This is a genomic window from Variovorax boronicumulans, assembly GCF_040544675.1.
GTDB classification, from domain to species: Bacteria; Pseudomonadota; Gammaproteobacteria; order Burkholderiales; family Burkholderiaceae_C; genus Variovorax; species Variovorax boronicumulans_D.
Window position 1 is genome coordinate 57,672 of the sequence record NZ_JBEPKK010000015.1, and the last position, 89,233, is coordinate 146,904.

63 protein-coding genes and 1 pseudogene (1 of these 64 running past the window's edge) are annotated in these 89,233 nt (G+C 67.7%); 39 read left to right on the forward strand and 25 right to left on the reverse strand.

The window, feature by feature from the left end:
• The 11 genes from ABIC90_RS22600 to ABIC90_RS22650 form a co-directional block, all read right to left on the reverse strand.
• Positions 1-291, reverse strand: the 5' end (the start) of a protein-coding gene (locus ABIC90_RS22600; RefSeq protein WP_354358079.1) for a sigma-E factor negative regulatory protein. 363 nt of this gene lie to the left of the window's left edge; only the first 291 of its 654 coding nucleotides appear in the window; its start codon is at positions 289-291; the stop codon falls past the left edge of the window.
• A gap of 17 nt (positions 292-308) precedes the next feature.
• The gene (rpoE, locus tag ABIC90_RS22605) at positions 309-944 is read right to left on the reverse strand and encodes an RNA polymerase sigma factor RpoE (RefSeq protein WP_354358081.1); all 636 of its coding nucleotides are present in this window, start codon (positions 942-944) and stop codon (positions 309-311) included.
• Positions 945-993: 49 nt separating this feature from the next.
• Entirely contained in the window at positions 994-1,476 is a 483-nt protein-coding gene (locus tag ABIC90_RS22610) for a hypothetical protein (protein ID WP_354358083.1), read from the reverse strand.
• Positions 1,477-1,489: 13 nt separating this feature from the next.
• Positions 1,490-2,734, reverse strand: a complete 1,245-nt coding sequence (gene fabF / locus ABIC90_RS22615; RefSeq protein WP_354358085.1) for a beta-ketoacyl-ACP synthase II — start codon at positions 2,732-2,734, stop codon at positions 1,490-1,492.
• Between the two features lie 96 nt (positions 2,735-2,830).
• A complete protein-coding gene (acpP, locus tag ABIC90_RS22620) occupies positions 2,831-3,070 on the reverse strand; it encodes an acyl carrier protein (protein ID WP_007830471.1) in 240 nt (79 codons plus the stop codon).
• A gap of 100 nt (positions 3,071-3,170) precedes the next feature.
• Entirely contained in the window at positions 3,171-3,914 is a 744-nt protein-coding gene (fabG, locus tag ABIC90_RS22625; RefSeq protein ID WP_354358087.1) for a 3-oxoacyl-ACP reductase FabG, read from the reverse strand.
• A gap of 25 nt (positions 3,915-3,939) precedes the next feature.
• Positions 3,940-4,893: an ACP S-malonyltransferase gene (gene fabD / locus ABIC90_RS22630; RefSeq protein WP_354358089.1), complete on the reverse strand. Its 954-nt coding sequence runs from the start codon at positions 4,891-4,893 to the stop codon at positions 3,940-3,942.
• A gap of 50 nt (positions 4,894-4,943) precedes the next feature.
• Positions 4,944-5,921: a beta-ketoacyl-ACP synthase III gene (locus tag ABIC90_RS22635; RefSeq protein WP_354358091.1), complete on the reverse strand. Its 978-nt coding sequence runs from the start codon at positions 5,919-5,921 to the stop codon at positions 4,944-4,946.
• Positions 5,921-7,018, reverse strand: a complete 1,098-nt coding sequence (gene plsX / locus ABIC90_RS22640; protein ID WP_354358093.1) for a phosphate acyltransferase PlsX — start codon at positions 7,016-7,018, stop codon at positions 5,921-5,923. The genes ABIC90_RS22635 and plsX overlap by 1 nt, the downstream gene beginning before the upstream one ends.
• A gap of 61 nt (positions 7,019-7,079) precedes the next feature.
• Positions 7,080-7,262, reverse strand: a complete 183-nt coding sequence (rpmF, locus tag ABIC90_RS22645) for a 50S ribosomal protein L32 (RefSeq protein WP_007830466.1) — start codon at positions 7,260-7,262, stop codon at positions 7,080-7,082.
• Between the two features lie 155 nt (positions 7,263-7,417).
• Entirely contained in the window at positions 7,418-7,975 is a 558-nt protein-coding gene (locus tag ABIC90_RS22650) for a YceD family protein (protein WP_354358095.1), read from the reverse strand.
• Between the two features lie 84 nt (positions 7,976-8,059).
• Between ABIC90_RS22650 and ABIC90_RS22655 the strand changes: the two genes are divergently transcribed.
• The 3 genes from ABIC90_RS22655 to ABIC90_RS22665 are packed head-to-tail and all read left to right on the forward strand — an operon-like array spanning position 8,060 to position 10,562.
• A complete protein-coding gene (locus tag ABIC90_RS22655) occupies positions 8,060-8,641 on the forward strand; it encodes a Maf family protein (protein WP_354358097.1) in 582 nt (193 codons plus the stop codon).
• Positions 8,638-9,399, forward strand: a complete 762-nt coding sequence (locus ABIC90_RS22660; RefSeq protein ID WP_354358099.1) for an SAM-dependent methyltransferase — start codon at positions 8,638-8,640, stop codon at positions 9,397-9,399. The genes ABIC90_RS22655 and ABIC90_RS22660 overlap by 4 nt, the downstream gene beginning before the upstream one ends.
• 2 nt (positions 9,400-9,401) lie before the next feature.
• Entirely contained in the window at positions 9,402-10,562 is a 1,161-nt protein-coding gene (locus tag ABIC90_RS22665) for an MFS transporter (protein ID WP_354358101.1), read from the forward strand.
• Positions 10,563-10,574: 12 nt separating this feature from the next.
• On the opposite strand, the gene ABIC90_RS22670 is transcribed toward ABIC90_RS22665, so the two are convergent.
• Genes ABIC90_RS22670 through ABIC90_RS22685 form a run of 4 tightly spaced genes read right to left on the reverse strand, consistent with a single transcriptional unit; the run spans position 10,575 to position 13,762 of the window.
• Positions 10,575-11,618, reverse strand: a complete 1,044-nt coding sequence (locus ABIC90_RS22670) for a S49 family peptidase (RefSeq protein ID WP_354358103.1) — start codon at positions 11,616-11,618, stop codon at positions 10,575-10,577.
• Between the two features lie 3 nt (positions 11,619-11,621).
• Positions 11,622-11,990, reverse strand: a complete 369-nt coding sequence (locus ABIC90_RS22675; protein WP_354358105.1) for a Rieske (2Fe-2S) protein — start codon at positions 11,988-11,990, stop codon at positions 11,622-11,624.
• A gap of 10 nt (positions 11,991-12,000) precedes the next feature.
• The gene (locus ABIC90_RS22680) at positions 12,001-12,675 is read right to left on the reverse strand and encodes an HAD family hydrolase (protein ID WP_354358107.1); all 675 of its coding nucleotides are present in this window, start codon (positions 12,673-12,675) and stop codon (positions 12,001-12,003) included.
• The gene (locus ABIC90_RS22685) at positions 12,668-13,762 is read right to left on the reverse strand and encodes an RluA family pseudouridine synthase (protein ID WP_354358109.1); all 1,095 of its coding nucleotides are present in this window, start codon (positions 13,760-13,762) and stop codon (positions 12,668-12,670) included. The genes ABIC90_RS22680 and ABIC90_RS22685 overlap by 8 nt, the downstream gene beginning before the upstream one ends.
• A 545-nt stretch (positions 13,763-14,307) precedes the next feature.
• Between ABIC90_RS22685 and ABIC90_RS22690 the strand changes: the two genes are divergently transcribed.
• Complete coding sequence (locus ABIC90_RS22690) at positions 14,308-17,592, forward strand: Rne/Rng family ribonuclease (RefSeq protein WP_354358111.1); 3,285 nt, start codon at positions 14,308-14,310, stop codon at positions 17,590-17,592.
• Positions 17,593-17,766: 174 nt separating this feature from the next.
• Here the strand turns inward: ABIC90_RS22690 and ABIC90_RS22695 are convergent, their stop codons facing one another.
• The 4 genes from ABIC90_RS22695 to hemC all read right to left on the reverse strand — a co-directional run bounded on the left by ABIC90_RS22695 (position 17,767) and on the right by hemC (position 21,973).
• Positions 17,767-19,050 carry a heme biosynthesis protein HemY gene (locus ABIC90_RS22695; protein ID WP_354358113.1) on the reverse strand — a complete coding sequence of 428 codons (1,284 nt, stop codon included), beginning with the start codon at positions 19,048-19,050 and terminating at the stop codon, positions 17,767-17,769.
• A gap of 103 nt (positions 19,051-19,153) precedes the next feature.
• The gene (locus ABIC90_RS22700) at positions 19,154-20,251 is read right to left on the reverse strand and encodes a uroporphyrinogen-III C-methyltransferase (protein WP_354358115.1); all 1,098 of its coding nucleotides are present in this window, start codon (positions 20,249-20,251) and stop codon (positions 19,154-19,156) included.
• Entirely contained in the window at positions 20,248-21,030 is a 783-nt protein-coding gene (locus tag ABIC90_RS22705; protein ID WP_354358117.1) for a uroporphyrinogen-III synthase, read from the reverse strand. Before ABIC90_RS22705 ends, ABIC90_RS22700 begins: the two co-directional genes overlap by 4 nt.
• 16 nt (positions 21,031-21,046) lie before the next feature.
• Positions 21,047-21,973 carry a hydroxymethylbilane synthase gene (gene hemC / locus ABIC90_RS22710; RefSeq protein WP_354358119.1) on the reverse strand — a complete coding sequence of 309 codons (927 nt, stop codon included), beginning with the start codon at positions 21,971-21,973 and terminating at the stop codon, positions 21,047-21,049.
• Positions 21,974-22,056: 83 nt separating this feature from the next.
• Between hemC and ppc the strand changes: the two genes are divergently transcribed.
• The 8 genes and pseudogenes from ppc (at position 22,057) to ABIC90_RS22750 (ending at position 43,127) form a co-directional block, all read left to right on the forward strand.
• Positions 22,057-24,900 (forward strand): phosphoenolpyruvate carboxylase, encoded by a 2,844-nt coding sequence (gene ppc / locus ABIC90_RS22715; RefSeq protein ID WP_354358121.1) that lies wholly within the window; start codon positions 22,057-22,059, stop codon positions 24,898-24,900.
• A 168-nt stretch (positions 24,901-25,068) separates the two neighbouring features.
• Positions 25,069-25,287: a hypothetical protein gene (locus ABIC90_RS22720; RefSeq protein ID WP_354358123.1), complete on the forward strand. Its 219-nt coding sequence runs from the start codon at positions 25,069-25,071 to the stop codon at positions 25,285-25,287.
• A complete protein-coding gene (locus ABIC90_RS22725; RefSeq protein WP_354358124.1) occupies positions 25,284-33,518 on the forward strand; it encodes a GH36-type glycosyl hydrolase domain-containing protein in 8,235 nt (2,744 codons plus the stop codon). The genes ABIC90_RS22720 and ABIC90_RS22725 overlap by 4 nt, the downstream gene beginning before the upstream one ends.
• A gap of 48 nt (positions 33,519-33,566) precedes the next feature.
• Positions 33,567-34,094: a hypothetical protein gene (locus ABIC90_RS22730; protein WP_354358126.1), complete on the forward strand. Its 528-nt coding sequence runs from the start codon at positions 33,567-33,569 to the stop codon at positions 34,092-34,094.
• Positions 34,095-34,293: 199 nt separating this feature from the next.
• Positions 34,294-35,532 carry an MFS transporter gene (locus ABIC90_RS22735; protein WP_354358128.1) on the forward strand — a complete coding sequence of 413 codons (1,239 nt, stop codon included), beginning with the start codon at positions 34,294-34,296 and terminating at the stop codon, positions 35,530-35,532.
• A gap of 698 nt (positions 35,533-36,230) precedes the next feature.
• A pseudogene (locus ABIC90_RS22740) lies at positions 36,231-36,356 on the forward strand (ESPR domain-containing protein); the annotation flags it as partial.
• A gap of 138 nt (positions 36,357-36,494) precedes the next feature.
• The gene (locus tag ABIC90_RS22745; RefSeq protein WP_354358196.1) at positions 36,495-40,112 is read left to right on the forward strand and encodes a YadA-like family protein; all 3,618 of its coding nucleotides are present in this window, start codon (positions 36,495-36,497) and stop codon (positions 40,110-40,112) included.
• Between the two features lie 681 nt (positions 40,113-40,793).
• Positions 40,794-43,127, forward strand: coding sequence for a hypothetical protein (locus ABIC90_RS22750; protein WP_354358130.1), 2,334 nt, complete (start codon positions 40,794-40,796; stop codon positions 43,125-43,127).
• A 251-nt stretch (positions 43,128-43,378) separates the two neighbouring features.
• On the opposite strand, the gene ABIC90_RS22760 is transcribed toward ABIC90_RS22750, so the two are convergent.
• Genes ABIC90_RS22760 through ABIC90_RS22770 form a run of 3 tightly spaced genes read right to left on the reverse strand, consistent with a single transcriptional unit; the run spans position 43,379 to position 46,499 of the window.
• Positions 43,379-44,668: an AI-2E family transporter gene (locus ABIC90_RS22760; RefSeq protein WP_354358132.1), complete on the reverse strand. Its 1,290-nt coding sequence runs from the start codon at positions 44,666-44,668 to the stop codon at positions 43,379-43,381.
• A complete protein-coding gene (locus ABIC90_RS22765; RefSeq protein ID WP_354358134.1) occupies positions 44,665-45,426 on the reverse strand; it encodes a LytR/AlgR family response regulator transcription factor in 762 nt (253 codons plus the stop codon). The genes ABIC90_RS22760 and ABIC90_RS22765 overlap by 4 nt, the downstream gene beginning before the upstream one ends.
• A complete protein-coding gene (locus ABIC90_RS22770) occupies positions 45,423-46,499 on the reverse strand; it encodes a sensor histidine kinase (protein ID WP_436318240.1) in 1,077 nt (358 codons plus the stop codon). Before ABIC90_RS22770 ends, ABIC90_RS22765 begins: the two co-directional genes overlap by 4 nt.
• Positions 46,500-46,557: 58 nt before the next feature.
• Between ABIC90_RS22770 and argH the strand changes: the two genes are divergently transcribed.
• The 5 genes from argH (at position 46,558) to ABIC90_RS22795 (ending at position 55,589) form a co-directional block, all read left to right on the forward strand.
• Entirely contained in the window at positions 46,558-47,955 is a 1,398-nt protein-coding gene (gene argH / locus ABIC90_RS22775; protein ID WP_354358138.1) for an argininosuccinate lyase, read from the forward strand.
• 134 nt (positions 47,956-48,089) lie between these two features.
• On the forward strand, positions 48,090-49,565 hold the full coding sequence (locus tag ABIC90_RS22780) for a rhomboid family intramembrane serine protease (protein ID WP_354358140.1): 1,476 nt from the start codon (positions 48,090-48,092) through the stop codon (positions 49,563-49,565).
• A gap of 169 nt (positions 49,566-49,734) precedes the next feature.
• Complete coding sequence (locus ABIC90_RS22785) at positions 49,735-50,964, forward strand: efflux RND transporter periplasmic adaptor subunit (RefSeq protein ID WP_354358142.1); 1,230 nt, start codon at positions 49,735-49,737, stop codon at positions 50,962-50,964.
• Between the two features lie 9 nt (positions 50,965-50,973).
• Positions 50,974-54,141 (forward strand): efflux RND transporter permease subunit, encoded by a 3,168-nt coding sequence (locus ABIC90_RS22790; RefSeq protein WP_354358144.1) that lies wholly within the window; start codon positions 50,974-50,976, stop codon positions 54,139-54,141.
• On the forward strand, positions 54,141-55,589 hold the full coding sequence (locus ABIC90_RS22795; RefSeq protein WP_354358146.1) for an efflux transporter outer membrane subunit: 1,449 nt from the start codon (positions 54,141-54,143) through the stop codon (positions 55,587-55,589). The genes ABIC90_RS22790 and ABIC90_RS22795 overlap by 1 nt, the downstream gene beginning before the upstream one ends.
• On the opposite strand, the gene ABIC90_RS22800 is transcribed toward ABIC90_RS22795, so the two are convergent.
• Positions 55,586-56,890 carry a tetratricopeptide repeat protein gene (locus ABIC90_RS22800; protein WP_436318241.1) on the reverse strand — a complete coding sequence of 435 codons (1,305 nt, stop codon included), beginning with the start codon at positions 56,888-56,890 and terminating at the stop codon, positions 55,586-55,588. The genes ABIC90_RS22795 and ABIC90_RS22800 overlap by 4 nt on opposite strands.
• A 248-nt stretch (positions 56,891-57,138) precedes the next feature.
• On the opposite strand from ABIC90_RS22800, the gene ABIC90_RS22805 reads away from it, so the two are divergent.
• Genes ABIC90_RS22805 through ABIC90_RS22815 form a run of 3 tightly spaced genes read left to right on the forward strand, consistent with a single transcriptional unit; the run spans position 57,139 to position 59,342 of the window.
• Positions 57,139-57,714 (forward strand): RNA polymerase sigma factor, encoded by a 576-nt coding sequence (locus ABIC90_RS22805; protein WP_354358150.1) that lies wholly within the window; start codon positions 57,139-57,141, stop codon positions 57,712-57,714.
• Between the two features lie 28 nt (positions 57,715-57,742).
• Complete coding sequence (locus ABIC90_RS22810) at positions 57,743-58,504, forward strand: anti-sigma factor (RefSeq protein ID WP_354358152.1); 762 nt, start codon at positions 57,743-57,745, stop codon at positions 58,502-58,504.
• Positions 58,505-58,547: 43 nt separating this feature from the next.
• Positions 58,548-59,342, forward strand: coding sequence for an SGNH/GDSL hydrolase family protein (locus ABIC90_RS22815; RefSeq protein ID WP_354358198.1), 795 nt, complete (start codon positions 58,548-58,550; stop codon positions 59,340-59,342).
• Between the two features lie 16 nt (positions 59,343-59,358).
• On the opposite strand, the gene opgC is transcribed toward ABIC90_RS22815, so the two are convergent.
• Positions 59,359-60,501 (reverse strand): OpgC domain-containing protein, encoded by a 1,143-nt coding sequence (gene opgC, locus ABIC90_RS22820; protein WP_354358154.1) that lies wholly within the window; start codon positions 60,499-60,501, stop codon positions 59,359-59,361.
• A gap of 193 nt (positions 60,502-60,694) precedes the next feature.
• Between opgC and ABIC90_RS22825 the strand changes: the two genes are divergently transcribed.
• The 7 genes from ABIC90_RS22825 (at position 60,695) to ABIC90_RS22855 (ending at position 70,391) form a co-directional block, all read left to right on the forward strand.
• Positions 60,695-66,727, forward strand: a complete 6,033-nt coding sequence (locus ABIC90_RS22825; protein ID WP_354358156.1) for an alpha-2-macroglobulin family protein — start codon at positions 60,695-60,697, stop codon at positions 66,725-66,727.
• A 47-nt stretch (positions 66,728-66,774) separates the two neighbouring features.
• Positions 66,775-67,425: a hypothetical protein gene (locus ABIC90_RS22830; protein ID WP_354358158.1), complete on the forward strand. Its 651-nt coding sequence runs from the start codon at positions 66,775-66,777 to the stop codon at positions 67,423-67,425.
• 35 nt (positions 67,426-67,460) lie between these two features.
• Positions 67,461-68,126, forward strand: coding sequence for a VOC family protein (locus tag ABIC90_RS27400; protein ID WP_436318238.1), 666 nt, complete (start codon positions 67,461-67,463; stop codon positions 68,124-68,126).
• Positions 68,127-68,231: 105 nt separating this feature from the next.
• Positions 68,232-68,597, forward strand: coding sequence for a nuclear transport factor 2 family protein (locus ABIC90_RS22840; RefSeq protein WP_354358160.1), 366 nt, complete (start codon positions 68,232-68,234; stop codon positions 68,595-68,597).
• A gap of 26 nt (positions 68,598-68,623) precedes the next feature.
• Positions 68,624-69,055, forward strand: a complete 432-nt coding sequence (locus ABIC90_RS22845; RefSeq protein ID WP_354358162.1) for a GNAT family N-acetyltransferase — start codon at positions 68,624-68,626, stop codon at positions 69,053-69,055.
• Between the two features lie 123 nt (positions 69,056-69,178).
• Positions 69,179-70,045, forward strand: coding sequence for a class D beta-lactamase (gene blaOXA / locus ABIC90_RS22850; protein WP_354358164.1), 867 nt, complete (start codon positions 69,179-69,181; stop codon positions 70,043-70,045).
• A 67-nt stretch (positions 70,046-70,112) separates the two neighbouring features.
• A complete protein-coding gene (locus ABIC90_RS22855; RefSeq protein ID WP_354358166.1) occupies positions 70,113-70,391 on the forward strand; it encodes a DUF2277 domain-containing protein in 279 nt (92 codons plus the stop codon).
• 60 nt (positions 70,392-70,451) lie between these two features.
• On the opposite strand, the gene ABIC90_RS22860 is transcribed toward ABIC90_RS22855, so the two are convergent.
• Positions 70,452-70,652, reverse strand: a complete 201-nt coding sequence (locus ABIC90_RS22860; RefSeq protein WP_354358168.1) for a thrombospondin type 3 repeat-containing protein — start codon at positions 70,650-70,652, stop codon at positions 70,452-70,454.
• Between the two features lie 296 nt (positions 70,653-70,948).
• Here ABIC90_RS22860 and pbpC point away from each other — a divergent pair, with 296 nt between their 5' ends.
• The 12 genes from pbpC to ABIC90_RS22920 all read left to right on the forward strand — a co-directional run.
• The gene (gene pbpC / locus ABIC90_RS22865; RefSeq protein ID WP_354358170.1) at positions 70,949-73,192 is read left to right on the forward strand and encodes a penicillin-binding protein 1C; all 2,244 of its coding nucleotides are present in this window, start codon (positions 70,949-70,951) and stop codon (positions 73,190-73,192) included.
• Positions 73,189-74,673 (forward strand): TPM domain-containing protein, encoded by a 1,485-nt coding sequence (locus ABIC90_RS22870; protein ID WP_354358172.1) that lies wholly within the window; start codon positions 73,189-73,191, stop codon positions 74,671-74,673. Before pbpC ends, ABIC90_RS22870 begins: the two co-directional genes overlap by 4 nt.
• Positions 74,674-74,759: 86 nt before the next feature.
• On the forward strand, positions 74,760-75,644 hold the full coding sequence (locus ABIC90_RS22875; RefSeq protein ID WP_354358174.1) for a hypothetical protein: 885 nt from the start codon (positions 74,760-74,762) through the stop codon (positions 75,642-75,644).
• Between the two features lie 123 nt (positions 75,645-75,767).
• Entirely contained in the window at positions 75,768-76,448 is a 681-nt protein-coding gene (locus tag ABIC90_RS22880; RefSeq protein ID WP_354358176.1) for a FadR/GntR family transcriptional regulator, read from the forward strand.
• A gap of 23 nt (positions 76,449-76,471) precedes the next feature.
• Entirely contained in the window at positions 76,472-77,746 is a 1,275-nt protein-coding gene (locus ABIC90_RS22885; RefSeq protein WP_436318239.1) for a CynX/NimT family MFS transporter, read from the forward strand.
• Positions 77,747-77,783: 37 nt separating this feature from the next.
• Complete coding sequence (locus ABIC90_RS22890) at positions 77,784-78,428, forward strand: ABC transporter ATP-binding protein (RefSeq protein WP_354358180.1); 645 nt, start codon at positions 77,784-77,786, stop codon at positions 78,426-78,428.
• Positions 78,429-78,578: 150 nt separating this feature from the next.
• Positions 78,579-80,816 (forward strand): NADP-dependent isocitrate dehydrogenase, encoded by a 2,238-nt coding sequence (locus tag ABIC90_RS22895; protein WP_354358182.1) that lies wholly within the window; start codon positions 78,579-78,581, stop codon positions 80,814-80,816.
• A gap of 174 nt (positions 80,817-80,990) precedes the next feature.
• Positions 80,991-81,329, forward strand: a complete 339-nt coding sequence (locus ABIC90_RS22900; protein WP_354358184.1) for a DUF1161 domain-containing protein — start codon at positions 80,991-80,993, stop codon at positions 81,327-81,329.
• 28 nt (positions 81,330-81,357) lie between these two features.
• Positions 81,358-81,666: a hypothetical protein gene (locus ABIC90_RS22905; protein ID WP_354358186.1), complete on the forward strand. Its 309-nt coding sequence runs from the start codon at positions 81,358-81,360 to the stop codon at positions 81,664-81,666.
• Positions 81,663-82,205, forward strand: coding sequence for a hypothetical protein (locus ABIC90_RS22910; RefSeq protein ID WP_354358188.1), 543 nt, complete (start codon positions 81,663-81,665; stop codon positions 82,203-82,205). Before ABIC90_RS22905 ends, ABIC90_RS22910 begins: the two co-directional genes overlap by 4 nt.
• The gene (locus ABIC90_RS22915) at positions 82,198-82,788 is read left to right on the forward strand and encodes an NADPH-dependent FMN reductase (protein ID WP_354358190.1); all 591 of its coding nucleotides are present in this window, start codon (positions 82,198-82,200) and stop codon (positions 82,786-82,788) included. The genes ABIC90_RS22910 and ABIC90_RS22915 overlap by 8 nt, the downstream gene beginning before the upstream one ends.
• Before the next feature lie 305 nt (positions 82,789-83,093).
• Positions 83,094-89,233: two-partner secretion domain-containing protein (locus ABIC90_RS22920; protein WP_354358192.1), on the forward strand; the 6,140-nt coding region annotated here is incomplete at its 3' end.

Genomic DNA, 89,233 nt, shown 5'->3' on the forward strand with positions numbered 1-89,233 from the left:
GCGCTGAACCTCGACGGCGACCGGCGCCGCAACAGGTTTGAGCGCCGGCATCGCCATCACGGGCTCCGCGGCAAGCCGTTGCTGGAATCGCGCGAGAAATGCGGCGCTGTCGCTGCACGGCGAATGGGATCCCGACCGCAGGACGTCGCCCACCACATGGTAGGCCTGCCATGCAGCACGCGATTCGCCCTCGACGCAAACCGCGTCGATCGCCTGCGCGAACGCTTCGCCCTGCAAATGACCATCCGCAAGTGCGGACACCTGTTCCCGAACCGTCATCGTCTGATTCATTTCATTCACCTGCTTACTTACCAACGCTTGCCGGACTGGTTGTCGAGCATCGGTTTGACCCTGGCCGAAATGGCTTCGCGCGCCCGGAAAATACGCGAGCGCACTGTGCCGATAGGGCAATCCATGACCTCGGCAATCTCTTCGTAACTCATCCCTTCGATCTCGCGCAGCGTGACTGCCTGGCGCAACTCGGCTGGGAGCGCGTCCATGGCAGCCTCGACGGCATTGGCAATTTCCTTCGCCGCCAAGACCGATTCGGGGGTTTCGTCGCTGATTGGTTCGTTTCCCGGGCGGTAAGTTTCATCGTCGTCGTCAGAAGACGGCCGCAGGGCGCTTTCGGAGATGGTCGGATCGCGCTTCATGTCGACCAGCGCCTTCTTGGCGGTGTTGACCGCGATCCGGTAGAGCCAAGTGTAGAACTGTGCCTCGCCCCGGAATTGGTGCAGCGCACGATAGGCGCGAATGAAGGTTTCCTGCGCGATGTCTTCGATCAGGTCGACATCGCGGACCATGCGGCCGATCAGGCGTTCGATGCGGCGCTGGTACTTGATGACCAGCAGTTCGAAGGCTTTCTGGTCGCCCGCAACCGTGCGCTGGACCAGTTGGAAGTCGACTTCGCCCGGGCGCGGTGCCTCGTCGGGCGCGTCGGCCATGCCGGATTCCGGAGGTACAGGCGGGGGGGAAGTGGTCATCGACGGGAGCTCAGGGCGCGTCGGCGGGAGCCGTCGCACGCCAGGGATCGCCAGCCGGCTCGGCGGCCGGTGGGCGCGCATAGACAGCGCGGCGAACATCGCGCCAGCGTTCCGGCTGGGTTCTTTGCTCGAGCCAGACCCAGCGTCCGGCGCGGCCCGACTCTGCGAGCCTGACCAGCATCAGCGACTGGAAATCGAGCGCCACCTTGGCCTGCGCGGCACGAACGCCGCGGCTCCGGTCAGCGCCTGCAAGAGACCAATGGAGCCCGTCGAAGTGCAGGATTGCCGCGCCATCCCGGCGAAGGCCGAAGCTTGCAGCAACGCCCGAAAAAAGGACGCTGAGGACCAGCAGCAGCTGGCGCCATCCCGCGCTGTCGAACAGATAGCAGGACGCGCCCGCACAACAGGCGCCCAAGGCCCATAGCAGAACAAGAATCCGGGTAGCGCCGCGTGAGCGCCCCACCGGGTAGGTCACCGACGGCGCGCTGTGCATGGGAAAGCAATGCTCAAGCGCGCTTGAACACCAGCGTGCCGTTGGTGCCGCCGAAGCCGAAGTTGTTCTTGACCGCGACATCGATCTTCAGATCGCGCGCCTCGTTGGCGCAGTAGTCGAGATCGCACTCCGGGTCCTGGCTGAAGATGTTGATGGTCGGCGGGCTCTTCTGCTCGTGCAGCGCAAGCACCGTGAACACCGATTCGATACCGCCCGCGCCGCCCAGCAAGTGGCCGGTCATGGACTTGGTCGAATTGACGACGAGTTTCTTCGCGTGATCGCCAAAGGCGAGCTTGACCGCGTTGGTCTCGTTGAGGTCGCCAATCTGCGTGGAGGTGCCGTGCGCATTCAGGTACTGGACCTGGTCCGCATTCACGCCAGCATTGGCCAGCGCCATCGCCATCGAACGGCGGGGGCCGTCGACGTCGGGCGCGGTCATGTGGTACGCATCGCCGGTCAGGCCGAAGCCCGCGACTTCGGCGTAGATCTTAGCGCCGCGCGCCTTGGCGTGTTCGTACTCTTCGAGCACCAGCACGCCCGCGCCCTCGCCCAGCACGAAGCCGTCGCGGTCCTTGTCCCAGGGGCGCGAGGCCGTGGCAGGATCGTCGTTGCGGGTACTGAGTGCACGCGGCGCAGTGAAGCCACCGATGCCGAGCGGAGAAATGGTCGATTCCGCACCGCCCGCGATCATGACGTCGGCATCGCCGTACTCGATCATGCGCGCCGACGTGCCGATGGCATGCAGGCCCGTGGTGCAGGCGGTCACGACGGCGATGTTCGGGCCCTTGAAGCCGTACTTGATCGACACGTGGCCCGAGATCATGTTGATGATCGACGCCGGCACGAAGAACGGCGAGATGCGGCGCGGGCCGCGGCTCGCGTATTCGCCATGCGTCTGTTCGATCATCGGCAGACCGCCGATGCCCGAGCCGATGTTGCAGCCGATGCGCACGGCCTCTTCATAGGACAGCGCTTCGCCGGTAGGCAGTCCGCTGTCCTGCACTGCCTGGATGGCGGCAGCGAGCCCCAGATGAATGAAGCGGTCCATGTGACGCGCTTCCTTCTCCGAGATGTATTGGGTGATGTCGAAACCCTTGACCTCACCGGCAAACTTGCAGGCGAAGGCACTTGCATCGAAAGCGGTGATGTTCGCAATGCCCGACTTCCCGGCCAACAGGTTGGCCCAGGATTCGGTTGCGGTGTTTCCGACAGGAGCGATGCAACCGAGTCCGGTCACGACGACGCGGCGTTTGGTCATGCCGGCAAACCTTTCTGAAAGCACTGAAAAGCTGCGGGGTGGCGCATGCGGTTTGAAAACAAGCCGCCGGCCACCGTCGCAGCGTCAGTCGGCCGATCAGGCCTTTTGGTTCTTGGTGGCGTAGTCGACGGCGTTTTGCACCGTGGTGATCTTCTCGGCGTCTTCATCGGGGATCTCGATGCCGAACTCGTCTTCGAGTGCCATCACGAGTTCGACCGTGTCGAGCGAGTCAGCGCCGAGGTCGGCCACGAAAGCCTTTTCATTCGTCACTTGAGACTCTTCCACGCCGAGTTGTTCGGCAATGATTTTCTTGACACGTGCTTCGATATCGCTCATTTGGTTCCCTCTGAGGGTTGTGTAGGTAATCGGTGGATTTTAGCCGGGCGCATTGTGGCATTTGCCGTGCGTCCGGTACGGGAAAGATTGCGCCTTGCGGCTACATGTGCATGCCGCCGTTGACGTGCAGCTCCTGCCCCGTCACATAGGAGGCTTGGGGCGATGCGAGGTACGCCACCGCGTGCGCGATGTCGGCCGGCTTGCCCAGGTGGCCCAGCGGGATCTGCTGGAGCAGCGCCTGTTGCTGGGCTTCGGGAAGGCTGGCCGTCATGTCGGTTTCGATGAAACCCGGTGCGACGCAGTTGACTGTGATGTTCCGGCTGCCGAGCTCGCGGGCCAGAGCGCGGGTCATGCCCGCCACGCCGGCCTTGGCCGCCGCATAGTTGGCCTGGCCGGCGTTGCCGGAAGCGCCCACCACGCTCGTGATGCTGATGACGCGGCCGTAGCGCTGCTTCATCATCGGACGGATCACCGCGCGCGAGAGGCGAAACACGGCCTTGAGATTGGTGTCGAGCACCGCGTCCCAGTCATCGTCCTTCATGCGCATGGCGAGCGTGTCGCGCGTGATGCCGGCGTTATTGACCAGCACGTGGATGGCACCGTAGGCCTTGACGATCTCGTCGATCAGTGCCTCGACGGCTGCGCCGTCGTTCACATCGAGCGCACGGCCGCGGCCGTCGAATGCGCTGAGCGCCGAGGTGATCTTCGCCGCACTTTCGTCGGTGGTGCCAGTGCCGACCACCTTGAGGCCGCGCTGCGCCAGCTCGAGCGCAATCGCGGCGCCGATGCCGCGCGACGCGCCGGTGACCAGGGCGACTTGGCCTTCGAATTTGGGAATGCTCATAAAAAGTACAGGGGTCCTGCGCCGTTCAGCCGGCGAGCGATTGTCGGGTGTCCGAGAGCGTTGCCGGGTCGTACACCGACGCAGCTTCGAGATCGGGGGCGATGCGCTTGACCATCCCGGCCAGAACCTTGCCCGGCCCGCACTCGATGATGGAGGCTACGCCGCGCAGTTTCAAGGCCTGCACGCTTTCAACCCAGCGAACCGGACCGGCGGCCTGGCGCACCAAGGCATCGCGAATGCGTTCGGAATCGGCTTCGACGGCCACATCGATGTTGTTCAGCACCGGAATCTGCGGTGCGGCGAGCGTGAGAGTCGCCAGTTTTTCGCGCAGTGCTTCGGCGGCGGGCTTCATCAGGCTCGAATGGAACGGAGCAGAAACCGGCAGCAGCAAGGCACGCTTCGCACCGCCCGCCTTGAGCACTTCGCACGCTTTGTCGACAGCCGCCTTGCTGCCGGCGATCACGGTCTGCATCGGGTCGTTGAAATTCACAGCCTCGACGATCTCCGCGCTGCCCGCACCGAAGGAAGCCGTGGCTTCCGCGCAGCCGGAAACGACCTTGCCGGACTCCATGCCCAAGATGGCGGCCATGGCACCGACGCCCACAGGCACGGCCTGCTGCATCGCCTGCGCACGAAAGCGCACCAGCGGCGCAGCTTGCGCCAGCGTCAGCACGCCCGAGGCGACCAGCGCCGAATACTCGCCCAGCGAATGACCGGCCACCACAGAAGGCGTTGCCCCACCTTCGGCCAGCCAGGCGCGCCAGGCGGCCACACCCGCCACCAGCATCACGGGCTGGGTGTTGGTGGTGAGCGCAAGCTCTTCCTTCGGACCGTTCTTGATCAGCGCGGCGATGTCTTCTCCCAGCGCCTCGGAAGCTTCGCGCAGGGCTTCGGCAACAGCCGGGTGATCGCCCCAAGCGTCGAGCATGCCGACCGCCTGCGAGCCCTGGCCCGGGAAAACAAAAGCAAAAGATTTCATTGTTCTATGCGTCATGTCGCATTGCAGCTCTTCCAGAGAGCCGCAACACGCTACAGATTCAGGAGCACCGCACCCCAGGTAAAACCACCGCCCACGCCTTCGAGCATGAGGGTCTCACCCTTCTTCACCTTGCCGGAGCGCACAGCTTCGTCGAGCGCCAGCGGAATCGAAGCGGCCGATGTGTTGCCATGCTCGTTGACCGTGACCACCAGCTTTTCGCGCGGCAGTTTCAGCTTTTTGGCCGTGCCTTCCATGATGCGGATGTTGGCCTGGTGCGGAATCAACCAGTCGATGTCGGCCTCGGTCTTGCCGGCCTTGGCCAGCGTGGCACGCGCGGCTTCCTCGAGCACTCGGACCGCCAGCTTGAACACCGCCTGGCCGTCCATGTGCAGAAGCGGCGTGCCCAGCACATTGCCGCCGGACACATGGCCCGGCACACACAGAATGCCGACGTGCTTGCCGTCCGCATGCAGGTCGCTCGCCAGAATGCCGGGCTCGTCGCTGGCCTCGAGCACCACCGCGCCCGCGCCGTCGCCGAACAGCACGCAAGTGGTGCGGTCGTTGAAGTCGAGAATGCGGGAGAACACTTCGGCGCCGATCACCAATGCGCAGCGCGCGGTGCCGGTGCGGATCATGGCGTCGGCCACGGTCAGCGCATACACAAAGCCGCTGCAGACCGCCTGGACGTCGAACGCCGGGCAGCCGGCGATGCCGAGCTTGTGCTGGAGGATGGCGGCCGACGACGGAAACACCATGTCCGGCGTCGAGGTCGCGACGATGATCAGGTCGACATCGCTGGCCTTGCGGCCCGCCGCCTCCAGCGCATGCCTGGCGGCTTCGAGCGCCAGATCGCTGCTGCCGACATCCGGCGCGGCAAAGTGACGCGCATGGATGCCGGTGCGCTCGACGATCCACTGATCAGAGGTCTCGATGCCGCGCGACGCCAGTTCCTTGGCGAGATCGTCATTGGTCACGCGGCGTGGGGGCAGGTAGCTGCCGGTGCCGGTGATGCGTGAAAAAGGGGTCATCAAACGTGAAGGGCCGTCGCGTCGACCGGCGCCGCCGGTTCCTGCCGCGCAAGCAATGGCGCGGCGTGGGCGATGCGGGCCCGCACGCGATCGAGCAGGTTGTTGCGAGCGGCATCATAAGCGCGATCCAGCGCATGCCCGAAAGCCACTTCGTCAGCCGAGCCATGGCTCTTGAAAACCAGGCCGCGGAGGCCCAGGAGTGCCGCCCCGTTGTACCGACGGTGGTCAAGGCGGTTTTTAAACGCTTTTAAGACCGGATAAGCAACAATTGCCGCAGCCTTCGTGAAAATGCTTCGCGAAAACTCGACCCGGATGAACTCGCCGATCATCGAGGCGACACCTTCACTCGCCTTCAGCGCCACGTTGCCGACAAAGCCGTCACAGACCACGATGTCGGTCGTGCCCTTGAAGATATCGTTGCCTTCCACGTTGCCATAGAAATTCAGATCTTTGGAGTTGGCAGCCGTACGCAGCAGTTGACTTGCTTTTTTGATCGTTTCGCTGCCCTTGATGGCTTCTTCGCCAATGTTGAGCAAACCGACCGAGGGCGCCTCATTGCCGGTCAATGCCGAAACCAACGCCGACCCGAGCACGGCGAACTGAAGCAGATCCTCGGCATCGCAATCGACATTCGCACCCAGATCGAGCACGGTGGTCGCACCACCCTTGGCATTGGGAAGCTGCGGCGCGATCGCTGGACGATCGATGCCGTCCAGGGTCTTGAGCAGGTAGCGCGCAATGGCCATCAACGCGCCAGTGTTGCCGGCGGAAATGGCGGCCTGGGCAGCACCATCCTTGACCTGCTGGATCGCAACGCGCATCGAAGAATCCTTCTTCTTGCGCAGGGCGATTTCAATGGGGTCGTCCATGCCCACCACTTCGCTGGCGGCAACAACGCGGGCACGCGGATGGGCAGCGAACCCCGCCAGCGCGGCCGGCGCACCGACCAGCAGCAACGAGGCTTCAGAGTGCCGCTCGAGGAACGCGCGGCAGGCCGCGAGCGTGACGCGCGGCCCATGGTCGCCCCCCATGCAATCCACGGCGAGCGTGATTGCAGAAGGCGCAGCAGTGGATTCGGAGGAAGAAAGCGTAGCCATCAAAACAAAGGCCCGACGCTACGGCAAAAGTAGCTTCGGGCCTCGGCCTTGGGATGTGAAATCAGGCTTCAGACTTGTTCTTGAGCACCTGACGGCCACGGTAGAAACCGTTCGGGCTGATGTGGTGGCGCAGGTGCGTTTCGCCAGTGGTCGGTTCCACGGCGATGCCGGGCACGACCAATGCGTTGTGTGAACGGTGCATGCCGCGCTTGGAAGGCGACTTTTTGTTTTGCTGGACGGCCATGATGGCTCCTGGACTGTTAGGTGAGTGAGTGGATGCGCTCTTTTGCGGTGGCAATGCAGATAAGCGCGTGGCATGTATGGAATGCCCTTGTCTGTATTGCTGCTCACGGCGGCGCGCGCGAAGCCCATGATTATAGCCCAGGCTGCGGCAAAGGGCTACTTGCCCTCTTCCGGCTTGCGCGAACGCAACGCTCCGAGCACCGCGAAAGGGTTCGGCTTGGCTTCTTCGGCCGCCTGGAAGTCGTCGTCGCTCGACGACAGCTGAACAGGCACCGGGCAGACATCATGGACAGGCATGACGGGAATTTCCATCAGGAGCTCGTCCTCGATCAGGGCATGCAGGTCGAAGTCCCGGCTGATGACGAGCAGGTCTTCTTCGGACTCGTCGTCTTCCGCTTCCGCAGTGGCCTCGTCGGCGACGAAACGGAACCAGCGGTCCACAGCCACCGGCGTTTCGACGGCGGTCAGGCAGCGCTGGCAGGTCAGCGGCACGATCGCTTCGGCTTCCAGATGGAGCCAGGGTGTGGGCTTGCCGTCCGCACCGGGGCGCTCTTCGCCGTTCGCCTCCCAGCGAACCAAGGCATCGGTCGCCGCGTCCGCCAATTCGGCGACCAGGCGTACATAGTTGGGGACCGGGTCGGCCGCGTCCAGGGTGGCAGCCGCGGCGGCAAAGCCGGCCACGTCGAGCCGTTCGGGGGCAAATTCTCTCTTCATCCGCGCCAGTCTAGCTTGCCGGCCGTCTCCCCGACAGCTGCGGCGCGGCGGAAGGTTTTGCGCAGGTCACGCACAATCGTCCTCATGCAACGTTCCGTGATCCTCGCCTCGACCTCGCGCTACCGCCGCGAACTGCTGACCCGCCTGCGCCTGCCCTTCGAGGTGCACGCCCCGGAAGTCGATGAAACCCCGCTGACCGGCGAAACTCCGCGCGCCCTGGCCGAACGCCTCGCACTGGAAAAAGCCAACGCCGTGGCCGCACGCTTTCCGGAGGCCGTCGTCATCGGCTCCGACCAGGTCGCCGATCTTGCCGGCATTGCGCTCGGCAAGCCGGGCGACCATGCCCGCGCCACCGCCCAGTTGCGCCGGATGCGCGGCCAGACGCTCATATTCCAGACCGCCGTGGCTGTGGTGTGCCATGCCACGGGCTTCGTACAGCGCGACCTCGCACCCGTTCGCGTGGTGTTCCGCGAACTGAGTGACGCCGCCATCGAGCGCTACCTTCAGGCCGAGCAGCCCTACGACTGCGCCGGCAGCGCCAAGAGCGAAGGCCTCGGCATCGCATTGCTCAGCGCCATCGACAGCGACGACCCGACCGCCCTGGTCGGCCTGCCGCTGATCCGCACCTGCCAGATGTTGCGCGCCGCGGGGGTCGAACTCCTGTGACCCACGGCAAGCTCTACCTCGTTCCCGCGCCGCTGGACTTCGGCTGCGACGTCCAGGCCCCGCTGCAGGACGCCCTGCCCCTGGGCACCCTGCAAGTGGCCGCCGGCATCACGCACTGGATCTGCGAGAACGCAAAATCCGCCCGCGCCTATCTCAAGCGCATCGATGCAGTCGCGCCGCTGGCCGCCCCGCTGCAGGCGCAGCACATCCAGGAACTCCCGCGCGAGGTGCACAAGAAAGGCGATCACGCGGGCCAGTTCGACGCCCGCCCGCTGCTGGCCGCCGCGCTCGAAGGCCACGACATCGGCCTGCTGAGCGAAGCCGGCATGCCGGCGGTGGCCGATCCCGGCTCGTCGGTGGCGCGCGCCGCGCACGACCAGGGAATCACCGTCGTCCCGCTCACCGGCCCGGTCTCGCTGCTGCTGGCCTTGGCAGCGAGCGGCCTCAACGGCCAGAACTTCGCGTTCGTCGGCTACCTGCCGCAGGATGCGAGCGAACGCCAGGCCCGCATCCGCGAGCTCGAGGCGATCGCGCTCAAGACCGGCCAGACGCAACTCTTCATCGAAACGCCGTACCGCAACGCCGCATTGCTGCAGGCGCTGGTCCAGACGATGCACCAGAACACCCGCCTCGCGGTCGCGCGCGGACTGACCCTGGCAAACGCGCATGTGCGCAGCGAGACAGTGAAATCCTGGCGCGCCAAGCCGCAGGCCGCCACCGACGAACGCCTCCCCGCCGTGTTCGCGATCGGGCGCTGACGATGGTGGTGGTGACCCGCAGCGCGCGCTGGGCCTCGCGCACGCAATTCTTTTCTTCCGGCTTCATTTTTGCGACCTGGGGCGTGCATGTCCCGACGGTCAAGGCGCACTACGGACTCGACGAAGCCCAGCTCGGACTGGCCCTGCTCGCAGCCGGCGCCGGGGCGATGTTCGGACTGACCAGCGCCGGCCGCTGGATCGGCCGCCACGGCCCGCGCCGCATGGCCGCCATTTGCGGCTGCGTCTACGCGCTGCTGCTGGCGGGCCTGATCGCCATGCCGGACTACTTCGCGCTGCTGGGCCTGCTGGCGGTGTTCGGCCTGGTCACCAGCGTGTTCGACGTGGCCATCAACACCGAGGCGGCGCAGCTCGAACTGCACAGCGGCACGGCGCTGATGAGCGGCATGCACGGCATGTTCAGCCTGGGCGGAATGGCCGGCGCCGCGAGCGGCAGCGCGGTGCTCGCGGCCGGCCTGGGCGCGCAGGCCCATTTGCTGATCGTGGCCGCAGTGATGGTGCTGGTCGTCGCCGCATCCTCGACGCGCATGCTGCCCAAGCCGGCGGCCACCAGCACTACTGCCAATGCCGATCACAGCTTTAGCCTGCCTCGCGGCCCGCTGGCGGTGCTGGGCGTGCTCGCCGCACTGGGCCTGATTGCAGAAGGCGCGATCTACGACTGGAGCGTTCTCTATATGCAGCAGGAGCTCGGCAGCCCGCAGAAGCAGGCGGCGCTGGCCTATGCGGCCTTCTCCGCCGCCATGGCGGCCGCGCGGTTCGGCGGCGACGCGATGCGCGCCCGCTTCTCGCCCGTGACCCTGCTGCGCGGCAGCGGCCTGCTGGCAGCGGCCGCCATGACGCTGGTGCTGCTGACCGACCTGCCTTGGCTCGCCCTGGTCGGCTTCGCGGGCGTCGGAATCGGTTTTGCGAACGTGGTGCCGATTCTTTTCGGCGCATCGGCCCGCGTGCCTGGCATCGAGCCCGCGAGCGGCATTGCCGCCGTATCCGCCGTGGCCTATCTGGGATTCATGGCCGGACCGGCGGTGATCGGACTGCTGGCGCGGGCCAGTTCGCTGACCGCGGCGCTCTATGTGGTCGTGATATTCGCCGTGGCGCTGGCGGCCTCGGCTCGCCTCACACGCAGCAAGGCCCAGGCCGGGGCCTGAGCCTTTTCGAGGTCAGCGCAATGAAGGCGTTGCAGCCTGCAGGGCGCGCACGGAGGCGTCGCCCATCGCGGCACCGAACTTCTTGGCGAGCTTTTCGGCCACGTTGTCGCGGCGGGTGTAGTCGATGACCTCTTCGGCCTTGATCACCTCGCGCGCCACGAAGTCCACGTTGCCCAACTGATCGGCCAGGCCGTATTCGACCGCCTGCTCGCCGCTCCAGAACAGGCCGCTGAAGAGGCCCGGGGTATCGAGCTTCAGGCGATCGCCGCGGCCCGTTTTCACCACGTTGATGAACTGCGCGTGGATCTGGTTGAGCATCGACTGGGCATGTGCACGCTGCGTGTCGCTCATGGGGCTGAATGGATCGAGAAAGCCCTTGTTCTCGCCGGCCGTGAGCAGCCGGCGCTCGACGCCGACTTTTTCCATCACGCCGGTGAAACCGAAGCCGTCCATCAGCACGCCGATGCTGCCGACGATGCTGGCCTTGTCCACGAAGATCTTGTCCGCGCCTGCGGCGATGTAGTAAGCCGCCGAAGCGCAGGTCTCTTCGACCACCGCGTACACCGGCTTCTTGTACTTGGCCTTCAGGCGCTTGAGTTCGTCGTTGATGATGCCGGCCTGCACCGGACTGCCGCCCGGCGAATTGATCAGCAGCACCACGCCCTTGGCGCCTGCGTCCTCGAAGGCCGTCTTCATGGCCGCAATGACGAATTCGGCGCTGGCGTCGCCGCCGTTGGCGATCTCGCCCTTGATCTCCACGACGGCCGTGTGGGCCGTTGTCTTGGCGGTGCTCGGCGTGCTGCGCGAGAGCGCGAACCACGCCAGGAAGATGAAGAAGGCCAACCACGAAAGACGCAGGAAGATCTTCCAGCGGCGGGCGGCCTTCTGCTCGCCCAAGGCGGCGAAGGCGAGCTTTTCCAGCGTTGCGCGTTCCCAGCCGGGGCGCTGTGTGGGGTCTTGGGCCATGTTCTTGGGGGTGTCTTGCGGAGGCGTGAGGGGAGCTACCGGCTCGAAAGGATCGAAACCTTCAGGGTCCCTGCGAATCGGGTCGGTCATGTGTCAGAAGATGAGGGGTTGGAGGTTCCAGTCAGTATGCCAGTGCACCACGCCGTCGCGTTCGCTCAGGGCGATCTTCACGAGGCCGCCGCGGCAAGGACCGCCCGCGCATTCGCCGGTGTCGGGCTTGTAGACCGCACCGTGGGTGGCGCACAGCAGCCACTGGCCGGTGTCGTCGAAGAAGCGGTCGGGTTGGAAGTCCATTTCCATCGCCACATGGCTGCACCGGTTGAGGTACGCATGCGGCTGGCCCTCGAAGCGCACCGCGAAGGCGCGGCAGGTTTCGCCGCCATGGACCACATCGAACGGAACGGCGACGCCGCCTTCGACCAGGTCCGAGGCATTGCACAGTGGAATGGATTCCTGATTCATGACGAAGCGCTCAGGCGTTGTCCAGCAGCCACGTCTGCAGCGCCGTGACGGAGTCGGCGACGAACAGCGGCTTGAATTCATCGAAGCTCGCGGGCTCGTGCGCGCCGTAGCTCACGCCCACGCTGGCGCAGCCGGCGTTCGTGGCCAACTGCAGGTCGTGCGTGGTGTCGCCGATCATCACCGTGCGCGCGGCGGGCACATCGAGCTCTTCCATCAGCTCCAGCAGCATGCGCGGATGCGGCTTGCCGAAGGTTTCATCGGCGGTCCGCGAGGCGTCGAAGCGATCGCGCAGCGCCACCGATTTCAGCGCCTCGTTCAGCCCGCGGCGCGACTTGCCGGTGGCCACGGCCAGCTTGTGGCCGCGCGCGCGCAAGGCATCGAGCATCTGCAGCACGCCGTCGAACAACACCAGGTCGTCCTGGTGCTGCAGGTAGTGGTAGCGGTAGCGCGCGCCGAGCTCGGCGTATTTTTCCTTCGGCACATCGGGCGCCGCGCGTGCGAGCGCTTCCGCCAGGCCCAGGCCGATGACCCAGGCGGCGTCGTTCTCCGTCGGCTTGGCACCGCCGACGTCGATCACCGCGGCCTGGATGCAGCGCACGATCAGGCGCGTGGAGTCGTAGAGCGTGCCGTCCCAGTCGAAGGCGATCAGGTCGAAGCGAAGAGGTCTTGCGGAAGATTCAGTCATGGGCTGTGGGGGTGGGGTGTTGGGCCAGCGCCTGGAGCGCGGCTGGCGGCATCAGGGCGTGCAGTTCGGGCGGCAGGTCGGCCTGCAGCGCGATGCGCTCGCCGCCTGCCGGGTGGTTGAACTGCAATCGCCACGCGTGCAGGAACATGCGCTTCAAGCCCAGCTTCTGCAATGCGCGCTGGCGTTCGAAATCGCCGTATTTGTCGTCGCCCGCAATCGCATGGCCGGCCGAGGCCAGGTGCACGCGGATCTGATGGGTGCGTCCGGTCTTGATCGTCACCGCCAGCAATGACAGCGGCGTGGCGTCGCCCGGCAGCTTGAGCCGCGCGAGCACCCGCACGAGCGTGATGGCGCGCATCGCGTCCGGATGGTCCTTGGCGACCACGCGCACACGCCGCTCGCCGACGGCGGAACCATCGGGCACGAGGTATTTGGCCAGCGGCGCATCCAGCACCTTCTTGTTGGCAGGCCACTCGCCCTCGACCAGCGCCAGGTACGTTTTGCCGGTTTCGCGCTCGCGGAACTGGTCCTGCAAAGCGACCAGCGCGCTGCGCTTCTTGGCGACCAGCAGGATGCCGGAGGTTTCGCGGTCCAGCCGATGAACCAGCTCAAGGAATTTCGCCCCCGGACGCGCGGTGCGCAGTTGCTCGATCACGCCGAAGCTCACACCGCTGCCGCCGTGCACCGCCACGCCGGCCGGCTTGTCGATGGCCAGCACCGCATCGTCTTCGAGCAGCACTGGGAACTCGCGCGCCGGCGCGGGGGGCGCGGCGCCCTCCTCCGCTCGGGGCGAGATCCGCACCGGCGGCAGCCTGAGCACGTCGCCGGCCTCGATGCGAGTTTCGGCCTGGACGCGCCCCTTGTTGATTCGCACCTCGCCCGACCGGATGATCCGATAGACGTGCGTCTTGGGCACGCCTTTCAGATGGCGGAACAGGAAATTGTCGAGCCGCTGCCCCGCCGACTCGGCGTCGACGGTGATGAACCTGATGGCCGAAGGCGGCGTCCCGATGTCACCCGAAGCTTTGGGGCCTGCGGGATTTGGAGCGGTCTCGGGGCTTTGCTTCGCACCTATAATGTTTTTCACCAGCGCGGTCGTGTAAGTGCTTGATTAGACAGAAGTTTAGAGCACTGACGACCACGCTGTGAGGTCGATGCCGCTTTGGCGCCGTGCTGCAAACCCCGCGCAATTGCGCAAAGTGGCAGGCCAGGCACCCAAGTCAAGCCGACACCCACGAAACACCGATACGGAATACCCAGCCCGCAGCTTCCAAGCTGCTGGCGGATCGAAGCGAGTCCCTTGTTGTGTTGATGCTGCTGATTCAAATATGCCTTCGCTGGCCGACCTGGCTTCTGCCAGCGGCCTCCGGCATGAAGTCATCCGCAGCGCGCGCCACCCTTGCGCAACCGGCTGTCAAAAGGACAGCCACTCAACACCGAATCTGGCTCGCGCCCATCCACGCGCCCCCACCCCGGCTGTCTTCTTGAGCTGACGCTCAAGAGGCCTGCTCGCGCCTGGCGCGGCAGTCACAGCATCCGGGGCCAAGCGGCAATTCCTGGTTTCGCGGGCGTCGTCCGTGCATCGTTGGCTCATCAAGAGCCGGTAAACGATACATATAAGGACTACGCATCATGAAGCGGATGCTGATCAATGCCACGCAAGCCGAAGAGCGGCGCCTGGCCATCGTCGACGGGCAAAAGCTCCTCGACTACGAAATCGAGATCGAAGGGCGCGAACAGCGCAAGGGCAACATCTACAAGGCGGTCGTCACGCGCGTCGAACCCAGCCTCGAAGCCTGCTTCGTCGACTACGGCGAAGACCGCCACGGCTTCCTGCCGTTCAAGGAAATCTCCAAGCAGTACTTCGCCGAAGGCGTGTCGGCCAGCCAGGCCCGCATCCAGGACGCGATCCGCGAAGGCCAGGAACTCACCGTCCAGGTCGAAAAGGAAGAACGCGGCAACAAGGGCGCGGCCCTCACCACCTTCATCTCGCTGGCCGGCCGCTATGTCGTGCTGATGCCCAACAACCCCCGCGGCGGTGGCGTCTCGCGCCGCATCGAGGGCGAAGACCGCGCCGACCTCAAGGAGGCGATGGACCAGCTCGAGTACCCCAAGGGCATGAGCATCATCGCGCGCACCGCCGGCATCGGCCGCTCGGCGCCCGAATTGCAGTGGGACCTGAACTACCTGCTCAAGCTCTGGAGCGCCATCGACGGCGCGGGCAAGGGCGGCAAGGGCGCCTTCCTGATCTACCAGGAGTCCTCGCTCGTCATTCGCGCCATCCGTGACTACTTCAATCACGACATCGGCGACATCCTGATCGACACCGACGACATCTACGAACAGGCGCAGCAGTTCATGGCGCACGTCATGCCCGAGCATGCCGCCCGCGTGAAGCGCTACCGCGACGACGCAGCCCTGTTCAGCCGCTTCCAGATCGAGCACCAGATCGAATCGGCCTACGCCCGCACCGTGCAGCTGCCCTCGGGTGGCGCCATCGTCATCGACCACACCGAGGCCCTGGTCTCGGTCGACGTGAACTCGGCCCGCGCCATCAAGGGCGGCGACATCGAGGAAACCGCCACCCGCACCAACCTGGAAGCCGCCGACGAAGTGGCCCGCCAGATGCGCCTGCGCGACCTGGGCGGCCTGATCGTCATCGACTTCATCGACATGGACGAGTCCAAGAACCGCCGCGAAGTCGAAAGCCGCCTGCGCGATGCGCTGCGGCAAGACCGCGCCCGCGTGCAGTTCGGCTCGATCAGCAAGTTCGGCCTGATGGAAATGAGCCGCCAGCGCCTGAAGCCGGCGCTCTCCGAAGGTTCGTCGATCCCCTGCCCCCGTTGCGGCGGCTCGGGCCATATCCGCGACACCGAATCGAGCGCCTTGCAGATCCTGCGCATCATTCAGGAGGAGTGCCTCAAGGACAACACGGCCGCCGTGCACGTCCAGGTGCCGGTCGAAGTGGCGTCGTTCCTCTTGAACGAAAAGCGCCCCGAAATCGCCAAGATCGAGCTCAAGCAGCGCGTCACCGTGCTGATGGTGCCCAACAAGACGCTGGAAACGCCGAACTACAAGCTCGAGCGCCTCAAGCACGACGATCCGCGCCTCGATCACATCGAAGCCAGCTACAAGATGGCCGACGAGATCGAAGACCCAACGGCCGTCACCCGCCGCTCGCAGGAGCCCACCAACAAGCAGACGCCGGTCATCAAGGGCGTGCTGCCCGATGCGCCCGCGCCGGTGGTTCCGCCTAAGCCCGAAGCGGTGCGCGCGCCTGTCGCCGCACCTGCACCGGTCGCTCCGCCCGTCGTGAGCGCCCCGGTCCCGGCACAGACCGGTTTCCTCGGCTGGATCAAGAGCCTGTTCGGGGGCGCCCCGGCGCCCGCTGCAGCGCCTGCTGCGCCGGCCGTGATTCCGGTCGAGCCGCCGAAGCCCCGTCGCGATGGCCGCAATGGCCGCGACGGCGAAGCACGCGGCGGTGCTCGTGACGGCGAACAACGCCGTGGCGGTCGCGGCGGCGAAGCGCGCGCCGACGGCGGCGAACGCCGTGGTGGTCGCGACGGCGAACGCCGTGGCGGCCGCGATGGTGAACGTCGTGGTGGTGGCGGCGGCGAGCGCCGCGAAGGCGGCGGTGAACGCCGTGAAGGCCGCGGCACCGAAGTGCGCAGCGACGCCGCAGGCCAGCCGCGTGAACAACGCGAGCCGCGCGAGCAGCGCGAACCCCGCGAGGCACGCGCCCCGCGCGACGGCGAACAGCGCCGTGGCGGTCGCGGCGAGCGTCGCGAAGGCGACGGCCGCAATGCACCGGCCGATGCACTCGTCGACGGCAGCGTCAACCTCGAAGCCCAGCAAGTGGCACCCGGCGCCGACGAAGGCAACGCCGCAGAACGCGCCCCGCGCGCCCGCGGCGAGCGCCGTGAACGCGGAGGCGATCGCGGTGAACGCAGCGCTGAGCGCGGCGAACGCGGTGGTGAACGCAACGGCGACGCGCAACAACCGCGCGGCGAAGCAGCCGCAGGCGAAGGCGCCCCGCAAAGCCAGGGCGAGCGCCAGCCTCGCAACGGCCGCGACGAAGCGCGCGCCCCGCGCGGCGATCGCAACGACGGCCGCCGCGAGCGCCGCAACGACGCACCGCCCGCCGGCATCGAAGGCGAAGCACGCGTTGCCGAAATGGCAGCCGATGCGGCCGTCGGCGTCGAGCAGGTCGGCGAAGCCGGCAACAACGAGCAGCAGGCACCGCGCCGCGACGGCGAAGAGCGCCGCGGCCGTTCGCGTGACCGCTACGGCCGCGACCGCCGCGAACGCGGCCCGCGCGACGAGAGCGAAGCCAACGCAGCCGGCATGCCGGCCGCTGAAGGCGCAGCAGCAGAAGCGGAAGCAGTGGTTTCGGCCGAAGCAACCGGCGAGTCGTACGAAGCACCCGCCCGCCAGCAGCGGCCGCTGCCATCGGCATCGGCATCGGAAGCCTCGGGCGAGAGCCAGTTCGTTGCAGCGGCAGTTCCTGAGGTGCGCGAACCCGCACCGCAGCAGCAGCCCCGCTTCGAGCGCCCTGCCCCGGCACCGGTCGCAGCGCCCATCGTTGTCGAAAGCGCCAGGCCGGTTCAGGCAGCGCCCGCCGGCAACGGCCGCGCACTGCCCAAGGTGCAGGCCTTCGAACTGCCGCTGAACGAACTCGCGCAGATCGCCGAAAGCTCGGGCCTGCAGTGGGTCAACTCGGATGCCGATCGCATCGCGCAAGCGCGCGCCGCCATCGCGGCCGAGCCGAAGCCGGTGCATGTGCCGCGCGAACGCCCGCCGGTCATCGCGCTCGACGAAGGTCCGCTGGTGCTGGTTGAAACCCGCCGCGACCTCGGTTCGATGTCGCTGCCGTTCGAGCAAGCCGCTGGGGACGCGTCGCAACAGCGCACGCTCTGAGCCCAGCCCTGCTGGGCGGCAAATGAAGACGGCGCCTCTGGCGCCGTTTTTCATTGTGTCTGCGGATTGCCGATCACCGCGCCTGAACGAGCTGCACATCGGCAGCGTGTAGAGCGCGTCGGGCTTGGCCCTCGGCTTTGCTCGGGTCGGTCCGCTCGGCTCGGCCCGCTACGCTCAGTTCTTCTCGATCTGCGCCGCGCGTTTCCACGCTTCGGCCGCCTGCGCCGCGTCTTCGCGGGCCTCGGCCAACTGCGCCAGCGCGAGCCATGCGCGCCGATAAAGATCGGCGTCCTGCAGCCCGAGCCCGGCCTGCGTCAGCAGTTGTTGGGCCTTGCCCCATAGCTGGCGCTTCATGCAGGCCATGCCTGCGAGGTACTGAAGGTTCGGATCGCGGGGGTTGTTGCGTTGCGCGCTTTCGATGCGGGCGAGCCAGTCGGCATCGACCGAATCGAGCCCCGCTTCGAGCGCGCGCGCCAGCTTGACGCGCAGCGCATCGCCCAGGGCGCGCGGGTTGGCGACCATGCGCTCCCAGGCCGGAAGCAGCCAGGAGCGCGCCAGCGACAGATCGCCGCGCAGCGCAACCATGCGCTGCGCGGCGTGGATCGCGACCTCGGGCATCTCGCGCTCGCCGGCATCGAGCTCGGACCAGGCGCGCGCGAGTTGCGCCGGATCGTGCGCGCCCGAAAGCAGTTCGGTGGCCAGGCCGCGCACGATGCTCTGAGCTGCGGCGTCGGAGAAGGCGCGGTGCTTGGCCAGCAGGCGGGCGGTTTCCAGCGCCTCGAGCGTTCGCTGGTCCTGGCGCGCCGCCTTCAGCCGCAGGCGCAGGGCCAGCGTTCGCCGCTGTGCGCCTTGCGGCAATTCTTCGAGCCGCGTGAGCGCGCCGGCGGCATCGCGGTCTTCCAGCGCCCAGCGCGCGGCGCGCAGCTGCACGCCTTCGCGCGTCTCGGGGCTGGCGAGCAAGGTGCGATCCACGCTTTCGTTCAGGGCCTGCTGCAGATGGGCGTCGCGTGCGGGCTTGTCCTGCAGGGCCTGCGCGCTCTCGGCTGCCAGCAGGTGCGACAGCACGCGCACCTGCTGTGCCTGCGGCAGGTGCGCGCCCAGCGCGGCCAGCGTTTTTTCTTGCGTGAGCGCGGCCTGCGCAGCCTTGCGCGCCCGGGAGAACCGGCCCGCGATCAGTTGCACCATCGCGTCGAGCACCGCCGCATGCAGCGTGCGTTCCTTCTGCTGAAGGCGCCACTGGCGCGCCTGCGTCGGCAGCGAGAACAGGGCCGACAGCGCGCGCAGCGCAACGTGCAGCAACACGAAGGTCGTCAGCAGGATCACCAGCACAAGGTTGAGCGAAAGATCGACGCGCCAGGGCGGCCAGAACACCGTGATCGTGCCCTGGTTGTTGCCCGCGAAAAGCGCCACTGCCGCGGCGACGGCGAACAGGGCGAGGAGCCAGATTGCAGCGCGCATGTCAGCGACCGCCGCCGGGCCGCCCCAAGGCGGGTCGAGCCTCCCCCTCGGGGGGTGGCGAATTACATGGAGCGAAGCGAGTGAAAAGCCGGGGGGTCATTGTTCAGCGGCCTGCGGCTGCGGTGGCGAGCGCTGCGAGCGTGTCGTCGATGCGCGCCGGCTCGGTGGTCTTGACCTGCGCCTGCAGTTGCTGCAACAGCGTGGCCGCGGCCTGCGTGCGGCGCGATGCGGGGTCGAAGTAGCGGTTGAGCGAAGCGGTCACCTGGGCCAGTTCGGCGCGCGTCGAATCCACCTGGCGCGACAGCAAGGACAGGCGCGCATTGAGCAGCTTGAGCTTCAGGTTCTCGCGCAGGAAGTAGGTTTGCTCGGGTGCCAGCAGGATGGCCTCGGGGCTCTGGATGCGGCCGACGCGCACCAGCGAGCGGGCTTCGCCGCGCACCGTGAGCAGCGCACGGCGCCACCAGGGCGCGTCGGCCGGAATCGGTTCGGGCTGCCAGGCGTTGACGCCCGTGCCGCGCACCGCCACCGCGTTGATCGTGGGCAGGTCGTCCACGTTGCGCATCAGCTCGTCGAGCTTTTGCAGCGCCTCGGCGCTGTCCACGCTCGAGTTGCTGCGCAGGCGGTCGGCATCGCGCTGCATGGCGCGCTGCAGGGGGGCGAGCCGCGGCTGCGCGGCGCGCGAGATGCGCAGGTCGCCGGCCTTCAGCGCAGCCAGCAGGGGTTCGACGTTGCCGGTGACCTGGGCTTGCTGCAAGGCCAGGCGCACGGCCGACTCGATGTCGACCACGAGGTTTTCGTCGCGCGACCGCGAGAGGCTCTGCATCAGCTCTTCGAGCTGCGAGCGCTGCAGCGCGACTTCGGCCACGCGGGTTTCGATGAGTGCCACGCGGGCCGCGGCATCGCGCACGGTGTCGCTGGCCTGGCGCGCCAGCGTGCGCGCTTCCATCGACTGCGCGGTGGCGTCGGCGCTCTGGCGCACCAGCTGCTCCTTCATGCCGCTGACCTTGTTCCACAGCGCGATGGTCGTCACCAGCGAAGCCAGCGCCACCAGGGCGACAAGACCGAAGCCGATGCGGGACAACAGGGTGGCCGCGGCGGCCATGGCGGCGGGTGTTTGATGCGGCGCCAGCGTGGCGGGAACCGGCGCCGCGGGTGCAGCGGAGGAAGGGGGAATATCGTCTGACGGGGACGCGGCGCTCATGCCAACGATTCTATCGACGCGACCAGCGCATCCCGCAGGGGTGTGCAGACACGCAACGCACCAAAACCCGCGGCCCGCGCGGCTTCGCCGATGCGCGCATGCGTGGCCACCGCGCTGGCGGCCTGCCAGTCGGTGCCGGGCATCGCGCGCTGGAGATTGGCGATGGCTTCCGAGCTGCTGAAGAGCCAGATCGCGCGGCCCCGGGCGCCGTCGACGGCGAGCCGATGTTGTGCGACGTCGAACAACGGCGGCAGGCGGCGGTAGGCCACCACGGTGTCGCGCTCGCCGTGCGCGGCGTCGATCTCGTGGGCGAGCCAGTCACGCCCGGTGGGGCTGCCCGCCTCGTCGCCACCCCGCACGATCAGCACGCGCACGCCGGCCGACACCTGATGCTGCACACGCTCCCAGAGTGCCTCCGAATCGAAACGCGTGGCCTCGGCCGGCGGCGCGTCGATGGCCTCGGGGGGCACGCCGGCGCGCAGCAAGGCACGCGTGGTGCCGGGCCCGGTCGCCCAGAAACGGCGGCCGGCCATCGCCTGTTCGGCCGAAGCCGCGCCCCTGTTTTCGAAGAAGTGCTCGACCGCCGTCGCGCTGACGAACATCAACGCCTTGTAGTCTTCGAGCCGCCGCCAGGCCGCGCGCAGCGGCTCGGCGTCGAGGGCCGCCTCGATCACGATCAACGGAAGCGCGACCGCATCGAGCCCCGCGGCGCGCAGCTCGGCCACCCATCGCGCCGCCTCGCGTGCAGGCCGCGTGACGAGGACGGGCCGCGCAGTCATCTGACGACTGCGGATTTCAGTGGGCACCGGCGTCGCGCAGCAAGGCCGCCGCGCGCTCGCCCAGCGCCTCGGCCCGGGCGAAGTCGCCGGCTTCGGCCTGCGCCTGGACGCGCACCAGCGGCGCGTTGCCTTCGGGGTCGCCCCAGGCGGCATCGATGCGCAGGGCGCCGTCGGCCTGCCAGCGGGCGTGCGCGGCGAGCGGCATCGAGCAGCTGCCGCCCATCGCACGGCTCACCGCGCGCTCGGCGGCGGTCGAGAGCCAATCGCCCCGGTGGGCAAGCGGCGCGAGCAGTTCGATCAGATCGGTGCGGTCTTCGCGCACCTCGATGCCCAATGCGCCCTGCCCCGCGGCCGGCAGCATGTCGTCGGGTTCGAAGGCGATGCGGATGCGGTCTTCCAGCCCGAGCCGCTTCAAGCCCGCGGCCGCGAGGATGATCGCGTCGTACTGCCCTTCGTCGAGCTTGCGCAGGCGCGTGTCGAGGTTGCCGCGCAGCGGCTCGATGCGCACGTCGGGCCGCCTGGCGCGCAGCAGCACCACGCGGCGCAGGCTCGAGGTGCCGACCACCGCGCCGTGCGGCAGTTCGTCGAGCGAGGCATAGCGGGGCGAGACCAGCGCATCGCGCGGGTCCTCGCGCTCCAGCACGCAGGCCAGCACGAAGCCCGCGGGCAGGTCCATCGGCACATCTTTCAGCGAATGCACCGCGATGTCGGCGCGGCCGTCTTCGATGGCTGTTTCGAGCTCCTTGACGAAGAGGCCCTTGCCGCCGACCTTGCTGAGGCTCCTGTCGAGGATCTGGTCGCCCCGGGTCGTCATGCCCAGCAGGCTGACCGTGTGGCCCCGTTCTTGCAAAAGCTTTTGCACGTGTTCGGCCTGCCAAAGGGCCAGCCGGCTTTCGCGCGTCGCGATCACGATATTGCTCAAGACCGCTCCCAAAAAGTACATGTTTCCAGACCGCCGGAATGCTAGCATGTTGCGCCGCAGCAACGCAGGCGGCGCGTCCATTCAAGTCCCAGGAACAACATCGAATGAAAGCCAGCAAGACCCCTGCTCCCCCCAAGCGCCGCCAGGCCGAAGACCAGCCACTGATCGACGACATCCGGCTCCTGGGCCGGATCCTCGGCGACGTGATCCGGGAGCAGGAAGGAGACGAAACCTATGCGTTGGTCGAGAAGATCCGAACCCTGTCGGTGGCCTTCCGCCGCGATGCCGACCATGCGGCCGACCGTGCGCTGAAAAACCTGCTCAAGGGCCTGAGCGCCGCCGAAACGGTGCGCGTGATCCGCGCCTTCACCTACTTCAGCCACCTGGCCAACCTGGCCGAAGACCGCCACCAGATCCGCCGCCGCACCGAGGCCGACCGCGAAGGCGTGCACGCCGACGGCGACCTGCAGACCGCCCTCGCGCGCATCCGCAAAGCCGGCGTGAAGCCCGATGAAATCGTCGCCTCGCTGGCCCACAGCTACGTGTCGCCGGTGCTCACCGCGCACCCGACCGAAGTGCAGCGCAAGAGCATCCTGGATGCCGAGCGCGCCATTGCCCTCTTGCTCACCACGCGCGACGAGATCAAGCTGCGCCAGCACGCCTATGCGGGCGCCAAGGATGCGCTCTCGCCCATCGAGCTGGCCGACAACGAAACGCAGATGCGCACCCGCGTTACGCAGATCTGGCAGACGCGCCTGCTGCGCTTTTCCAAGCTCACCGTGGCCGATGAAATCGAGAACGCGCTGAGTTATTACGAAGCCACCTTCCTGCGCGAGATTCCGCGCGTCTACGCCGACCTCGAAAAAGCGCTGGCCCACGGCGGCAACACGCCCTCGGTCGCGCCGTTCCTGCGCATGGGCCAGTGGATCGGCGGGGACCGGGACGGCAACCCGAACGTCACCGCCGAAACGCTGGAGTACGCGCTCGGCCGGCAATGCGAACTGGCGCTGCGCCACTACCTCACCGAGGTGCATTACCTGGGCGGCGAACTCTCCCTCTCGGCCACGCTGGTCGATGTGTCGGTGGAAATGCAGGCCCTGGCCGAGCGTTCGCCCGACACCAGCGAGCACCGCAAGGACGAGCCCTACCGCCGCGCGCTCACCGGTGTGTACGCACGCCTGGCCGCCACGCTGCGCGAACTTACCGGCGGCGAGGCCGCGCGCCATGCCGTCGCACCGCAAAACCCGTACGCGAAGGCCGAGGAGTTCCTCGCCGACCTGCACACGGTCGAAGAGTCGCTGGCCGAAAAGCACGGCAGCGTGCTTGCGGCGCAGCGGCTGCGCCCGCTGATCCGTGCCGTGGAAGTGTTCGGTTTTCACCTTGCCACGGTCGACCTGCGCCAGAGCTCCGACAAGCACGAAGCCGTGATCGCCGAGCTGCTCGCCACCGCGCGCATCGAGCCTTCGTACGCGTCGCTCGCCGAAGAAGCCAAGCAGACGCTGCTGCTCAAGCTGCTCGACGATGCACGCCCGCTGCGCGTGCCGGACGCTGACTACTCCCCGCTCGCGAAGAGCGAGCTGGCCATCTTCGCCGCCGCGCGCACCGCGCGTGCGCGCTATGGCGCGGCGGCCATTCGCCACTACATCATCAGCCACACCGAAACGGTGAGCGACCTGCTGGAAGCGCTGCTGCTGCAGAAGGAAGTGGGCCTCCTGCGCGGCGCGATGGCGACCAACGCGGTGTGCGACCTGATCGTCGTGCCGCTCTTCGAAACCATCGAAGACCTGCGCAACGCCGCGCCCATCGTGCGTGCCTTTTACGCGCTGCCGAACATCCAGGCGCTCATCGAGCGCTCGGGCGGCGAGCAGGACGTGATGCTGGGCTACAGCGACAGCAACAAGGACGGCGGCATCTTCACCAGCAACTGGGAGCTGTACCGCGCGGGCATCGCGCTGGTGTCGCTGTTCGACGAGCTCAACAAGAAGAAGGCCAACCCAATCCGCCTGCGCATGTTCCACGGCCGCGGCGGCACGGTGGGACGTGGCGGCGGCCCGAGCTACCAGGCGATCCTTGCGCAGCCGCCGGGCACGGTGCGCGGCCAGATCCGCCTCACGGAGCAAGGCGAAGTGATCGGCTCGAAGTACGCCAACCGCGAGATCGGCCGGCGCAACCTGGAAACGCTGGTGGCCGCCACGCTCGAAGCCACGCTGCTGCCGCAGGGCAAGTCGGCGCCCGCCGCATTTCTCTCGGCCGCGGGCGAACTCTCGACCGCGAGCATGGCGGCGTACCGCAAGCTGGTGTACGAAACCCCGGGCTTCGGCGACTACTTCTTTGGCTCCACGCCGATCCGCGAAATCGCCGAACTCAACATCGGCTCGCGCCCCGCGTCGCGCAACCCCAGCCACAAGATCGACGACCTGCGCGCGGTGCCGTGGAGCTTCAGCTGGGGCCAGTGCCGGCTCACGATTCCGGGCTGGTTCGGATTCGGTTCGGGGGTGGAGCAGTTCCTCGCCGCCGCGGGCAATGCCGCCGGCAGGAAGGAACGCCAGGCACTGCTGCAACGCATGTATGAACAGTGGCCGTTCTTCCGCACGCTGCTGTCGAACATGGACATGGTGCTGGCCAAGAGCGACCTCGCATTGGCCTCGCGCTATGCCGAACTGGTGACCGACCGCAAGCTGCGCCAGAAGGTGTTCTCGATGATCGATGCCGAATGGCACCGCACCTCGGACGCGCTCACGCTCATCACCGGCGCCAAGCAAAGGCTCGAAGGCAATGCGGAAATGCAGCGTTCGGTGCGCCATCGCTTTCCGTACATCGATCCGCTGCATCACCTGCAGGTCGAGCTGATGCGGCGCTATCGCGCGGGCGACGGCGGCGAGCGCCTGCAGCGCGGCATTCACATCTCGATCAACGGAGTGGCCGCGGGCCTGCGCAACACAGGTTGATTTCTAGGCTTCGGCCACCAAAGACAGAGGGCGCCTTGTGCGCCCTCTCCTACGTGAACAGTCGGGAATGAGGAACCCGTAAGGTCAATTAAACAGGTACGGTCGGACACGTTCACAGTTCTCGCAATCGCGCGGCAGCTCGAAGTCGTTTCACAGGAGCCCGTTGCAATGTCAGTCCCGCAGTCCCTCACCCATTCGCAAGTCGATTTCGTCAACGACGATTTCGAAGCCCTCGCCTCCCACATGCGTCACTGCGCGCGTGCCCATGGCCGATGGTTCTCCGTGCGAAGCCATATGCAACGGGTGCGCGCACTCGCCGCGGGACGCATCGTGACAATGGCTTGCATGGCGACGGTCGTCGGCATCGGCGTCTTCGCGATCGCTTGAGCGCCGCAGCCGTCGTCGACCGCCTCCAGGGGCTCAGTCACTACGCCCGGACGCTTCTGCTGGGGCCGCACGATCCCCTGGCACTTCCGATACGCGCCGAACTCTTCGGCACCCAACGTTTCGAACAGCACGGCCACAGCCTCGCGCGCGCGCAAGCGGTGCAGGACGATGCGCACGCGCGCGAGAGATCGCCCTTTTTTCCGCGCGTGGACGAGAACCTCGAGTCGCTGCGCAACGCCTTCGACTACATCGCGCTGATCTCGCAGAGCGGGCGCTATGTGTCGCCGGCGGCCGAATGGCTGCTCGACAATTTCCACCTGGTCGAGGCGCAGCTCCAGCAGATCCACGACGGCGTGCCGCGCAGCTACTACGCGCGCCTGCCCAAGCTCGCCTCGGCGCCGCTGGCGGGCCTGCCGCGCGTGTACGGCATCGCCTGGGCCTATGTGGCCCACACCGACAGCGTGCTCAACAACACGCTGTTCACCGCCTTCCTCAACGCCTACCAGGACATCGACGAGCTCACGCTGGGCGAACTCTGGGCGCTGCCCACCACGCTGCGCGTCGTGCTGCTCGAAAACCTGCGTCGCGTGGCCGAGAGCATTGCCGAGAACAAGGTCGCGCGCGAGATCGCGCATGCGGCCTGGGACGCGGCGCCGAATCTTTCGGCACAGGACCTCGACGTGCTCTACCGCGCGCTGCAAAGCCACGGCCTGCAGGACAACTACCTCACGCAGCTCTGGCAGCGCCTGCCGGTGGAGCACGGCGAGAACATGCCCGCGCTGGTGCGCTGGACCGAGCAGCACTGTCCCAACGGCCCCGCGCTGATCAACGATGCGCAGAACGCGCAGGCCGCCGCCAACCTCACGGTGGGCAACATCATCACCACGCTGCGGATGATCGGCCAGGTGGAGTGGAGCGACCTCATCGAGCCGGTGAGCCGGTCGCTGCGCGTGCTGCGCGAGTTGCCCAGCTTTGCGAGCGAAAGCGAACTCACACGCCAGCAGATCACGCATGCGATGGAACAGGTGGCGCGCCACACCGGCCAGCCCGAGCGCGAAGTGGCCGAGGCCGTGGTTCGCCTGGCGGCGGGCGCGCCGCGCGATGGCATCGATGACGACACCGAAGCCGACGCGGACACCGACCGTGCCGACAGCACCGCCGGCTACTACCTGTTCGGCCAGGGCCGCCCGGCGCTGATCGCCGCGCTGCAAGCCGATGCGCCGCCGGCCCGCGATGGCCGCGTTGCGCCAAAGCGCCCGATGCGCGGCGGGGGCCGCAGCTGGCGCCTGCCGGTGTACCTGCTGTGCGTTGCCGTGGGCACCGCCTTGCTGCTGTTCGCCGTGGCGCACGGCCTGGCGCACCGCAGCGACTGGACCACCGTGCTCGCGCTGATGCTGCTGGCGTGGCCGCTCTCCGAGGCGCTGATCGCACTGGCGCAGCGGATCATGGCGGAGTCGGTGCGGGTGCAGGCCTTGCCGCGCCTGGACTTCGCCACCGGCATTCCCGAGCGGCACCGTGCGCTCGTGGTCATTCCAACCTTGCTGACTTCCACGGCGAGCAACACGCAGCTGGCCCACCGGCTCGAGCTGCACTGGCTCGCCAACCGCGAGCGGCACGCGCAGTTCGCGCTGCTGACCGACTGGGCCGATGCGCGGCAGGCCTCGCTGCCTGAAGACGCACCGCTGCTCGACGACGCCATCGCGCGCATCGCGGCGCTCAACGCAAGGTACCCCGTGCCCGACGGCGCGGCCCCGCGCTTTCTTGTGCTGCACCGCCCCCGCAGCTGGAGCGACACCGAGGAACGCTGGATGGGCTGGGAGCGCAAGCGCGGCAAGCTGGAGATGCTGATGCGCCTGCTGGCGACCGGCAACGCCGAAGGCTTCCTGCCGCTCGCGCCGGGCCAGCAACTGGCCGCGGGCCGCACGCCCTATGTGCTGACCCTGGACAGCGACACCGGCCTGCCGCCAGGCGCACTGCGCGACCTGGTGTCGATTGCGGCCCACCCGCTCAACGCCCCCGAAGTCGACCTGCAGAGCCGCTGCGTGGTCGCGGGCTTCGGCATCCTGCAGCCGCGCATCGTGACGCCGTTTCCGCTGCGCAACGAGCGCTCCTTCTTCCACTGGATATTCGCCGGCCAGTGCGGACTGGACCCCTACGGCAGCGGCGCCTCCGACTTCTACCAGGACGTGTTCGGCAGCGGCTCCTTCACCGGCAAGGGCCTCTTGAACGTGCGCGCCGTGCACGCCACCCTCGACCGCCGCCTGCCCGACAGCGCCGTGCTGAGCCACGACCTGCTCGAAGGCACGGTCGCGCGCTGCGCGATGGTGAGCGACGTGGTGCTGGTCGAAGACCATCCGCACCACGCCGGCGTGGCCGCATCGCGCGTGCACCGCTGGGTGCGCGGCGACTGGCAACTGCTGCCGCTGATGTGGCGCGCCCGGCGCTTCGGCATCGACGCGCTGGGCCTCTGGAAGATGGGCGACAACCTGCGCCGCTCGCAGGTGGTGCCCGCCTCCTTCGCGTTGCTGGTGCTGGTGATCTTCACGCAGGCCATGCCGCTCGGCTGGGCGCTCGCGGCCGTCGCTTCGGCGCTCGTGCTGGGGCCGCTGCTCGGCGCACTGGCGGGGCTGGTGCCCACGCGCCGCGCCATCGAGCTGCGTCACTTCTTCGATGTGGGCGCGGTCGAGTTGCTGCGGGCCATGGCCGGTGCCGCCTGGCAGTTCGTGCAGCTCGCGGCGCAGACGCGCCTGCTGCTCGATGCGGCCGTGCTCGCGACATGGCGGCTGGTCGTGAGCCGCAGGCACCTGCTGCAATGGACCACGGCGGCGCAGGCCCAGGCACAGTCCAGCCAGGAGCTGCTGCCGTTTCTTCGCGGCGGCGCCCTCAGCAGCGGGCTTTGCCTCGCGCTCGCGGTGCTCGCGCACTGGAGCGCCTACCCGGTCGTCGGGCCGCTGCTGTTCATCACCTGGGCGCTGGCGCCGGTCGCGGCATGGTGGAGCAGCCGCGTCGATGCCGAGCTGCCCGACCCCTTGAACGCCAAGCAGCGCGGCTACCTCGAACAGCTCGCGCAGGACACCTGGCGCTTCTTCGAGCATGTGGTCGGCCCCGAAGACAACCACCTGCCGCCCGACAACCTGCAGCTGGAGCCGCAGCCCACCGTTGCGCACCGCACCTCGCCGACCAACATCGGCATGTACCTGCTGGCCGCCTGCTGCGCGCGCGAGTTCCGATGGATCGATACGGCGGCGCTGCTCTCACGCCTGACCGCTACCCTGGACACCGTGGACCGCATGCACAAGCACCACGGCCACCTGTTCAACTGGTACGACACGCAGACGCTCAAGCCGCTGCCGCCGGACTATGTTTCCAGCGTGGACAGCGGCAACTTCGCAGGCCACCTGGTGACGGTGGCGCAGGCCTGCCGCGCCTTCGCCGCCGAGGGCTGCGAGGCCGACGAAGCGCCCGCGCTCGAAGCCCTTGCGCAGCGCTGCGATGCACTGCACCACGGCATGGATTTCAGCGGGCTCTACGACCCCAAGCGCCACCTGTTCCACATCGGCCTGCGCGTGGAGGAGAACGTGCTCGACGCGAGCTACTACGACCTGCTGGCCTCCGAGTCGCGCCTGTTGAGCTTTCTGGCGATCGCCAAGGGCGACGTGCCGCGCCGCCACTGGATGGCGCTGGGCCGGCCGTTCCTGCTGGTGGGCTTCCAGCCCAGCCTCAAGTCGTGGTCGGGCTCGATGTTCGAGTACCTGATGCCCGCGCTGGTGATGTCCGAACCCGAAGACGGCCTGCTGCAGGTGGCCAACTCGGCCGCCATCGCCGAGCAGCAGGCCTTCGGCCGCGCGCAGAACCTGCCGTGGGGCGTTTCGGAATCGGCCTACTTCGCGCAGGACCACTCGCTGGCCTACCAGTACTCGCCCTTCGGCGTGCCCCGCCTGGCGCTGCGCCGCACGCCGCCCACCGACCGCGTGGTCGCGCCGTATGCGAGCGCGATGGCGGCGGTGCTCGCACCGGCCGCGGCAGTGGCCAACCTCGAACTGCTGGAGTCGATGGGCGCGCGCGGCGAGTTCGGCTTTCACGACGCGGTGGACTTCACCGCCTCCCGCCAGGCCCAGGGCCAGAGCTTCACCGTGGTGCGCAACTTCATGGCGCACCACCAAGGCATGTCGCTGGTCGCGCTGTGCCATGTGCTGCGCGCCGAGGCGCCGCGCCGCTGGTTCGGCAGCGCCGCGCTGGTGCAGGCGCACGAGTCGCTGCTGCACGAGCGCACGCCGCGGCAGATCATCGGCAGCGCCGATCCGCGCACGCCGCCCGAGCCCAGCCAGGCCGAGCTCTCGCCGCTGTTCCAGCCGCGCGTGGTCGACCCGACGGCGGCCGGCTTCCAGCCCATGCACCTGCTCTCCAACGGCCGCTACACGGTGGCCCTGCGCCCCAACGGCGCGGGCGTGAGCCGCTGGCGTTCGTTCAACGTGACCCGCTGGCGCGACGACCCGCTGCGCGACAGCCACGGCACCTTCTTCTACCTGCGGGATGAAGGACAGGAAGGACAGCGCGACCTCGTTTCGCTCACCGCCCTGCCCGCGCCCGGCGCCGACTGGCGCTACCGCACCCGCTTCCTCGCCGACCAGGTGCAGTTCGACGCGGCCGGCCCCGGCCTTCAGGTGCGCACCACGGTGCTGATCAGCCCCGAGGACGACACCGAACTGCGCAACGTCACGCTGCACAACTCGGGCGACCGCACGCGCACGCTGGAACTCATTTCCTACTTCGAGCCGGTGCTGTCCAACCCCAAGGCCGACGAGGCGCATCCGGCCTTCGCCAACCTGTTCGTCGAATCGCGCTGGGAGCCCGCGTGGCGCGCGCTGCTGCTGTCGCGCAAGCCCCGGCTGCACGGCGACGCGGTCATGGCGGCCGCGCACTTCGTGGCCTCCATCGACGCCAACGTGCTCTCGATCGACTGCATGACCGACCGGCGCGCCTTCATCGGCCGCAACCGATCGCTCGCGAGCCCCGCGCTCGATGCGCAGCCGCTGGGCGCCAACGGCAAGCCGGTGAACGGCCTGGACCCCATCGCCTGCCTGCGCGTTCGCCTGTCGATCGCGCCGGGCGCCACCGCGCGCCTGAGCTTCGCGACCGCCGCCGACGAAAGCATCGAGGCGCTGATGCCCAGCATCGACCGCTACATGCAGCCGATGCACGTGGAGCGCGCCACACGCATGGCCGCCACGCTGGCGCAGGTGCGGCTGCGCGACCTGAGCATCGCGCCCGCGCAGAACCTGGCGCTGCAGGACCTGACGACCATCCTCACCTACACCACGCCGCGCATCATGAAAGACCGCGGGCTCATCGACCTGCGGCAGATCTGGCGCTTCGGCATCTCGGGCGACAAGCCCATCGTGCTGGTCTACATCCACTCGATGAACGGCATGGGGCTCATCAACACGCTGCTGCGCGCGCAGCCGTGGTGGGGTTTCGGCGGCGTGGCCTGCGACCTGGTGGTGCTCAACAGCGAGCCCAATTCCTACCTGATGCCGCTGCAGCGCGAAATAGAGATGCTGCGCGCACGCGTGGCACAGCAAACGCAGAACAGCTTTCCGCGCCACGACACGGCCGGCTTCTACCTGCTGCGCGACCACGAGGTGGTGCCTTCGGAAAAGGCCGCGCTCTCCAACCTCGCGCGCGTGGTGTTCACCGCCGACGGACGGGTGCTCGAAGCGCAGGTGGCGGCCTCGCACGAGGCGCGCAGCCCCACCGTCGCCGACGACAGCAGCGCGCCGGTGCCGCATCGCACGCCGCTCCTGATGCGCTCGGCCGCGCCCCGGTCCGCAGGGCCCGCGACGATGCCGTTGCCCGCGCCCGCAGGCCGCTTCGATGCGCACAGCGGCGAGTTCCGCTTCGACGTGGACCTGGACAACCGCACGCCGCGCCCCTGGGTCAACGTGATCGCCAACGCCGGCTTCGGCTTCCAGGTGTCCGAATGGGGCACCGGCTTCACCTGGGCCGGCAACAGCCGCATGCACCAGGTCACGCCGTGGTCGAACGATCCGGTGCAGGACCCGGCCTTCGAGCACTACCTGCTGCAGGACCTGTCGACGCGCGAACTGCTGCCGCTCACGCCGGCCGGCCGGGGTGCATCCGGCTCCGAGGCCGTGCGGCACCGCGTGCGGCACGGGCAGGGCTACACCGTCTTCGAATGCCGGCTGCACAACCTGACGCTCCACACCACCTTCTTCGCGGACCGCGACGACGCCGTGAAGCTGGTGCATGTGCGCGTGCACAACGAAGGCGCCGGGCAGCGGCGCCTGCGCGCGCTCGGCATGGTCGAGTGGCAGATGGGCGCCGCGCGCGGCGCACGCCGCACGGTGCATTGCTGGAAGCCCGAGGACCAGCCCGCGGTGTTCGGCCAGCAGCGCGAAGCCAGCGGCGGCTTCGGCGGCAGCGCGGCTTTCTTGCTGCTCACCGGATGGCGCGGCGGAACGGTGGGCGCCACGCAATGGACCTGCGACCGCAACGAGTTCTTCGCCGGCCACGGCATCGTGGAGGTGCCCGACACCCTGGCGCGCCGCGCCGGCAGCGGGCTCGATGCCTGCGCGGCCATCGACGGTGAATTCGTGGTCGGCGGCGGCGAGACCGTGGAATTCACCTTCGTGCTGGGCCATGCCGACTCCGCCCAGGCGGCGCTCGACCTGGCGCATCGCTGGCGGCAGCGCGACGTGCCCGAGGCGCTGGCGCAGGTGCGCGGCTTCTGGGACGAGCTGCTGGGCCGTCTTCAGGTGCGCACGCCCGACCCGCTCTTCGATGCGATGGTCAACCGCTGGCTCATCTACCAGACGCTGGCCTGCCGGCTCTGGTCGAAGGCCGGCTTCTACCAGGCGGGCGGCGCCTTCGGCTTTCGCGATCAGCTGCAGGACGCGATGGCTTTTGCGCTCACCGATCCGGCGCGGCTGCGCGAGCAGATCCTGGTGAACGCCGCGCGCCAGTTCCCCGAAGGCGACGTGCAGCACTGGTGGCACATGCCCGGCGGCGCCGGCGTGCGCACGCATTTCTCGGACGACCTGCTGTGGCTGCCGTTCGCAGCGGCGCACTACGTGGAAGTGACGGGCGATGCCGCGTTGCTCGACGAGGTGGTCGCCTTCATCGAAGGTCCCACCATCCCGGACGGCGCCGAAGACGCCTACTACGCGCCGCATAACAGCGGCCGCACGGCCACGGTGTTCGACCACGGCGCACGCGCCATCGACCGCAGCCTCGCCACCGGCGTGCACGGCCTGCCGCTGATGGGCACCGGCGACTGGAACGACGGCATGAACCGCGTGGGCCACGAAGGCCGGGGCGAATCGGTGTGGCTCGCGTGGTTCCTGTGCAGCGTGGTGGCGCACTACGCGCCCATCGCACAAGCACGCGGCGAGCACGAGCGCGCCGCGCGCTGGACCGAGGCGCGGCGCGGCTGGATCGCCGCGCTGCACGATGCCGGCTGGGACGGCGCGTGGTTCCGCCGCGCCTTCTTCGACAACGGCGCGCCGCTGGGCTCGTCGGCCAACGACGAATGCCGCATCGACCTGATCGCGCAGGCGTGGTCGGTGCTCTCGGGCGCTTCGGACGAGGCCCACACCGGCCCGGCGATGGCCGCCGTGAAGAAGCACCTGCACGACGAGCCGGCCGGCCTGCTGCGCCTGTTGACGCCGCCTTTCGCGCACTCGACCAACAACCCCGGCTACATCCAGGCCTACCCGCCGGGCGTGCGCGAGAACGGCGGCCAGTATTCGCACGGCGCCGTGTGGGCGCTGATGGCGCAGGCGATGCAGGGCGACCGTGAAGCCGCGTGGCAGAGCTTCGAGGGCCTGAGCCCCGCCCACCGCGCCGCGCACCCGGAGCGCGGGCCGGCCTACGAGCTGGAGCCCTACGTGATGGCAGGCGACATCTACGGCGCCGCGCCGTACGTCGGACGCGGCGGCTGGAGCTGGTACACCGGCTCGGCCGCATGGCTGCACCGCGCGGCCGTCGAAACGCTGCTGGGCCTGCGCGTGAAGGGAAGGCAGCTTTCACTGACGCCGCACGTGCCCGCGCACTGGCCGGGCTTCGAGATCGCGCTGCGGCTGGGCGAGCGCAGCCTCACGCTGCAGTGGGGCACGCCCGAGCTTGCCGCGACGCCCACGCACCATGCGGCGGTGGGCGAGTGGATCGATTGGCAGGCGCTGCCGGTGGATGCGGTGCTGCGCGTGGGTTGAGTGCCTTTACTGGGTTAAGGTCCGCGGGCCGATTTCTCTCGCACGCCCATGACCAAGATCCAGTTCCGCCGCCAGCTCATCGTCTTCATCCTGCTGTGCGTGGCGATCGCGGGCGCGGTGGTGCGGCACTACGCGGAGCGCGGCAGCACCACGCGCGACATCGCCACGCTGCTGATGGTGCTGTGGGTGCCGATCATCGGCAACGTGATCGCCTGGCTCATCGGCAAGCTGCCGCGCCGTGCACCGCCGCCCGAACCCGCAAGCTTCGATGGGCGGGAGTCGTTCACGCCGCATCTGCAGGTCGAGCTCACGCTGCGCCCCGCGGCGCTGCCGGTTCACGATGTGCCGCTCTCCGCCGGGGAATACCGGTGTGCGCTGGTGGTCGACAAGGAGGGCTTCTCCGCCCGCTGGATCGTGCCGCCGGGCGAGGCGCTGGAGCGCGGCAAGCCGCATGCGCTGGCTATCGAGTTCCTCACGCCCGAGCTCGCCCGCCCCCGCTTTGCGCCGGGCGCGGACTTTCGGGTGCTGGTGGACGACCTGTTCGTGGCTGACGGCCGGGTCTTGTCGCCCGCCTAGCGTCGCCGGATGGCGATAGCCGCCAAACAGCAGCAACCGCGGGCGGCCGATCGCGAAAAGGGGCGATTGTTCGTCCCTGGGAAACTGACTACTGCCGCGCGGCCCCTTTGTCACAAAGGCGCCCGCTTCCACACTCCCTGGACTCCCGCAACCAGCACCGGCACGCGCCTTGCCGCTGCGCTCCAGGATTCCTTTCATCATGATGAACACCCCCAGCAGCAACCCCTGCGCCGACGATCTCGCGCCCGGGCTGGCCAGGCCGGCGGCACGCTCCGCGTGGCTGGCCGTCGGCTCCATCGCCGTCGGCACCTTTGCGATGGTCTCCACCGAGTTCATGCCCATCGGCCTGCTCACCGACATTGCGCGCGGCCTGAACGTGTCTGATGGCACGGCCGGACTCATGATCACCATGCCCGGCGTGCTCGCCGCCCTCGCCGGGCCCGGGCTGATCGTCGCTTCGGGCAAGCTGGACCGCCGCACGGTGCTGATTGCGCTCACCACCTTGCTGATCGCCTCGAACCTGCTGGCCGCTTTTGCGCCCAACTTCGCGACCATGCTGGTGGCCCGCCTGCTGCTGGGCCTGTGCGTGGGCGGCTTCTGGACCTTTGCACCGGCCGCCGCCACGCAATTGGTGCCGGACGCCTCCAAGGCGCGGGCCATGTCGTACGTGCTGGCCGGCGTGTCGGCCGCCACCGTGCTCGGCGTGCCCGCGGGCTCGTTCCTCGGCACGCTCTTCGGCTGGCGCGCTTCGTTCGCAGTGACCGGTGCGCTGGCCGCGGTGGTGCTGCTGGTGCAGCTGTGGCTGCTGCCCGCCATGCCGCCGGCACGCGCCATCGGCGCCCGTGACCTGCTCACGCCGCTCACCCGCCGCATGGCGCAGGTCGGCCTGCTCGCGGTGCTGTTCTTCATTGCCGGCCACTTCGCCGCCTACACCTACCTGAAGCCGCTGCTGCAGCAGGTGTTCGGCCTGGCGCCCAACGAGGTCTCGATGCTGCTGCTGGTGTACGGCGCGGTGGGCTTCATCGGCACTTTCGTCGGCGGCAGCCTGGTGGCGCGCAGCGTGCGCGGCACCACCTTGCTGGCCGCGCTGATGCTGGCCGCGGCGCTGCTGCTGTCCACGCTGATCGGCAGCGGCTTCGCGCCCGGCGCCGTGGTGGTGTTCATCTGGGGCGTGGCCTTCGGCCTGATTCCGGTGGCGCTCACCGGCTGGATGATGGAAGCCGTGCCCGATGCGCCCGAAGCCGGCCAGGCGCTGCTGGTGAGCGGCTTCCAGGTGGCGATTGCCTCGGGCGCGCTGATCGGCGGCGTCACGGTCGACAACTTCGGCATTTCGAGCGCGATGGTGCTCAGCGGCGTGCTGGTGCTGATTGCCGCGCTGATCGTCGGCACGCTGGGCCGCGCGCGCGGCGGGGCGCCGCTGGCGGTTATTCCGGAGTAAGCGAAGTCTTTCGGAATTTTCGAATGGGATGGCGGCATTGATTTAAAAGAAATCGATGCCGCCATTTTTATAAATTGATTCTTTGCGCAATCAATTTTTAATAGTTGATCGATTTTTGAAGCCCAGCCCTCGCTTCAATTCGGATCTGTTAATTTTTTCACGCCGTCGCGCTCCGGAAACTCACTGAGCACGATTAAGTGTTTTAGTTTTTGAAGCGCCGGGCTGTCGCCATGCACCTGCGCACGGGCGACGATGTTCCTACGCCCACGCCGCAGCCTCCAACGCGATGCCCGCGAACGGCTTTTCTACTGGGCCAATGCAGCAGAAACGGCCGCGCCTCGCGCAAATCGGGCATTGGCCCGATATTTCCTGCGCGACAAAATTCACACAAAAATTCCAAAGCCAACAATCCATGGCGGTTGTTAATGAATCTTTGATTTGCTGAGGACTATTTAACGCGCCCAAAGCGTGGTGCACTTCTAGACTCGCGCCTCTCGAAATTCGATAACAAAAATCAGCAGGGGTGGCGCAAACCAACTCGACGCAGCATTTCATTGCCTGCGGAATCCACCGTTGCACGGTGGCCTGGCTGCGGGTTGCCTCTGTGCGTGTCATCGAACCGGGCCACGCGATGCAGATGGGGCAACCCACTCCGGCATCGACTCCAACCGTCTGGAAATCACTGGAAGAAACTTGGCATGAACAATATTTACCGCTCCATCTGGAATGAATCGCTGGGTGCCTGGGTGGCGGTCAGCGAGCGGGAAAAGAGCAGAGGCAAGGCAGGCAAGAGCGGTCGTACCGGGGGCTTCGTTCTGCGATTCACCTTGCTGTCTGCTTCGGTGGCTCTTGCCTTTGGCGGGACGATCCCGGCAGCCCATGCGCAGCAGCTCGCATGCAGCGCTGTCGACCCGCTCGTGAATTGCCAGCCAGGGGCGGGGCGCACGATCGGCTTCGGTCTCATGTTCACCGCGAATCCCGATTCGACCGGACGTGACGAATTTCTTGTCTTGCGGGGCGGTGGCACCGGGGGCGTTGTCCGCAACTACTTCGTCGGCAACTCCGACCTCGCCAACACCTCGAATGTCACGCTGGGCGACGAGGGCGCCACAAACTCCACCACGACGATCTTTGCCAACCATTTCCAGGTAGGCAACAGCGCGACCACGGCCTCCGGCGACAACAGTTCTGCCATCGGCATCGGCGCCCGAGCCATCGCTTCGGACACCGTCGCGATCGGCAGCCAGGCGAATGCCTACGGCAGCCAAGCCGTCGCGATCGGCAAGGACGCACGCGCCAACACCTTCGGCACCGCGATCGGTACCGGCGCCAACGCCGAAGGCCTCAGTTCCGCCGCGTTCGGACAGTCGGCGAGCGCAAAGGGACTGAATTCGACGGCCGTGGGTTTCCTGAGCAATGCCGCCGCTGCCTCGAGCACGGCGTTCGGCGAAAGCGCGCGTGCGGCCGGCGAGTTCGCGCTGGCCGCGGGCAACAACGCGAGTGCCCTGGGGTATGCGAGCACCGCCATCGGCGCGAGCGCGGCTGCCACACAGGACTTGGGTACTGCAATCGGCGCGGAGGCCAACGCGGACGGCCATTCGGCGACTGCGATCGGCACGATCGCGAGCGCACTTGGCGACCACAGCGTCGCCATCGGCCGGTACTCCGTCGCCAAAAGCACGGCTGGGGTCGCCATCGGCAACGACACCCAAGCCGCGGCCACCAATGCGGTGGCCGTCGGCACCGGGGCACTGGCCAGCGGCACCGACTCGCTCGCGCTGGGCACCGATGCGCACGCGGTCGCGCACGACTCGATCGCCATCGGCGGAGAGTCTTCCGTGGCCGGGACGGCCACCTTCGGGATCGCGGTCGGACGCGGCGCGATCGTCGACAGCATCTTGGGCCTCGCCATCGGTGTAGGGGCGAATGCCTCCGGCGACGGCAGCGGCATCATGGCCATCGGCAACGGGGCGAAGGCAAGCGTCGGAACCAGTACGGCGATCGGCGTGAACGCCAATGCGGCCAACACCGATGCGACGGCACTGGGCAACGGTGCGTCGGCATCGGGAACACAGGACACGGCGGTCGGCGTCACCGCCAAGGCCACTGGCGGGTCGAGTTCGGCGTTCGGCAACGGTGCCCATGCCAGCGGCGGCAATTCGCTGGCACTGGGTGTCGGCAACGTCGCCTCGAACTTCGCCGCGGTGGCGGTGGGCAACCAGAGCACGGCCTCGGGCTTGAACAGCATTGCCGTGGGCTCCCAGGCCAAGGCCACCCAGACGGATGCCATCGCGGTGGGTCAGGGGGCCCAGGCAACTGGGTCATCCGCCATCGCGGTGGGTGTGGGTGCCAAGGCGGCTTATGCCGACAGCGTTGCCATCGGTGCGGGCAGCGCGACGGGTGCCTCGGCGTCCACGGCCACGGGGTTCCTCACGGGCGCAACCGCGCCTGCATCCGAGGTGTCGGTGGGCTCGTCTCTGGCGCAGCGCCGCATCACGAACGTGGCCGACGGCGCGGCGCTGCAGGATGCCGTGACGGTGGCCCAATTGAGCACCGGGTTGAGCACGACCGCGAGCAGCATCGGCAGCCTGTCGACCTCGACCTCCTCGGGCCTGAGCACGGCGACCAGCGGCATCTCCAGCTTGTCGACGGGCCTGGCCCGCTCGGTCCAGTACGACGACGCGAGTCGCACCACAATCACGCTGGGCGGCGTGGGCGCGACGGCGCCTGTGAGGATCACCAATCTCGCTGCGGGCGCGAACCCGACCGACGCAGTGAACTACGGCCAGCTGACATCGCTCTCGACAAGCGTCTCCAGCGGCATCTCCAGCGTGTCTACCGCTTTGAGTTCGACCCACAGCAGCGTGAGCAGCCTGTCGACGTCCACGTCCTCCGGTCTGAGCACGGCCACCAGCCGCATCGACAGCCTGTCCACCTCGACGTCATCGGGCCTGAGCACCGCCGCCAGCGGCATCTCCAGCCTCTCCACGGGGCTGAGCGCGACCCACAGCAGCTTGAGCAGCCTGTCGACTTCCACGTCGAGCGGCCTGAGCACGGCGACAAGCAGCATCGACAGCTTGTCGACTTCGACGTCATCGGGTCTGAGCACGGCCACCAGCAGCATCAGCAGCCTGTCGACCTCGGTGTCGTCCGGCCTGAGCACTGCGACCAGCGGTATCTCCAGTCTCTCCACAGGCCTGAGCACGACCAACAGCAGCGTGAGCAGCCTGTCGACTTCAACCTCGTCGGGCCTGAGCACCGCGACAAGCAGCATCGACAGCCTGTCCACCGGCCTGAGCACGACCAACAGCACGGTCAGCAGCCTGTCGACAGGCATGAGCAGTTCCACCAGCGGAATCTCCAGCCTGTCCACCGGCCTGAGTTCCACGACCAGCAACATCAGCAGCCTCTCGACGTCCACGTCGGTCGGACTGAGCACAGCGACCTTGGGCATTGGCAGCCTGTCCACCGGGTTGAGTACCACCGAACTGAACGTCGGCAGCCTGAGCACGGCGGTCCACACCCTCTACAACGACGGCACAAAGTACTTCGACAACAACTCGACGGCGCCGGGCTCCAGGGCCTCCGGCCAGGACGCCGTGGCGATCGGGCCGCAGGCGCTGGCCAGCGGCGCCAATTCCTTTGCGGCGGGCAACGGCGCGAAGGCGACGGCCGACGGTGCCGTGGCGGTCGGCTTCGGCGCGCAGGCCACGGGGGCCAACGCGATCGCCATCGGCACCGGTTCATTGGCCACCAACGCGCAGGCCATCGGCACGGACTCCCGCGCCGGCCGCGGCGGTGTGGCGCTTGGCGACGACGCCGACGCCGGCGGCACGGCGCTGAGCCAGGCGCAGAACATTTCCCATGGCACGGCCATCGGCTTCGGCGCGGTGGTGACGCAGAGCGGCGGCGTGGCGCTGGGTGCGAACTCGGTCGCATCGACGGCAGCCGGCACGGCGGGGTACATCCCCGGCGGCGCGTCGGCACAACAGCAGGCCGCGATCCGGGCGACCACCAGCACGCAGGCCGCGGTGTCGGTCGGCGACGCAGCCAACGGCCAGTTCCGCCAGATCACGGGAGTGGCAGCCGGCACGGCCGACAGCGACGCTGCCAACGTGGCGCAGCTGAGGGCCAGCGCCAGCGCAGTGGCCGCGGGCAGCGTGCAGTACGCCACCAACCCCGACGGCTCGGCCAATTACAACCAGGTCACGCTGGGCAACGGCCAGGCGCCGAACGGCACGCGGGTCTCGAACGTGGCGCCGGGCATCGCGCCCGCCGACGCGGTCAACGTGGGCCAGTTGAGGGCCGCCCAGAGCCAGCTGCAGGGCCAGATCGGCGCCACGCAGCGCATTGCCTACTCCGGCATCGCGATGGCCTCCGCCATGAGCGCGCTGCCGCAGTCCATGACGCCTGGCAAGACGCTGATGTCCGTGGGCGTGGGCAACTACGCTGGCTACGGCGCGCTCGCCATCGGCTTCTCGTCGCGGTCGGACAACGGCAAGTGGGTCTACAAGGTCAACGGCGGCTACAGCGGCACCAGGCTCAACGTCGGCGTGGGCGTGGGCTACGAGTTCGATTGACGGCCGTTCGCAGCCAGAACGAAATCGCGCGGCCGGATGATGGCGAGTTTGCACAATCGTCCTGTGGCGGTGGCTCATCTGGACGACGAAGATGCGCACGGCACGGCGGTGCAGGACAGGCAGGGAAACAACGGGCCATCAGGCGTCCAAGTTCGCAAGCGCCGCCAACTTCCTCACCGCGTCGGGCTGTAGGCAGCATTTCGATCTGCTACTGCTGCTGACTTCGCAGGACGAGTTGGCGCACCGGAGCCTGCGCGCTGCTTGCGAAGTGCTGGGCGTGGCGCTTCTGGTGTTCCCGCAAGGCGGCTCCTGCAGCGGCTGCATGAAAGCCTCGGGTTCGAGTTGGGGGTGCGCTACGCAACGTCTTCTTCAAATTCGGGCATGGGTGGATACGGTGTTGATGCAGCGTGCGATGCATTGAGCCCGTCATGCCTCCTTCACCGGGTCGCGCTGCCGAGAACGGCGGACCCGCGCGGTCGACGTGCAACATCAATGAGTTGATGCAACACAGTGTCTTTTATTAACTTTGCAACTGTATTGCGTTTAAACAATGTCCGCATATTGGTGCGCGCCCCCGACTAACTCAGGCACGAGGCTTGCTGTTGCTTACTCGCTCCCCACAACGGGCCTGCCCGTGCCAATCAGGAGCAATGCATCAACACAAGATTCAGGGGGAAATCAATGGTCATTCGACTTCGTCGTCTGCTGCTCGCATTGAGCTTGTCAGCAGGCCTTGCCGGCTGCGGCGGCTCTTCTTCAAACAACGGCTTCTTGAGCATCGCGCCACCGCCCGACAGCGGCACGCCAACAAGCACCGGTCCCGTTGGCGGTACGGTGACGCCCTTCGTTCCCGAGACGCCGCCGGCCATGCCGCCTGTCACGGCGTCCCCCGAAACCTCGGCGCCACCGCCGAAGTTCTCGCCGATCACGCGGCTCGAAAAGCAGGTGCCTGCCGTTCAAGACGGTGCAATCTACGCGGCGGAAGCGGCCGACTACGACTTGGGCTCGGCCATCGTAAGCACGGCCGATTCGCGCCCCTTTGTCTTTCTTGCCCGGCTTCATGGCGGACTTTGGTATCCGGGCAAGCCCCTGGCTTCATCGGTCGCTTTGCCGGCCAAGTACCCGGTCATCGTCTTCCTGCATGGCCAGCATGACCCCAGAGTACCGAACTACCAGGGATACGACTATCTGGCCAGCGACCTCGCAGCCCACGGCTACGTGGTGCTGTCCATTGATGCGAATGACATCAACGCAGCCCGGTGCGCGTCGGCGAGCAACTGTTCGGGTGGCGACTTCACCTCGCAATCCCGCGGCCAGCTCGTCCTTGCCACGCTCGACAAGCTCAAGAAGGTCAATGATGGAATACAGACCACGAACGGCATCTCGTTGAAATCCCTCGTGGGCAAGATCGACTTCGACCGGGTCGGCATCATGGGGCATTCACGGGGCGGCCAGGGCATCAACGATGCGATCCAGCTCAACGACCAACGTCTTGGCGTCACACTCCAAGAGCTGCGAGCGGCCACGACAGAGCTGCAGAACCAGCGGAACAATTGGGTCAGCAACATATGGTTCTCCTCGGCGGGTGCAACCCGCACGACAGGCACCAGAGAGGCCTTCTTCGCGACCCTGGACGCCTTGATTGCGGCCCTGAAAACCTCGGGCATCTCCGACGCCGATCTATCGGCAGCCCTCGAAAACAACAACGTCACGCTGGCCGCAGGCGCTGCGACGGGGCCGAGCGCTCCCCCCAAGTATGTATTCAAGGCGGCCTTGTCGCTCGCACCAACCGATGGCCGCCGATTTCTGAAGATCGCCAACGTTCCGTTCGCAGCGATGGTCCCGTCCTGCGACGGGGATGTCCGCAATCTGAATGGCGCCCATGTTTTCGACCGCAACCGCTTCGGTCGTAGTGCAACGGATACGGCGCCACGATTCCAGATCGTCGTAAGAGGCGCCAACCACAACTACTTCAACTCCGTATGGACGAAGGACGACTACCCGGAGAATGCGGCCGACTACTGCTATTTGAGTTCGATGACCAAGAGTGGGATACGGCTCACTCCGACAGACCAGACGGCCGTGGGATTGTTCCTGATCAACAGCTTCATGCGTCACTTCGCCGGCAACGAAATCGCGTTCGCCCCCTATTGGAATGGCTCGGCGCCGCTGCCCGCGCAGGCATGTCCTGCCAACGGCTGGCCTTGCGACAACCGCGTTGCGCTGACGCTTCAAACCAATGGCCAGACGAACGGCGTGAGCAACCACAAGGTGATCGCACCCTTCGACGACGCGTATGGCATTAACCAACCCTACGATAGTGCGACGTCGATGCTGCGTGCCGGCAACCCACTCGATCTGATCGATGCCTCGGCCTTCGCAGGCAATCTCCACACGTGTACCACGGACCCGACGCTGCATGACCATTCCATTCCCGCACAATGCGCGCCGCTCATGCAGCCCAACGCATTTTTCAGGCCGTCCCGCAGCACATATTCGGGTGGTCTCCTGTCGGCCCCCAACCAATTGCTGCTCGGTCTGACCAAGCCCGACATGCCATTGACGATCACACTGAAGGAGCCTGTCGTTGGCAGCGCCACATTGAACGTCAGCCCAGACGACCTATCGACCGTTGGCTACGACACGCTGAGCTTTCGTATCGCCATGATCCGACCCGATCCTGCGAAAGAAGGGCCGCTCCCGACGCAGGAAGTCACCGTGATGCTCACCGACAGCAACGGCGCGACCTCCCCCGTCGTCAAGGTCAGCAACTTCTCGGACGCGCTGGACAGCAGCATGGGCCTGACCGTACCGGCCGGCAGTCGCGCGGCCGAATTGCTGAACATGGTTGCGATCCCGATTGCAGCGTTCAAACACGATCCGGCCAGCCCTCGTGCCTTCGATCCGGCGCGCCTCAAGACGCTGACGCTGACGTTCGCCAACGCACCGAACGACGGCACCAAGGTCGCGTTGACTGACGTGCAGTTGCAGATCTTCGGACGCGCACTGCACTGACGACGCCAGCCCTTCGAGCCCCGGGCTGCCAAAGCGTCCGGGCTCGAATGCATGCCCGATGGCGCGCTCGCTCGACATCGTCGACGACCAGTGGTCGCTGCTTAACATCCGCGGTGCGTTCGACGGCATGAAGTGCTTCGGCGAATTCCAGAAGAGCCTGTGCGTGGCGAAGAGCATCATCGCGGACCGGCTAAAAAACTTCGCGCAGTACAGCGTGGGGGCGCTGGCAAGACGCCGCCTCATTGAGTGCCCTACTCGCCCAGCAGCTCGCCGATGGGCTGAAGGTCTTCGACCCGGTCGCAGATGGCCTTGATCACCATGGTGATCGGAATCCCCAGCAGCAGCCCCCAGATGCCCCAGAGCCAGCCCCAGAAGATCACGCCCACGAACACCGCCACCGGGTTCATGCGGCTGGTGCGGCTGGTGAGCCAGGGCATCAGCAGATTGCCGACGACGGTGTGGATGGCCAGCGACACGCCCCCCACCAGGATGCCCATCTCCAGGCTGTTGAACTGCAAAAAGGCAACCAGCCCGGCGGCCACCAGCACGATCACCGAGCCGATGTAGGGAATGAGGTTGGTCACCGCCGCAATGATTCCCCACACGGCCGCGTTCTCCACGCCGATGACCCAGAACGACAGGCCGGTGGCCACCCCCACCACCACGCTGGTGAGGATTTGCACCAGCAGGTAGCGCTCGATGTTGCGCGTGATGTCGTCCAGCACATGCACCGTGACCTTTTTCTTCTGCAGGCTGGAGCCGGTGATCTTGATCAGCTTGCGCCTGAAGGTGTCGCCCGAGCACAGCGCAAAGTAGGTGAGAAAGGCCACCAGCGTGAACTGCCCCAGCGCGCTCAGCAGGCCGACGGTGCCGGTCAGCAGGTAGTCGCGCACGTTGAAGCCGGGCCGCTCGATGATGACGCGGGCCACGCCGCGCCTGGAGGCCACGCGCGCTGAATTTTCTTCGGCCGCCTTCTCCAGCTGCGCGGCAGCCTGCTGCACGGACTCGAGCGGCGTGGCGCTGGCGCCCTTGTCGCGTCGCATGGCCTGGCCCAGCTTCTGCGCGGCCACCGGCAGCGAATCGATGAGTTGCGACGCGTTGCCCGAGAGCGAATAGCCGGTCCACCCGATACCCCCGAACAGCCCCCCCAGGATGAGCGCCGCACCGAGCCAGCGCGGCAGCTTCCAGCGGTGCAGCATCTCGACCAGCGGCGACAGCGCGTAGGTCAGCAAGAGGCTCATCATCAGCGGAATGAACACCGCCTGGCCCCACTGCAGCGCGAAGACGCTGGCCAGCACCGCGAGCACCACCAGCGAGGCGCTGCGCACGTCCACCGGCATGTGCAGCATCAGGCGCCGGCGGGCGGAGGCCGCGGGGGTTTCCTGCGGATCGGCGTCGGGCTCGGGCTTGGGCGTGGGAGAAGGAGGCGTGGACGCTGGCAGTGCTTGCGGTACTTGAACGGCCGGAGGCTCGGGCGCGGGCTGCGGCGCATCCGGCGCCGGCGGCTTGTTCTGGGCAGGAGGGTTGTGTTCGCCGGTCATCGCGTGTCCTTCAGCACCTCGCGCACGGCGGCGAGTTGTCGTCGCGACACCGCGACGGGTTCGGGAATTGCATCGAGCCTCAAGGCCCAGCCTTCGGCGTCTTCGCCGTCGTCGTATTTTTCGAGCGCGCGAATGGCCGAACGGGCCACCAGCGCATTGCGGTGCACCCGCAGGAAACGGTGGGGATAGCGCTCCTCGAACTCATTGAGCGAGCCGTCCAGGATGTGGCTGCGCGTGGCGGTGCGCACGGTGAGGTATTTGTATTCGGACTTGAGGTAAAGCACCTCCGACAGCGGCACCCGCTCGGCGCGGCCGCGGTCCTGGATCAGCACGGTCTCGGGCGCGGCAGGCACGGCGGGCGAGGCCTGCTGCAGCGCGCGGCGTTCCTTCAGGAAGCGCTCGGCCTTCTGCAGCGCCTGCTGCAACCGCTCGGCGCGCACCGGCTTGGTCAGGTAGTCCACCGCATCGAGCTCGAAGGCCGTCACTGCATGCGTCGCATGCGCGGTCACGAACACCACGGCCGGCGCGTCGGTGCGGCTGCGCAGCGCGCGCGCCACCTCGATGCCGTCGACGCCGGGCATGTGCACGTCCAGCAGCACCAGGTCGAGGTCCATCGCGGCCAGGTGCGCCAGCGCCTCCTCGCCCTGCGAGGCCTCGGCCACCACCTCGGCGGCGGGCGAGGTGCAATCGCGCAGCAGCGTGCGCATGCGGGAACGCGCCAGGGCTTCGTCGTCGACGATCAGGGTCTTGAGGCTCATGATGATTCGGCGGGGATCGCAATGCGTACCCGGTAGTTTTTCTGATCCATGCCGGCGCTGAACTGCATCTGCATGTCGTGCAACAGGCGCAACCGGTCTCGCACATTGGCCAGCGCAATGCCGTGGCCGCGCGGCAGCGGCTCGTCAGCCCAGCGCAGCGGCGGCAGGCTGTTGACCACCTCGATCACCACCATGCTGCCGCGACGCTCGGTGCGGATGCGCAGCCTGGCGCCCTCGGGGCTGGGCTCCACGCCGTGCTTGATGGCGTTCTCGACCAGCGGCTGCAAGAGCAGCGGCGGCAGGCGCGCATTGCTGGCGGCGGCGTCCAGGTCCCATCGGATGCGCAGCCGGTCGCCGAAGCGCACCTGCTCGATGGCCAGGTAGCGCTCGGCCAGCGCGATCTCGTCGGCCAGCGTGCCCGATTCGCCGGGGTCGGCCAGCGCCTGGCGGAACAGCTCGGCCAGGTCTTCGAGCATGGCCTCGGCCTTGGCGGGCTCCTCGCGCACCAGGGCGATGGCGCTGTTGAGCGTGTTGAACAGAAAGTGGGGACGGATGCGCGACTGCAATTCTTCGAGCCGGGCCGTGGTGGCAGCGGGCGTCTGGCCGCGCGCGCGCAGCGCCATGGCGGTCATCACCAGCCCCGCGAACAGGGCGCCGGCCAGCGCACTGGCCAGCCACGGGGCGCTGGCGAGCACGCCCGTCAGCCGCAGAAGGCCGCAGCCGTAGAGCGCGGCCAGCGCGCCGAGCACGGCACCCGCGCCGTACTGCCATGGCCGCGGCAGCCGCCGCAACTGCTTCTTGAGCCCGCAGGCGGCTACCAGCCACAGCAGCGTTGCGGGCAAGGCGCCGCCGGTGACCGTGGCGGTCTGCACCAGCCATTCGCCGGGCGTGGCCACCACGAAAAGCGCGGCAATGGCCACCACCGCCTCGACGAACACCACGGTGCGCAGTACGACGCCGATCTGGCAGGCGTCGAACAGCGAAGGCTCCCCGCGCAGAGAAGCGCGAGCCCTTTCCGACGCAGTCGGGGACGTGGTGGCAGAGGGGGCCGATAAAATCGCCGGGTTGCGCATCGCAGACATCACAGTTACATCGGGTGACCAACCCATTATTGCCTCCTGGACGGCTCCCATGACCCAAAACCAACTCGACAAGAAATCCGAAGCCTGGTCGGCCCTGTTCTCCGAACCGATGAGCGACCTGGTGAAGCGCTACACCTCCAGCGTCTTCTTCGACAAGCGCCTGTGGCAGGCCGACATCGAAGGCTCCCTGGCCCATGCCGGCATGCTCGCCGCCCAGGGCATCATCCAAAAGCAGGACCACGCCGAAATCGAACGTGGGATGGCGCAGATTCGCAGCGAGATCGAATCCGGCGCCTTCGAGTGGAAGCTGGACCTCGAAGACGTGCACCTGAACATCGAAGCCCGCCTCACCCAGCTGGTGGGCGATGCCGGCAAACGCCTGCACACCGGCCGCAGCCGCAACGACCAGGTGGCCACCGACGTGCGCCTGTGGCTGCGCGGCGAGATCGACCTGATCGGCGACCTGCTCACCGAACTGCAGAAGGCGCTGGTGGACATCGCCGAGAAGAACGTCGAGGTGATCCTCCCCGGTTTCACCCACCTGCAGGTGGCCCAGCCGGTGAGCTTCGGCCATCACATGCTGGCCTATGTGGAAATGTTCAGCCGCGACGCCGAGCGCATGGGCGAGGTTCGCCGCCGCGTCAATCGCTTGCCGTTGGGCGCCGCCGCCCTCGCCGGCACCAGCTACCCGCTGGACCGCGAACTGGTCGCCAGGACACTGAACATGGATGGCGTGTGCCAGAACAGCCTGGACGCCGTGAGCGACCGCGACTTCGCGATCGAGTTCACCGCCGCGGCCAGCCTGTGCATGGTGCACATCAGCCGCATGAGCGAAGAGCTCATTCTGTGGATGAGCCAGAACTTCGGCTTCATCCAGATCGCTGACCGCTTCACGACTGGCTCGTCGATCATGCCGCAGAAGAAGAACCCCGACGTGCCCGAGCTGGCGCGCGGCAAGACCGGCCGCGTGGTCGGCCACCTGATGGCGCTCATCACCCTCATGAAGGGCCAGCCGCTCGCCTACAACAAGGACAACCAGGAAGACAAGGAGCCGCTGTTCGACACCGTCGACACGCTCAAGGACACCCTGCGCATCTTTGCCGAGATGATCGGCGGCATCACCGTGAAGCCCGAAGCCATGGAAGCCGCGGCGCTGCGCGGCTACGCCACCGCCACCGACCTGGCCGACTACCTCGTGAAGAAGGGCCTGCCCTTCCGCGATGCGCACGAAACCGTGGCCCATGCCGTGAAGGCCGCCACCTCGCACAAGGTCGACCTGGCCGAGCTGCCGCTGGCGGTGCTGCAGCAGTTCAACCCGAACATCGAGAAGGACGTGTACGACGTGCTGAGCCTGCGCGGCTCGCTCAATGCACGCAACATCCTGGGCGGCACGGCGCCGGCGCAGGTCAAGGCGCAGATCGCACGCCACCGCAAGCGGCTCGGCTGAACGTGTTGGCCCCCCGGCTTTTCACTCGCTGCGCTCGTGTAACTCCACCCCCCGAGGGGGAGGCGCGGCTCGCCTTGGGGCGGCCCGGCGGCGGCCGCCCGCTGCCGCCAACCTCGGCGCGCTGAAGGCATCGGGTGTTCTACGCCATCCCGCTCGAGAACAAGCCGAGCTGGCGCAACCCGCCGTGGCTCACGGTGCTGCTGATTCTGGTGAACATGATCGTGTGGTGGGGGCCGCAGCGCAGCGAAGAGAAAGCGCGCGACCGCGCAGCCCACTACTACGCGCGCAGCGTGCTGCCCGAGCTGGAGTTGCCGCCTTTCGTCGACTGGCTGAAGACAACCGATGCCAAGCGCGGCGCGCTGGGCCAGCGCATGCTGCAGGCCAAGGCCTATGAGCCGCTGCTCGAAGCCATGCAGAGCGACAGGGCCTTCGTCAGGAAACTGAAGGCCGAAGAAGTCGTCACGCCCGCCGACCCGCACTATGCCGAGTGGCAACGCGACCGCCGGCAGTACGAGGCCATGCTGCCGCCGCCCTTCACCGAGCGCTGGGCGCAGGACTACAACAAGGACGCCGAATCGAAGCCCTGGACCCTGCTCACCGCCGCCTTCCTGCACGGCAGCACCGGCCACCTGCTGGGCAACATGCTGTTCCTCTTCCTGTTCGGTGCCTCGGTCGAGCTGGCGCTGGGGCGCAGCACCTACCTCACGTTCTACCTGCTGGGCGCCGTCGGCGCCTCGGCGCTGGCCGCCTGGGCCTATGCAGGCAAGGGCAGCTACGGGCTGGGCGCCTCGGGCGCGATCTCCGCGCTGATGGGCATGTACGCGGTGATGTACAGGCTGCGGCGCATCCGTTTTTTCTACCAGCTGTTCTTCTATTTCAACTACGTCACGGCGCCCGCCCTGCTGCTGCTGCCGGCGTGGATCGTCAACGAGCTCATGCAGCACTGGCTGGGCGGCCAGGGCGTTGCCTACATGGCCCACCTGGGCGGCCTGCTCACCGGCGCCGCGCTGATGGGCGGCGCCATGCTGCTGGGCCGCGTGAAGACGCCCGAGACCGTGAAATCGGAAATGGCGACCGACCACGACCGCTTCGACGCGCACGTCGCCGCCGCGCGCCGCCTGGGCGCCGCGATGAAGTTCGAGGCCGCCTCGGCCGAATGGCGCGCCGCCGCCGCACTGCGCCCCACCGACGCCGACACCGTGCGCGCATGGTTCAACACCGCGCGCCTGCAGCCCGCGAGCGACGACTTTCACCGCGCCGCGCGCCTGGTGTTCCGCCTGCCCGCCACCGACCCCGACACGCTCGCCCTGCAGCACGCCAGCTACCGCACCTACCTGGACCAGGCCAAACCCGGGCTGCGCCTGAAACCCGACGACATGGCCCGGCTCGCGCGCCGCTTCGTGCGCATCCGCGAGTTCGCCGACGCCGACATGCTCTGCCGCATCCTGCTGAAGACCGCGCCCGACCATCCGCAGCTGGCCGACACCCTCTCGGTGTGCGCCAACGGCCTGCTGCATGCGGGCGAACGGGACAAGGCGGTGGGCCTGCTGCCGCACCTGCTGCGGCTCGCGCCCAACGACATGGTCACGCGCGCCCTGCAACGGGCCTGAAACCGTCCCGCGCACCCTGGCGCGTGTCATGCGCCTGCAGGGCAGCCATGCCAGCATGTGGCACTGCAATTGCATCCAGCGTGTAAAGCCGCCCTCTCACGCCCCGCCTCGTTGAACTTGAGGCCGCCCGCCGGTTCTATTTGGGGCTTTTTGTAACTACCTCCCGCCCATGCCCGCTCAACGCCCGTCCCGTTTCGCCCTGCTCCTCACGGCCCTTGCCATCGCCGCGCTCGCAGGCTGTTCCCGCACCAGCGGGGAAGCGCCCGGAACCGCCAAGGGGACCGCCGCACCGGAAAAGGAAGTCGGCGCCATCACCCTGAAGCACGAAAGGCTGGCCCAGAGCACCGAGCTCCCCGGCCGCACCGCGGCGCCGGTCATCGCCGAGATCCGCCCGCAGGTCGGCGGGATCCTGAAGGAGCGGCTCTTCACCGAAGGCTCGCAAGTGAAGGCCGGACAGGTGCTCTACCAGCTCGACCCGGCCTCGCTGCAGGCGGCATACGCCAGCGCCCAGGCCGGCGCGCGCAAGGCCCAATCGGCCCTGGCCACCTCGCGCACCGTGGCCAGGCGCAATGCCGAGCTGGTGAAGATCGACGCCATCAGCCGCCAGGTGTTCGATGAGAGCCAGGCCGCCGAGCAGCAGGCCGAGGCCGACCTGGGCGTGGCGCGCGCCGCCGAGCAGACCGCGCGCATCCAGCTGGGCTACGCCCGCATCACCTCGCCGATCACCGGCTGGGCCGAACTCTCGACCGTGACACCGGGCGCGCTGGTCACGGCCAACCAGGCGGCGGCCATGACCACCGTGCAGCAGCTCGATCCGATCCATGTGCACGTCACCCAGTCGAGCAGCGAGCTGCTGCGCCTGAAGCGCGAGCTGGCCAACGGCCGGCTGCAGCGCGCGAGCGACGCCGAGGCGCGCATCCAGCTGCTGCTGGAAGACGGCAGCGAGTACCCGCATGCCGGCCGCCTCACCTTCAGCGGCGTGACCGTCGATGCCGGCACCGGCAGCGTCACGCTGCGCGCGGTGGTGCCCAACCCCGACAGGCTCCTGATGCCCGGCATGTACGTGCGGGCCGTGCTGCAGGAGGGCGTGAACGAGGCCGCGCTGCTGGTGCCGCAGCAGGCCGTGACCCGCGCGCCCGACGGCAGCGCCTCCACGCTGGTGATCGGCACCGACAACAAGGTCGCCAAGCGGCCGATCAGCGTGGGCCGCGCGGTCGGCGCGCACTGGCAGGTGATCGACGGCCTGGCCCCGGGCGACCGCGTGATGACCGAAGGCTCCCAGCGGGTGAAGGTGGGCGACACCGTCAAGGTGGTCGACCTCGGCGCCAGGCCGGCGAGTGCTTCGCCCGGCCCGGTGGCCAGCGCCAGGCCCGGCACCCCCGCCACCGTCGCACGCTGAGGCCGGGACATGGCCCAGTTCTTCATCGACCGCCCCATCTTCGCGTGGGTGCTCTCCATCGTCGTCATGCTCGCCGGCCTCATGGCGATCCGCACGCTGCCGCTGGAGCAATACCCCGACATCGCGCCGCCGCGCGTGTCCATCAACGCCACCTACACCGGCGCCTCGGCCAAGACGGTCGAAGACTCGGTCACCCAGGTCATCGAGCAGCAGATGAAGGGGCTGGACAACCTGCTCTACATGCAGGCGACCAGCAATTCGTCGGGCATCGCGCGCTTGTCGCTCACCTTCAACGCGGGCACCAACATCGACGTGGCCCAGATGCAGGTGCAGAACAAGCTGCAGCAGGCCATGTCGCGCCTGCCGCAGCAGGTGCAAAGCCGCGGCGTCACCGTCACCAAGGGCGGCAACGACTTCCTGATGATCGTCTCGATGTACTCGGCCGACGGCAGCGCTTCGGCGGTGGACGTGGGCGACTACATCAGCAGCAACCTGGTGGATGTGATCAGCCGCATCGACGGCGTGGGCGAAGTCCAGACGCTGGGCACCGGCTACGCCATGCGCCTGTGGCTGGACCCCGACAAGCTGCGCAAGTACGCGCTGATGCCCTCGGACGTCGGCAGCGCCATCACCGCGCAGAACGCGCAGGTCTCGGCCGGCCAGCTGGGGGCGCTGCCCGCCGGCGCGCAGCAGCAGCTCAACGCCACCATCACCGCGCGCAGCAAGCTGCAGACGGTCGAGCAGTTCGAGAACGTGGTGCTGCGCGCCACGCCCGACGGCGCCGTGGTGCGCCTGCGCGACGTGGCCCGCGTGGAGCTGGGCGCGGAGAACCTCACGGTGCGCTCGCAACTGAGCGGCCGGCCCGGCGCAGGCCTGGGCGTGGTGCTGGCCGACGGGGCCAACGCGGTGCAGGTGGCCCAGGCGGTCAAGGCCAAGATCGACGAGATGCAGCCGCTCTTTCCGAACCAGCTGCAGACCTTCGTGAGCTACGACACCACGCCCTTCGTGAGCGCGTCCATCGACGAGGTGGTCAAGGCGCTGGCCGAAGCGATGCTGCTGGTCGTGCTGGTGATGTACGTCTTCCTGCAGAACTTCCGCGCCACGCTGATTCCCGCCATTGCGGTGCCGGTGGTGCTGCTGGGCACCTTCGGCGTGCTCTCCATTGCCGGCTACTCGATCAACACGCTCACCATGTTCGGCATGGTGCTGGCCATCGGCCTGCTGGTGGACGATGCCATCGTGGTGGTGGAAAACGTCGAGCGGGTGATGCACGAGGAGGGCCTGTCGCCCAAGGAGGCCACGCGCAAGTCCATGGCCGAGATCACGCCCGCGCTGGTCGGCATTGCGCTGGTGCTGTCGGCGGTGTTCATCCCGATGGCCTTCTTCGGCGGCTCCACCGGCGTGATCTACCGGCAGTTCTCGATCACCATCGTCTCGGCCATGGCGCTGTCGGTGTTCGTGGCGCTCACGCTCACGCCGGCGCTGTGCGCCACGCTCCTGAAGCCAGTCGCCAAGGGCCAGCATGCCGCGCCGCGCAAGGGCGCCATGGGGCTGGTCGACCGCTTCTTCGCGGGCTTCAACCGCAACTTCGACAAGGGTGCCGACCGCTACCAGGGCATCGTGGGCGGCATCGTGCGGCGCGGCAAGCGCAGCCTCGTGGTGTACCTGCTCATCGCCGCCGTGATGGCGGTGCTGTTCATGCGCCTGCCCACCTCCTTCCTGCCCGATGAGGACCAGGCCTTCCTGCAGGTGCAGATCACGCTGCCGCCGGGCGCCTCGGACGCGCGGCTGCAGCCGGTGGCCAAGCAGATGCAGGAATATTTCAGCAAGCAGCCCGAGGTGGTGAGCGTCAACGTCATCACCGGGCAGAACGGCGACCAGAGCTCGGCACGCGCCTTCGTCAAGCTCAAGGACTGGGCCGAGCGCGAAGGCGACGGGCAATCGGCCGCGGCGCTCGCGCGCCGCGCCAACAAGGAGCTGTCGACCATCCGCGATGCGCGCGTGTTCGTGCTGCTGCCGCCGGCGGTGCGCGGGCTGGGTGCCAACGCGGGCTTCAACTTTCACCTCAAGGACATCAACGGCCTGGGCCACGACGCGCTGGTGAAGGCCCGCGACCAGCTCATCGAGCTGCTCGGCAAACGCTCGGACGTGGTCATGAACGTGCGCAGCAACAACCTGGACGACACGCCCCAGTTCGCGGTGGACATCGACGACGCGCGCGCCGGCGCCGCGAGCCTGGCGACGGCCGACATCGACAGCACGCTCTCCAGCGCCATGGGCGGCACCTACATCAACGACTTCTTGGACAACGGCCGCGTCAAGCGCGTGTACATGCAGGGCGACACCGCGTTCCGCATGCTGCCGGCCGACATCGACCGCTGGAGCGTGCGCAACAGCCTGGGGCAGATGGTGTCGTTCCCGGCGTTCTCGAGTTCGCGCTGGACCTACGGTTCGCCGCAGCTGCAGCGCTACAACGGCAGCCCGAGCTACGAGTTCGTGGGCGACGCCGCGCCGGGCGTGAGCTCGGGCGACGCCATGGCCGCGGTGGACGAGGTGATGAAGCAGATGCCTCCGGGCATCGGCTACGAATGGACCGGCGCGTCGTTCCAGGAGCGGCTGTCGGGGGCGCAGGCGCCCTTGCTCTACGCGATTTCGATCCTGTTCGTGTTCCTGTGCCTGGCGGCGCTCTACGAGAGCTGGTCGGTGCCGTTCTCGGTGATCCTGGTGGTGCCGCTGGGCATCGTGGGCGCGCTGCTGTTCACCAGCCTCCGGGGGCTGAGCAACGACGTGTACTTCCAGGTCGGCTTGCTGACCACCGTGGGGCTGTCGTCGAAGAACGCGATCCTGATCGTGGAGTTCGCCAAGCAGTTGCAGGAGCAGGGCAAGGGCGTGGTCGAGGCCACCCTCGAAGCCGTGCGCCTGCGCCTGCGGCCCATCCTGATGACCTCGCTGGCCTTCGGCTTCGGCGTGCTGCCGCTGGCCATCGGCACGGGCGCGGGCGCGGGCGGACGCCAGTCGATCGGTACGGCGGTGCTGGGCGGCATGGTGGTCGGCACCGCGCTGGGCATCTTCTTCGTGCCGCTGTTCTTCGCACTGATCCGCGGATGGCTGGAGGGCCGGCGCAAGCCCGCCCAGGCCGAAGCGAACACAGCGGCCGCAGAACAAGGAGGCCACTGATGCAACGCAACGTCCACCCCCGCCTTGCGCTGCGCGCACTGGCCTGCGCCGCCGCGGCTTGTGCCCTGCTCTCGGGTTGCATCAACCTCGCGCCGGCCTACGAAACGCCCGCCTCGCCGGTGCCTCAGGCGCTGCCTTCGGCCGGTGCGGCCACGGCCGCGCCGCTGAACGCAACGGACCTGAGCTGGCGCGACTTCTTCGTCGATCCGCGCCTCCAGGGCGTGGTCGAGCTTGCGCTGGCCAACAACCGCGACCTGCGCGTGGCCGCGCTCAACATCGAGCGGGCGCGCGCCCAGTACGGCATCGCACGCGCGGGCCTGTTCCCGACGCTGGATGCCGGCGCGGGCGGCAGCCGCTCGCGCACCCCCGGCGGCGTGTCCACCAGCGGCGAGGCGCGCTACGCCACGCAGTACAGCGCCGACCTGGGCCTGACAGCCTACGAGCTCGACCTGTTCGGCCGCGTGCGCAACCTCGGCGAGGCCGCGCTGCAGAGCTACTTCGAAACGGAAGAAAACCGGCGCAGCACGCAGATCAGCCTGGTGGCCTCGGTGGCCACCGCCTGGCTGCAACTGGCCGCCGACGAACAGCGCCTGGAACTGGCGCGCAGCACGCTGGACAGCCAGCGCAAATCCTTCGACCTCATCCAGCGCAGCCACGCGCTGGGCTCGCAGTCGGGGCTGGCGCTGGCGCAGTCGCAAAGCACCGTCGATGCCGCGCGCGCCGATGCCGCGGCATTCGACAGCCTGGTGGAGCAGGACCGCAACGCACTGGCGCTGCTGGTGGGCGCCACCCCGCCGGCCGAACTGCTGCCGACCACGGCAACGGCCGATGCCGCGCAGCTGCTGGTGCCGCCGGCCGGCCTCTCGTCGAACGTGCTGCAGCAGCGGCCCGACGTGCGCGCCGCCGAGCACGCCCTGCGCGCGAGCAATGCCGACATCGGCGCGGCGCGCGCGGCCTTCTTTCCGCGCATCGCGCTCACCGCCTCGGCCGGCACGGCGAGCAGCACGCTGTCGGGCCTGTTCGCCAGCGGCAGCAAGGCCTGGAGCTTCGCGCCGTCGATCAGCGTGCCGATCTTCGACGGCGGCGCCAACCGGTCGAACCTGCAGGTGGCCGAGGCGCAGCAGAAGATCCAGCTGGCGACCTACGAGAAGACCGTGCAGACGGCGTTCCGTGAAGTGGCCGACGCGCTGGCCGAGCGCCGCACGCTGGCCGAGCGGCTCGATGCGCAGCGCTCGCTGCTGGGTGCGACCTCGCGCAGCTTCGAGCTGTCGCAGGCGCTGTTCAAGAGCGGCGCAAGCAGTTTTCTCGATGTGCTGGATGCGCAGCGCGCCTACTACGCGGCGCAGCAGACGCTCATCGGCCTGCAGCTCACCGAGCAGACCAACCGGCTGACCATCTACAAGTCGCTGGGCGGCGGCTGGAGCGAAGGCGCCGAAAAGAACGGTTAGGCCGCCGGCGCCGGCCGCATCAGCCAGCGCACTTCCTGCGTCTGCTCGCTCTCGGGGTAGCGCGACTCCAGCGTGCGCAGGATGGGCCGGGCCATGTCGGCGCGGCCCAGGCCCTGCACCAGCGCGCGGGCGGCCAGTTCGTAGGCCTGCGGAATCGCCTCATGCCCGCGAAACCGGCGGTCGAAGCCCGACAGCAACGCCAGCGTGGCGTGCGCATCGCCGTTGCGCCATTCGGCCCGCGCCATCGCGATCACCATGGCGGCGTCGTCCAGCGCGAAGGCCTTGTCCTTCTCGCGGCAGGCCTTGAAGACCTTGAGCGCCTCCGACGACAGGTCGCGACGCATCAGGAGCGCAATGAAGCGCCTCGCGTGATCGAGCATCGCGTCCTGCTTGTCCGGGACCATGGCCAGCACGCGGTGGTAGCGGCGCTGCGCGGCCAGGTCGTCGATGGCGGCGGTGCGCTGCGCCTCGTAGGCGGTGCCCAGCGCGGCGGCCAGATCGCCCTCGGTGATCAGTTGCGCCACCTCGGCGTCGATGCGCTGCGCGGCGATCTGCTCGGGCGTTCGGCGGTCGGCCGCAGCGCCGTCGTCCAGGCCCGCGCCCGGCACGGCATCGATGCCGAAGGCGTCGTGGTGCTGGTACATCACATAGCCCAGCAGGCTCGCCGTCACCCAGCCGAAGTAGATGAACGCGAAGTTGACGATCGGCAGCATGATGCGGCCGTCGACCATCGGCAGCACGATCCCGATGGCGATCTGCGCTCCCGAGCTCAGCAGAAACAGAAAGAAGCACAGCAGCGCATACGGCCAGCCGATGATGCGCATGGCATCGATCACATGGCCCGGGTTCATCGCCTGGAAAAAGCTGCCCGACTGCACCAGCACGATCACCGCCGCCGGAAAGCTGAAGGACATGACGAACAGCGCCACGATGCCCGCCAGCGGGTGGTACCAGGAGAGCCAGGCGGCCACGCTGCCCTGCACCAGCGAGATGGCGAAGAGCTTCCACGGCAGGTAGGTCCACTCGTCGCTGGAATCGCGCCCGAAGTCGGACGACTGCCGGATGCCGCGCGCACCCAGAGCGGTGATCTTGAAGCCGTAGCGGCTGGCCGCCAGGACGATGCCGACCTCGATGAGCACAAGGGCCAGCAGATCGGGCAGGAAAAAGATCGCGTCGAACAGCAGGCTGCAGAACGACAGCACCAGCGCATAGGCCAGCGGCCGCAGTTGCAGGGGAAAGGCAAAAAAACTGTTGAGGCGGTGCCAGAACGGCGGGGGCGGCGGCGGAAGGTCTTCGATGATCACGGCGGCGACTTGTCTTTGTTGTTGGCTGGTTTGCGGAAGAAAGTCGCTCTCGCAGGTGGCTTTTGCCTTGGGGCAGGTCATCGCGGCCTTGCAACTGGCTTGATCCCCGCCGCTCCGAAATTTGCGGGGCAGTATACGTTGCCGAATGTTTCCGGCACACCCGGGCCGCCTGTAGGACAAGTTGAATCCGCCGGCCTTCCGGGGCCGTATCTTCTGCATGCGCATCGATGCCCCACAATCCTCGGATGACAGCACCCAGCCCCGACGCCGAATTGATGGCGCTGATCGACAGGATCGGCCATCGCGACGAAGCCGCACTCAAACAGCTGTACGACCGCACCGCGCCCAAGCTCATGGGCCTGGCGATGCGCGTCGTGCGGCAGCGCGAATGGGCCGAAGATGTGCTCCAGGAGGCCTTTCTGACCGTCTGGCGCGTGGCCGGCGACTACCGCTCCACCCTCAGTCCGCCGCTGGCCTGGCTGGGTTTGATCGTGCGCAGCCGGGCGCTCGACCTGCTGCGCCGCCGCACCGCCGACCGCGCCCAGCTCACCCAGGAATTCGACGAGCTCATGGCCGACACCCTCGAATCGGACGCGCCCAACCCGGCCGACACGGCCGATGCCAGCGAACAGGCCTGGGCGCTGCACCAGTGCCTGGCCCAGCTGGAAGGCCGGCAGCGCGAGGTGGTCAGCCTGGCCTACCTGCGCGAGATGAGCCACGGGGAGCTGGCCCAACAGCTCAAGCTGCCGCTCGGCACGGTCAAGACATGGATCCGGCGCGGGCTGGAAAAACTGCGCGTCTGCATGGGGCGCTTCGCATGAAAGCGACGGCCAGGAAGGCGGTCTCCTTATGAATCTCATCGCTCACCCCGAATTGCTCGAACTTCTGGCGGCCAGCTACGCGCTGGGCACCCTGCGCGGCGGCGCCCGCCGCCGCTTCGAGGCGCTCGCGCGCGAACAGGCGCCGGTGCGCGCCGCGGCCCTGGTCTGGCAGAGCCGGCTGGCCAGCATGACCGAGCTGCAAAGCCCGATCGTTCCCGAAGCGGCCGTCTGGACCCGCATCCGCAACATCATCGACGCCGAACAGGCGCAGCACGCCATCGAGCGGCAGCGCGACGACGCCAATGCCCGCGCCGCGGCCGCCAAGCCGCAGGGCGGATGGCTTCGCAGCCTGGCGCTCTGGCGCGGCGCCACCGCGGCCGGCGCGCTGGCCACCGTGCTGGCGGTGACCGTGGGCCTGAACCTTCGCGAACAACTGAACAACGCCCCGGCCGTGCAGTACGTGGCCGTGCTGACCGACGACCAGTCCGCCGCTTCCATGCTGGTGACCTTCGACCCCAAGAACAAGCAGCTGGTGATGCAGCGCGTGGGCAGCTACCGCGAAAGCAGCGACAAGTCGCTGCAGCTCTGGGCGGTGCAGCCCGGCACGGCGCCGCGTTCGCTCGGCGTGCTGGACGGCGAACCGGGGCTCAAGCTCCCGGCCTCCGAATCCGATGTGCGCCAGGTGCCCATCCTGGCCGTGACACTGGAAGCCAAGGGCGGCGTGCCGCCCGGCACCGGCGCGAAGGGACCAGTGGTGTTCAAGGGCGCGCTGATCGAAAAAACCATCTGACCCGTTTTCCGTCTTCTTGCCTTTTGTCTTTCCGATGCCTTCGATGAAATCCGCGCTGGCCGCGGTCGCGCTGCTTGCGGCGGCGCTCGCCTCCCATGCCCAGACGGCGTCGGCCGCCTTCCCCTACGAGGCGGACGGCGCCACCGCCGCGGACGCCTCTTCCGAGTACCTGGCCGCCAAGGCCCGCTGGCACAACGAGCTCGCGGCTTTCGCCCGGGCCGACCAGGAGCGCTTTCCGGCCCCGGGCGGCGTGGTGTTCGTGGGCAGCTCCACGGTGCGCATGTGGACCCGCCTTTCGCAAGACTTCCCCGGCGTGCCCGGTGGCGTGGTCAACCGAGGCTTCGGCGGCTCCACGCTGGCCGACTGCAGCCTGTTCGCCCGCGAACTGGTGGTGCGCTACAGGCCCCGGCAAGTGATGGTGTATGCGGGCGACAACGATCTGGCCGAGGGCCGCACGCCGCTGCAGGTGCTCGAGAGCTTCGCGCGGCTGGCCAACACGGTGCGCGCGGAGCTGCCGGATGCGCGCATCAGCTTCATCTCGGTCAAGCCCAGCCCGTCGCGCGAACACCTGATGCCGCGGGTCCGCGAGACCAACCACATCATCGCGGCCTACCTCAACCGGCTGCCCAACAGCGAGTTCATCGACATCTACACGCCGATGCTGGGCGCCGACGGACGGCCGCGGATGGAGCTGTTTCGCGGCGACAGGCTGCACATGACCGACGAGGGCTACCGGCTCTGGCAGTCGGTGATCGCCTCGCACCTGCCGGCGGCACCCGCGCCGGCGCCGGCGCCAGCACCCACGCCGGCCTCCGGCCCGCTCGCCCTGCCGCCCTGAACGGCACAGGCCCTGATCAGGCCCGGGACGGCTCGGTCGGCAGGTCGTCCGCCGGCGGCGGCACATCGGCGCCGCGCGTGAATCGCGCCACCAGGTACATCGCCGCGAACACGGCCGCCAGCAAGAGCCCGTCGCCCCACCAGGGCCGCGCGGTCTGGCTGTCGCCGTAGAAGGCCAGCACCAGCAGCACCGCCACCAGGTGCGCGCAGAACACCGGAAGCGACGCCGAGCCCATGGCTTCCAGCCAGTGCAGCCGAGGAATGCGGCGCATCAGCCAGGGCCCGAAGCGCACCGCCAGGATGCCCAGCGCCAGCAGGTTGACCAGCCGCAGCGGCCCCAGCTGCCATTTGTCGAACAGCAGGTTCAGTTCCACATCGCCGCCGAAGGGCGCCTGGCCGTTGATGCCGGTGTGGCGCCAGTAGATGCCGTAGACCGCAATGCCCGCCGCCAGCACCAGCAGCCATGTCGGAAAGCGCAGCGGCCGCGCCTCGGGTCCGTTGCGGGTGGCGCCGATGCACAGGCCCGCGAACCACAGGAACTGCCAGGCGTAGGTGTTGAAGGCGCCCATCTCGTGAAACGGCACCGGCACGCCCAGGTAGTGCACCGCCAGTCCGTAGATCCACTCGCTGATGCCGAACTGCGCCATGGCCCACACGGTGGCGCTCGCCGCCATCACCAGCGACCAGCCGTGGCGCATGGCGAAGGCCAGCACCCAGGGGCTCATCAGCATGAAGAAGATGTACATCGGCAGGATGTCCAGCAGCGCCGGCTCGTAGACCAGCAGCAGCCCGTACAGGAAACCGTCGCGCGGCTCGGCCAGGTAGTACGACACCAGGTTCTTCACCGCCGGCTGGTCGATGTGCAGGCCCAGCGCCGCGATCACGGTGAAGAGAAACAGCAGGATCGCCGCCTGGCACAGGTAGACCTTGAGCACGCGGCGCCAGAAGGCGGTGCGCATCGAGTCCACCCCGCGCACGTAGCCGATGCGGCTGTAGACCAGTCCGGCCACGAAAGCCGACAGCAGCACGAAGCCCTCGGCGGCCGAAACGAAGCCAAAGGGCTGGCCCAACGGATCGGTCAGCCGCGTGGGAAGGTGGGTGACGGTCATCAGCACGAGCATCAGCCCGCGCAAGGCGTCTATTTCCCAGTAGCGTTTCATCGGTCGGCGGCGAGGTCTTGGTGGCGGTCTGCGCGGCGCACGCACGACGGGGTGGATTGTAAGAAGACTGGTGTAACCCTCGTGCGAACCGCCGCGAAGGGCCACGGGCCGCGCGAACGACCTATGACCCTTGGCACTGTCGAACTGACGCCCAAATCGGCTACGCTGCGCGCTGCCCCAAGGAGGAGATCCCGTGACCCGTTTCGTTCCCACATTGCTGCTGGCAGCAAGCGCGCTGCTGGCCGGCCCCAGCCACGCCCTTCAGATCACCAGCCTGACCCCCCAGGGCGAGGTGGCACGCGTGCGCCAGATCGTCGCCAAGTTCGACCAGGCGGCCGTCAATTTCGGCGATCCGAAGGCGCCCGCGCCGCTCTCGGTGAGCTGCTCCGACGCACAGGCCGGCAAGGGCACCGGGCGCTGGACCGACGCCAAGGCATGGGTCTACGACTTCGAGAACGACCTTCCCCCGGGCGTGCGCTGCACCGTCACCCGCATTCCCACCTTCAAGCCCAGCGCGGGCGGCGAGCTGACCGGACCCGAGCGCTACCAGTTCAACAGCGGCGGCCCGTTCGTGCGCAGCTACATGCCGGGCACCTATGCGCGCATCGACGAGCAGCAGATGTTCGTGCTCGAACTCAACGGCGCGGCCACGCTGGAGAGCGTGCGCCAGAACGTCTGGTGCACGGCCGACGGCGTGGGCGAACGCATTCCGGTCAAGCTGCTCGACGGCGAACAGCGCACCGGCCTGCTCAAGGCCTTCAGCCGCGACAAGGCCGCCGAGAAGGAGCCGCTGCGCTTCATCACGATGCAGTGCAACCGCACGCTCACGCCCGGCGCCAAGGTGCAGGTGGTCTACGGCAAGGGCGTGGCAACGCCCTCGGGCGTTGCCAACAACGTGGAGCGCCGGCTGGAGTACCGGGTGCGCGAGCCCTTTGCCGTGTCGTTCAGCTGCGAGCGCGAAAACGCGCAGGCCGCCTGCCTGCCGCTGCGCCCGATGCAGTTGCAGTTCAACGCACCGGTCACGCGCAAGCTGGCCTCGCAGATCGAGCTCAAGGGCGACGGCAAGACGATCAAGGCCAAGCTGGACAACGACGGCGGCACCCAGAGCGACGACGACGTGGTCAACGGCGCCAGCTTCGGCCCGCCGCTGGCCGAAAGCACCCAGTACAGCATCGAGCTGCCCGCCAAGTTCGAGGACGCCTCGGGCCGCCCGCTGGCCACGCCCGACAGCTTTCCATTGAAGGTGGCGACCGGCGCGATGCCACCGCTGGCCAAGTTCGCGGCCTCGCCCTTCGGCGTGATCGAGCGGCTGGCCGAACCCGACACCCCGGCCATGATGCCGGTGACCGTGCGCCGCGTGGAGCCGCAACTCATGGTGCAGGCGCTCACCCCGGGCAAGGTGAGCGACATCAACCCGAAGACCGACGCGGAAATCATCGCGTGGTTCCGCAAGGTGCGCCGCTACGACAACAACTACGTCGTCAGCCGCGAGATCGCGCGCAGGGACGTCAAGGGCGCCATCCCGCCCGTCATCGACAAAGACGACCGCAACAGCGTGCAGACCCGCATGGTGTCGCTGCTGGCGGGCCAGCCGGGCGTGAAGTCGCTGGACATGCCCAAGTCGGACGCGGGAGACCCGCGCCCCTTCGAGGTCGTCGGCATTCCGCTGACACCCGGCTTCCATGTGCTGGAAATCGCCTCGCAAAAGCTCGGCGAAGCGCTGCTGGACGAGCGCTACCCCGCCGGCCGCACGATGTACGTGCGCACCACCGCGCTGGCCACCAACCTGGCGGTGCACTTCAAGCTGGGCCGCGAGAACTCGGTGGCCTGGGTCACCACGCTGGACAAGGGCAAGGTGGTGGCGGGCGCCCAGGTGCGCGTGTCCGGCTGCGACGGCAAGGCCGTGGCCACCGGCACCACCGACGCCAACGGCATCGTCACGCTGCAGGGCGTGTCGCCCGAGACGCCCAGCTGCAACGGCCCCGGCGAATACGACAGCGGCGCCTGGTTCGTGAGCGCCCGCGCCACGGACGACAAGGGCGTCGAAGACCTGGCCTTCACCTTCAGCGACTGGCAGCGCGGCATCGAGCCCTGGCGCTTCAACGTGCCCACCAGCCTGCAGCCCGAGGCCGACCGGGTGGCCCACACCATCTTCGACCGCACGCTGCTGCGCGCCGGCGAAACGGTGTCGATGAAGAGCCTCTTGCGCACGCAGACCAGCAAGGGCTTCGGCCTCCCCGAGGACCGGCCGAACACGCTGGTCATCACCCATGTGGGCAGCGGCCAGCGCTTCACGCAGCCGCTCAATTGGCGCAAGACCGCCACCGGCGGCCTGAGCGCGGAAAACAGCTTCGCCATTCCGCCCGCCGCCAAGCTCGGCGTGTACCAGGTCATGCTGCGCTCCGGCGCCGGCAAGGACGCGAACGGCGACAACGAGGGTGAAGGCGACGGCGACGAAGGCGGCTATGGCCGCAGCTTCGGCACCGGCACCTTCCGCGTCGAGGAGTTCCGGCTCCCCGTGCTCGAAGGCCGTATCTCGCCCACCGAAAAGAAACCGCTGGTCGCGGCCACCACGGTGCCCACCGATGTGCAGATCAACTACGTGGCCGGCGGCGGCGCCGCCAACCTGCCGGTGCGCGTGTCGGCGATGGTGCGCGGCAAAGCCTTAAGCTTTTCCGACTACGACGCCTTCAGCTTCAACCCGCCGCGCGCCGACCAGGGCGAAGGCACGCAGGCTGCGGCCGCGTCCGACACCGCGGGCAGCGAGGAAGACATCAACAGCGCCAGCGACACCCGCGTGATCGCCGACAAGCTGCCGCTCACGCTGAACAAGGACGGCGCGGGCAAGGTCACCATCGACAAGGTGCCCAAGGTCAAGGCCGCGCGCGAGTTGCTGCTCGAAGCCACCTACGCCGACCCCAACGGCGAGGTGCAGACCATCCGCAGCACGCAGACGCTGTGGCCCGCGTCGGTCATCGCCGGCATCAAGACAGAGGGCTGGGTCTCCACCAGCCAGAAGCTCAAGTTCCAGGCGCTCGCGCTCGACCTCACGGGCAAGCCCCAGGCCGGCGTGACGCTCAACGTGCGCGCCGTGGCCCGCATCACCACCACCAGCCGCAAGCGCATGGTGGGCGGCTTCTACACCTACGACAACAAGACCGAGACCAAGGACATCGGCACCGTCTGCAGCGGCAAGAGCGATGCACGCGGCCTGCTGCTGTGTGAGTCGGAGCTGAAGGAAGCCGGCGAAGTCGAACTCATCGCCAGCGCCACCGACAGCGACGGCCGCGACAGCAAGGCCGTGAGCTCCGTCTACGTGACCAAGCAGGGCGAACTCTGGTTCGGCGGCGAGGACAACGACCGTATCGACGTGCTGCCCGAGAAGAAGAGCTACCAGCCCGGCGAGATCGCCAAGTTCCAGGTGCGCAGCCCCTTCCGCTTCGCGACCGCGCTGGTCTCGGTGGAGCGCGAAGGCATCATCGAAACCCACGTCGTGCAGCTCGACGGCAAGGACCCGACGGTCACCCTGGAGGTCAAGCCCGAATGGGGCCCGAATGCCTACGTGAGCGTGCTGGCCCTGCGCGGGCGCCTGCGCGAAGTGCCGTGGTACAGCTTCTTCACCTGGGGCTTCAAGGCGCCGCGCGAGTGGTGGACCGCCTTCTGGTACGAGGGCAAGGAATACGTCGCGCCCACCGCGATGGTCGACCTGAGCAAGCCCGCCTACCGCCTCGGCATGGCCGAGATCCGCATCGGCACGCGCGCCCACCAGCTGGACGTGACCGTCACCAGCGACAAGCCCAGCTACCCGATCCGCAGCAAGGCGCAGGTCACCATCACCGCCAAGCTGCCCGACGGCAAGCCGGCCGCCGGCGCCGAAGTGGCGCTGGCCGCGGTCGACCAGGCCCTGCTGGAACTGATGCCCAACGACAGCTGGAACCTGCTCAATGCGATGCTGCAACGCCGCAGCTGGGGCGTGAGCACCTCCACCGCACAGATGGAAATCGTCGGCCGGCGCCACTACGGGCGCAAGGCCGTGCCCGCGGGCGGCGGCGGCGGCAAGGGCCAGACGCGCGAACTGCTGGACACCCTGCTGCTGTGGAACCCCAACGTGGTGCTCGACGCCAACGGCCAGGCCGTGGTGACGGTGCCGCTCAACGATGCGCTCACCACCTTCAAGATCGTGGCCGTGGCCGATTCGGGCACCAGCCTGTTCGGCACCGGCCAGGCGAGCATCCAGGCCACGCAGGATCTGCAGATCATCAGCGGCCTGCCGCCGCTGGTGCGCGAGGACGACCAGTTCCGCGCCCAGATCACGCTGCGCAACACCACGCAGAAGCCGATGAAGGTCGAGGCCACGCCGCGCGCCACCCTGCTCACGCTGGAAACGCAAACCGTGGACATCCCCGCCGGCGAAGCGCGCGAGGTCGCGTGGACCGTGACCGCGCCCGCACAGCTGGCGCAGACGCGCGCCGAAGCCATCCTGTGGGAGATCGAAGCCAAGGACACCCTCGGCGGTGCGCGCGACGCGCTCAAGGTGCGCCAGCGCATCGTGCCTTCGGTGCCGCTCACGGTGCAGCAGGCGACGTTGGTGCAGGTCGACGGTCCGTTCACGCTCGACGTGGCACCGCCCGCCGACGCCCTGCCCGGCCGCGGCGGACTGAAGCTGTCTCTGCAGCCCAAGCTGGCCGAAGGCCTGCCGGGCGTGCGGGACTGGTTCGCGAACTACCCCTTCATCTGCCTGGAACAAAAGACCAGCAAGTCGGTCGGCCTGCGCGACGCGAAGATGTGGCAGGGCGTGCTGGCCACGCTGCCAACCTACCTGGACGGCGACGGCCTGGCCAACTACTTCCCGCCGCGCGACGGCGAAGCCAACCGCGGCAGCGACATCCTCACCTCGTACCTGCTCGCAGCGACCCACGAGGCCGCGCAGCTCAACCCGGCCTTCGCGCTCGCCGACGACCTGCGCGCGCCGATGGAGTCGGGCCTGATCGCTTTTGTCGAAGGCCGCATCACGCGCGAGTTCTGGAGCCCGCGCAAGGACCTGGACGTGCGCAAGCTCGCCGCGCTCGAGGCGCTCTCGCGCTACGGCAAGGCCAAGGGCAGCATGGTCGGCAGCATCACCATCGCGCCGAACCAGTGGCCCACCAGCGCGGTGATCGACTGGCTCAACATCCTCAAGCGCGTGAACGATGTGCCGCAGCGCCAGCAGCGGCTGGACGAGGCCAACAACGTGCTGAAGGCGCGCCTGTCTTACCAGGGCACCAAGCTGATCTTCAGCACCGAGCAGGACGACTACTGGTGGTGGCTCATGACCAACGGCGACGTCAACACCGCGCGCCTGTTGCTCAGCGTGATGGACGACCCGGCCTGGAAGGACGACATCGGCAAGCTCGCCAACGGCTTCATCGGTCGCCAGCAGAACGGCGCCTGGCACACCACCACCGCCAACCTGTGGGGCGGCCTGGCGCTGGAGAAATTCAGCAAGGTGTTCGAGAGCACGCCGGTGGCCGGGGTCACGGCCGCCACGCTGGGCGCGGTGAAGGCGCAGGTCGACTGGAGCCGTGTCGAGCGCGTGAAGACCAGCGACGCGGCAGGCGCACCGAACCAGACCACCTTCTTCGGCGCGCCCGCATCGCCGGGCAACCTGAAGAACAACACGATGTTCCTGCCGTGGGCCACATCGCCATCGGGTGCACCGGTGCGCGACACGCTGCTGGTGACGCAGCAAGGCACCGGCAAGCCGTGGCTCACGCTGCAGTCGATTGCCGCCGTGCAGCTGAAGGCGCCGTTCGCGGCCGGCTATGCGCTCAAGAAGACCATCACCCCGGTCGAGCAGGCCACCGCGGGCAAGTACACCCGCGGCGACGTGCTGCGCGTGACCATCGAGGTGAACGCCAGCGCCGACATGACCTGGGTGGTGATCAGCGACCCGATCCCGGGCGGCGCCACCATCCTGGGCGGGGGCCTGGGCCGCGACTCGCAGATCGCCACGCAGGGCGAAAAGAAGTCGGGCGCGGGCTGGCCGGCCTTCGAGGAACGCAGCTTCGAGGCCTTCCGCAGCTACTACGAATACCTGCCCAAGGGCGTGGTGAAGATGGAATACACGGTGCGCCTGAACAACGTCGGCGACTTCGCGCTGCCGCCGAGCCGCGTCGAGGCGATGTATGCGCCGGAGATGTTCGGCGAGACGCCGAATGCGCGGGTGAAGGTGGAGGCGGCGAAGTAAGCCGCCGCCCAAGAGCGAGTCATCGACAGCACGACGGAGGAATACACATGGGACTGGCCATCAGCGTCGGCACGCTTGCCGACTTTCTGGAAAACGACCCCGAAGGTGCCGAGTGGTTCGAGGGCGACTTCGAGATCGTGAACACCGTGCTGGCGGCGGCGGGCCTGCCCGCGCACGTCGAGCCGCGCGAGCTGCCGCCGCTGGATTCGCGGGCCTCGCTCGACGGGTTTCCGTACTCGTTCATCCACTACCTGCGCCGCGCCTATGCGCATTGCGTGGTGTCGCCCGGCTGGACGGCAACGCCTGTCGAAGAAGGCGCGGATCCGTCGGAAGACCCGGCCGTGCAGGAAGCGCTGGACATCACCGAAAGCCATCTCATCTGCCACTCGGATGCGGAAGGCTTCTATGTGCCGGTCGATTTCGAGGAAGTGCTGTTTTCGGAATCGGAGTCGGAAGACGAGGCGCTGACGGGCGGCATGCTCGGCTCCTCGTACCGGCTGCGCGACGAACTGGTGCAGGTCGCGCCCGCGCTCGGCATCGCACTGGTCGACGGGCAACTGTCGGACGAGGAAGCGGCACGCATCGACGCGCTGAGCGAAAACGACGAAGGGCTGTACCGCGAGTACGCCTCCTGGCTGCTTCTGTATGAAATGGCGCGGCTGAGCATCGCGCACAAGACGGCCATTGTTTTTTCCTGAGTGCGGCCCACGCGATCGGGTGAAAAGACGCAAGGATGAAAAAACGTGTCCGCATCGGTCGTGCGCCGGCCATTCCTGGCGAAGTTGAAAGAGCCGACGGCCAGGCATCGCTCTCCTGCCCCAAGCCCTGGGACGCCCTCGAGGAAAGCTCCACCCCCGGCGTTCGCTACTGCGCCGACTGCCGCAAGAACGTGTTCGAAGTCGACAACGTCGAGCAGATGCATGAAGCGGCTGAACAAGACCGCTGCGTCGCCATCGCAAGCGACAGCAGCTATTTCAAGGATCGCTCCGGCGCCATGACCTCTACGCCCCACGCACGCCGATTGGCCACCGTCACTTTGCTCGTGCGCGACTACGACGAAGCCATCCGCTTCTTCACCGAGGCGCTGCGCTTCGAGCTCCTCGAAGACACGCCGCGCGGCCCGGGCAAGCGCTGGGTGGTGGTCGCGCCTTCACGCGGCGCCGGTGCTGCACTGCTGCTTGCCAAGGCAGCGGACGACGAGCAGCAGGCGGCGGTCGGCAACCAGGCCGGTGGCCGCGTCTTCCTGTTCCTGCACACGCAGGACTTCGCCGCCGACCACGCGCACATGAAGGCCCACGGCGTTCGCTTCCTCGAAGAACCGAGGCACGAGCCGCACGGCACGGTCGCGGTCTTTCAGGACCTCTGCAGCAACAAGTGGGACCTGCTCCAACCCGCATAGGCCCGTCGAATGCGCCCGAATGCATGTCGGGGCAACACCTGAGGCGGGCACGGGCCTACACTCCCGCCTCCGGTCATCACCCCGCGGTCATACCTAGGAGAACCCATGAACACCCTGGAAATCGCCAACAAGCTCGTGGCGCTGTGCAAGGAAGGGAAATTCGACGAAGCCCAGGTGCTGTATGCACCCGAGGCCGTGAGCGTCGAGGCCGGCGGCCCGCCCGGCCAGTCGCGCGAAGCGGTGGGCCTGGCCGCCATCAAGGCCAAGGGCGAATGGTGGGTCGCCAACCACGAGGTGCATTCCATGCAGGTCGCGGGCCCCTGGCCGCACGACGACCGCTTCATCGTCGGCTTCAGGATCGACGTGACCATGAAGCCCACCAGGCACCGCTTCACGATGGAAGAAATGGCGCTCTACACCGTCAAGGACGGCAAGATCGTGCGCGAGGAATTCTTCTACACGATGGACTGAAGAAGATGGACGGAGGGAATGCTGCGGTGCCCCTCGAATGGCGCCACACGCTCGAAGCACTCGACTGGCACGCGCTCTCCCACCTCTACGAGATCGCCCCGCTGGGCCACAAGAAACCGGCCGACCTGCAGGTCGTGTTCTCCAACAGCCTGTTCAAGTGCCTGGTCTATGAAAACGGCCGGCTGGTGGCCGCCGGCCGCGCGATGGCGGACGGCCTCGATTGCTCCTACATCTGCGACGTGGCGGTGCACCCGGACCACCAGGGCATGGGCCTGGGCAAGGCAATCGTCGCGAAGCTTGTCGAGCTCTCGCGCGGGCACCGCAAGATCATCCTGTACGCGGTGGCGGGCAAGGAGCCCTTCTACAAGAAGCTGGGCTTCAAGCGCATGCGCACCGCGATGGCGATTTTCGGCAACGAGCAGCAGGCCATCGACCGCGGGCTGATCGACGAAGGCTGATAAAGAAACGCGCGACGGTTACGGCCGTTACGCGGGTGACGAAGCGCACGGGCGTGTGCGTTGTGGGCGACGGCCATGCGCCGGACGATCCGGCACACCTCTTCATCACTCGCCGCACCCGCCATGCCTCGCATTCCAGCCCCGTTCGCCACCCGCGCGCTCCACCCCCGTCGCACCTTTCTCGCCCAGAGCGGCTGCGGCCTGCTCGCCGCCCTCGGCGCCACACGCTTCGCCGACGCAGCCGCACCCGTCGCCCACGTACAGGAACGCCCGGACCTCGCCAGGCACTTCAAGGAAGCCGGCGTGCGCGGCACCTGGGTCGTGTTCGACAGCGCCACGTCGAAGCTCAGCGTGGTCGACCGCCGGCGCGCCGAGAAACGCTACAGCCCGGCCTCGACCTTCAAGATCCCCAACAGCCTGATCGCGCTGGAGACCGGCGCGGTGAAAGACATCGAGGAAATCCTCCCCTACGGCGGCGGCACCTACAAGCGCAAGGAGTGGGAGCGCGACATGAACCTGCACGATGCGATGCGCGTGTCGCACCTGCCCATCTACCGCGAAGTGGCACGCCGCATCGGCATGGCGCGCATGAACGAATGGATCGCCAGGCTGCACTACGGCAACGAAACGCTGGGCCCCGAGGTCGACCAGTTCTGGGTCAACGACAAGCTCAAGATCTCGGCGGTCGAGCAGGTGCGCTTTTTGATGCGGCTCGCGCAGCACAGCCTGCCGATGTCGATGCGCAGCCAGGACATGGTTCGCGAGATCACGCAGATCGAAAAGACGCCCACGCACGCCCTGCACGGCAAGACCGGCTGGCACGAAACGCCGACGCGGTCGCTGGGCTGGTGGGTCGGCTGGATCGCGCAGGCAAACGGCAGCGTGCAGAGCTTTGCGCTGAACATCGACATGGACGGCGAAGCCGATGTGGCCAAGCGCATCCCGCTGGGCCGCACGCTGCTGGCGCAGATGAACCTGCTTGCGGCGTGAGGCCCCCCGCCCCCTTCAAACGCTGCTTCGCTAGACTTTGCGCCTTCGCTGCCGAACGGAGTCCATCATGTGCCGGAGCATCAAGACCCTCTACAACTTCGAGCCTCCCGCCACCGAGCAGGAGATACGCGCCGCTGCGCTGCAGTTCGTGTGCAAGCTCAGCGGGTTCAGCGTGCCTTCGAAGGCCAACGAAGAAGCCTTCGAGCGGGCGGTCGACGAGGTGGCCGCGACCGCCGCACGATTGATCGACTCGATGGTGACCACGGCCGAGCCGAAAGACCGTGCTGTCGAGGCGGAACGCGCGAAGGCCAGGTCGGCCGCGCGCTTCGGCACCGCGCCTGCCTGAAAAAAAGGCCGCGAAGCGCAATGCTTCGCGGCCTTTCTGTAATGGCTTTGCGCCGCCGGATCAGCGGTTCGGATTGTTCGGCGCGCGGTCGTAGCGGTTGGGCACACCGTCGCCGTCGCGGTCGCGGTCCACGCGGTTGGGCACGCCGTCGCGATCACGGTCGCGCTGGGCGCGCGGCGGCGGGTTGTTGTCATACGGAGCGACGACGCAGCCGCCCAGAACGGCCGATGCGGCCAGAACGATTGCCAATGTCTTCTTCATGATGCGTTTCTCCTTGGAGTGGTTGTGAATCCGGGTGTCGCCTCCAGCGAGCCGGTACTGCATTGAAGGCCTTGCCGGTACGCGTCGGGTTTCTGCAATGAAGCCCTTGCGTGAAGTTCGTTACCGGTTGTGGACTCTGCCAAGCACTCTGGCCCACGGCGCCCTCGCTGCGATGCGGAGAGCCGCCCGTCTCCAAGTAGGCGCGATTCCCGTGGTGCATCGCCGAGAATGCGCCTTCTTTCTTCCAGCCACCCGAATCCTTCGAGATGCCCTTGCCCGCGCCCTCCGCGCCCTTCATGCCCCTCCGCAGGGCCTTCGCCCTGGCCCTGCTGGCAACGGCCTGCGCGCAGCCGGCCTGGGCGCTCGTGAGCTTCGAGCAGGTCAAGCGCGAATTCAAGTCGTCGGACACGGCCGTGCTGGACCGCAACGGCGAGCTGCTGCAACGCGTGCGCACCGACGCCACCGTGCGGCGCGGCCAGTGGACCGCGCTGGCCGATGTGTCGCCGGCGCTGCGCACGGCCATGGTGCTGAGCGAGGACCGGCGCTTTTTCGAGCACAGCGGCGTCGACTGGCGCGCGGTGTCGTCGGCTGCCTGGGGCAACCTCTGGAACACGCGCACCCGCGGCGCATCGACCATCACGATGCAGCTGTCGGGCCTGCTGGACGAGGACCTGCGCCGCGGCGCCGGCGGCCGCAGCTTCACCCAGAAGATCGGCCAGACAGTGGCGGCCGCGCAGCTGGAGCGCAACTGGCGCAAGGACCAGATCCTGGAGGCCTACCTCAACACCGTGCCCTTCCGCGGGGAGATCGTGGGCATCGACGCGCTCTCGCGCACGCTGTTCAGCAAGGCGCCCAGCGGCCTCGATGCGCGCGAGGCCGCCGTGGCGGCAGCGCTGGTGCGCGCGCCCAATGCCAGGCCCGCGCTCGTCGCGCAACGCGCCTGCGAGGTGCTGCGCGCGATGGAGCCGGAGCAGAAGGTCGATTGCAGCGCGATCGACATGTTCACCAGCGCGGCGGTGCAGCGGCGGGCCTTCGATGCCAATGAAGGAATTGCGCCGCACGCGGCGCGGCGGGTGCTGCGGGAAATCCGGGATGCGAACGCCGGCGCCGCTCCCACCCCGGCTCTCCCCCAGAGGGCGAGGGAGAAAGACAAAGATACCGGGGTGCGAACCACGCTGCGCGCGCCGTTGCAGCGCTTTGCGCTCGACACGCTGCACCGCCATCTGCGCGAGTTGCGCGAGCGGCATGTGGAAGACGGCGCGCTCGTGGTGCTCGACAACGCGACGGGCGAGGTGCTGGCCTGGGTCGGCTCCTCCGGCCCCTTGAGCCAGGCGGCCGAGGTCGACGGCGTGACGGCGCTGCGCCAGCCCGGCTCCACGCTCAAGCCGCTGCTCTACGCCCAGGCGATTGCCGAGAAGCGGATCACCGCGGCCTCGCTGATCGAGGACTCGTCGGCGCAGATCAGCACCGCCAGCGGGCTCTACATTCCGCAGAACTACGACCGCCGCTTCAAGGGCCCGGTTTCAGCGCGCACCGCGCTGGCGGCATCGCTCAATGTGCCGGCCGTGCGCACGCTGGTGATGGTGTCGCCCGAGGCCTTTGCGCGCGAGCTGCGCGCCGCCGGGCTGCCGCTGCGCGAGAGCGGCGACTACTACGGCTACAGCCTCGCACTGGGCAGCGCCGAGGTGTCGCTGCTGTCGCTCACCAACGCCTACCGCATGCTGGCCAACGGCGGACGCCATGGCGCCACGACGATGACCGTGCGCCCGCAGGCCTCGCCGGCTGAAAAGGCCAAGGCCGCCGCGGCGCCACCGCTCATGGACCCGCGCGCCGCCTTCATCGTGGGCGACATCCTCTCGGACCCCAACGCGCGCACGCGCACCTTCGGCCTGGACAGCATCCTCTCGACCCGCTTCTGGACGGCCGTGAAAACCGGCACAAGCAAGGACATGCGCGACAACTGGGCCGTGGGCTGGTCGCAGCGCTACACCGTGGGCGTGTGGGTCGGCAATGCGAGCGGCGCGTCGATGTGGGACGTGAGCGGCACCAGCGGCGCCGCGCCGATCTGGGCCGAGGTCATGCGTTTCCTGCACGCCCGCGAACCCAGCCGCGCACCCGCGCCACCGGCCGGCCTGGTCGAGGCGCGCGTGGCATTCGGCCCCGCCGCCGACGGCAACGCCATCGAGGCCGCGCGCAGCGAGTGGTTCCTGCAGGGCACCGAGCAGCCGCTGTTCGCGCTCGACACCCGCATGGCGACCGATGCCACGGCCGCGCGCATCACCGCGCCCGCGGACGGCACCATCATCGCGCTGGACCCCGACATTCCGCCGCTGCGCCAGCGCGTGCGTTTCGAATCGGAAGGGCGCGGCGTGCAGTGGCGCATCGACGGCAAGCACTTTGCGCGCGGCAACAGCGCGCAGTGGCTGCCGTGGCCCGGTCGCCATGTGATCGAGCTGGTCGATGCCACCGGCAAGGTGGTGGACCAGCGCAAGCTCGAAGTGCGCGGCGCGGGCGTGCTGACCAGGAGCGCGCGCCGATGAGGGCATTGCGTTTTTCCCCGCCTTCCCGGCCCAGCCTTCTTTTTCTCTGGCTGGCATTCGCCGCCCTCCTGGCCTTGGCCTGGTTGCCGGATGCGCAGGCCAAGCCGGTACCCGTGCCGCCGATGCAGATGCGCGTGGCGGACCAGACGAACACGCTGACGCCTTCGCAGGCCGAAGACCTTCGGCAACAGATCGCCACGCTCGAGAGCGACACCGGGGCGCAGCTCGCGGTGCTGATCGTGACCACCACCGGCGAGGAATCGATCGAGCAGTACGCCACGCGCGTGTTCAGGCGCTGGAAGCTGGGCCGCGAGGACGAAGACGACGGGCTGCTGCTGTTGGTGGCGCTCAAGGACCGCCGCATGCGCATCGAAGTGGGCACAGGCCTCGAAGGCCGGATCACCGATGTCCAGGCGGCCCGCATCATCGACCGGCAGATGACACCGCGCTTTCGAAGCGGCGACTTCGCCGGCGGCATCGAGGCGGCCGTGGAGGCGCTGGCGCAGCTGATCGGCGGTGGACAGACGGCGGTGCCGCCGCCGCGGGTCGAATCGCTGTCCTTGCCCTTTGAAGATCCGCAGGTGCAGGAAGAAAGCCCGGCCGAACCCGAGCCGGGCGGCATGCAGGTCACGCCCGCGGGCTGGGGGCTGTTGGGCGCGGCGCTGTGGTGCCTGTTGGTGGGCATCTGGTACGGGCGCGGCATCGCCGCCAACGCACAGGGGCGGGAGGCCAAGCAGAAGACCCCCCGCCCACGCAAGGGCGCCCGCCACGGCAAGCCGCGGCGGCCCGAACCCTGGGCCGATGCCGTCGCCGAGATGGCGCCGGGCCCCATCGTCGTGCCGCCGCGCAAGCCCGACGGGCGCGTGGCGCTCGTGCTGCTCGGCGGCGGCCTGGTGGGGGCAGGCTTGACGCTGCAGAACCCCGCAATGGCCGTCTTCCTGGCAATGCCCGCCGCCGTCGCATATGGCATCGGCTACGCCTGCGGCCGCTCGCGCGCGGTGAGCCTGGTGCTGGGCGGCATCGCGCTGGTGATCGCGGCGCTGGTCGCCGTCGCCTTCGTGGTCGGCGAACAAACCTTCTGGTGGGGGCTGCTGTGGGCCTTGGGCCTGGGCGGGGCCGGGCTGGCCGCCGTGGTCATCGCGGTGTGCATGCACAAGGCCTGGCAGCGAAGCCTGCCGGGATTCATGCTGCGCCTGCTGGTGGTGCTGGCGGTCTTCGCCTTCATGGTGACCACCACCCAGCCGGGCCCGGTGCCGGACGAGCGCTGGATACCGGTGGTGCTGGCGACCTTCCTCGCCCTGCTGTTCGCGTTCTTCCCCTATGGAAGCGGTGAGGGCGGAGACAGCGATGACAGTGACAGCGACAGCGGATGGAGCAGCGGTTCGTCGTCCTCCTCATCGTCCTCTTCGTCATCTTCTTCCGACTCCTCCTCCTCGGGCGGCGGGTCCAGCAGCGGCGGCGGGGCCTCGGGAAGCTGGTAGCAAGCCGATCCGCAGGGCGGCCCGAGGGTGGCCGGCGGCCGTGAGTGCTTTAGGATGTGGCCGCCCTCCACTTCCACGGCGGCCCTATGGATTCCCTGCCCGCGCTCTGGGGTGACTTCCTCGTCTTCACGGGTGTCATCTTCGGCATCCTGCGAAAAGTGCCCGACGTCGTCTGGGCCGGGGTGTTCGCGTCGTTTCTCACGCTCTCGGGCGTGAAGCTGTCCAACCGGCACCACAGCCGCAACCTCATGCTGCAGCTGCGGCACGAAAAAGACGAAAAGGCGGCCCAGCGGCTGTCGGACCTGCGCCGGGACATCTACCTGCACGCCATCGAGCAGTTCGTGCATGCCAGCTCCTACCTGAGCTCGCTGCCCGCCACCGACCTGAACAAGGCCGAATCCGCGCAACCCCTGCAGAGCTTTTTTGCGGCGGCCGCCAAGCTGCAGATGGTGTCGGAGAACAAGACCTCCGCGCTGGTGTCCGACCTGATCGGCACCTTCAGCGTGCTGCACCTTCGGCTGATCGGCGCGGCCCAGCCGATGCAGCAGTTGCTGAGCGAGATCGACTTCTACACCACCCTCTGCGAAGGCGCATTGGCCGAGCAGCAGCGCGCCCTGGCGGCCAGCGCACAGTTCGTGGAATCCGGCGACAGGGAGCTGGACGACACCCGGCGCAAGGCGCTCGAACACACACTGGACACCCAGACCAAGCTGCTGCGCGACCACACCGAGACGCGCCAGGCACTGCATGTGGAGCGCAATGCGCTGCACGGCGAGTTCATCAAGAACCTGATGGTGGAACTGCAGGCCATCAACACGAAGCTGCAGCCGATCATGGTGGCGATACGGCGCGAGCTGCGGGTGGACAACCAGATCGATGCCTATGCCAGCGCGGTGTCCGAGCAGCAGGACCGCGTGACCCATGCCGTGGCCGAGCTGATGGCGCAACTGGACGCCCCGAGAAGCCGCTGATCGGGCGCTTCCCGGTCTTTCGAGGGCGCAGGCCATCGCAGCCTCAAGCCCCTGCCGCCGACTGCGACTTTGCGCCAGCGGCAAAATTCATCCAATGATTCAATGAATAGGCACGACCGAGACATGCTGGCCCACGCCCCAAGAACATCCCTCGCCGACGCGGCCGCCAACAGCATCCGCACCGAAATCGCTGCCGGCCGCTGGGCCATCGGCGCCCGCATTCCCATCGAGCCGCAACTGGCGCAACTGCTGGGCGTGAGCCGCGGCACGGTGCGCGAAGCCGTCAAGACGCTGGTGTCGCGCGGCCTGCTCGAAGTGCGCCAGGGCTCGGGCACCTATGTGCGCTCGGGCTACGACCCCTCCGCCAGCCTGGAGAAGATGCGCCTGGCCAGCCTGCGCGACCAGTTCGAGGTGCGCCGCGCGCTCGAAGTCGAGGCCGCGCGCCTGGCCGCGGTGCGCCACACCGCCCGCGACCTGCGCCGCCTGCACAGCCTGCTGGACAAGCGCGGCCTGCCAGACGCGGAGGACGGCGGCGCCGGCTTCATCGAGCGCGACCTGGCGTTTCACCTGGCCATCGTCGACATCTCGGGCAACCTCGCGCTGGCAGAAACCTGCCGCTTCATCACCGGCTACATCAAGGAAACCATCGCGAGCAGCATGGGCACCAGCCTGCCCGAGCCCGACGAGGCCGCGCACCGCGCCGTTGTCGAAGCCATTGCGAGCCGCGACCCTGATCGCGCGGCGGCGGCGGTGCGGGACTTCATGGCGCCGATGCTCAATACGCTGGCGCTGGGCACGGCATGAGCGCGGTGCCGCTTTCTCCGTCCATGCCCTTGGGCAACACCGCCAAAGATCTGCTGATCGACGCCGAGGTCGACAGCCAGCCCGCGCCGCGCCCCACGCCCGCCCGCAGCCTGGCCCGCCGCATCCTGCTGGGCGCGAGCGTGGTGCTGATCGCCTTCAACCTGCGGCCGGTGTTCGCCAGCCTGTCGGTGGTGCTGCCCGAGATCATCCAGGCCACCGGCCTCTCGGCCACCGCCGCCAGCTTGCTCACCACGCTGCCGATCGTCTGCCTGGGCGTGTTCGCGCCGCTCGCGCCCTGGCTGGGCCGGCGCTTCGGCACCGAGCGCACGCTGCTGGGCTGCATGGTGCTGATCCTGGTGGGCACGGTGCTGCGCGGCCGCGGCAACATCCCGCTCCTGTTCGTGGCTTCGGCCGTGGCGGGCAGCGGCATCGCGGTGTCGAACGTGCTGCTGTCGGGCCTGGTCAAGCGCGACTTCGCGAAGCAGGCGGCGCTGATGATGGGGCTCTACACCATGGCGGTGTGCGGCGGCGCCGCGAGCGCGGCGGGCCTGACCGTGCCGCTGGAACACGCGCTGGGCGGCGGCTGGACCTACGCCCTGGCGATGTGGGCGGTACCGGCCCTGCTGGTCACGCTGATCTGGGCGCCGCAGGCGTTGCCGGTCAAGCCCGTGGCCAGCGAATCGGGTTTTACCGTGCGCGGCCTCTGGCGCGACCGGCTGGCCTGGCAGGTCACGCTCTTCATGGGGCTGCAGTCCGCCCTCGCCTACATCGTGATGGGCTGGCTCGCGCCCATCCTGCGCGAACGCGGGCTGGACGGCCAGACGGCGGGCTACGTGGTGTCGCTCTCGGTCATGACGCAGGTGGTGACCTGCCTGGTGGTGCCGGCGCTGGCCGTGAAGCTGCGCAACCAGCGCGGGCTGGGCGTGGCGATGGCCGTGCTCACGGTCACGGCGATGCTCGCCATGCTGTTCGCGCCGCTGGACCGCGCGGGCGGCGTGTGGCTCTGGGCCGTGATGCTGGGCATTGCGCAGGGCGGCACCTTTGCGCTGGCGCTCACGATGATCGTGCTGCGCTCGCGCGATTCGCACATCGCCGCGCACCTCTCGGGCATGGCGCAGGGCGTGGGCTACATGGTGGCCGCCTGCGGGCCGCTGCTGGCAGGGCTGCTGCACGGGTGGACGGGGAGCTTTCGCGCGTCGGCCTGGCTCTTCGTCGGGCTGGGCATTGCGCTGGTGATCGCCGGGCTGGGCGCCGGGCGCACGCTGTACGTGGGGGCGGTGACGGTGCCGAAGCACTGACCGGGGGACTGCGCCCGATGAGGTACAACCTCGCCTCGTGAACACCACCCCCTCGCACTCCCCCATCCTCCGTCTCGAGGACATAGGCTTCGCCTATCCCGACCAGCCGGCCATCGCCGCCGGCTGGAACGCATCCGTCGGCCCCGGCGTCACGCTGCTGTATGGCGACACGGGCGCCGGCAAATCGGCGCTGCTGCAGGTGATCGCGGGCGTGCTGCCCGCCACGAAAGGCCGGCTGACGGTCGAGGGCGCGAGCCTCCAGGCCTCGCCCGAGGCCTACCGCCGCAACGTGTTCTTCGTCGACCCGGCCACGGACCGCCTCGACCAGGTCACCGCGCGCGCCTGCACCGAGATGCTGCGCGAGGGCGATGCCCGCTTCGACGACGCCCTCTGGCACACCCTGGTCGAGGGCTTTTCGCTGCCTCCGCACATCGACAAGCCGATGTACATGCTTTCCACGGGCTCCAGGCGCAAGGTGTGGCTGGCGGCCGCCCTCGCCTCGGGCCGCCCGCTGGTGCTGCTCGACGAGCCGACCGCCGCGCTGGACGCCGGCTCGGTGCGCCGCCTCTGGAGCGCCCTGGCCGACCTGGCGCGGCGGCCCGGCCGCGCCTTTGTGGTCGCCAGTGCCGCGCGCATCGACGAGCTCCCGCTGGCCGGCACCATCGAGCTCCCGCTGCATTGACAGAGCCTGCCGGGGGGAGATAACCCGCGCGGTTGTCAGGGCGGGTCGCGGCCCGGCGACAATCGCGGATTCCGGCGAACGGGCAGACCCCGGCCCATCCTGCCGGGAGCCCCCGCCATCCCGACCCCTCAGCTTTACGGAAGCAAGCGCATGAGCACGAAGCAACCCACCATCGTCTACACCCTGACCGACGAGGCGCCCCTTTTGGCGACCTACGCGTTCCTGCCCATCGTGCGCGCCTTCACGGCCCCGGCCGGCATCGACGTGACCACGAGCGACATCTCGGTGGCCGCCCGCATCCTGGGCGAGTTCCCCGAGTTCCTCGGCGACGACCAGAAGGTGCCCGACAACCTGGCCGAACTGGGCAAGCTCACGCTCAAGCCCGAAGCCAACATCATCAAGCTGCCCAACATCAGCGCCTCGGTGTCGCAGCTCAAGTCGGCCATCAAGGAACTGCAGGGCAAGGGCTACAAGATCCCCGACTACCCCGAGAACCCGACCACGGACGAGGACAAGGACATCCGCGTTCGCTACAACAAGTGCACCGGCAGCGCGGTGAACCCGGTGCTGCGCGAGGGCAACTCCGACCGCCGCGCCCCCAAGGCGGTGAAGGAATACGCGCGCAAGAACCCGCACAGCATGGCCGAGTGGAGCCAGGCCTCGCGCTCGCACGTCTCGCACATGCACGGCGGCGACTTCTATCACGGCGAAAAGTCCATGACCCTGGACCGCGCGCGCAACGTCAAGATGGAGCTGATCACCAAGAGCGGCAAGACCGTCGTGCTCAAGTCCAAGGTGGCGCTGCTGGACCGCGAGGTCATCGACTCCATGTTCATGAGCAAGAAGGCGCTCCTGGCCTTCTATGAAAAGGAAATCGAGGACGCGCACAAGACCGGCGTCATGTTCTCGCTGCACGTCAAGGCCACCATGATGAAGGTCTCGCACCCCATCGTGTTCGGCCACTGCGTGAAGATCTTCTACAAGGAAGCCTTCGAGAAGCACGGCAAGCTGTTCGACGAACTGGGCATCAACGTCAACAACGGCATGGTCGATCTCTACACCAAGATCGCCGCGCTGCCCCAGAGCACGCAGGACGAGATCAAGCGCGACCTGCACGCCTGCCACGAAGGCCGCCCCGAGTTGGCCATGGTCGACTCGGCCAAGGGCATCACCAACTTCCATTCGCCCAACGACGTGATCGTGGACGCGTCCATGCCCGCGATGATCCGCAACGGCGGCAAGATGTGGGGCGCCGACGGCCGCCTGAAGGACGTCAAGGCCGTGATGCCCGAATCGACCTTCGCCCGCATCTACCAGGAGATCATCAACTTCTGCAAATGGCACGGCGCCTTCGACCCCAAGACCATGGGCACCGTGCCCAACGTGGGCCTCATGGCGCAGAAGGCCGAGGAGTACGGCTCGCACGACAAGACCTTCGAGATCCCGGAAGACGGCGTCGCCAACATCACCGACCTGGACACCGGCGAAGTGCTGATGAGCGAAGACGTGGAGCAAGGCGACATCTGGCGCATGTGCCAGGTCAAGGACGCCGCGATCCGCGACTGGGTGAAACTGGCCGTCACGCGTGCGCGCAACTCCGGCATGCCGGTGGTGTTCTGGCTGGACGCCTACCGCCCGCACGAGGCGCAGCTGATCACCAAGGTCAAGATGTACCTTCACGAGCACAACACCTCGGGCCTGGACATCCAGATCATGAGCCAGGTGCGCGCCATGCGCTACACGCTGGAGCGCGTCGTGCGCGGCCTGGACACCATCAGCGCCACCGGCAACATCCTGCGCGACTACCTCACCGACCTGTTCCCCATCATGGAACTGGGCACCTCGGCCAAGATGCTGTCGATCGTGCCGCTGATGGCCGGCGGCGGACTGTACGAAACCGGCGCGGGCGGCTCGGCCCCCAAGCACGTGCAGCAGCTGGTCGAAGAGAACCACCTGCGCTGGGACTCGCTGGGTGAGTTCCTCGCACTGGCCGTGAGCCTGGAAGACCTGGGCCTGAAGACCGGCAACGCGCAGGCCAAGATCCTGGCCAAGACGCTCGACGCCGCCACCGGCAAGCTCCTGGACAACAACAAGAACCCCTCGCCCAAGACCGGCCAGCTCGACAACCGCGGCAGCCAGTTCTACCTGGCGATGTACTGGGCACAGGAGCTCGCCGCGCAGACCGAAGACACGGCGCTGCAATCCAAGTTCAAGAAGCTGGCCGAGACGCTGACCGCCAACGAAAAGAAGATCGTCGACGAACTCGCGGCCGTGCAGGGCAAGCCCGTGGACATCGGCGGCTACTACCTCGCCGACCCGGTCAAGTTCGAAGCGGTGATGCGCCCGAGCGCGACGCTGAACGCGGTGCTGGCATCGGCGCAAGCCTGACGATGAAACCGGCAGCGTCCTTGCTTCGTTGAAGCACCACCGAAACGCATGCGTTGCCAACGGCCTGCCGCACACGCGGCAGGCCGTTGGCGCATGTGGGGCATGTGGGGCATGGCAGATTCCCCGGGGCTAGACTCTTTGACCGTCAACCACGCTGCGAAAGGCAGGCGATCCATGAAACCCTGGTTGATTTCCATTGCGTGGGCCGCCGCAGCCGGCGCAGCCCACGGGGCCGAGAGCTGCGAAGCCCTGCGCTCGCAGATCGAGGCGAAGATCGGCGCGGCCGGTGTCACGCGCTTCGCCGTGATCACCGTCGATGTCAATGCGACCGCAGCCGGGCAGGTGGTGGGCAGTTGCGAGCTCGGCACCAGGAAGATCGTCTATCAGCGTGAAGGCGGGGCGGCGCAGGCAGTGGCTGTTCCGACGGCCGTGCCCGGTCTGGCCGGGGACGACGACATCCTGACCGAATGCAAGGACGGCACGGTGTCCGTCGGCGGGGACTGCAAGCGCTGACCAAGGTCGGCCGGAGCCCGGCGCCCACATGAACCACTCTCTGCTCTTTGCCCTTCGATCGTTCTTCAGCCTGGTCACGCTGGTGGCCATCGGCTGGCAGTTGTCGATCCACGTGCGCATGGGTTTCGATGTCGTCAACTTCTTCAGCTACTTCACCAACCTGTCGAATCTGTTCGCGGCCTTCGTGCTGCTGCTGACGGCGTTCCGGTATTTCTCGGGTCGCGCGACCGCTGGGTCGAGCGACCGGCTGCGCGCCGTCGGCATTGCGCTGACCTTCTTCTTCGGCGGATGGGTGCTGCTGGCGCTGGGGAAAAAGCTGGGAAGCCTCAACACATGAACAGCGTTCATTTCGCATGCCTCGACTGCAAGAACTACATTGATGCGGGTTACCGCTGGGCAGCGACCGCACTTTTCCCGGAACACTGGGATCGAATGCCCATTGCGATTGCAGTCGAAGAAGTACTGGCGTGTAGCAAGTACTGGGCTGGCGAGGCAGATCACCCGTACCTTGCAACAGTGCTTCCTGCCGCGCGTCGATTCCTGTCGAAACACGCCGAGCATCGCTTGGTGTACGGAGATTTCGAGGCATTCATGGATTTCGATGGCTCAGGACATTCCTGTTTCGAATGGCTTGACGAAGACTCCCTGGCCGAACCCTCCATGCAAACCATCTGCCTTGAACCAAGATACTTCGCCGAGCATCCGACGCTCCGCTACACGTCGTGGACGCAAGTAGAGGGGTATTGCGCAAGTCAGTCGTGTGAATGGACGGATGACGCGGCAGCAACCGAAGCTGCAAGACGAGTTTTCTTGAATGCAGTTGAACGAACTTTGGGCGAGGAACAAGCCTGCCCATTGAGGAGCAAAGATGGCTGACAAGGTTCTGGTGTTCTATGGCTCGTACCGCTCGGACCGCATGGGCGTGCGGCTTGCGGACTTCATCATCGCGGGCCTCCACGCGCGAGGTGCCGAGGCGGAACTGATCGACGCCAAGGCCGTCGACCTGCCGATGCTCGATCGCATGTACAAGGAATATCCGAAGGGCACGGCGCCTGCGGCCATGGAGGCGCTGGCGGAAAAGATCCGCAAGGCCGATGCCTTCGTCTTCGTGACCGGCGAATACAACTGGGGCCCGCAGCCCGGGTTGAAAAACCTGACGGACCACTTTCTGGAAGAGTGGTTCTGGCGGCCGGCCGCTGTTGCGAGCTATTCGGCCGGGCGCTTTTCAGGCGTGCGCTCGGGGACCGCGTGGCACTCGATTCTGTCGGAGATGGGGATGGTGGTGATCTCGAGCACGCTGGCGGTCGGGCCGATTTCGCAGACGCTGGATGCAAATGGCAAACCGACAGGCAGCGCCGGGGAATCGCTGGCGCGCTCGTTCGGGCGGTTTGCGGATGACCTGGCCTGGTGGACGGAGGCGGCGCGCGCGCAACGGGCTCGGAAGGCGCCGCCTTACTAGCGGTTGGAGCGTCAGGAGTTTTTTCTGGACAACGTTCGTACAGAAGTTATCTCTCGCTTTATCAATGTGACCTGGGTCGGGCGGCTCAAGCCTCGCTGGCCCGTGTTGTTTTGTCGTATTGATCCAACAGGCTGCGCCTGAACTGAATTCGTTTGGGCTACATCTGCGAGCCGCTTTTTTCAGGCCTCGCGCATTCGTGAATTAGTGCCAGAAGCGCACCTGCATGTGCTCCCCATAATCGCGTCCGTTTTGTGCGTCTTGTCACAAAACGTTGTGATTTGTGACCTGTCAGGGAGCCTAAAAGAATGAACCGCCACTTGCACCGCATCGTCTTCAATGCCGCCAGAGGCATGCGGATGGTGGTCCAGGAAACCGCCACCAGCACCGGCAAGGGGTCGAACAAGGCGACGGCGGTGGTGGGTGGCGCGCTGGCCGGCATTGCCGCTTTCGCTCCCATGCTGGTCGGTGCCGCGTTGGCGGGAATGCTCACCGCGCCGTCTGTGCACGCGCAGATCGTGGGCGCGCCCAACGTGCCCGGCAATCTTCGGCCTACCGTCTTGGTGGCGCCCAACGGCGTGCCGCTGATCAACATCCAGAGCCCTTCCGCGGCGGGCGTCTCGCGCAACGTCTACAACCAGCTCAACGTTGGACCCAACGGCGCGATCTTCAACAACAGCCGCACGAACGTGCAGACCCAACTGGGCGGCATCGTTCAAGGCAACCCGTTCCTCGCGGCAGGCCCGGCGCGCATCATCCTCAACGAAGTCAACGGCGGCAATGTGAGCCAGCTTCGCGGCTACATGGAAGTTGCCGGGCAGCGTGCCGAGATCATCATTGCCAACCCGGCCGGCATCAACGTCGACGGCGCAGGCTTCATCAACGCGAGCCGCGCCACGCTGACCACGGGCACGCCGCAGCTCAATGCCCTGGGCGGCCTCGACAGCTTCCTCGTGCGCGGCGGCACCGTCACCATCAACGGTGCGGGCCTGGATGCGAGCAAGACCGACTATGCGGCGATCCTCGCGCGGGCGGTGGAAGCGAATGCGGGCATCTGGGCCAGTGAGCTGAAGGTGGTGACCGGGGCCAATCAGGTCAGTGCCGACCATGCCCAGATCACGCCGACGACAGGCACCGGTGCTGCACCGACCTTCGCCCTGGACGTGGCGGCCTTGGGCGGCATGTATGCCGGAAAGATCGTGCTCCTGGGCACTGAGCAGGGCCTGGGTGTGCGCAACGCCGGCAATATCGGTGCGAGCGCCGGCAGCCTGGTTGTCACGGCATCCGGCCGGCTGGAGAACACCGGCACGCTGGAGGGCCAGAGCGTGCAGCTTGTCAGCACGGCCGGCGACATCGTCAACCAAGGCACGATCCGCCAGACCAGCATGACACCGCTGGCGCTTTCTGCGCCCACGATCAGCAACACCAACGGCGGCTGGATCGGCAGCGAGCCGTTGCCCGCACCGACAGCTGGCACTGGAAGCGGCAGTGCCGTCGCTGGTACAGGCACCACCACAGGCACTGGCTCAAGCGGCTCGACGGGGACAACGGCATCGACAGGCGGTACAACAACTTCAGGTACTTCAACGCCTGCTGCCGTACCGATTGAGCCAGGCAGCATCACCGCCGCAGGCGCGATCCGGAACGATGGCGGCAAGGTCTACGCAGGTGGCCCTATCACCCTGCAAACCGCGAACCTGCTCAACAACGGCGGAACCTTGAGCGTGGCGAGCCTGGCACTCAACCAGGCGAGCTTTTCCAACCGGGGCGGGATCATCAATGTCTCCGAAGCCTTTGTCGCCCGGCTCGGCTCCTTGGACAACGCGTCCGGAACGCTGCGCAGCGGCAGCCTGGACATCACCACCTCCGGCGACCTGAACAACCAGGCCGGCGTGCTGAGCAGCGACAGCAATGCCAACCTCACGGTCGGTGGCTCAGCCAACAACCTGAGCGGCAACATCTCGGCCGCAGGGGCACTCTCGGCCAACGTGGCAGGGGCCACCGTCAACACCTCCGGCACCCTCGCTTCCAACCGGGGCTTGGCACTCAGTACCGGCTCGCTGGAAAACACACAGGGCAGCATCCAGTCGGCGCAGGCTGGCGTGCAGCTCGCAGCGACAGGTCAACTTGTCAACGGCAGCGGCGGGTCGATCAATGCGGCCACCGACCTTGGGGTTAACGCGGCAACGCTCACGAACGCCGGCACGCTGCGCGGCGCGAACGATGTCAACCTGACCGTCGCCGGTGTGCTCGTCAACGACGGCAATATCACGTCCGGTCGCCATGCGACCCTCACGGCCGCGAGCGTGCAAAGCGGCACAGCGGGCGTGCTCGGGGCTGGCATCCAGAGCGACGGCACGCTCGCTGCATCAGGGAGCGCAGGGAGCGGTGCAGGCGATCTGCGCATCACGGCCAGCGGTGCGCTTGTTGCCAATGGCACCAACCTCGCGGCAGGCAATGCGACGCTCCAGGGCGCCAGCGTCGATATCTCCGGAAAACAGACGAGCGCCGCCAACATCGCCATCGTCGCGACGCAAGGCGGTGTGAACACCGACAAGGCGGTGGTCTCCACGCCAGGCCGACTGGACGTCACTGCAGCGGGCGCTGTATCGAATGTCGAAGGTACGCTGGGCTCCAACGGCGGTATCACCGTCAACGCCGCCAGCCTCGACAACACCTCCGGAACGCTTGCGGCCGTGGCGGGAGACCTTCACGTCACGACCAGCAGCACGACCGACAACACATCGGGCAACCTGCTGGCCGCGGGGGCGGTCGTGCTTGCCAACAGCGGCTTGACGAACACCGACGGCAAGGCCAGCGGTAGCAGCCTGGCCATCGACACACGCAAAACCGCGCTGGACAACACGCGCGGGACACTGACCGCAAGCGGCACCGTCGATGTGACTGCTGGCGCGCTCAAGAACGACGCGGGCCTGCTCCAGTCCGGTGCTGCGATGACCGTCGATACGAACGGCCAGAGCCTGAGCAACACCGACGCGAAGGGCTACAGCAACCAGAAAGGCGGCATCGTCAGCGGCGGCACCTTCACGCTGAAGACCGGTGACGTCGACAACACCGGTGGTTTCGTCGGCTCGAAAGATGCCCTGATCGCCAGCACCGGAAAGTTTGTCAACGGCACCGCCGGGTCGGTGCTGAGTCAATCGACGCTGTCCGTCGACACCCGAGGCGCCACCTACGACAACCGCGGCGGTCAGACGCTGGCGGTGAACGATCTGCAAATCGATGCCGGTGCCGTGGAGAACAAAGGCGGCCTGATCCGTTCGGGCGCCACGACCCATGTGCGCGCCGGAAGCCTCGACAACACAGCCACCTCCGGCACCGACCAAGGCATCGAAGGCCAGAACGTCGCCATTTCGGCAACCACCATCGACAACACCTCCGGTGCCATCCGCGCCGATGTGAACGCGACCTTGAGCGGCACCGGCCGCGTCGAGAACGGTACCGGCGGCCTGATTTCCGCAGGCGACACCGTGAGCGTTGTCGATCCGAATGCGGTCAAGGCCCTGAGCGTCTCCAACTCAGGCGGCACCATGCTTGCGGGCAAGACACTCGTTGTGGATGCGGCCTCGCTCAGCAGCAGCGGCAAGCTGCTCTCCCAGGGCGACCTGCGGATTGCCGCGACGCAAGACGTCGCGTTGGCCTCGGGCAGCGAGACCATCGCCAACCGCGACCTGAGCATCGCCACCAGCGGCAACATCTCCAACAGCGGCCGGATCGCCGCCGGCAACGATCTGTCGCTGTCCGCCACGAACATCGACAACAGCGCCACCGGCGACATCCAGGGCACCACCACTCGCCTGAGCGCCAGCAATACCGTGACCAACCGGGGCGTGATCGACGGCATCGCGACGCGCATCGACGCGGGCACGCTGACCAACATCGGCACCGGCCGCATCTACGGCGACCAGATTTCCATTGGCGTCGATACGCTGAACAACCGGGCCGAGACCGCCGCCAACGGCACCACGAGCGCGGCCACCATTGCCGCGCGCAAGCGCCTGGACATCGGCGCGGGCACCGTCAACAACAAGGACGGCGCACTCCTCTTCAGCGACGGCAGTCCCCTCATCGGCGGGGGTCTCTTCATCGGCGGCAGCCTCGATGCCCTCGGCCATGCCACCGGCTCGGCAACGACCATCAACAACCACGCCGCGACCATCGAGGCGACCGGCAACGTCGACATCAAGACGGACACGCTGAACAACACCAACGGCGGTGTGACGTGGGCCCTGCAGCCGGGTTCGAGCCAGTTCGTTGTGGAGTACGAGATTCCCGGCAACAGCAAGCGTTGGAAGGCCGACGAGGTGCTCATCGGCTTCGGCGGACTCCGCCAGGTTGAAGACACCGGATGGAATGGTTGGAGGGCCGACAGTGCGGCCGCCCCTCGGAGGGCCGGCAGCGATCCCTATGCGAGATTGCTGATCCCTTCGCCGGACTACCCCTTGGACAAGTTCAGGGCCTATTACCTGCAAAGCCCGGCCAGCAGCCGGGATCGAAACGTCCAGGAGTGCACGGTCGGGCAGGACAGCACCTGCAAGGCGGTGCTCGTCCCCGGCGTCTGGTACTCGCGCACCGATCCGATCTGGGCCGCCTTCGGGATCACGCCGCCGGCCGAGGACCTGCCCACGGACTTCATCGGCCGGCGCTACCCCGACATCACGGTGGGGCAGGCAGGCATCACCAGCTGGGACAGCAGCGAGCCTCCGCATGAGGTATTCATGCCGTTCGACCACCCGGTTACGCAAGCCGAGTACGACCAGTGGCAGGCCTATCGCGAGGCCCATGGAGCCCTGGACAAGGCCACGCTGGCCTTCATCTACACGATGACCGGCACGCCGTTCCTGGCCACCGACTCCAAGCCGCAGCGCTTTTCATCGACCTTCGACATCTACGCCTACACCGTGACCACGTCCACCCCGGTGCTGCAAAGCTCCGCGCCGGGCAAGATCATCGCGGGCGGCGCGATGACCATCGATGTCCGCAGCGGTGTCAACGACATGAGCCAGATCCTGGCTGGCCGCGCCCTGACGGTCACCGGCGGCACCATCCTCGACAAGGGGCTCACCGTCGACGCGCCCACGGTGCAGACCGGCACGGTGTCTCACAGTTACGTGGAAGAGCACAGCGGCGACGATGAGCGCGTCTACCAGATCGCGCCGTACAACCTGACGACCAACGCCACGGCCACGCTCGTGGCGGCGCGGCAGCAGGGCAATGTGGCCGTCGCCGTCGGCACCCCTGGTACAGGGTCCTTGTCGGTGGGGCAAACCGGCGCGGGCGCGCAGGCCGCTGGAGGCGTCTCCGGCGGGTCCCGCGTCAATCCCATCATCCAGGTGCCTTCGGCCAGCGGGCCTGGCGCGACGGCGGGCGTTGCCGGCGCCACTGTCGTGCGCACCAGCGTGCCGAATACCGCAATTCCCAGTGCGAGCCTGTTCAGAACCCCGACCAATCCTTCGAGCCGTTACCTCATCGAGACTGATCCACGGTTTGCGAATTACCGCAACTGGCTGTCCAGCGACTATCTGCTGAACAACCTGGGGCTCGACCCGAACAACACGCTCAAGCGGCTGGGCGACGGCTTCTACGAACAGCGGCTGATCCGCGAGCAGGTGGCCCAGTTGACCGGCTATCGCTACCTGGATGGCTTCGACAGCGACGACGCGCAGTACGCGGCCCTGATGAACGCCGGTGTGACCTTTGCGCAGCAATACGGCCTGCGCCCGGGCATCGCCCTCACCGACGCGCAGATGGCGCAACTCACCAGCGACATCGTCTGGCTGGTCGAGCAGACAGTGACCTTGCCCGACGGCAGCACCCAGCGCGTGCTGGTGCCGCAGGTCTATGTGCATGTGAAGCCGGGCGACATCGATGGCTCCGGCGCGGTGCTGTCCGGGGGCAGTGTGAACATGCGCCTGTCGGGCGATCTCACCAATTCCGGAGGCACGATTGCCGGGCGCCATGCGGTCGCGCTTTCGGCGAACAACATCAACAACCTGGCAGGCCGCATCACTGGCGAAGACGTCACCCTGACCGCCAGGACCGACATCAATGTCATCGGCGCCGTGGTCGATGCAAGCAGGAGCCTCACCGCCATCGCGGGGCGCGACATCAACGTGGTGACCACCACCCGCGACTCGAAGAGCGAGACGGGTCCGCTGGCGCGCTCGGATGCATCCAGTGGCGTGAACCTCAGCGCCACGACACTGGACCGCGTCGCGGGCCTCTACGTGACCAATCCGGGGGGAAGTCTCAACGTCGTGGCCATGCGGGACGCCAACCTGATCGGTGCCGAAGTCAAGAGTGCGGGCGATGCGACTGTCGTCGCGGGTCGAGACGTGAATCTCGGCACCGTGACGACGGGCCGCACGGAAGACATTCGCTGGAGTTCCGACAACACGCGCAAGGATGAAGCGAGCAAGGACATCGG

Excerpts from the sequence above, each read along its gene's own strand:
- ABIC90_RS22680 (WP_354358107.1), bottom strand. The coding sequence starts at position 12,675 with ATGACTGAATCTTCCGCAAGACCTCTTCGCTTCGACCTGATCGCCTTC.
- ABIC90_RS22860 (WP_354358168.1), bottom strand. The coding sequence starts at position 70,652 with ATGAAGAAGACATTGGCAATCGTTCTGGCCGCATCGGCCGTTCTGGGC.
- rpmF (WP_007830466.1), bottom strand. The coding sequence starts at position 7,262 with ATGGCCGTCCAGCAAAACAAAAAGTCGCCTTCCAAGCGCGGCATGCAC.
- ABIC90_RS22895 (WP_354358182.1), top strand. The coding sequence starts at position 78,579 with ATGAGCACGAAGCAACCCACCATCGTCTACACCCTGACCGACGAGGCG.
- ABIC90_RS22785 (WP_354358142.1), top strand. The coding sequence starts at position 49,735 with ATGCCCGCTCAACGCCCGTCCCGTTTCGCCCTGCTCCTCACGGCCCTT.
- ABIC90_RS22670 (WP_354358103.1), bottom strand. The coding sequence starts at position 11,618 with ATGACCGACCCGATTCGCAGGGACCCTGAAGGTTTCGATCCTTTCGAG.
- hemC (WP_354358119.1), bottom strand. The coding sequence starts at position 21,973 with ATGTACTTTTTGGGAGCGGTCTTGAGCAATATCGTGATCGCGACGCGC.
- ABIC90_RS22885 (WP_436318239.1), top strand. The coding sequence starts at position 76,472 with ATGCCCTTGGGCAACACCGCCAAAGATCTGCTGATCGACGCCGAGGTC.
- plsX (WP_354358093.1), bottom strand. The coding sequence starts at position 7,018 with ATGGCTACGCTTTCTTCCTCCGAATCCACTGCTGCGCCTTCTGCAATC.
- ABIC90_RS22900 (WP_354358184.1), top strand. The coding sequence starts at position 80,991 with ATGAAACCCTGGTTGATTTCCATTGCGTGGGCCGCCGCAGCCGGCGCA.
- ABIC90_RS22720 (WP_354358123.1), top strand. The coding sequence starts at position 25,069 with ATGTCAGTCCCGCAGTCCCTCACCCATTCGCAAGTCGATTTCGTCAAC.
- fabF (WP_354358085.1), bottom strand. The coding sequence starts at position 2,734 with ATGACCAAACGCCGCGTCGTCGTGACCGGACTCGGTTGCATCGCTCCT.
- ABIC90_RS22795 (WP_354358146.1), top strand. The coding sequence starts at position 54,141 with ATGCAACGCAACGTCCACCCCCGCCTTGCGCTGCGCGCACTGGCCTGC.
- pbpC (WP_354358170.1), top strand. The coding sequence starts at position 70,949 with ATGCCCCTCCGCAGGGCCTTCGCCCTGGCCCTGCTGGCAACGGCCTGC.
- opgC (WP_354358154.1), bottom strand. The coding sequence starts at position 60,501 with ATGAAACGCTACTGGGAAATAGACGCCTTGCGCGGGCTGATGCTCGTG.
- ABIC90_RS22870 (WP_354358172.1), top strand. The coding sequence starts at position 73,189 with ATGAGGGCATTGCGTTTTTCCCCGCCTTCCCGGCCCAGCCTTCTTTTT.
- ABIC90_RS22815 (WP_354358198.1), top strand. The coding sequence starts at position 58,548 with ATGAAATCCGCGCTGGCCGCGGTCGCGCTGCTTGCGGCGGCGCTCGCC.
- ABIC90_RS22700 (WP_354358115.1), bottom strand. The coding sequence starts at position 20,251 with ATGAGCGCCGCGTCCCCGTCAGACGATATTCCCCCTTCCTCCGCTGCA.
- ABIC90_RS22840 (WP_354358160.1), top strand. The coding sequence starts at position 68,232 with ATGAACACCCTGGAAATCGCCAACAAGCTCGTGGCGCTGTGCAAGGAA.
- ABIC90_RS22875 (WP_354358174.1), top strand. The coding sequence starts at position 74,760 with ATGGATTCCCTGCCCGCGCTCTGGGGTGACTTCCTCGTCTTCACGGGT.
- ABIC90_RS22675 (WP_354358105.1), bottom strand. The coding sequence starts at position 11,990 with ATGAATCAGGAATCCATTCCACTGTGCAATGCCTCGGACCTGGTCGAA.
- ABIC90_RS22790 (WP_354358144.1), top strand. The coding sequence starts at position 50,974 with ATGGCCCAGTTCTTCATCGACCGCCCCATCTTCGCGTGGGTGCTCTCC.
- ABIC90_RS22610 (WP_354358083.1), bottom strand. The coding sequence starts at position 1,476 with ATGCACAGCGCGCCGTCGGTGACCTACCCGGTGGGGCGCTCACGCGGC.
- rpoE (WP_354358081.1), bottom strand. The coding sequence starts at position 944 with ATGGCCGACGCGCCCGACGAGGCACCGCGCCCGGGCGAAGTCGACTTC.
- ABIC90_RS27400 (WP_436318238.1), top strand. The coding sequence starts at position 67,461 with ATGAAAAAACGTGTCCGCATCGGTCGTGCGCCGGCCATTCCTGGCGAA.
- ABIC90_RS22915 (WP_354358190.1), top strand. The coding sequence starts at position 82,198 with ATGGCTGACAAGGTTCTGGTGTTCTATGGCTCGTACCGCTCGGACCGC.
- ABIC90_RS22905 (WP_354358186.1), top strand. The coding sequence starts at position 81,358 with ATGAACCACTCTCTGCTCTTTGCCCTTCGATCGTTCTTCAGCCTGGTC.
- ABIC90_RS22705 (WP_354358117.1), bottom strand. The coding sequence starts at position 21,030 with ATGACTGCGCGGCCCGTCCTCGTCACGCGGCCTGCACGCGAGGCGGCG.
- fabD (WP_354358089.1), bottom strand. The coding sequence starts at position 4,893 with ATGAAATCTTTTGCTTTTGTTTTCCCGGGCCAGGGCTCGCAGGCGGTC.
- ABIC90_RS22765 (WP_354358134.1), bottom strand. The coding sequence starts at position 45,426 with ATGAGCCTCAAGACCCTGATCGTCGACGACGAAGCCCTGGCGCGTTCC.
- ABIC90_RS22665 (WP_354358101.1), top strand. The coding sequence starts at position 9,402 with ATGGTGGTGGTGACCCGCAGCGCGCGCTGGGCCTCGCGCACGCAATTC.
- ABIC90_RS22830 (WP_354358158.1), top strand. The coding sequence starts at position 66,775 with ATGGGACTGGCCATCAGCGTCGGCACGCTTGCCGACTTTCTGGAAAAC.
- ABIC90_RS22760 (WP_354358132.1), bottom strand. The coding sequence starts at position 44,668 with ATGACCGGCGAACACAACCCTCCTGCCCAGAACAAGCCGCCGGCGCCG.
- ABIC90_RS22745 (WP_354358196.1), top strand. The coding sequence starts at position 36,495 with ATGTTCACCGCGAATCCCGATTCGACCGGACGTGACGAATTTCTTGTC.
- ABIC90_RS22650 (WP_354358095.1), bottom strand. The coding sequence starts at position 7,975 with ATGAAGAGAGAATTTGCCCCCGAACGGCTCGACGTGGCCGGCTTTGCC.
- ABIC90_RS22730 (WP_354358126.1), top strand. The coding sequence starts at position 33,567 with ATGACCAAGATCCAGTTCCGCCGCCAGCTCATCGTCTTCATCCTGCTG.
- ABIC90_RS22635 (WP_354358091.1), bottom strand. The coding sequence starts at position 5,921 with ATGACCCCTTTTTCACGCATCACCGGCACCGGCAGCTACCTGCCCCCA.
- argH (WP_354358138.1), top strand. The coding sequence starts at position 46,558 with ATGACCCAAAACCAACTCGACAAGAAATCCGAAGCCTGGTCGGCCCTG.
- acpP (WP_007830471.1), bottom strand. The coding sequence starts at position 3,070 with ATGAGCGATATCGAAGCACGTGTCAAGAAAATCATTGCCGAACAACTC.
- ppc (WP_354358121.1), top strand. The coding sequence starts at position 22,057 with ATGAAAGCCAGCAAGACCCCTGCTCCCCCCAAGCGCCGCCAGGCCGAA.
- ABIC90_RS22770 (WP_436318240.1), bottom strand. The coding sequence starts at position 46,499 with ATGCGCAACCCGGCGATTTTATCGGCCCCCTCTGCCACCACGTCCCCG.
- ABIC90_RS22690 (WP_354358111.1), top strand. The coding sequence starts at position 14,308 with ATGAAGCGGATGCTGATCAATGCCACGCAAGCCGAAGAGCGGCGCCTG.
- ABIC90_RS22750 (WP_354358130.1), top strand. The coding sequence starts at position 40,794 with ATGGTCATTCGACTTCGTCGTCTGCTGCTCGCATTGAGCTTGTCAGCA.
- ABIC90_RS22880 (WP_354358176.1), top strand. The coding sequence starts at position 75,768 with ATGCTGGCCCACGCCCCAAGAACATCCCTCGCCGACGCGGCCGCCAAC.
- ABIC90_RS22810 (WP_354358152.1), top strand. The coding sequence starts at position 57,743 with ATGAATCTCATCGCTCACCCCGAATTGCTCGAACTTCTGGCGGCCAGC.
- ABIC90_RS22805 (WP_354358150.1), top strand. The coding sequence starts at position 57,139 with ATGACAGCACCCAGCCCCGACGCCGAATTGATGGCGCTGATCGACAGG.
- ABIC90_RS22695 (WP_354358113.1), bottom strand. The coding sequence starts at position 19,050 with ATGCGCGCTGCAATCTGGCTCCTCGCCCTGTTCGCCGTCGCCGCGGCA.
- ABIC90_RS22735 (WP_354358128.1), top strand. The coding sequence starts at position 34,294 with ATGATGAACACCCCCAGCAGCAACCCCTGCGCCGACGATCTCGCGCCC.
- ABIC90_RS22910 (WP_354358188.1), top strand. The coding sequence starts at position 81,663 with ATGAACAGCGTTCATTTCGCATGCCTCGACTGCAAGAACTACATTGAT.
- fabG (WP_354358087.1), bottom strand. The coding sequence starts at position 3,914 with ATGAGCATTCCCAAATTCGAAGGCCAAGTCGCCCTGGTCACCGGCGCG.
- ABIC90_RS22655 (WP_354358097.1), top strand. The coding sequence starts at position 8,060 with ATGCAACGTTCCGTGATCCTCGCCTCGACCTCGCGCTACCGCCGCGAA.
- ABIC90_RS22855 (WP_354358166.1), top strand. The coding sequence starts at position 70,113 with ATGTGCCGGAGCATCAAGACCCTCTACAACTTCGAGCCTCCCGCCACC.
- blaOXA (WP_354358164.1), top strand. The coding sequence starts at position 69,179 with ATGCCTCGCATTCCAGCCCCGTTCGCCACCCGCGCGCTCCACCCCCGT.